Below are 94,426 nucleotides of genomic sequence, written 5' to 3'. Positions count from 1 at the left end.
ACCACCTCTCGGGACATCATCCTTGACGGCGTGAAGCGCTCTCCTGCCGCTTCCAGCCCGAAGCGGCAGGCGTCGATCAAAAGCGTGGTCCTGAGCTCCGGGCTTCGACGCTCAGATCCCGAGACCGCCGGCTACATTCACGGTTTCTCCGTTGATGTAGCCCGCATGCGGTCCGGCCAGGAAGCAGATGGTTTCCGCCACTTCCTCGAGGGTTGCGATGCGGCGGATCGGATGCATGTCGAGGATGGCGTCACGGTTCGGAAGCTCGCCGGCAACGTCCGCGGCCATGTCCGTCGGCATGATTCCCGGCTGAACCACGTTCACGGTGATGTTGCGCCGGCCAAGGTCGCGCGCAATGCCCTTCGCATAGCCGGCGAGCGCCCACTTCGTTCCGGTATAGTCGGCGACGCCGGGGAAGGGGACGTAGGAGCCGAGGAGGGAGCCGACGAAGATGATCCGGCCGCCGTCGGTCAGCTTTTGCGCCGCCGCGCGGGTGTTGGCGATGGTGCCGAGGACGTTGACCTGCCACTGGCGATTGTAGTTGTCCCCGTCGAGTTCCGGATCGTCCACCATCTGACCCTGGATGGCGATGCCGGCATTGTTGACGAGGATGTCGAGCCTGCCGAATTCCGCCATCACGCTGTCGATCAGCGGCTTTGCGGAAGAAAGGTCGGCCTGGTCGCTCTTGACCGCAATCGCGCGAACGCCCTTTGCCCTGAGCTTTTCGACGACGGCTTTCGCCTTGTCGGCCGAGGCGGCGTAGCTGATCGCGACGTCTGCTCCGTGATCGGCGAACGCCTCCGCCGTCGCGGCACCAAGGCCGCGCGAGCCGCCGGTAATGAGGACGACCTTCCCCTTGAATATGTTGGACATGACTATCCTTTCCCTATTCGCCAAGGCACCGCTCGATCCTGTCGGGCGGCGCCTAATTTCATAACGTATGTTACGATAACGATCGGTATGAAATTTGACAGTGCCGGTCAAGGGCTTTAATAACGGTCATTATGAAAAAGGTTGAGCAGAGCTGATGGGACGCCATCGCGAATTTGACGTGGAGAAGGCGCTCGACGCGGCGTTATGCGTGTTCTGGCGCAAGGGCTATGAAGGTGCCTCCTATGCCGACCTGACCGAGGCGGCGGGTGTCGAAAGACCGGCCCTCTATTCCGCGTTCGGCAACAAGGAAGCGCTGTTCCGCAAGGTCCTTGCGCGCTACTACGAGCGCTATGTGGACTACGTTCCCGCGGCACTTCAGCTCCCGACGGCGCGCGAGGTTGCGGCGCACCTTCTCCAGGGTGCAATCGATCTCACCACCCGTTTTCCCGACCATACGGGATGCCTCGGCATCCAGGGTGTCCTGGCGGGATCGGATGAAGCGGAGCCCGTTCGGCAGGCCTTGATAGAGGCGCGCGTCGAAGCCGAGGCGCAGCTTCGCGAACGCTTCGAGCGGGCAAAGGCCGAGGGTGACCTGCCGGAGACGGCCAGGCCCGACACGCTTGCGGCATTCCTGATGGCCGTTCTTCACGGCATGGCGGTGCAGGCCAAGGCCGGCTTCAGCCGCGAGACGCTGGAGGCCGTTGCCGAGCAGGCGCTTGCCACATGGCCCGCGGGCAAGGGGGAGGGGGATTTGCGCGTTAGGCCGCAGCCCTGATCCTTGCCTCTTCCCGGATGCGCTTGACCATCGAACGCAGCCCGTTGGCCCGCTGGGACGACAGGTGTTCGACCAGGCCGATGCGGTCGAAGATTTCGATCGCGTCGGTGGCGGCGATCTGGGAGGCGGTCCTGCCGGAATAGACGGCGAGCACAATGGCGACGAGGCCGCGCACGATATGGGCGTCCGAATCGCCCTCGAAGGTCATCACCGGGTCGGCGCTGCCGTCTCCGAGATGGCTGACCAGCCAGACCTGGCTCGCGCAGCCCTGCACCTTGTTCTCTGCGGTCTTCTTGTCGTCGGAAAGGTCCGGCAGCGCCTTGCCGAGTTCGATCACGTAACGATAGCGGTCTTCCCACTCGTCGAGGTATTCGAAATCTTCGATGATCTTCTCGAGGCTGGCCATAAGCGCTCCGGTTCTTCTATCCGCTCCATATAGGCACTGCATGCCTGGACAAAAAGCAAAAAAACGCCGTGAGGGGTAATCCTCACGGCGTCAGCAAATGCTGAATGACAGGGCAGGCAGATCAGGCACCGGGAACCGTGGCATTGAGAGCCCGGTGCAAGCTTTGAAATTCGAACTCGGATGTGACGTCCGGTATAAGGTCGAGTTGGCGCGCCATCTGGTGCGCGGGATTAGTGGGTCGGCCGTTTCTGCGGGACCGGCACAGTGCCGGTGAAGATCGTATCGGCGCCTGTAGCGGCTGCCGTTTCGGCCTGTCTGGCCGGGAAGGGCGTCGGTTCCGGATCGGCGAACACCGCGGTCTCCTTGCCCTTGTCGCCGAACTGCTTGTCGAGCAGCTCGAAGGCGACCTGGGCGCCCTGCCTGGCCCTGGTGCCGAGCGCCGAGAAGGTCTCGGCACCCTTTTCGCAGACCTCAGGCTTTTCGGTGCAGATGGCGCTTACATATTGATAGGCTTCGGTCGCAGCCGAAAATGCGTTGCTGACCTGCAGGGGCGAAAGCCCGTCGGTCTCGGTTGTCGGCTTGCTGCTGAAGTAGGAAAGCACTACCAGCACCGCCGCGAACCACATACTTCCCTTGATGAGAAACCACATCGTTTATCCACCTGTTTTTCCCGCTCCTGGGTCTTGAGGCGGGCCGCCGGATCTGTGCCGGTCTTGAACATGGTTGTACCGCCGGGAAGCAAATATGGCTTTGACGGGATCGTTCGGTTTTTCGGCAAATTTGCTTAAAATGCGAAATATCCGCATTTGCAGCGTCTTTGTCGCGAACTTGAATCGAATTTTAGCGATCGATGTTAAGCATAATTGCGGCGGTGCGCCTGAAACCCCGGGCTTTGTCAGGCGCCGGTTTGCCACAAAGGTTAACACATCGGGAAAAATCGAAGCAAATCCGCCGCTTACGTCGCGTTAACCACAAGCTCAGAAGGCTTGGCCCTTCTGTCCCAAAGCCGGATTTTGGCCCATTGCGGGACCTCCGGCACCCCCTGCTTTTATCCTTTCCTTAAGCCACGGGGGCATATTGTCGGCTTCGATAAACGAGTCTGTGCAGGGTTTTGCGTGCGCGTATTGAGTAACATTGCCGGAAAGGCGGTCATGCTGGTCGACGAGACCGCAAGCCGCTGGCTGACGCGCCTCGGCGAGGGCGACACCGCACGTCCCGGTGAAATTGCCCAGTTCCGCCGGCTCGCGTTCTGTGGCCTTGCCGCATTCGTCACCGTGCCGCCCGCGCTTGCTCTGCTCCTGCCGCCTGCGCTGGCCCTGCCGGTCGGCGTTGCGCTGGTTCTGTCGCTTTTCCTTCTGGCCGTCGCCGCCTCCTTCGCCTTTCCGCGCCATGCCGTTGCCTCCGTTGCTGCGCCCCCGCCGGAAGACGCTGCCTTCGACGCGATGCCGGGCCTGTCGCTCATTCTCAATCCGCATGGCCTGCTGGTGAAGACCGGCGGCCGCGATCAGCATCTGTTTCCCGCAGGCCTGCGTGAAGCCGCCGGCGAGCCGCTTGCCGAGCGCGTCCACGTGTCCGACCGGATCGGCCTCGTCCAGGCTTTCGACATGCTGCGACAGGGTGCGCCGAGCGCCGTTGCCGATATCCGCATCGAGCGGCCGTTCTCGGCGGCCGGCCGCCAGTTCCTGTCGGTCCGTCTCGACATGACCGCCATCCGCGACGGTGAAGGGGAGCTCCTCTACGTCATGGCGCAGGCGCGCGACATTTCGGAAGAAGAGCAGCTCCGGTTGGAAGCCGCGGCCAATGTCGCCGAGGCGCGCTCCGCCCATGAGGCGAAGTCGAGGTTCCTCGCCGCCGTCAGCCACGAGTTGCGCACGCCGCTCAACGCCATTCTCGGCTTTTCAGATGTTCTCGCCGGCGAATATTTCGGCAGGCTCGAAAACGACCGCCAGCGCGAATATGTTGGGCTGATCCGCCAGTCCGGCGGCCATCTCCTCTCCGTCGTCAACACCATGCTCGACATGTCGAAGATCGAGGCCGGCCGCTACGAGCTGCTCGCCGAACCCTTCGCCATCGCGGAAGCCGTGGAAACCTGCCGTGCCATGCTCGATCTGACCGCCCGCGAAAAGGGCGTGACGCTCACCAGCCGCGCCCCCCGCGGGCTCGGCGAAGTCATCGCTGACCGCCGCGCCGTACAGCAGATCCTCATCAATCTCGCCGGCAATGCGATCAAGTTCACCGGTCCCGGCGGCGTCGTGTCGATCGACGCCGTGCTCGAGGGCGATCACGTCAATATTTCGGTCAGCGATACCGGCATCGGCATCGCGGCGGAAAAGCTGCAATATATCGGCCAGCCGTTCATGCAGGTGGAAAACGCCTATACCCGCACCTACGAAGGTACCGGTCTCGGGCTTTCTCTGGTAAAAGGTCTGGTGGCGCTGCACGGCGGTCGTTTTGCGATCGCCAGCCGTCCGGGCGAGGGGACCGTGGTGACGATCTCCCTGCCGGCAGACGGTTCGGGCGTCGAGGCAAAACGGGATGACTCCCGGGAGGAAAAAGTCGAATTCCCGCCGCGGCTGAGGGCAGCCCGGCATGCGGCCATGATGGACGAACAGGATTTTATCGATGACCGCGCGGAAGCGAAAATCGCCTGACAGGAAAAAACCTGTCAAGCAACCGGGCATTCTGTCGAACCTGCTGCTGGCGGGAGCGCGGGCCGTTGCGCGCCGGCCGAAGACCCTGTTCGGCTGCGCTGCCTTCGGCATCGTCTTCTCCTTCGTCGCGGCCAATGCGCTCTGGTATCAGCCGGGCGGCCATCCATCCCCGTTCCTCGCCACCCGCGATTCCAAGAACCCGAATCAGATCGCCGGTTATCGCCCGGCAAGGCGCACCGCACCCGCCGATGTCACCACGTTTCGGATCGAGCGGGCCGACCCGAGCGTCGTAGCGCCGGCTCCGGCCGCAGCACCCGCGGCCGCGCCCGCACAGACGGCCGTGCCGTCTGCGCCTATGCCGGCCGCCCCTTCCGTCGTCGCCCCGATCCCGCGCCCCCAGCCGCAGCAGGCCGCCGCCCAGCCGGCAACGCCCCATGAGGCGCCCGCGACGCCGAAGCCGGCCGAGACGGCAAGGGCAACACCTGCCGCACCGACAAGGCCGGTTCAATCCGCCGCCCTGCCGCCGAAGCCCGTTTCTCCGGTTCGCTCGACCGAAGGTGTCAATGCGCGTGGCGAAGATCCCGTGGCGGCCGCAATCCGCGCCTCCGAGCGCAAACCGGCCATGACGCCGCCGGCCAATATCCCGAATTCCGGTCGGCCCGCGGCGACGCCCGTCTCCCAGAAGCCGAACGCGACCAGTCAACCGAACGCGCCCGTCCAGTCGAGCGATCTCGTGCTGCAGATCCAGCGCGGCCTGTCGAATATCGCCTATGCGGATGTCGGGGTGGACGGTGTCGCCGGCGCCCAGACCAAGGCGGCCATCCGCCGCTTCCAGCGCCACTACCGCCTGCCCGAGACCGGCGAGCCCGACGAACAGGTACTGAAGAAGCTGAAGTCGATCGGCGCTCTGTAGTCGCCGTCGCTCCCAATCTCCCGAATTTTCGATGTTTCAGCGGTGAGAGCTCGCCGCTCAACGCATCGCAACTGCTTCCAGCACCAGCCGCTTCAGCTCTTCGGCAGGTGGGGCGAGGCGGGTTTCGGCGACGTGCAGCGCAAGCTCGATCGCGCCGAGATCGGGCAGTCCCGCTTCTTTCGCATCAAGCGCGGCAAGCTGTGCCGGTTTGCCCTCGACGATCCGGGGGGTGACGCCGAGCCCTGCGGTGACCGCTGCCCAGAGGCCGGCAAGGCTTGGGCTGGCGAACGCGTGCCGCCAGGCGATGCCGTTGCGGTCGAGCGCGTCGATCGCGGCCTTGCGGAAGGCGCAGGGCGGATCGAAGGCGACGATCGCAAGTGCTTCTCCCGGCATATGCCGGAAGCCATCCGGACCGATCCAGGCGATCTCCCGCCTTGCGACGATTTCAGCCCGCGGGCTGGCGAGCGTGCCCCAGGTCAGCGCCACGTCGAGTTCGCCCTTGTCGATCGCCTGCACCATCGCGACACCCCGGTCGACGCGCGCCTCGACCCGCACCTTCGGATGGATCTTCGAAAAACGGCCGAGCAGGTCCGGCAACCAGGTTTCGGCAAAATCCTGCGGCACGCCGATCTTCACCCAGCCTTCGAGCTTGCCAACGCCGCGCACCGCCGCGCGCGCCTCGTCGTTGAGCTCCAGGATACGCTTGGCATAACCGAGCAGGATTTCGCCTGCTTCGGTCAGGACAAGCCCACGCCCCTGCTTCTGCAGCAGGGTTTCTCCCACCTGTTCCTCGAGCTTCTTCAGTTGCAGGCTGATCGCCGAAGGCGAACGGCCGAGCCGGTCGGCGGCCTTGGCGAAACTGCCGAGCTCCAGGCCAAGCGCAAAACTCCTCAATGTATCGATATCGAGATTGACGGGCAGCATGATCGTTGAGTGTCGCAAAAGTGTGCGTTTGGAACTTCATGATTTTCAAAATGATTGTGCGAGGAGAAGATAACGGCGTCAACAGAAATCCGAAAAGGAGAACATCATGCCCTTCGTTCACGTCATCATCGCCGGCAGAAAGATCGAGCCGGAAGCAAAGCGCCGGCTGCAGCAGGAAACCACGGTGCTGATGAACACGATCATGCGCAAGCGCCGCGAGGTCACGGCGGTCCTGGTGGAGGAGGTCGATCTATCCGGCTGGACCGTCGGCGGCGAGCCGCTGGAAGTGGCCGCGCATGTGGAGGCCAATGTCACGCTCGGCACCAATACGGCCGAGGAGAAGAAGCGTTTCATCGAGGCGATGGATGCGCTTTTGAAGCAGAGCCTCGGCGGGATACCGCCCGCAACCTATGTCATCGTCCGCGAGGTCGAGGCGGACGCCTGGGGTTTCGGCGGGGTGACCCAGGAATACCGGCGTACAAATGCTATGACGGCGTGATCCTCATCCCGCCGGTTGGATCGCGCCCGGCATGGCCGGGCGCATCTCTGCCTCAGAAGACGGCGAGATATTTCAGCAGCGAGATGATGCCGATGATGATGATGATGATCTGCGCGATCTGTTTTGCCCGGCCGTCGATCGGCAGGCGCGCGACGAGATAGAGAACCAGGACGATCACCAGGAAGGTGATCAGAATGCTGATCAATGCGGAAGTAGCCAAGCCCCAAACTCCTTTTCATGACAGTGCCGTGCGGCACCCTATGTGTAAATATAGTGCATTCGGGGAAAGGAAAGGGCGCGGCATCGCGATTTCTCTTTTCTTCTCAGGGACTTCCACCGGATAACCTCATGCCGTTTCGGCGCCGAGTTCGAAAGCCCAATGGATGAGGCGGTCCTTCAGTGTCCGGTCGCGCAGATAGCCGGTCAGTTCTTCGTCGATCTCCTCCAGCCGCTCCAGCACGAAATCCTCCGCACGGTTGGCGTTCCAGGCTGCCTGGAGGTGCTTGTTTCCATGGCTGCCGTGCTGGAGCGTGAACCAGATGCGGTTCTGGATCTTGTCGAGGTCGCCCGCCCGGCCGACCCATGTCTGCCCGGTCGGAGCCAGCCGGATGACATAGATGCCGGCCGGAGCCTTGCGTTCCTTGTAGGCGGAGATCGCCGCTTTCCTGTCGATGGTGTTCATGTCCTTGCCTTCCCTGGTGGAGGTTCGGCTAATATCACCCGGGTAATATTATGGCAATAGTTGTATCCGGGTAAAATTGTAGCGAGGCAAGTTTGCGCTTGGTCCCGAAGCGCCGTAAGAGGGGGCAATGCGCCTGAAATCCGAAATCGTCGTCTCCGCCATGATCCGCCGCGTCTTCGGGCTCGGCGGTTTTGCAGCCGTTGAAAAGAAGGGTGCGGAGGCGGCGGGCGCGATCTTCATCCGCCAGCGCTTCCGCGACGGCCTGGAAACGCTCTATGCGCCGGCACCGCAGAATTTCTTCGGCGACGAGGACGACGGCGGGCGCAAATTCGAGGTGAGGGCGGAACGGTCCGAGCCGGAAGCCATCCGCGAGATGTTGTCGCGCGAAATGCGCTTCGATCCGGATCTCTGGCTGCTGGAACTGGAGATCGACGACGTCGCCGATCTTTTCGAAGTGGTGAAGCCGGGCTAGGCTTTTAGCGCGCCCGGTAGAGGCCGTTGAGCGGCTTGCGGGCGCTGGCGGTAGTGCGGATCACACGCGGTTGGCGGCTGTCCTCCGCGCGGTTGTCGGCAAACATCGGCTGATGCTGCTGTTCCGGGTAGGTGTAGCTGTCGGCGCGGCGCCAGGCTTCGACTCGTTTACCGCATTCGTCCTCGTCGAGCGCGTCCCAGAGCGCGGCGGCGCGTGTCACGCCGTCCTGTTCCGCGCCCAGATGGTCGTAGAGCCGCTGCAGGATGAACAGCGCATCGTCCGTTTCCATGGCCAGGCCCTTCAGCGTCGCCGCGAGCTGCTGGCCGGAAATGTCGAGCATGATCCGCTCCGAAAGCCAGTGGCTGGCGGAAAGCGTGTCGGCAAGCACGGTTGCAAACAGCCCGGTCTCGCGGTTGCGGGCGAAGCGGACGAGCAGCGCCTCCTGGATCGGCGACAGATTGCGCAAGCCCAACCGGTCTGCGGCGGGCCGGTCGACATGGCCGGCAAGCGCCTTGATGCGGTTGCGCAGGAGTTCGTCGCGCGTGTTGCGCTCGGCCTCGTCGATCATTTCCGGCGTCGGCCTGCGCGGCATGAGTGCCTCGAGGTTTTCGGGCGCATCGCTGCGCTTGGTGCGGTCGTGGCGAAGCCCGACCAGCGCGTCGATCACCGTCGGCGACAGCGCCTCGCGGCGCACGATGGCGCGGGCATGCGCTTCCCCTTGGGTGCGGGCGATGGCGATCAGCGCATCGTCGGAAAGGCAGGTCGAGGAGGTCAGGAACGGGGCTGCAACGGCGATCGGCTGGCTGGCGATGAAGAAGGCGACGGCCGGCGGCACGGTCTTGCATTGCGAGAGGGCTGCGACCGCATCGCGGCGGGCCTCCTCGGACGATGCGGAAAACAGGGGGGCGAAGAGCTCGGCGAACTGTCGAAGCTCCGACCGCGAAGGGTACGGAAGACTTTCGAAGCTCGTCACCGTGGCCATCAGCACCACATCCTTCTTACGCATGGCCTGGGGCCTTTCAAGGTCTCGAAACTCATTCGTCACTGGCAAACTCGCAATCAACGCAAAACAAATCCGGAGTGCCGAACGCCGATCAGGTGTGCCGGAAAAGCTCGCCTGGCGCTCTCATCGTACCTTGCCTGGGAAACTCCCGGTGGCGCGCCGCCCGCTCACGCAGCTGTGAGAACATCTGCAGAATGGGGTCGCCTTGGTTTAACCGGATGCTAACTCTTGGAGGGTTAACGGTCTGTGAAAATGGTTCGTTTCGATACGCCGGTCATTTCTTGCAGTGTCGCTGTTTCTGCCAGAATTGCGGGTCTGATCGACGCCTGCGAAGGCTGTGAACCAAACCGGCGCTTCTGCGTTTTGGGGTCGGACAACAGACATGCACCGGTAGCAAGTGCTATATTAGCAGTAAGACATTGTTAACGGTGGTCTGGCTGAATCCAGCGGTAACCGGCGCGTATTTGCCGCGTTCGAATGCCGGATGGCCCCGCGTCCCTGGGACCTTCCCGATAACGGCCGGTTCAGGCGGAACCGGCCGTTAATGTCGAAATGTCGTTGCGCTTTCGAACAAGGCGCACAGGCGAGAAAGGCGCGGATGCCCGGACTTCTGTCTCGGGAAGCGTCAGGCCCTTGGGAGAGGGCAGGGTGAGATCGGTCCGTCTTCATCCGTCTCGAATTCCTTAAACGGAGACGAGCATGGCAGAGATCGTAGTATTGAACAGATGGCGCAGTGACAATCAGCGCCGGCCGCAGATCAAGATCGGCGAAAGCGAGAACGCCGGGCAGCTTCTGCTGTTCACCGGCGTGCGATACGAACGTTTCGAAGACCTGGGCGACTGCAAGGCTGAAAACCACGCGGTGCGTGCCGAATAGTCGGCAAACGAAGATCAGAACCGGCTTCGGGAGCGCCATTCGAAGGGTGCGCAGGTAGCCTGGTTCAGGAATTGCGACACGATACCCGCAAAGCTCGGTTGCGGGACGAGACTTCTCAAGACCACATATCCCTCCTCCGCCCGTGCTTCCACCAGGATCGACTGCGAAACCGCCTGCGGCAGCGCCTTGCGCAATGCCGTCAGCTGCATCGGCGACGCGATCACCACATCCAGCACGCCGCCGGCCGACGTCCGGTCATTGATGCTGAACACCTCGTTGGAGGACTGGTCGTAGACGCCGAGCGACCAGAAGGGCACGCCGCCATTGGCAGCCGTCAGCCTCACCGGCCCCTCCGAGATATCGAAGGCACAGACCGCCGCATCGACGAAAGGATCGTCCTTGGAAAGCCCGGCGCGATCCGGCTTTTCTCTCAAGCGGTAGAAACGATAGATCTCGCCTTCCGCCAGCACTCGCGTATAGGCGTCGCGCTCGCTGAATTCGGGCAGCGCCAGCACGATGATAAGGTGCAGCAGCGCCGCACCGACGAGCCCGGTGATCACCGCCAGCAGAACCTTCAGCGCGAAACCCCGGGATCCGGCCTTCTGGGACGCGAGATCCCCGGATCCCAAGCCTCGCGCGCGCAGGTTTCTGAACCACAGACGTCTAAATCGCGGACTTCCGAACCCAAGGCTTCTAGACATTGCCGCACCCGGCCTTCTTGATGCGCGGCATGGTGAGGTCGATCAGGCCGGAGCTGCCGGCCGTCGGCGTGTCGAACAGCGTCAGCGTCAGCCGGAACACGCCGGGCGTCGAGACCGCCAGCCAGTTGCCGGGCTTGGCGGTTGCGGAAATCGCGATGTCGAAACCGCCGTCGCTGCTGCTGTTGCGCAGCACGATGCGGGAATTGAGCGCGGTCGGCAGGTCCGATTGCGCCGAGGGCGGGGCGGCGCCGGGGGCTGCGGCAAACAGCGTCCAGAAACGCGCCGGCGGCGTGTGGCCGGTGAGGCGATAGGAGCAGTTTCCGGTCAGCCGCTCGCCGGCCTGGTCGACCGAAGCGATGAAGGAGAGGCCTTCGGCGCTCGCGTAGATGAGCTTGCCGGCACTGGCCCGGTGCGACTTCGCGTAAGGGTCCGCCTGCGCGGTCTGCGCGTCAGGAAAGGCTTCCCACGAGCCGAGCTTGATCGCACCGAAACCGATCGTGGCATCCAGTGCCACAAGGGTGGACCATATCCCGCCGCCGAAGGCGATGGTGAGCGCGATCGCGATGAGGAAGGGAACACGGAACACGGGTTTGCTTTGGCCCTCGGACAGCTATCCCAGAGGGTTAGCATTGATTCTAGTGGGAAGGAATGGGTGGGCTGTGTCTTTCCGGCACGCTCGCCTCATGGCTTCCGGCGCCGAGCGAATCGCTCCCCCGCGTATCCTGCGAGAATCGCCGGCCACCCTTCCTCCTATCCCGCTGGATCGACGGCGGGAAGCCCGCTGCCTGTGCCGGGATCGGTCACTCAAGGCCGTTGCGTGCCATTCCCGCACAGCTTTGCTCAAAGGGTTAACCTTTTGATAAGGTTGTTTCGCGCGGTTCCTGTGACTAAAAACGGCCTGTGCCTTGCCCGGTTCATTCCTTGGCTACCGTGTCTGCGACGACCTTCCGGAGCAGAGACGATGAGAACATGGATGATGGCGACCGGGGCATTGATCGCCGTGGCTGCGGGATTTTCGGGTGCCTATTACCACCTGAAGCCGGTGCCGGGGCCTTCGACCCCGAAGGACATTTCCCTCGACTTCATGACGCTGACCGAAAGCCAGCCGACGGAAGCGCGCCGCGCCATCGTCGACGGTATCGAAATCTGCCTTCCCCAGCCGGCGCGGGAGGGCTGGACGAGCCCGCCGGTCAAGACCCTCGCGGTCGACAGCTATATCCGCTTTTTCGACCTGATGGGGCAGGAAGTGGGGCAGGCCGAGCGCAGCGCGGAATTCCGTGCCTGGCTTTCGCACGCAGGCGGCGGCCTGTCGGAGCGGGACCGGATCGCCTTCGGCAAATTGACCGAAGGCGGCCTGCACGAAGGCGTGACCGCGCTCTGCGTTGCCGCGACCGTGCGCGGCAAACTCGGAAGCCAGGGGTTCAGGGCTTTCTGGAACTGACGGCCGTTGCCTCGGCGAGCGATCCCGTCGCGGTCTTGTCGGCGACCTTGGCGGGCGCAGGCCCGAGCCGGCCGGCCTCTTTCAGCTTTCCGGCGATCTGCCGCAGCAGGCGGGTGGATTCGGCCGACAGGGAACGCGGGCGGATGAGCGCCTGCAATCCGGTATCGACGGTGCCATCCTTCTTCTTGGCAACGGCGTTGCCCTTGTGGTCGCCGGTCGGCAGCGGATTGTCGATGCCGGGAATGGCACGCAGTTCGATCCCCTGATGGGCATAGTCCATGACGGTCTTGAAGGTCGCGGCCGGCAGCGAACCGCCGGTCATGTTGTCCATCGAGGTGAAGTCGTCGTTGCCGAACCAGACCGCGGTCGTGTAATTGCCGGTAAATCCGATGAACCAGGCGTCGCGATAGCTCTGCGAGGTGCCGGTCTTGCCGCCCGTGACGATGCCGCCGTCGAGTGCTGCCCGGCGGGCCGTGCCGATCACCGGGATCTGCGTCAGGATGCGGTTCATCGACGACGTCGCCTGCTCGGAGAGCACGCGCGTGGCCGGCCGTTCGTCGCGGTTGAAATCGTAGAGCACGTCGCCGCCGTAGCCGAGAACCTGCTCGATGCCGTGGCGGCGCGATTCCATGCCGCCGGCCGGCATCACGGCGTAGCCGGTCGCCTGGTCGAGCACGGTCATTTCCGACGTGCCGAGCGGGATGGTCTTGTCCTTCCTGAGCGGCGTTTCGACACCGAAGGCCTTGGCGGTCTTCACGATCACGTCGGTGCCGAGATAGTCCTTGGCGAGCCTGACCGGCACGGTGTTGAGCGATTGCGCCATGGCCGACAGCAGCGTCACCTTGCCCTTGTAGGAGCGCGCGTAGTTCTGTGGCGACCAGCCGTTCCAGGTGATCGGCGCGTCTGAAATCGTCGATTCCGGCTTGAAGCCGTTCTCCATCGCCGCCGAATAGGTATAGAGCTTGAAGGACGAACCCGGCTGGCGGAGCGCCTTGGCGGCGCGGTTGAACTGGCTTTCGCCGTAGTCGCGGCCGCCGACCATGGCGCGCACGGCCCCGCCGTTCTCGATCATCACGAGAGCGCCCTGCTTGACCTTGAAGCTGTCGCCATATTCGCGAAGGCTCGATTCCACCGCCGATTCCGAGGCCTGCTGCAGGCCCATGTCGATCGTCGTGCGCACCATGACCGAATGTTCGTGGAACTTGCCGGCCGAGGCCAGCCGCTGCACTTCGTCGAAGGCCCAGTCGAGGAAATAGTCCGGCGCCTTGACGTCGGCGCGGTCAACGACGGTTGCCGGGCTGCGGCGGGCCGCGATGACCTGGCCTTCGGTCATCAGGCCGCTCTGCACGAGGTTGGAAAGCACTTCGTTGGCGCGGGCGCGGGCGGCCGGAAGGTTGACATGCGGCGCATATTTGGCCGGCGCCTTGAACAGGCCGGCGAGCATGGCGGATTCGGCAAGGTTCACTTCGGTGATGTTCTTGCCGAAATAGAACTGCGCCGCAGCCGCTGCCCCGAACGTCCCGCCGCCCATATAGGCGCGGTCGAGATAGAGCGACAGGATCTCCTTCTTGGAGAGGTTGGCTTCCAGCCACAGCGACAGGAAGGCTTCCTTGATCTTGCGTTCGATCGACCGTTCGTTAGTAAGGAACAGGTTCTTGGCAAGCTGCTGGGTGAGCGTCGAGCCCCCCTGCACGACGCCGCCGGCCTTGGCGTTTTCGCTCATGGCGCGGGCAAGGCCGAAGAAGTCGATGCCGAAATGGTCGAAGAAGCGACGGTCCTCGGTCGCCAGAACCGCCTTGATCAGGTGGTCCGGCAATTCGTCGATCGGCACGGAGTCTTCGTGGATGATGCCGCGATGGCCGATGATGTTGCCGTAGCGGTCGAGGAAGGTGACGGCGAAATCGCCGCGATTGCGCCAATCCTCGTGGGTTTCCTCGAACGCCGGCTGGGCGAGCGCCAGGAGCACCACGAAACCCGCGGTGCCCAAGGTCATCGCCTCGCCGGCGAGTTCGAAGCCGAGGCGTTTCCAGCCGCGCACGCGAAAACGACGGAAGAAGATGGTGATCTCCTCCCAGATTTCGCCAAGCCGGAAACCGAGATTCCAGACGGTGGAATCGATCCAGGAATCGATGCGCAGCAGCAGGTGGCGCTTGCCGCGCGGCCGGTCGCCTGATGACTTTGGCTCGTCCTGCACCTTCGGAATTCCCCGCCCTTTCGATGAGTTGTGCTTGACGCGGTCCCTTGGAGGGATCAAGAGCTCTAGCCTCTCACCGTTAATCAGCTTTAGCTGACAAATGGTTGATGCGCGATATCAAAATCGCAACAGATAAAATGCAGATGTCCGGATTTGTTCCGCTCTGCCGCAAATGTGATACCCACGATGACCGACGAACCTTTCTGGAAAACCAAGCGGCTCGACGAGCTGACCCAAAATGAATGGGAAAGCCTGTGCGACGGTTGCGGCCTGTGTTGTCTCAACAAGCTCGAGGACTGGGATTCCGGCGACGTCGTCTTCACCTCGGTCGCCTGCCGGCTGCTCGACGGGGAGACCTGTCGCTGCAAGGATTACCAGCACCGCCAGGGGCAGGTGCCGGACTGTATCCAGCTCACCCCCACCACGGTCAACGAGATCGCCTGGCTGCCGCCGACCTGCGGTTATCGCCTCATCCGCGACGGCGAGGACCTCTACTGGTGGCACCCGCTGGTATCGGGCGATCCGGACACCGTGCACCATGCCGGCATCTCCGCCCGCGGCCGCACGGTCAGCGAAAACGAGGTCGATGTGGAAGATTTCGAGGACTACGTGGTCGACTGGCCGCTGACGGTGGGCGAGGAACGCTGAGAAGGCGACATCACTTCACCGCGATGACGACCTTCCCCTTCGCGCGGCCTGTTTCGACATAGTCCAGTGCCTCGTTGGTCTTGTCGAACGGGAAGACCCGGTCCATCACGGGGCGGATCTGACCTGCCTCGATCAGCGAGGTGATCTGTGCGAGCTGGCTGCCGTTCGCGGTCATGAAGAGGAACGAATAGCCGATCTTCCGGCGTCCCGCTTTTCTCCTGATGCCGAAGCTCAGCAGGCGCGTGACCTGTTGAAGCAGCCAGCCGGAGCCGTTCTGCCGGGCGAAATCCGCATCGGGCGGGCCGGAAATCGAGATCAGCTTGCCGCCCGGCTTCAATACATTCAGGGATTTCTCGAGCGTATCCTTACCCAGGCTGTTCAGCACGACGTCGTAGCCCTGCAGCACCTTCTCGAAGTCGTCTTTCTTGTAATCGACGACGACGTCCGCTCCGAGACTTTTCGCGAGAGCGACATTGGCGGTGCTCGTGGTCGTCGCCACATGGGCCCCGAGATGCTTGGCGAGCTGGATCGCGATGGTGCCAACGCCGCCCGAGCCGGCATGGATCAGGACCTTCTGCCCCTTCTGCAGGTTGGCCCGCTCGACAAGGACCTGCCATGCCGTCAGGGCGACAAGCGGCATGGATGCCGCCTCCACCATGGTGAGATTGCCGGGCTTTCTCGCTACATCGGCCTCGTCCATGGCGATATATTCGGCAAACGTGCCGATGCGATCTTGGGCCGGGCGTGCATAGACCTCGTCTCCAGGCTTGAACTTCCGGACATTCGCCCCGACCCGGACCACGACGCCTGCCACGTCATTGCCCAGCACCAGCGGAAGGCGGTAGGGCAGGACAAGCTTGAACTCTCCGTCCCTGATCTTGTTGTCCAGGGCGTTCACGCCGGCGGCATGAACCTCCACCATGACGTCGTTGTCGCGCAATGCCGGCTCGGGTATTTCGCCGAGCCGCAGGGCGCCGCCTTTGCGATAGCGATCGATCAGGAATGATTTCATCGGACTGACTTCCTTTTCCGTAGTGGCCGTCGGGCCTGCGATGGATGCTCAGGCGGGGAGCCCGTTGAACTTCCGAAGGTTCTTGTCGACGATGGTTTCGGGCAGGAAGCGACGTATGAAGCGGACCTGTCCTGCCATTTTTCCGGCAGTGTAGCGGCGTTTGGGCAATGCCGCATTGGCGGCCTTGAGGACGGCTTCGGCGACCACTTCCGGTGCATTTCCCGTCGCGACGGCTTCGCGCATCAGCCGCTCCGCGTCGCCGCGAACCTTGTCATAGACGGAAAGCGGGCGGTCCGCGCGCGTCAGGTTCTCCTCGAAGGCGGTGCGGGTCAAGCCGGGCTCGACAAGCACGACGCGGATGCCCTGGGTTCGCACTTCATGGTCGAGGGACTCCGAATACCCTTCGACGGCGTGTTTGGTCGCTGCATAAAGAGCGTTGAAAGGCGCCGGGATCAGCCCGAGTATCGAACTCAGGTTGACGATGCGGCCCCGCTGCTGGCCCCTCATTACGGGCAGGACGGCATTTGTCATCCGGATGATGCCGAACACGTTCACGTCGAACAGGGACTTCGCCTGTTCCGCGGTGGATTCCTCCGCGCCGCCAAGCAGCCCGATCCCGGCATTGTTGACCAGAAGATCGATCCGCCCTGCGCGGCGCAGAACCTCGCCAACGGCGTTTTTTACGGATGCATCGTCGGTCACGTCGCAGATCAGCATCGTCACCCCGTCCACCGTGTCCGGCATCGGTCTCCGGCTGGTGCCGAAGACGAGATAGCCATCCCGCCGCAGCGCCTGCGCCGTCACCAGTCCTATTCCTGAGGAGGCGCCCGTAACCAGGGCGACGCCGCGTTTTTTCTTGCTCATCGGTTCCGCTTTCATTTTGTCATGGAATATCGTTGAGCGATCAGTTACTATCAAATCCGTATCAAGTCACTACTAAAAAGATATCGACATGAAAAAACTTTCCGACCAGCCCTGCCTAGTCGCCCGAAGCCTGGCGCTTGTGGGGGACGCGTGGAGCATGCTGATCATGCGCGACGCCCATGCGGGGCTGACCCGCTTCGACGAGTTTCGCAAGAGCCTCGGCATTGCGCCGACCATGCTGACCGGACGGCTTTCAGGCCTGACCGAGGAGGGGCTTCTGGAGAAACGCCGCTATTCCGACCGCCCGCCAAGGGACGAGTATGTGCTGACGGAAGCCGGCCGCGACTTTCTTCCGGTTCTGTTTGCGATCGGCGCGTGGGGCCGCAAGCATCGCGGCGGCGGCAAGGTCATCCGGTTCTTCGACGCAGAGACCGGAACGGAGATCGATCCGGTCACCATCGACCGCACGACCGCCGCGCCGATCGGAACGCGTCCTATCCGGACCGCCCTATCCGAGTGAACCGCAACTCCGGTTGAAAGCCCGGCCCTGCATCCTGTAGCCGGCGACGCGCGATGCCGGATCGCCAGGACTTGAGGCTAAACCGGCGAGCGAGGAACGTGCAGGAAGCCTCTCGAAGCATGGGTTTATTACGTGTCAATGACATAAGTTAATCCGGGGCCCGCAGGTTTTTCAGGTAATTCTACCAGTATGCCCGGGCGTGCAGAAACGCTAAGATTAAGGTGACGATCAAGATTCATTCCGAATTCATTCGATGGCACCTAGATGAATGCAGAAGGCACGCTGGCAGACCGCCTCTATGAGGCAGCTCTGGTTCCTGAGCTTTGGACGGAAACTTGCGAGAGGATAGCAATGGCGGCGGGATCCAGCACCGCCTCGATCTTCACCATCGACGGCAGCGGCAATCATCGTTACGTCACCACTCCCAATATCGCCGACGCCTTTGCCGAGTTCGTCAGGAGCGAGCACAGGTTCAACAATGTACGGCCCGCCCGCGGCATGGAGCGCTTTCCCTTCTCCTTCGCCCGGGAAATCGACATCATGAGCGGCCAGGAATTCGAGGACGACCCGATCCGTCGGGAATTCCTCCTGCCCTACGGGATGGAGTGGGAAGCAGGCTGGGCGTTCCAGGAGCCGACCGGTCATGTCGTCGTCATCAGCATGATGCGGGCCAAGGGCCTGACGCACTTCTCCGACGAGCAGCTGGCGCGACTCAACCTGTTGAAGCCGCATCTCGCCCGTGCGGCCTACATCTCGTCGCGGCTCGCCTTCAACGAGGCGCGCTCGATGACCGAAACGCTGTCCATGCTGGGACTGCCGGCAGCGGTGATCGGCGACGGCGGCCAGACGATCGCCATGAACCCGGAAATGGAGGACTTGAGCCCGCGCATCCGCAGCGGTGCCGGCGACCGGCTGGTGCTTGAGGGGACCGGCGCCAACGCCCTGCTGGAGGATGCGATCGAGCACTACAAGGCGCAGGCTTCGCCGGCCGTGCAGTCTCTGCCGATGGCGGGACGCGACGGGGCGGCGCCGCTGATCCTGCATCTCCTGCCGGTCCGCCGCGCCGCCCGCGACATCTTCTCCCGTTCGATGGCGGTGCTCGCCGTCACCCAGGTGGGGCAGGTCGGCCCGCCGGACATGCGGGTGCTCTGCGGCCTCTTCGATCTCACCCCTGCCGAAGCCCGTGTCGCACGCGGCATCGCCATGGCCCAGACGCCGGATATGATCGCCGCGGCACTCGGCATCTCGCTCGAAACCGTCCGCTCGCACCTGAAGAAGATCATGCTGAAGACCGGCACCGCCCGCCAGGCGGAGCTGGTGCTGCTGCTTTCGGGGCTGCATGCGCCGAGCTTCGGCGGTGGCGCAAGAGAGGATTAGGACCAGTCTTCCGGGATACGCCGCAAGGAAAAGGCAATTCATCCCTTGACCTTCCCATGATGGGAAGCTCCACATAGGGCGGGAAAGCGAGGTCCGTCCATGAACCAGACCGTCAAACCGATCCACAAAGCCGAGCCCTTCACCGTTCCCGTCGAGGGCATGACCTGCGCTTCCTGCGTGCGCCGTGTCGAAAATGCAGCTGCGAAAGTCCCGGGCGTCGAGAAAAGCGCGGTCAATTTCGCAACCAAGAAGCTGACGGTGGAATCGGCCGAGGGCTTTTCGCCGGGAGACCTCGAAAAGGCGATCCGGAAGGTCGGTTACGAGATCCCGCCGGGCGCCATGGACCATGCGATGCGCGAGGCGGGAATGATACCGCCGGCCGCCGAGGCTGCACATGCGGGACACGGGCATCACCACGGCCATTCCGGCCCGCAAAGCCACGAGCCCATGGATCACGCCGCCATGGGGCACGACCAGCCGGGCCATGCCGGCGGGCATGACCATATGCATATGCACCAGGGCGAGGAGGGCGTGCTGAAGCGCGACCTGGTGATCGCCTTCGTGCTGACCTTGCCGCTGTTCGTGCTGGAAATGGCAGGCCACATCTACGATCCGTTCCACCACTGGCTGATGGGCGTGATCGAGACGCAGAACCTTTATTATGTCTATTTCGCATTGGCGACGGTGGTCGTCTTTGGTCCGGGCTTCCGCTTCCCGAAGCTTGGCCTGCCGGCGCTTTTCCGCGGCGCGCCAGAGATGAATTCGCTGGTCGCGGTGGGCGTGCTGGCCGCCTATGGCTATTCGCTGGTGACGACATTTGCCCCGGACCTGCTGCCGGAGAGCGCACGGTTCGTTTATTACGAGGCCGCGACGGTGATCGTCACGCTGATCCTGTTCGGACGGCTGCTCGAAGCGCGCGCCACCGGCCGCACCGGCGAGGCGATCGAGAAGCTCAGCCGGTTGCAGGCAAAGACCGCCCGCGTCGAACGCGACGGCAAGGTGTTGGATATCCCCACCGAACAGGTGGTCGCCGGCGACGTGCTGGTAATCCGGCCGGGCGAGCGCATTCCGGTCGATGGCACCGTGATCGATGGTTCCTCGAATGTCGATGAATCGATGATTTCGGGCGAACCGCTTCCGGTCGCAAAGGCGGCCGGCGCCACGGTCGTCGGCGGCACGATCAACAAGACCGGTGCCTTCCGGTTCCGGGCCGACAAGGTCGGCCGCGACACGATGCTGGCCCAGATCATCCGCATGGTCGAACAGGCTCAGGGGTCGAAACTGCCGATCCAGGGGCTGGTCGATCGGGTGACGGCCTGGTTCGTGCCGGCGGTGATCGTGCTGGCCGTTCTCACCTTCGCCGTCTGGTTATTCGTCGGCCCCGAACCGGCGCTCGCCCATGCGCTGGCCAATGCGGTCGCCGTGCTGATCATTGCCTGCCCCTGCGCCATGGGGCTTGCCGTGCCGACCTCGATCGTCGTCGGCGGCGGCCGCGCGGCCGAGCTCGGCGTGTTGTTCCGCAAGGGCGAGGCGCTGCAGGAACTGCGCAATGTCCAAATGGTCGTGGTCGACAAGACCGGCACCGTCACCAAGGGCCGGCCTGAACTGACCGATCTGGCGACGGCTGAAGGTTTTGCCGCAGACGAGGTGCTGGCGCTGGTCGCAAGCGTCGAGGCGCAGTCGGAACACCCGATCGCCGAAGCGATCGTCAAGGCGGCAGAAGCCAAGGGTCTGACCGTGCCGAAGGCGGAAAAGTTCTCCTCGGTGACCGGCTACGGTATCGAGGCGGAGGTGGGTGGCCGCAAGATTTCGGTCGGCGCCGACCGATTCATGAAAAAGCTGGGGCTGTCGGTTGAGGTGTTTGCGGAAGCAGCCGCAAGACTTGGCGACGAAGGCAAGACGCCGCTTTATGCGGCTGTCGACGGAAAGCTGGCCGCCGTGATCGCGGTTGCCGATCCGCTCAAACCTTCAAGCCGCGACGCGATCAGGGCGCTGCAGGCGATGGGTGTCGAAGTGGCCATGGTGACCGGCGACAACCGCCGCACCGGCGAGGCGATTGCCCGCCAGGTCGGCATCAAGAAGGTCGTGGCCGAGGTCCTGCCGGAAGGCAAGGTGAAGGCGATCCACGAGATGCGTGCCGGCGGGAAAAAGCTCGCATTCGTCGGCGACGGCATCAACGACGCGCCGGCGCTCGCCGAGGCCGATATCGGCATCGCCATCGGCACCGGCACGGACGTGGCGATCGAAAGCGCCGACGTGGTTCTGGTCGGCGGCGAGCTGTCGGGCGCCGTCTCGGCCATCGCCATGAGCCGCGCGACCATGACCAATATCAAGCAGAACCTGTTCTGGGCCTTCGGCTACAACGTGGCGCTCGTGCCGGTCGCGGCCGGCGTGCTCTACCCAGCCTTGGGCTGGCTGCTGTCGCCGATGATCGCCGCCGGCGCCATGGCGCTGTCGAGCGTCTTCGTGCTCGGCAACGCGCTGCGGCTGAAGGCCGTGAAAGTTGGAGAAACAAGATGAATATCGGCGAAGCCTCCAGCGCGTCCGGCGTTTCGGCCAAGATGATCCGTTATTACGAGGAGATCGGCCTGATCCGCCCGATGGGCCGCACCGGCAACAATTACAGGGTCTATGGCCAGGAGGAAGTGCATATCCTGCGCTTCATCAAGCGCGCCCGCAATCTCGGCTTTTCGCTGGAGGAAACCGAGACGCTTCTGAAACTCTGGCAGGACAAGAGCCGCGAAAGCTCGGCCGTCAAGGAGGTGGCGACTACCCACATCGGCGATCTCGAACGACGCATCGCCGAGATGCAGGGCATGGTGAAAACGCTGAAACACCTTGCCAACTGCTGCGGCGGCGACAACCGCCCCAACTGCCCGATCCTTGACGATCTGGCGGGGGATGGGGCGGTGGGGGATGGGGTCGTGGGGAAGAAAATTCGTGCCTGAAAATTTTGCGCTGGAAATGCTCCTCATCCGCCTGACATGCCTGCCACACCCCTTGACCTTCCCTCCGTGGGAAGCTGCACAACAAACCTGTCGAACAAGGAGATTCCGATGACTGCGATTTTTACCGTGCCGGACATGACCTGCGGCCATTGCGAAAAGACCGTCCGCGGCGCGCTGGCGGAAGCCCTGCCGGGTGCGGCGGTGGCGATCGACCTGACGGCCAAGAGGGTGGTGATTGAGGGCGATGCGGCGAAGGCCGAAGAGGCGATCCGGGAGGCGGGGTATTCGCCGGAGCGGGCGGCGGTCTGAGGGGAAGTTGTCTGGCCGATCGCGCCCATCGCGTTGAAAACCTTCGCGCAACCATCGCAGATCAGCTTCGCAAGGACCTCAATTCAACACCTGCAGGAGAAATAATGGTGAGCTAAGGAACATGCCGGCGACAAGGCCGACAAATCCAAGCGCGAGCGCGCCGTCAAGTCCGTGGTTCTGCCAGCCGAAATGGGCCCCAACGGCGGTCGCCATGGACATGATCGAAACAGTCCAGACGATTTCCAACAGCCAGAGCAGCCTTCCGGCAAGTCTTCGTTTTTCCTGCGTCATGGCCAAGATCAACTTTCGCGAGTACCTTCTTTCCCCGATGTAAGATCGGGCTTCTCCTTTCGCCAGGGGTAGTGTCGGGTCCTGACCGCAACTGAGGACAATTGATGTGGCCAGAGCCATTCTATCGCCGCTGATCTTCGTTGCCGTGAGCACGCTTGGCCAGGCTCAGATGCAGGAAAGCCCTAAGCATAGCGACTATCCGTTCCAGTGTGGAGCAATCTTTGTGATCCTGGCCGAGGCATACGGCCAATCGGGCGAAACAGCCCGGGCTGTCGGGTATAAATCGAAATTCGATGATCTGTCGCGACGAGCTGAATCCGAGTTTGAGAAGCTCGGCCGAACGAAGGAGGAGGCCCGTGGCTACATGCAGGAGCATGTCACCAAGCTGTCTCTTCTGGCCAAAAAGGATGCGAGCCTCGTCGCCAATTTCGCTCGGCGCTGCAACGAGCTTTTTCCGAGCTAAGCCTCGCCGGGCAGGCCACGGCCAAACCGTGACCCAACCAACCATTCCACACCGCCCGTCATGAAAAATTCAACATTCTGACGGCCGCGCGTTACACGTCCGCAAAATGCGCGTGCAAAGAAGAGGTAGCCTGCGGGACCGGCCTCCATTCATGAGGCGGGTCTTCGTTTTTCACCCGCCTCGAATTGCCGGACCTCCCCATGCTCAAAGCGCTGTTTTCGACCGTTGCCCTCGCCATCCTCTTCGCACCCGCAGCCCAGGCCGCCGAGCCCGGCGTGACGGTCGCAACGCCTTGCCCATTCGGTGATTGCAAGGCGGCCATCGGCCTGTCCTTCGTGGGCGAATATACCATCCCGACCGGCACGCTGTTTAACGGCGTCGAGTTCGGTGGCCTGTCCGGTCTTGATTACGATCCGGCGACCGGCCGCTACATCGCCATTTCCGACGACCGTTCCGAACGGGCGCCCGCCCGGTTCTACGAGCTTTCGATCGAAGCGAGCGCCGCCGGCATCACCGATGTGAAAGTGGTGAGGACCGTCACCCTGAAGGACAAAAACGGCGAGGCTTTCGCGGCCAAGAGCGTCGATCCGGAATCGATCCGCCTCGGCAAGGACGGCATCTACTGGTCGAGCGAGGGCGACGTGAAGCAACTCCTGCCGCCGTTCGTGCGCGTCGCCGGCCCGGATGGCGCCTTCGTACGCGAGTTCGAGCTTCCCAAGGCTTTTATGCCGACCGCCGACAAGTCCGCCGGCGTCCGCGACAACCTCGCCTTCGAGGGGCTCGCCACGCTGTCCGGCGGAGATTTGATGGTGGAGGTCGAATCGGCGCTCTTCCAGGACGGCCCGATCTCCGGGCTCACCCGCGGAACGCTTGCCCGCATGATCCGCTACGACGCGACGACCGGCAGGCCGAAGGCCGAATATGTCTATCCGATCGCGCCGATTCCCCAGGCGCCGACCGTGGACAAGGGCTATAACGACAACGGCGCCTCGGAAATTGTAAGCCTGGACGACCACCGCCTGCTGGTGGTCGAGCGCGGCTTTGCTCAGGGGTTCGGCAGTTCGATCAAGGTGTTCATGATCGATACCGAGGGCGCAACCGATGTCTCGGCCATCCCTTCGCTCGCCGATACCGCGGCGGCCATCGTGCCGGTGCGCAAGGCCCAGATCCTCGACATGCGGGCGATCGGCCTGCAGCCGGACAATATCGAGGCCGTCACCTTCGCCAGGGGCACCGATGGCAGCGACCTGCTGATCTTCGCCTCCGACAACAACTTTTCAAAGGAACAGAAGACGCAGTTCATTGCCTTCAAGGTGCTGACACGTCCCTGAGGAAGCGGGCCGCGCCTCGAGAGAATGCTCCACCTTGTCGCAAGGTGGAGCATTGAGACGTATCCCGAAGTCGCGGCCTAGAACTTCACGCCGATGCCGACGTTGATCACGTGCTGGCTGAAGTCGAAATCGGCGCCTGCGAGGCTGCCGTTGCCGTAGTCGTTGTAGCGGTATTCGAGGCGGCCGAAGACATTGTCCGTGAAGGCGTAATCGACACCGGCGCCGACCGTCCAGCCGTTGAGCATGTCGTCGTCGTCAAAACCGCCGCCGTCGATATGGGCCGTGGTGGCCGTCCAGCCGGCTGCCGCGAAGATCAGTGCCCGGTCCATGGCATAACCGACACGGCCGCGAACCGAACCGGAGAACCCGGTGTCGATGTCGACGCCGCCGGCATAGCTGTTTTCGTTCCAGTCATAATTGACGTCACCTTCGATACCGGCCACGAAACCACTGGAGAACTGCCAGTTATAGCCGACGAAGCCGCCAAGCCTCCAGCTGTCGAAATCGTCCGAACCGCCCCCGGCGGCATCACCGTCGCCCCAGGCATATCCCGTATGGGCACCGATATAGGGGCCGTTCCAGGTGAACACCGCAGGCATTTCGACGGCTTGCGGCGCTTGCGGGATTTGTTCGACGGCGTCGGCTGCATAAGCAACGGAAGAGGCGGTCATGGCGGCCGACGCTGCAAGAATGAAAAGAGCCTTCATGGATATTTTCCTCCGATTGTTGGTGAAAACGCAAATAGGGCGATTTGCTTTGAAAGCTGTAGCTAAAATACAACATCGGAAAAAATCTGCAATTACGCCTTAAGATATTGAAATCGCATGATTTTAATTTTTGGCTTTTCCCTTGACCTCAATCGTGGTTGAGGTTGTAGCGTGCCTGGGACTGAAAAACCGGATAAGAGGCAGGCGTGTTGCAGGACATTGATGTGGGTTGGTCGAGGCTTCTCAAAGGCCGCGAGGGGGCGATGCTGGCGCTGATCTCTGCCGGGATCGGGCTGCATGCCTTCAACCAGTTCGCCATCGTCGCAGCACTGCCGCCGGCGGCGAAGGAGATCGGCGGCACGGCCTATTTCAGCTGGGCCTATACGCTCTATTTCCTGGGCTCGATCGCCGGCGGCACCGGGGCTGCCGCGATGCGCGACCGGTTCGGCGCGCGCTTCATCCTCGTCCTTTCGGCGCTGGTCTTTGCGGCCGGCGGGCTGCTGGCGCTGTCGGCGCCGGCCTTTTCCTGGATCATGGCAGGGCGCCTGCTGCAGGGCATTGCCGACGGGCTGATCGTGGCGATCTGCTACAGCCTCATCCCCGCCAATTTTCCCTCCGCGCTGATCGCCAAGGTGTTTGCGGTGGAGGCGATCGTCTGGGCGGTGGCGGCGATTGCCGGGCCGCTGGCAGGCGGGCTGCTGACCGAGGCCTATTCCTGGCGGGCGTCGTTCCTGGCCGTCTCGCCCTTCGTGGCGCTGCTGGCCGGTTTTGCGCTGACCGCGAGGATAAGGGTGACCGAGGCGGCGCCGGTACCGCTGTCCGTCGCTACCATTTCGCTCTGCCTTGCGGCCTCCTTCGTCCTGTCGCTGTCGTCGGTGGTGACCGGAGGGGCGATGCAGGCGGTGGCGGTTGTAGCGGGCGCGGGACTGTTCCTGCCGGCGCTGAAGCTAGACGGGCGGATCGGGCCAAAACTGTTTCCCGAAGGCGCCTTCCGGCTGGGTTCGGTTCTCGGCCACGGGTTCTGGGTGCTGTTCCTGATGTCGGCGAGCCACTCGGTCGGCAGTGTTTACCTGGCGCTGATGATCGATGCCGTCTTCGGTTTCCGGCCGTCCGTGGTCGGTTATCTGGTGGTGACCATGGCGCTCTCCTGGAGTGCGGTCGCAGTGGTCGCGAGCAGGATTACTGCGCTTGGGCCGCGGCATCGGTGGATGCGCGCAGGCGCATTGTTTCAACTGGCCGGTTTCCTTGGCCTCGCCGCCGCGTTCGCGAGCGGGTCGCTGGTGCTGCTGCTGGCGGGCCAGGTGGCAATCGGTACGGGTTTCGGCGTCGCCTGGGCAAGCGTCAACCAGGCGGCGATGGAAGCGGCAGCAAGGCAGGAGCGCGATCTCGCAAGTGCCTTGCTGCCGACGATTTCGACCGCCGGTTACGCGATCGGCGCGGGGATCGCCGGGATGATCGCAAGTGCGACCGGCCTGGTTTCGGCGCTGGAGAACGGCGAGGCCAGCGGGCCGGCGCTGTGGCTCTACGGGACTGCGGCGGCGGGAGCCCTGCTGACCTTCCTCCTCGGTTTCGGGGTGCGACTGGCGAAGCCTTGAGCGGCGCAACAAAAGCGCATTTCGCTTGTTCGGCGGGACGGATTTCCCATATTTGAAGAAAAGGTCGCCGCATCCCGGCCGCCAAAGGAGTCCTTCCCGTGTTCCAGTTCGACAATTCCTATGCCCGCCTGCCGGACAGGTTTTTCGCCTCCGTCTATCCCGAGCCGGTGGAGGGGCCGAAGCTCCTGAAATTCAACGGGTCGCTGGCACAGGAACTGGGCGTCGAGGCGGATTTCTCCGATCCCGGCCGGCTGGCGGCGATTCTTGCCGGCAATGTCGTACCGCCCGGCGCCATGCCGATCGCCATGGCCTATGCCGGGCACCAGTTCGGCAATTTCGTGCCGCAGCTCGGTGACGGGCGGGCGATATTGCTGGGCGAAGTCGTCGACCGCAACGGCAAACGCCGGGACATCCAGCTGAAGGGCGCCGGGCCGACGCCCTATTCCCGCAGGGGCGACGGACGCGCGGCTTTGGGACCGGTTTTACGCGAATACATCGTGTCCGAGGCGATGAACGCGCTCGGCGTGCCGGCGACACGGGCGCTTGCGGCTGTCGCGACCGGCGAACAGGTCTATCGCGAAACGGTGGAGCAGGGCGCGGTGTTCGTGCGCGTCGCGGCAAGCCACGTGCGGATCGGCACCTTCCAGTTCCTTGCCGCCCGCGGCGACAATGAGGGGATCAAACTGCTCGCCGACTACGTCATCGAGCGGCACTATCCGGAGCTTAAAATCGCGGAAAACCCCTATCTGGCGCTGCTGCAGGGCGTAGCGGCGCGGCAGGCGGATCTGATCGCCCGCTGGCTGGGCATCGGTTTCATTCACGGGGTGATGAACACCGACAACATGACGATTTCGGGCGAGACGATCGACTTCGGGCCTTGCGCCTTCCTCGACGAATACGACCCGATGAAGGTGTTTTCGTCGATCGACCAGGGCGGCCGTTATGCCTATCGCAACCAGCCGGGCATCGGCCAGTGGAACATCGCGCGGCTGGCGGAATGCCTGCTGCCGCTGCTGGACGCCGACGAGGAGAAGGCCGTGGAAGCGGCAAATGCCGTGCTGAAAGCGTTCGGCGAGCGGTTCCAGAAAGAGTGGATCGGCGTTTTCCGGGCAAAGATCGGCCTTGCGACCGAGGCTGACGGCGATGGAGACCTGATCCAGGCGCTGCTGGCAGCCATGCACGAGGGGCAGGCGGATTTCACGCTGGCTTTCCGGCGGCTTGCCGATGCGGCGGAGGGCGGGCAAGAGGCGTTTCTGGATTGTTTTGCCGATCCCGACAAGGCGCAGGCCTGGCTCGCCGACTGGCGCGAACGGTTGACCACGGAGGCACGGCCGTTCGGCGAACTGGCGGCCGCCCTGCGCGCAGTCAACCCGGCGGTCATTCCCCGCAATCACAAGGTCCAGGAGGCCCTTTCGGCCGCCAACTACGGCGATTTCAGCTTCTTCGAACGGTTGCTGGAGGCGCTGGAAAAACCTTTCGAAGAGCGGCCGGAATTCGTGGGCTACATGCAGCCGCCGAAGCCTGAGGAACGGGTGACGCAGACCTTCTGCGGAACGTGACCCGCCTGTAAATTAATTTTTGCTAATTAGGAAAATAGTCCTTGACGGCGTGACGGTTGTTTGGTACGGTCTAGGCATAGTCGAAGAATTGCGCCGGTGGATAGCCGGTGGCAAGACTTCCAGTCAAATTGGCCCGGTCTCAAAACCGGGCCTTCTTTTTATCTCGACAATCGGCAGCGGGGACGCGCGGCGACCGGAAACGGGGGCGGCGGGATTTTCTGCGCCGAAATTTTGGCCGCAATTGCTGCCCGGGGATATCCCAGATGGATGAATTCGAGACGTTCGATCCGGCGCTTTTCGGGCTCTGGACGGAGGCGCCGGTCTATGGCGACGGGCTTGCGATGGAGGATACGGCGCTTGCGGACACGGTGCGCGGCGTGCTTCTGGAGATCAAGTCGGCCGAGGGCGCCTTCTCGCCCGGCGAGGAACTGCGGCGGCTTTTGAACGAGATGACCGTCGAGATGCGCGACCAGTTCTCGACCTTCCGGCGGATGCGGACCTCGGCGGAGGCGGCGCTTGAGACCGGCGACGACGCCGCCCAGAAGCTGGCCCGCGCCGACGTGAAGGCCGCCACCGACGCCATGTCGCTGATCGTCCGCACACTCGAAAAGGTCGACAGCCTACAGCGCCAGCTCGCCCGCGATCGCGACGAGGCAGCCGAGCGCGATGCGGACGAGGGCGGGTACGAGGAGGCCAAGGCCCGCTTCCTGAAAATGATCGAGGAGCGTGCCAATGAAAACGCCTATCGTCTTTTCGAAGCTTGGAAGCGAGATGGGCCTCCGCCCCCCGTTTTGGAGAAATTTGGACAGGCGGTTCCCGAGCCAGCGGACGTCGCGGCGGGCTCTGGAAAAGACGGCGGACCAATCGGTGTCGGTGACGGTGGGGCTTCGGCGGGGTCTGCGTCAGGTCACGGAACTTCGTGAGGAATCTCACGCGACCATTTTGGAAGGCAAGGCTTTGAGCAGCGCGATCGGACAAGGGATCGCCGGGCGCGGCAAACGCCCTCTGATCTCCCCCCTTGAGGGGGAGATGTCACCGGAGGTGACAGAGGGGGGTAGCGCCGCGAACTCGACTGTCGAAGAGTGCGTCGCAGCACCCCCCTCTGACCTGCCGGGCATCTCCCCCTCAGGGGAGGAGATCGGTATGCCGCACGGGTCTGCTCCCGTAAGCGAGCACCCTCCGGAGCGGAATGATGAGCCCGACACCTCTCTGATCGGCTTCATGCTCGGTCATGAGCGCGACTGGGATATAAAGGGCCGTCGCGACCAAAAGCCGCCCGAAGGCGACTGGCGCACCTGGCTGATCATGGGTGGGCGCGGCTCGGGCAAGACGCGGGCCGGCGCCGAATGGATCCATAGGCTGGCCTCGGCCGACGCACGATCGGGGCTCAGGATCGCGCTGGTGGCGGAAACCCTGGGTGATGCCCGCGAGGTGATGATCGACGGGGTTTCGGGGATCTGCCGGGTTGCGCGGCGCAACCGGCCGGATTTCGAGATTTCGCGCCGAAGGCTGGTCTGGCCGAACGGGGCGGTGGCGCAGATCTTTTCCTCCGAAGACCCGGAGAGCCTGCGCGGCCCGCAGTTTCATTTCGCCTGGTGCGACGAGCTCGCCAAGTGGCGGCATGCGGAGGAAACCTTCGACATGCTGCAGTTCGGGCTGCGGCTCGGGGCCGATCCGCGCCAGCTGGTGACGACGACGCCGCAGCCGGTGCCGATCCTGAAACGGCTGATCGCCGATCCCGGGACCCGGCTGGTCCGGATTTCGACCCAGGCCAATGCCGGCAATCTTTCACCGGGCTTCATTTCGGCGCTGGAGGCGCGCTACGGAGGAACGAGGCTCGGACGGCAGGAACTGGCCGGCGAGCTGATCGAGGACCGCGAGGATGCGCTGTGGAAACGGGCAGACCTCGAAGCCTTCACGATCCGCTTTACCGGCGGGCTCAGGCGCATTGTAGTTGCCGTCGACCCGCCATCGGGTTCGGGCGAACATTCCTGCTGCGGCATCGTCGTCGCCGGATTGGAAGCGAGCGGCCGGGCGGTGGTGCTGGCCGATTGTTCGGTCGAAGGCAAAACCCCGGCGGGCTGGGCGAACGCGGTGGCGCGCGCCTATGCACGCTTTCAGGCGGATCGGGTCGTGGCGGAAGTGAACCAGGGCGGCGAGATGGTGACGGCGATGTTGAAAAGCGTCGACGCAGGCCTGCCGGTGACGATGGTGCGGGCGACGCGCGGAAAATTCTTGCGCGCCGAGCCTGTCGCGGCCCTCTACGAACAGGGGCGGGTGGCGCATGCCGGGAGGTTTGCCGAACTCGAAGACCAGATGTGCGACTTCGGCCCGGACGGCCTGTCTTCAGGCCGTTCGCCCGACCGGCTTGACGCGCTGGTCTGGGCGCTGACGGCGCTGATGCTGGAAGGTCACGGAGAGCCGCGCGTGCGAGGTGTTTGAGCGCGGCTCGCTGCTCAATTGATGACGATCAGCGCGGGGTGGCCGGCTTCGGCTGGGCGCTTTCGCGCATCTGCTTCCACTCGGATTCGATCCGCTCGACGACATGTTGCGGGATCGGCTTGGAAGGGGCGGCCGGTGCGGGCTGCTGCATCATCATGATCTCCTGTTGTTTAGGAAGCGGACATGAACGTCGTGTGTAGCCGTTGGTTCCACATCGTTAGAACAAAGTAAACTACCGCCTAAAGGCTTAAAACGATTTAGTTTTTTCTAAACCGATTGAAACCTTGCATCGCGGTATGGGAGTAAGCTCCAGATGGCTCACAACCGGCATGCTTTCTTTGCCTTGGTACGGACGAAGCTCTTCGGGGGTCGGCTGACCACAGGCCAGGTGGAAGGGCTGACGGTGATTCTCGACGCTTGGCAGGCAAGGGTCGGTCAAGAAGAGGCTCCGTCGCTCGCCTATGTGCTGGCGACCGCCTTTCACGAAACGGCCGCCACGATGCAGCCGGTCCGCGAGACCCTGGCGACCAGCGACAGGTCGGCGATCGCGCGGCTGGACGAGGCTTTTGCGGCGGGCCGGCTCGGGTCGGTGAAGACGCCCTATTGGCGGCCGGACGCGGAAGGAAAAAGCTGGCTCGGCCGTGGACTGGTCCAGCTCACCCACAGGCGGAACTACGAGGCGATGTCCGAAGTGACCGGGATCGACCTGGTGACCGATCCGGGCCGGGCAATGGAGATGCCGGTCTCGGTCGCGATCCTGATCGAAGGCATGCGGCGCGGCAGTTTCACCGGCCGCAAGCTCGGCGACTATTTCGGGCAAGGGCGAGCCGACTGGGTGGGCGCGCGAAAGATCATCAACGGCAACGACCGGGCGGAGCTGGTGGCACGGCATGCGCGGGTGTTTGACCGGGCCCTGGACACCAAGCCGCATTGAAGCCCCCTGCAGGCCATGAGAGCAGGCCTGCGCATTGCTGGAGGTTCCATGATACGCCACATCGTATTTTTCACGGCGCAGGCAGGCGAGATCGACCGGGTACGGGCGGGTCTTTCGCTGCTGACGGACAACCCGCACGCGCGGACCCTGGAGATCGGCACGAATGTGAAGAGCGATCAGCTCGGCAACGAGGTCGACCTGGTCGTCTATGGCGAGTTCGAGGATGCGGCGGCGCTGGCCGCCTACAAGGCGCATCCGGCCTATCAGGCTTCGATCGATATCGTCCGCCCGATCCGTGAAATCCGCATGGCCGCCGATTTCGACAGTGAAAGTGCGGTGAAATCGCCCCTGCCGCTTCCCTGAAGCGGGCCTTGGAGCCCGCGAGCGAAAAGGACAAGTCACGATGAAATCTCCATTCCGGCGCCCGTGGTTTTCCACGGGTGGGCGACAGGCCGTGCCCGAAATCCAGGGAGCCGACACCCGTAGGGCCGAGAGCAAGACGGCCTCCGGCTTTGCGATCGTGTCCGGCGAGGGGGCGGCGCAGTGGTCGGGGCGGTCCTATGCGGCGCTGGCGCGGGCAGGGTTCATGAAGAACCCGGTCGCCTATCGGGCGGTGCGGATGATCGCCGAAGCCGCCGCAGCCGTGCCCTGGCTTGCCTATGACGGGGCAACGGAACTGGCCGACCATCCCGCGCTGGCGCTCTTGGCGCGACCGAACGCCCGACAGGGCGGGCCGGATTTTTTCGAGGCGCTTTATGGGCACCTGGCGCTGTCCGGCAATGCCTATGTCGAGCCGCTGTCGATCGGCGGGGACCTGCGCGAACTGCATCTGCTCCGGCCCGACCGGGTGAGCGTGGTCGAGGGCCGCGACGGCTGGGTGGCGGGCTACGATTATCGCGCCGGCGGCACCACGCGGCGGTTGCCGGCCGAAAGCGACGGCATCGCGCTGCTGCACCTGAAACTGTTTCATCCGCTCGACGACCATTGCGGTTTTCCGCCGCTCGGGGCGGCCGGTGCCGCGCTCGACCTGCACAATGCGGCGGCGAGCTGGAACAAGGCGTTGCTCGACAATTCCGCACGGCCTTCCGGCGCGCTGGTCTATCAGCCGAAGGATGGCGGCAACCTGTCCGCCGACCAGTACGAGCGGCTGAAGGACGAGCTGGAGGCGGGCTATTCCGGTGCCGTCAATGCCGGGTGGCCGCTGCTGCTCGAAGGCGGGCTCGACTGGAAGTCGATGGGCCTGTCGCCGAAGGACATGGATTTCATCGAGGCAAAGAACGGCGCGGCGCGCGACATCGCGCTCGCCTTCGGCGTGCCGCCGATGCTGATCGGCATTCCGGGCGACAATACCTATGCCAATTACCAGGAGGCCAACCGCGCCTTCTATCGCCTCACCGTGCTGCCGCTGATCTCCCGCACCGCCGCGAGCTTTTCCGCCTGGCTGTCGGAAGCCTATGGCGAACGGCTGCGGCTGGAGCCGGACCTCGACCGGATCGCCGGCCTTTCCGCCGAGCGCGAGGCGCTGTGGGCGAGGGTAGGGGCGGCAGGATTCCTGAGCGACGAGGAGAAGCGCGAGGCGGTGGGGTATTGAGTGACTTCAGGCGGTCGAAGCCTTTGGCCGAACCGCGGCGTGACTCAACTTGCGAACTCGCCGACTCAACCTCTCAGCAGAGTGTCGGAAGTGATTCTGACAATTGATGAAAATGTGACCGCCTGACCCAGCGTCAGGCGCGGAACGGCTGGTTGCATGGCAGCAGCGCCGTTCGGTCCGTATGCGTGCATCATAAACAAGAGAGATTAAAAATGGCTGACCTCGGAAACGATCCGGGCGCACTGCCCGGCATGTGGGCGGCGCGGATCGCCGGTGCCACGGCGGGAGCCGGAGTGTCGCTGATCTATCTGCTGCCGAAGAGCCGCCGCGAGGCGGCGAGCCGGTTTCTGACGGGCTTGAGCTGCGGGATGATCTTCGGCGGACCGACCGGGCTTTGGCTGGTCGAGCGGCTGGGGATCGGCGGAGAGCTTTCCGGCCCCGAGGTGATGCTGACGGGATCGGTGGCGGCCAGCCTTTGTGCCTGGTGGGTGCTGGGCGCGCTGGCGAGGATCGCCGTCAGATATGGGGGACGGAACGGCGGGGCTTAACTTCGGTCTTCGCCTAGAGCCCCTTCGCCGGCCAGATCATTTCAATTTCAGGGAGAATACCCATGCACGCTTACCGCGGGCCGCGTCCGACTGCGCGCAAATTCGCCAATCTGGAACTCGCAGGCGTGACCGGCGACGGGTTTTTTTCCGGTTATGCCAGCGTCTTCGGCGAGGTCGATCTCGGCAAGGATACGATCGAGCGCGGCGCCTTTCGCAATTGCCTCGTCGAGCGCGGGGCGATGGGGGTGCGGATGCTCTACCAGCACGATCCTTCAGAACCGATCGGCGCCTGGCGGACGATCCGGGAGGATGCCCGCGGGCTTTATGTCGAGGGCATGCTGTCGCCCGGCGTCGCCCGTTCCCGCGAGGTGCTGGCGCTGATGAAATCGGGCGCGCTCGACGGGTTGTCGATCGGGTTTCGCACGGTCAAGGCCCGCACCGACGCCAAGACGGGCGTGCGCAAAATCCTCGAGGCGGATCTCTGGGAGATCTCGGTGGTGACCTTTCCGATGCTGCCATCGGCGCGGGTCTCCAACGTCAAGCATGCGCGGTTCTTCCGCGACAGGGAAACCGAACTCGTCCGCCAGATGCGGCGGGCGGCGAAGATGATGATGAAATCAACCTTCAAAGGAAAAGCGATATGACGGAGCAGGCGAGAACGATGGCAAGCGTGGCGCCCGAAGTGAAGGCCGTGCCGGAGACGGTGACGGCGGCCTTCGACGAATTCATGGAAGCGTTCGAGGCCTTCAAGGAGGTCAACGACCGGCGCCTCGGCGAGATCGAGCAGAAGCTGACCGCCGATGTCGTGACCCGCGACAAGATGGACCGCATCAACCGCGCCGTCGACGACCAGAAGAAGGTGCTCGACCAGCTGGTGCTGAAGAAGGCAAGGCCGCAACTCGGCCGCGGCGGTTCGGAGCTCTCGGCCGAGGCTGTGGAGCACAAGGCGGCCTTCGACGCCTATGTCCGCCGCGGCGAGGAGAACGGCCTGCGCGAGCTGGAGGCCAAGGCGTTTTCGGGCAGCACCGGTGCCGACGGCGGTTATCTCGTGCCGCCGGAAACCGATACGGAAATCGGCCGGCGGATTTCGGCGGTCTCGCCGATGCGGGCGCTCTCGACCGTACGCACCGTATCGTCCGCCGTGCTGAAGAAGCCGTTTGCGGCGGCCGGCCTTTCGACCGGCTGGGTGGCGGAGACCACGGCGCGGCCGCAGACCAATACGCCGCAGCTCACCGAGCTCTCCTTTCCGACCATGGAGCTCTACGCGATGCCGGCCGCGACGCAGTCGCTGCTGGACGACTCGGCGGTCGATATCGAGGCCTGGATCGCCGGCGAGGTGGACATCGTGTTTGCCGAGCAGGAGGGCGACGCCTTCATCCGCGGCGACGGCATCAACAAGCCGAAGGGATTTCTGTCCTATCCCACGGTGGCGGAAGGCTCCTGGAGCTGGGGCAATATCGGCCACATCGCCACCGGCGTTGCGGGCGGCTGGAAATCGACCGGTCCTTCGGACACGCTGATCGAGGTCATCTATGCGCTGAAGGCCGGCCATCGCCAGAACGGCACGTTCATGATGAACCGCAAGGCGCAGGGCGACATCCGCAAGTTCAAGGACGGCGACGGCAACTATCTCTGGCACCCGCCGGTATCGGCCGGCCAGCCGGCCTCGCTGATGGGCTTCCCGATCGCCGAAGCCGAAGAGATGCCCGACGTGGCGGAGAATTCGCTCTCGATCGCGTTCGGCGATTTCCGCTCCGGTTATCTCGTCGTCGACCGCGCGGGCGTGCGCATCCTGCGCGATCCCTATTCGGCAAAACCCTATGTGCTCTTCTACACCACCAAGCGCGTCGGCGGCGGCGTTCAGAATTTCGAGGCGATCAAGGTGGTGAAGTTCGCGGCGGCCTAGAAGTACGTCTCGTCATCCTTGGGCTCGACCCGAGGATCCAGCCTTTCTGGCGTGGTGCCTCTCCGTATCGATATCCATCGGGCTCGGCCTGGATCCTCGGGTCGAGCCCGAGGATGACGGAGTATGCGGAGAGGCGTCGGCCAAGCTCTCCAAGGATTCCCATGACCTACGCCCAAACCACTTCGCCTTCCGCGGAGCCGCTGACGCTTGCCGAGGTGAAGGCGCATCTGCGCCTCGACGGAAGCGACGAGGATGCGTTGCTGGTATCGCTGATCAGCACCGCCCGCGAACACCTGGAGCGGGAGACGAGGCTTTGCCTGATCTCCCAAGCCTGGCGGTTCTATCTCGACCGCTGGCCGGCGGACGGGGTGATCCGGATATCGAGATCGCCGGTGCAGGCGGTTGAGAACGTTACCGTTTATGACGCTGAAGGAACGGCGCTTGAAGTTCCACTGGAAGATCATCTGCTCGACGGCAAGGGCCGGCCGGCGCGGCTGTGGCTGAGGCACCCACCGGCGCCGGGCCGGTCGGTGAACGGCATCGAGATCGACTTTTCGGCCGGTTTCGGCGAGGCAGGCACCGATGTGCCGGACACGCTGAAGCGGGCGATGTCGATCCATATCGGCCATATGTTCGCCTTCCGCGGCGTCGTTTCGCCGGAGAACCAGCCGGCCGGCATCCCTGACGGCTACGAGCGGCTGATCGCGCCCTTCCGGATGCGGAGGCTCTGATGGTCCTGTTCTTCGATCCCGGGCTGATGACCGCGCGGCTCGACCTCGAGGCGCCCCGGACGGTGCCGGACGGGCAGGGCGGCGCGACGGTGGCCTGGGAGGTGACGCTCTCGCTATGGGCACGGATCGAGCCGCTCTCGTTCGTGGTGGCGGAACAGGCGGCCGCGGAAGCCGGCACCATCAGCCACCGCATCTGGGTACGGTTCCGCGACGGCATTTCAGCCGGCCAGCGGTTTCGCAAGGGCCCGCGGATCTTCGTGGTGAAACTGGTGCACGATCCGGACGAGACGCGGCGTTATCTCGTCTGCCAATGCGAGGAGGAAACCCGATGACGGCGGGAAACGCGCTTCTGCGGGCGATCCATCAGACGCTTGCCAATGATGCGGCGCTGACCGCGATCGTCGGTGCCGACGGCATCCGCGACCGGCTTCTGCCGCGAGCAAAGCTGCCCTGCGTGGTGTTCGGCGAGATGGAGACACGGGATTTTTCGACCGCCAGCGAGGCCGGCGAGGAGCATCTTCTGGTTCTGGAAATCTGGTCGGAAGGCGAGGGACGGCGGCAGGCGCAGGAGATCGCCGGCCTGGTGCACGGCCTGCTCCACGATGCGGCATTGGCTCTCGACGGCGCGATACTGGTGAACCTGCTTCAGGTGGGCACAAGGACGCGGCGGGAGCCGAAGACGAAGTTCTATCTGGCGGAGATGCGGTTTCGGGCGGTGACGGAGTAGGTCATTGAATATTCCGAGGGGAGTGTATATACAACGTATGTGCATTGAGATGGTAGTCATGGCAGCCCTTCGGAAAAGCGAAACGATCAATTTGAGGATTGATGCCGGCACGCGGGACGTGATAGCCCGCGCGGCCGAGATTTCCGGTAAATCGCTGACCGCATTCATGACCGAAGCGGCTTTTGCAACGGCCCAGAAGGAGCTTTTGGACCAGCGCTTCATTGGTGTCGACGCGACTGTCTTCGATGCCGTCGAGGATCTGCTTGGCGAGCCTGCTCAGGTCAATGAGAAACTCTCGGCTTTGCTGAAGTCGAAACGGGAATGGCTCGACTGAGCCCATGTATCGCAAACCGGCCCCGCTGAGTGAACAGCATCATCTTGGAGACTTCGATAGCCGCAAACCGGTTCTCGATGTTTTCCTGAAGGAGATGGCGCTTCACAATCAGGCGCAGGGTTACACCCGGACCTTCGTGATCGCGGACGCCGATTTTCGGGTGGTCGGTTACCACTCGCTTTGCGCCGGCATGATTTCGCGTGAAAAAGCGCCCCGTCAGGTCAAGGGCCATCAGGCGCCGGGCGAAATTCCGGTGGCATTGCTGGCCCGGCTTGCCGTGGATCGGAGGCACCATGGGCAGGGGCTGGGGGGAGAACTGCTGAAGAATGCCCTGTTGGCGGTGGTTGCGACCTCTGAAGTGGTGGCGTTCCGGGCAGTGATGGTTCATGCGCTCGACGATGAGGCAACAAGGTTTTACCTCAGATACGGTTTCCGCCAGGCCAAGGGACTGGACCGGACCTTGCTGTTGCCGGTCAAGGATATCGTCGCGTCAATCAGCAATTAAGCGGCCGTCCGCGCATTCGCCCGCCGCACCAGTACCACCAGCGTGAGCACCAATACCAGCGAGATTGCCGAGAGCACGGCGCCGGTCACAAGCGCCGCCGTGACGCCGGCGCGATCGAGGATGGCGGTGAAGACGACCGGGGCGGCGGCAGTGGCAAGGTTCTGCGGCAGCGACAGGCGGGCCGATTGCAGGCCGAATTCGCCGGGCGAGAAGAGGGACAGTGGCAGGAGCGCACGGGCGACTGCGAGCACGCCGGTGCCGAAGCCATAGAGCAGCATGAAGACCACCAGGACCGGAGCAGAGGACGTGATGGTCGCGGCGAGCAGGAAGCTGAACAGGATCAGGCCGGTGCCGACGAGCGAAGTAAGCAGCGCATTGCCGCGCCTGCCGAGGGCCATGTCGACGAAGCGGGCGGAAACGCCGATCACGCCGCGCGCCGAGCCGAGCTGCAGCGCAAGCGCCGGCGAGGCGCCGGCCTGTTGCAGCAGGGCCAGCAGCGAGGGCGCCAGGCCGAAGCTGATGAACGAGCTGATCGCGGTGGCCGCGGCCACCAGGAAGAAGGCACGACGGCGTTCCGGTGGGGTGAAATCGACCGGGACCGTATCCGTGGCCTGGGTTTGCTCGTTGCGGTCGATCGGTTTGGGAAGACCGAACAGATAGAGCGGCAGGCAGATGAAGAGCTGCAGCATGGCTGAGAATACGAACGTCATCCGCCAGCCGACGAGATCGTTCATCAGCGCCAGGGCCGGCCAGAAAATGGTCGCCGAAAGCCCGGTGAACAGCATCAGGATGGCGATGACGCGCTTGCCGTCCAGGCCCTCGCGCTCGACGACCGCCGTATAGGCCGGCGCCGACAGGCCGAGCGCACCGCCGATGCCGATGACGATCCAGGCAAGACCGTAGACCAGGATTTCGTGGGCGCCCGCGAGCAGCAGCAGGCCGATCGCGAAGATGACGGATGCGCAGGCCATGACTTTTGCGGCGCCATGGCGGTCGAGCAGCCGGCCGGTCGCGGGACCGGCGAGCGCACTGACCAGCATCATGATCGACAGGCCGAAGAACACCACCTCGTTCGGAAGGTCGAGTTCCGGCGCGACGATGCGGCCCATGACCCCGAGCATGTCGGAGGTCGTGCCCCAGGAGATGATCTGGGTGACGGCGAGCACGGCGATCGTCTGTGCCGAGCGCAGGGGGAGGATTTTGGGCATGGCGGCGGGAAGCATTCGCGAAACGGTTGTGTGAGCGCTCGATGCTCTAGCACCGCAATTTACGGTGCGGAAGCGACAAACGAACAACAGCGGAAAGGACTCCACATGGTGGCGCAGAAGGGCAAGGATCTGCTCTTGAAGATCGACAATGACGGCGCGTTCCTGACGGTGGCGGGGTTGCGCTCGAAGCGGCTCGCCTTCAATGCCGAGACCGTCGACATCACCGATGCCGAAAGCGCCGGACGCTGGCGTGAGTTGCTGGGCGGTGCCGGCGTGCAGCGCGCGTCGCTGACCGGCGCCGGCATTTTCAAGGATCAGGAAAGCGATGCGGTGGTGCGCGCGACGTTCTTTGCCGGCGGTATTCTGGCCTGGCAGATCCTGATCCCGGCCTTCGGCATTGTGAGCGGACCGTTCCAGGTGACGGCGCTCGAATATTCCGGCGAGCACAATGGCGAGATCCGTTTTGAACTCGCACTGGAATCGGCCGGCAACCTGACCTTCGGAGTGCTGTGATGTCGGGCGGACATGCAAACCGCAGGCGCGGCGAGGTGGAGGCGGTGATCGACGGCGAGCGCCGCATTCTCTGCCTGACGCTGGGGGCACTGGCGGAGCTTGAGACGGCGTTTGCGGCCGGCGACCTCAACGGGTTGGCGGACCGGTTCTCCTCCGGGCGGCTGAAGGCGGCGGACATGATCCGGCTGATCGGCGCCGGCCTCAGGGGCGGCGGCAATCTGCTCTCCGACGAGGACGTGGCTGCGATGAGTATCGAGGGCGGAATTTTAGGTTACGCGCGGATTGTCGGAGACCTGCTGGCGGCGACGTTTGCGGGGCCGGACGGGGAGGTTGCGGCAAACCCTTGAGTGCCGCAGCGGGATTCGGAACGATCGCGGGAGTTCCCGACACTGCGATTGAAGAGGCGAGGCGACCGTTTCCGTGGGATGCGGTGATGCACGTCGGCCTCTGCCTGCTGCGGCTTCCGCCCAGGGACTTCTGGGCGCTGACGCCGGTCGAGTTTTCTGCCATGGCCGGCGGGTCGAGGCGGCATGGCGCGGGCATGGAGAGGGCGGGGCTGGACGCGCTGATGCGGGCGTTTCCAGATGGGTGAGTTAAGGCCCCGGCGACAAATGGGAGTCCACCATGGAAGACGACAATAGTCTGGCCGTCACCCTGTCCGGCGCGGAGGCACTGACCGGCGTGATGGCGGATCTCGAAGTGCGTTCGCAGCGTTTCGGCGCGGCGCTGACCGGCGCGCTCAGGTCCGCGACGACAGGCGGTCGCGGGCTCGAGGAGGTACTCAAGGGGCTCGGCAACCGGCTTTCGGACATCGCGCTGGCCGCTGGCCGCTCGAAAACATGCTCGGCAACGCGATCGGCGGGCTTGTCGGGTCGGTGACGCCGTTTGCCGACGGCGGTGTGGTGCGTTCCCCGAGCTTCTTCCCGATCGGCGGCGATATGGGCCTGATGGGCGAGGCGGGGGCGGAAGCGATCCTGCCGCTCAGGCGCGGGCCGGACGGCGCGCTCGGCGTTGCTGCGGCCGGCGGGGCCACGCCGCAGATCGTCTTCAACGTGACGGCAAGTGACGCAGCGAGTTTTCGGAAAAGCGAAGGGCAGATTTCCGCCATGCTGGCGCGCAGTGTTTCTCGCGGACGGCGCGGCCTGTGACGATGATGTTGCGAGGATGAGAGATGAGCGGTTTTCACGAAGTTCGCTTCCCGTTGCGCCTGGCGCTCGGGGCGACTGGCGGGCCGGTGCGGCGCACCGATATCGTCAACCTTTCCAACGGGCGCGAGCAGCGCAACCAGCGCTGGCGGGATTCAAGGCGCAGCTATGATGCGGGATCGGGCGTGAAATCGCTCGTCGATCTCTATGCGGTGCTGGAGTTCTTCGAGGCGCGGGGCGGGCAGCTTTACGGCTTTCGGTTCCGCGATCCGGTCGACTGGAAATCCTGCGCACCGGGCGAGGCGATATCGGCGACCGATCAGGCGATCGGCACGGGCGACGGGGAGACCGCGACCTTCCAGCTCGTCAAGACCTATGCGGACGCCGGCGGCAGCTGGACGAGGCGGATCGCCAAGCCGGCCACGGGCTCGGTTGTGGTGTCGGTGGACGGCGGTTCGCAACCGGCCGAGGCCTGGTCCGTCGACGCGACGACGGGGATCGTCACCTTTGCCCCCGCGCATGTTCCGCCGGTCGGGGCGGTGGTGCGGGCGGGTTACGAATTCGACGTGCCGGTGCGTTCGACACCGACCGGATCGACGTCAACCTCGCGCATTTCGATGCCGGGCGCATCCCGACCATTCCGCTGACGGAGGTTTTGGCATGAGAACTATAGCGGCCGATCTGGCCGAGCATCTGGCGCAGGAGGCAACGACCACCTGCCATGCGTGGCGGGTGACCCGGCGCGACGGGGCGGTGCTGGGTTTTACCGAACACGACCATGACCTGACATTCGACGGGACGACCTTCCTGGCGGCAAGCGGGTTTTCGGCCAGCGAGGCAGAAGCGGCAACGGGGCTTTCGGCGGGTGCCGACGAGGTCGCCGGCGGGTTTTCCAATGCGGCGATCCGCGAGCAGGATCTGGCGACCGGCAGGTATGACGGTGCGCGGGTGGAGCTGTTTCTCGTCAACTGGGCGAAGTCGGATCAGCATGTTCTCTTGAGCGTGCGGGAGATCGGCGAGGTTTCCCGCGCCGGCGGGCAGTTTCGCGCAGAGCTGCGCAGCTTGGCACATCGGCTGAGCCAGCCGCAGGGACGCGTCTACAACCGGCGTTGCGACGCGAGCCTCGGGGATGCGCGCTGCGGCGTAGACCTGGCCCTGTGGCGCGGCGAGGGAGCGGTGATCGCGGTGAAGGATGCGAGCCGGATCGTCGTCTCGGGGCTAGGTGGTTTCCCGAGCGATTTCTTTCGGCAGGGCGTGCTGACGTTTGCGGGTGGCGTGGCGGTCGATGTCGACTCGCACGAAAAGAGCGCGGACGGTTCGGTGGAACTGACTTTCTGGTTGCCGCTGGAGGAGCCGATTGCGGCGGGCCACACGTTCACGGTAACCGCGGGTTGCGACAAGTCCTTTGCGACCTGCAAGAGGCGCTTTGCGAACCATCTGAATTTCCGTGGCTTTCCGCATGTGCCCGGTGCCGATTTTGCCTATTCCTATGCCGACGGGGAGCGGGTCCATGACGGCGGCCCGATCTTCCAATGAGCGGGCAAAGCGAGCGGGTCGTGGCGCTCGCCGAGGGATGGATGGGCACGCCCTACCGGCATCAGGGGGCAACGAGGGGCGTCGGCTGCGATTGCATCGGGCTTATCCGCGGGATCTGGCGCGAGCTTTATGGCGAGGAGCCGGAGACGATGCCGGCCTATGCGCCCGACTGGGCGGAGCGAAGCGGCGAAGACAGGCTCGCGGCCGCGGCCGCGCGGCTCTTCGGGCCGGCCGTGCCGTTTGCCGAGGCGGAGCAGGGAGACGTCCTCTTGTTCCGCTGGCGGCCGGACTGTCCGGCGAAACACGCCGGGGTGCTGGTCGGCCCGCGGCATTTCATCCACGCCTATGAGCAATCGGCGGTGACGCGTTCGGCTCTGGTACCATCGTGGCGGCGGCGGGTTGCGGGCGTGTACCGGTTTCCAACCCGCTGATCATTCACAACCCTCTACTCCCCCTTGTAGAAAAATCAACCAAAAGATGCGTTCGCGCGTGGTCGGTTGCATTTTTGACGGCATGGTCTATATTGGTGGAGTGATGAGCGAGGCGGTAACCTCGCCCATCGTTTTACTATCTAGCGAATATGACCCGGACGGCTATAGACCAGCCCGTCCGGGTTTTCTTCACCATCAGCGTGACGCTAAAAGGCCGTGGCCTCATAACATCCCCTCCGTGATTGAGAACTAAGGCATCTGCCCACGTCGGCGGAGCCCATCTTCGCCGACACGCCTGCTGGTGCGGCGTATTCTGCTTTTAATCCTCAACCGACTTTAATCTAACATGCAATCATGGAGAGCGAAAAGTAGCTGTTTCGCGTGGTTGCAGTGTGTGAGGTTGTACTATGGCCACTATCCTTTTCCAGGCGGCGGGTGCGGCGCTCGGCAGTGTGTTCGGTCCGGTCGGCGCCATCATCGGGCGGGCGGCGGGGGCACTGGCCGGCAGCATGGTCGATCGGGCGCTGATCGGCGGCAGCGGCGCGACCATCTCCGGGCCTCGGCTGGCGACTGCACGCATTCCGGGTGCTGACGAGGGTACGGCGATCAACCGAATCTACGGTACGGCGCGGATCGGCGGCACGCTGATCTGGGCGACGCGTTTCGAGGAAGAGGTGACGCGAGAGCGCTCCGGCGGCAAGGCGACGAGCGGGCCGCGGGTGGAGACGTTCCGCTATTTCGCAAACCTGGCGGTCGGGCTCTGCGAGGGGCCGATCGCGGGCGTGCGGCGGGTCTGGGCCGATGGACGTGCGCTCGATCTGACGGCGATCGAGATGCGGGTCCATCGTGGCGACGGGGAGCAATTGCCCGATCCGCTGATCGAGGCAAAGCAGGGCGAGGGCAATGCGCCGGCCTATCGCGGGCTGGCCTATGTCGTGTTCGAACGACTGCCGCTCGACAGTTTCGGCAATCGCATCCCGCTCCTGCAGTTCGAGGTGCTGCGGCCGGTGGGCAGGCTCGAACGTCAGATACGCGCCGTAACGCTCATACCGGGCGCGACCGAGCATGGTTATGCGACCCGGCCGGTGACGGAGAAGACCGGCGAGGGCAGCGCACGCATTCTCAACCGCCACACGCTCGCGTCCGGAACCGACTGGCACGCGTCGCTCGACGAGCTGCAGGCGCTCTGCCCAAACCTCGAACGGGTGGCGCTGGTGGTCTCCTGGTTCGGAACGGACCTCAGGGCTGGGCATTGCCGGATCGTGCCCGGCGTCGAAGTGCCCGAGCGGTGGGAGGAGAGCGCGGAATGGTCCGTGGCAGGGATATCGCGCGGCGGTGCGCATCTGGTGAGCCAGCTCAGCGGCCCGGCTTTCGGCGGCACGCCGAGTGACGCGAGCGTCGCGCAGGCGATTTCCGATCTCAAGGCGCGTGGACTGAAGGTCTATCTCTATCCGTTCGTGATGATGGATATTCCGCCCGGCAATGGCCGGCCTGACCCCTATGGCGGCGCGGAGCAGGCGGCCTTTCCCTGGCGCGGGCGGATCACCTGTTTCCCGCTGTCGGCGGATAAGACTGCGGATGCGCGGGCGCAGGTGCAGGCTTTCAGCGCCGGTTCCGAAGGGTACCGGCGCATGGTGCTGCATTATGCCGGCCTGGCGGCGGCCACGGGCGGTGTCGATGGCTTCATTCTCGGCTCGGAGCTGCGCGGGCTGACGCAATTGCGCGACGAGACGGGGACCTTTCCTTTCGTGCAGGAACTGGTTCGGCTTGCGGCGAATGTGCGGGCGATCGTCGGGCCGGGGACGAAGCTCACCTATGGCGCCGACTGGAGCGAATATTTCGGCTATCACCCGCAGGACGGTTCGGGCGAGGTGCATTTCCATCTCGATCCGCTCTGGGCTTCGGCGGATATCGATGCGGTCGGCATCGACAACTACATGCCGCTCGCCGATTGGCGCGACGAGGATCTTGCCGCGGACAATCCGGATGGTTTTCGTCTTGCGGATGACGGCCAAGCGATGGCGGCGCAGATCGCCGCCGGGGAGGGTTTCGACTGGTATTATGCGAGCGATGCGGACCGGCGAAACCGGCTGCGATCGCCAATTTCGGACGGGCTGGCGGGCAAGCCGTGGGTATTTCGTTACAAGGATCTCCCGGGATGGTGGTCGAATGACCATCATGACCGTGTGGGCGGGGCCGAGAATACAATGCCCACGGACTGGGTGCCCGGCATGAAGCCGATCTGGTTTACCGAACTCGGTTGCCCGGCGGTCGACAAGGGCGCCAATCAGCCGAACGTCTTTACCGACCCGAAATCGGCCGAAAGCGCTCTGCCGTATTTTTCGAGCGGCGGGCGGTCGGACAGCATGCAGCGGCGCTTCCTGGAAGCGCATCATGGCTGGTGGCAGGGCGACGCGCCGCCCGCCGGCATGGTCGATCGGGATCACGTCTTCGTCTGGACCTGGGATGCCCGGCCTGTTCCGGCCTTTCCCGGCGATCTTTCGGCCTGGAGCGATGGCGGCAACTGGCGCACGGGCCATTGGCTCAATGGCCGGCTGGGCGGAACTACGCTTGCCGATGCCATCGCCGCGATCCTGACCGAGCATGGTTTTGAGGATTTCGACGTTTCGGACGTGAGCGGCGACCTGACTGGCTACGTGCAGGGCGAGGTGACCTCCGCGAGGGCGCTTCTGGAGCCGTTGCTCGAGGTCTTTCAGGTGGATGTTGCCGAAGACGGCGGCAGGCTGCGCTTCCGGTCGCGGTTGACGGCGAGCCTGGCGGCGAAGGAGATCGCCGTCATTGCCGATATAGAGGATCAGCCGCTCTGGTCGGAAAACCGGGGGCATGACAGCGATTTTGCGGCTGAGGCGGTGCTGACCTCCTACAATCCGAGCCTGGACTACGAACAGGCGGGTGTGCGATCGCGGCGGGCGCGGGCGGAAAGCCAGCGCATCCTGAGCTACGACCTGCCGGCCGTGCTGCCGGAGGAGACGTCGCTCGGTGCGGTCGAGACGCTGCTGCGTACGCACAGGGTCGCGAGGCGGTCGTTGAGCTTTGCGCTTTCGCCCGCCGATATTGCAGTCGAGCCCGGCGATGCGGTGCGGCTGGCTCTGCCGGATGGCGCCGGGCCGGAGGGGACGTTCATCGTCGAACGGGTCGAAGAGGGCCCGGCGCGGCGGATCGAGGCGCGGCACCACGCGCCGCTGGCGCCGTTGAATTATGCTGTCGGGGAGGGACACAGAAATGGCGGTAGCGCCGTCTCCGACGGATTTGCGCCTGTACTGCACTTTCTTGATCTGCCGCGATTTACGCCGGGTGAGCCAGCGAGCTTCGCCCGCGTTGCAGGCTTCTGCCGGCCGTGGCGGCGGATGGCGCTGTCCTCTTCCGTGGCGACCGAAGGGTATCGCACGCGCTCAGCGCTCGACCGGCCGGCAAGGGTCGGCGTTCTGGCGACGCCGCTTTCGGGCGGCGTGATCGGGCGTTTCGATCGAGGTGTGGTTATGGAGATCGAACTGTTTTTCGGCGGCCTGTCGTCGGCGGACGAGCAGGCGGTGCTGAATGGCGAAAACCGTATTGCGGTGAAGGCCCAGAACGGCGCCTGGGAAGTGCTCGGCTTTGCTGCAGCCGAAGAGATCAGCCCGAATCGCTGGGCGCTGTCGAACCTGTTGCGCGGGCTGGCGGGCACCGGGGATGCCATGTTGGCGGGCGCCGCGGCGGGTGCAGCCATCGTCTTGCTCGACGAAGCCGTTGTGCCGCTGGGACTGTCGGCGGAGGAGCGTGGCCGGGCCATGAACTGGCTGGCGGAAAGCCTGGGGCAGGCGGGCGGACGTTCCGGCCCGCATGGATTTACGGGGGGCATGCGCGCCGAGACGCCGCTTTCGCCGGTCCATATCCGCGGTGAGCGGCCGGTTGGCGGCAATGCCAGGCTGACCTGGGTCAGGCGTGGCAGGGTCGAGGCGGACAATTGGGACGGGATCGAAATTCCTCTGGACGAGCCGGAGGAGCGCTACCGGCTCGAGATGCTGGACGGCGCCACCGTCAGGCGCATGGTCGAGGTGACGGAACCCGCCTTCACCTATCCGGCGGCCGACGAGATTGCCGATTTCGGCGGTATCCAATCGAGCCTTTCGTTGCGGGTCCGGCAGATGGGCCGGGCGGTCCCGCTCGGCGTCCCGGCCGAGGCGACTGTAGTTTTCTAGATCGAAACAAGGAGATGAAGCATGGATGGCATGAAGGCTTGGTATCAGTCAAAAACGGTCTGGGGCGGGTTGATTGCGGTCGCCGCCTCGCTTCTGCAAGTCACGGGAATTCAGCTCGGAGCAGATGTTCAGGCAGAGCTCGCAGAGCTTGCGGTGACGCTGGCAGGGGCTGCCGGCGGGTTTTTCGCGATCTACGGTCGTATCGCGGCCCAGACCGGAATCAGGGGAAAATAGCCGCATGAAGGAAAGCATTACGGACCATTCATTTGCCATTCAGCCGCCTTTGGCTACATAATCCATCACATGCTTTGGACATGAATCCTGTTTGTCTTGTGAGTGGAAATTGTAACCATGGCGCGACTGCCAATCATCGCGATACTGACCGCCGGCCTTGCCGGTTTCGCCGGCTTTTTGCCGGAAAAGGTCGCTGCGCGTGATTATCTCGTCCTCGTCGCAGGCGATTGCGGCTCGGCGGCGTCTCGCGTGGTACGGGAAACCGGCGGCCAGCTTCTTTCCGCTCAGCCCTCCTCCGATGGCCAGACCTGTGTCGTGACGGTGCTCGTCCAAGGCGATGGCAATCAAAGACCGCGCAAGGTGACCGTCAGGGTTCCTATGTAAAGCGGGTCCGGCGGTGATCGCCGCCGGCATAATATTCGAGGGGCGGTGCATGCGCATTCTGGTGGTCGAAGACGATGTCAATCTCAACCGGCAGCTTTCCGACGCCCTGAAGGAGTCGGGTTATGTGGTCGACCAGGCCTTCGATGGCGAGGAAGGCCATTATCTGGGCGAAACCGAGCCTTATGACGCGGTTATCCTCGATATCGGCCTGCCGGTCATGGATGGCATCACCGTCGTCGAGAAATGGCGTTCCGCGGGCAAGGGCATGCCGGTTCTGATGCTGACCGCCCGCGACCGCTGGAGCGACAAGGTGGCGGGCATCGATGCCGGTGCCGACGATTATGTCGCAAAACCCTTCCATGTGGAGGAAGTGCTGGCCCGCGTGCGGGCTCTGATCCGCCGGGCGGCGGGGCATTCATCCTCCGAAATCGTCTGCGGGCCCGTGCGGCTCGATACCAAGGCTTCCAAGGCGAGCGTCGAAGGCGTCGCCCTGAAGCTCACCTCGCACGAATTCAGGCTGCTGTCCTACCTGATGCATCACATGGGGCAGGTCGTTTCCCGCACCGAGCTTGTGGAGCACATGTATGATCAGGATTTCGACCGCGATTCCAATACGATCGAAGTTTTCGTGGGCCGGCTTCGCAAGAAGCTCGGTGTCGACCTCATCGAGACGGTCCGCGGACTCGGTTACAGGATGCAAGCGCCAAACGATGCGCCCTAAATTCCGGATGATCGGACCAAGATCGCTGACTGCCCGCGTGCTGCTTCTGGCCACGTTGTGGTCGGCGCTGGCTCTGGTCGTCATTTCGATCGTCATCTCGCAGCTCTACCGGCAATCGGCCGAACGCGCCTTCACCGACCTCCTGCGCGCCCAGCTTTATAATGTCATCAACTCGATCACGATCGGTGACGACAACAAGCTCGCCGGCAGCCCTCAGCTCGGCGACCTGCGCTTCTCGCAGCCCGAGACCGGCTGGTACTGGATCATCGAGCCGCTCGGCACCTTTGCAGCGACGCCGCTGTCATCCTCGTCGCTCGGCACCTCGAACATCAGCGTGCCGTCGATCCTGGCGGTGCCCTTCAACAATCGCTACGAGCGCTTCTACCCGGCCGTCGACGCCTACAAGAACCATGTTCTGGTCGCTGAAACCGAAGTCGTACTCGACGGCGAAGGTCGCGCCGCGCGCTTCCGCGTCTCCGGCAATCTCGCGGTTGTCGAGGAGGATATCCAGGCCTTTACCCGCAGTCTCTATATTGCCCTTGCCGTCTTCGGTTTCGGCAGCCTGGTCGTCAATGGTCTGGCGATCCTTTACGGGCTGCTGCCACTCGACGGTGCACGGCGCTCGCTCGAAAAGGTGCGTCGCGGCGAAGCGGAGCGGCTGGAAGGCGAGTTTCCACGCGAAATCATGCCACTTGCGAGCGATATCAACGCGCTGATCGAAAGCAACCGTCGCATCGTCGAGCGGGCCCGCATGCAGGTCGGCAATCTCGCCCATTCGCTGAAGACACCGATCGCGGTTCTGCTCAACGAATCGCGTGCCGTCGAAAAGGTGCAGTCGGACATGGTGCGGTCGCAGGCAGAGGGAATGCAGGCGCAGGTGCAATCCTACCTGAACCGCGCGCGCATCGCCGCCCAGCGCGAATCGCTGCTTGCCCGGACCGAACTCGAGCCGGTGCTGGAACGCCTGGTCAGGGTGATGCGGCGCCTCAATCCGGAAAAGGAATTCCACCTGTCGGTCTTTCCGCCGGGCGTGGCGCTTGCCATGGAACAGCAGGACGTCGAGGAGACGGTCGGCAACCTGCTCGAAAATGCCGCTCGCTTCTGTGAGACGGGCGTATGGATCACCGCGACGCCGACCTCCGGCCCGCAATCCGGCGAAGGCGAACCGGCACGGCGCCATTGGGTCGAGATCGCCGTCGAGGATGACGGCCCGGGGCTGGAGCCGGATCAGATCCGCGAAGCGATGAAACGCGGCAGGCGCCTCGACGAGAGCAAGCCGGGCGCCGGGCTCGGACTGTCGATCGTGCGCGAAATCACCGGGGAATATCAGGGTTCGGTCGAGCTGACGCGCGGCGCGCGGGGCGGCCTGAGAGCACAGCTTCTGCTTCCGAGCGTCGCCAAGGAAGCCCAGTGATCGTCCGATGTTCACAACACGGCCCAGCATGACTGTGGCGCAAGGGCAACATCGGCCTATTCCCTGCCGTTGCTTATGGACGGATGGATCGCCTGCTATATCTTGTCGGAAGAGACATTTCTATATGTCTACTAATATGCGGGGAGACTGAAAGATCGTCGGATTTGTGTGTTTTCCCAATGACGCCATAATGATGCCATGTCGAGACCGGACCAGTCTCGGCAAGATTTCCGAAGAAAACGAGCCGCGACCGGTTTCCGACACGATGCGATTATTGAGCCTTCGAAATACCGTTTCCTCGCTTGTGGTTGCCGGCCTGCTGGCCGGCTGTGGCACGTCTTCGGGAGCCGGGACCGGCGGCACGCGCGGCCTGCTGACGCCGCGGCCCTCACCGTCCGCATCCTATATTTCCGCACTGCAGGGCGGCATCGTCGGCCGCAGCGGCGCGGCGCTGTCGTCAAGCGACCGTTCCCGCGCCCTCGAGGCGGAATATCGCGCGCTGGAAGGGGCGGCCGGGGGCGAGGCAATCACCTGGAAGGGTGACGACGCCAATGGCCAGGTGATCGCCAACGCTCCCTATCAGGTGGGCACCCAGAACTGCCGTCAGTATCGCCATACGGTAACCATGAATGGCCGCGACATGACGGCGCGGGGCGCTGCCTGCCGCAATTCGAACGGCACCTGGACGCCGCTCACCTGATTTCCTCTGCGGCTGTTTGACATGGGTCATGGCCGCCGCATCGGATTGGCCTCATATGCAGGTTTGAGCGTGCGGCCAAAGGCCTCAAATTCGCGTCAACGCCGGCTGCGCTGTTGGAAAGCGCAGGCCGTTGCAGTATTGGGCCACTATGGTTTTATGGATCATCCTCGCAGCTCTGACGGCGGCCGTTGCGGCAATCCTCATCCTGCCTTTCGCCCGAGCCGCCAAGACAGCGTCCGCCGACCGTGCCGGAGAGGTCGCCGTCTATCGCGACCAGCTGGCCGAACTGGACCGGGACCGGGCCCAGGGCCTGATCGAGCCGCAAGAGGCCGAATACGCCCGTGCGGAGATCGGCCGCCGGCTGTTGGCTGCGGCCGCTGCCGGCGAGGGCAAGGCGTACGTCGCTCCGAAGGCGCGAAAATATGCGCTCGCAACCACCGTGGTCACGCTGGTTCCGCCCCTCGTCGGGCTCTGTCTTTACCTGGCGCTCGGGAATCCCGGGCTGCCGGACCAGCCGCTCGAAGCGCGGCTTGCCAATCCCGGCAACAATGTCGCGCTGCTGGTCGCCAAGGCGGAGCGGCATCTGGCCGAAAATCCCAATGACGGCGCCGGCTGGGATCTGCTTGCGCCGATCTATTTCCGCTCCATGCGGCTTGGCGATGCCGAGATGGCCTATCGAAATGCGATCCGCATTCTTGGGCCAAGTCCCGTCCGGCTGGCCGGGCTCGGCGAAACGCTGGTCGCATCGAATGACGGGATCGTCACCGAGGACGCGCGTTCCGCCTTCGAGCAGGCGGTGAAGCTCGATCCGGACAATCCGCGTTCACGTTTCTATGTCGGCCTCGGCTTCGAACAGGCCGGCAGGGCGGCGGAGGCGAGGGCGCAGTTCGAAACGATCGCCAAGGGTTCGCCGGCCGATGCGCCGTGGATGCAGCTCATCAACCAGCATATCGTCAAGAACGGCGGCACCATCGCGACGGGACAGGACACGGCGCGGGCGCCCGGCAATCCGTCCCCGGCGGATGTGGCGGCGGCCGCAAACATGTCGCAGGGCGACCGGCAGGCGATGATCCGCGGCATGGTCGACAGCCTTGCGGAACGGCTGAAACAGGACCCCAACAATCTTGAAGGCTGGGTGAGGCTGGTGCGCTCCTATTCCGTGCTCGGCGACAAATCCAGCGCCGAGGACGCCTTGAAGAGCGGCCTCAAACAGTTCCCGTCATCAGGCGAGCTGGTGGCGCTCGCCAACGAGATGGGAATCACCGTCGAAGGAGTGGCGCAATGACGCGCAAACAGAAACGGCTGGCGGTGATCGCGGGCGGCATGAGCTTCATCCTGGTCGCGGTGCTGCTCGTCATGTTCGCCTTCAGCCAGTCGGTCGCTTACTTCTTCATGCCGGCCGATCTCGCTAAGTCCGATGTCAAGCCCGGCACCCGCATCCGGCTCGGCGGACTGGTCGCCGAAGGATCGGTGAAGCGCGGTCAGGGCTCGACCGTGAGTTTTACCGTGACGGACGGAACCGGCAGCGTGCCGGTAACCTACACCGGCATCCTGCCGGACCTGTTTCGCGAAGGCCAGGGCGTCGTGACAGAGGGCGCGTTCGATGCGGCATCGCACGGTTTCGTGGCCGACAGCGTGCTCGCCAAGCATGACGAAAACTACATGCCCAAGGAAGTCGCCGACCGGCTGAAGGCGCAGGGCGTCTGGAACGAGGGTCAAGGCAACCAGGGCCAGGGAAGCCAGGGCCAGCCCGATGGCGCCAAGGGGACGGCAACGAGATGATCATCGAGATCGGCCATTATGCACTTGTTCTGGCGCTCGCAACCGCGCTGATCGTCTCGGTGCTGCCGGTAATCGGTGCCCGGCGCGGCGATGTCGCGATGATGGCGCTGGCCCCGACCGGCTCGCTGGTGCTGTTCGTGCTCGTGGCCTTTTCCTTCGGCGTGCTGACCTGGGCCTATGTGGTCTCGGATTTCTCGGTTGCGAACGTCTGGGAGAATTCCCACTCGCTGATGCCGCTGATCTACAAATTCTCGGGCGTCTGGGGCAATCACGAAGGGTCGATGCTACTGTGGCTGCTGATCCTGGTATTCTTCAGCGCGCTCGTCGCTGTCTTCGGCCGCAATCTGCCGGATACGCTGAGGGCCAATGTTCTGGCCGTTCAGGCCTGGATCTCGATCGCCTTCCTGTTCTTCATCCTTTTGACTTCCAATCCGTTCCTGCGCCTTGATCCGGCGCCGGCCGAGGGACAGGATCTCAATCCGGTGCTACAGGATCTCGGCCTGGCGATTCATCCGCCGCTTCTCTACCTCGGCTATGTCGGTTTTTCGGTCTGCTTCTCGTTCGCCGTCGCGGCGCTGATGGAAGGCCGCATCGATGCCGCCTGGGCCCGCTGGGTGCGGCCGTGGACGCTGGCCGTCTGGACCTTCCTGACCGCCGGCATCGCCATGGGTTCCTACTGGGCCTATTACGAGCTCGGCTGGGGCGGCTGGTGGTTTTGGGATCCGGTCGAGAACGCCTCCTTCATGCCCTGGCTCGCGGGCACGGCGCTCCTCCATTCGGCGCTGGTCATGGAAAAGCGGGAGGCGCTGAAGATCTGGACCGTGCTCCTGGCGATCATGACCTTTTCGCTGTCGCTGCTCGGAACCTTCCTGGTGCGCTCCGGCGTGCTGACCTCGGTGCATTCGTTTGCGACCGATCCGACCCGCGGCATCTTCATCCTCTGCATTCTCGGTATCTTCATCGGCGGCGCCTTCGCGCTGTTTGCCTGGCGGGCGCCGATGCTGAAGGCGGGCGGCATTTTCGCGCCGATCTCGCGCGAGGGCGCGCTGGTGCTCAACAACCTGATCCTGACGGTGGCCACCGCGACCGTGCTGACCGGCACGCTCTATCCGCTCGTCCTCGAAACGCTGACGGGCGAAAAGATCTCGGTCGGCGCGCCGTTCTTCAACATGACTTTCGGCCTGCTGATGCTGCCGCTCCTGGTCGCCGTGCCGTTCGGGCCGGTGCTTGCCTGGAAGCGCGGCGATCTCCTGGGCGCCCTGCAGCGGCTCTATGTCTTCGCCGGCCTGGCGCTGGTTGCGGGCCTTGCCTTCTTCTACATCCAGAACGGTGGGCCGGTTCTGGCGATCTTCGGCCTGGTGCTCGGCTTCTGGGGCATGATCGGCGCGTTTGCCGACCTCTGGTATCGCGCCAATTTTGCCAAGGTAGGGCTCTCGGTCGGCCTCAAGCGGCTGGCCGGCCTGCCGCGTTCGGTGTTCGGCACGGCGATCGCCCATTTCGGCCTCGGCGTCACGGTGCTTGGCATTTTCGCGGCGACAACCTTCGGCACCGAGACGGTGGTCGAGATGAAGCAGGGCGCTTCCGTCGACGCCGGCGGTTATTCGCTGACCTATGACGGGCTGCGCGATGCCGTCGGGCCGAACTATACCGAACAGCGCGGGCATTTTACCGTCAGCCGTGGCGGGGTCCAGGTGGCGGATGTCTGGTCGTCGAAGCGGCTCTATACGGCGCGGCGCATGCCGACGACGGAGGCCGGCATCCTCACCTTCGGGCTCAGCCAGCTCTATGTCTCGCTCGGCGACGCGATGGAAAGCGGCGGCATGGTCGTGCGCATCTGGTGGAAGCCGTTCATCCTGTGCATCTGGGGCGGCGCTCTGGTGATGATGGTCGGCGGGTTTGTGTCGCTCTCGGATCGGAGACTGCGCGTAGGCGCGCCAAGCCGGAAGGCCAAGCCGGTCAAGGCGACGCTGGAGGCTGCGGAGTGATGGCGACCTCTGTCGACAAAGACCCCTCCGGAACCCCTCCCAAAAAGGGGGAGGGGCTTCAGCACTTCATCGCACCGTTGAGATGGATGCGAGTGCGTGCCACGGGTTTTCTCCCCCCTTGTGAGGGAGATGGCCGGCAGGTCAGAAGGGGATTTTTCTCATCCTTTCTGCTTCTCTTGGTTCTCCTCGCACCCCTCCCGGCCTTCGCCGTCAATCCCGATGAAGTCCTCTCCAACCCCGCCCTCGAGCAGCGCGCCAGAAATCTGTCCGCGCAGTTGCGCTGCATGGTGTGCCAGAACCAGTCGATCGACGACTCCAATGCGGAGCTCGCCCGCGACCTGCGGGTGCTGGTGCGCGAGCGGCTGACGAACGGCGATACGGACGATCAGGTGATTGACTACGTCGTGTCCCGCTACGGCGAATTCGTGCTCTTGAAACCACGGTTCAGCGCCAGGACGGTGATCCTCTGGGCGACGCCGGTCCTGCTACTGTTGGTCGGTGCAATCGCCATCCTGGTCTTCGTCCGCACACGGCCGAGCCAACGCGCGGTTGCGGCGCTGACGGCCGAGGAACAGGCGCGCATCGAAGAGCTTTTGAAAAAATAGGCGCCCGAAACAAACCGCCCCGAACATTACCAATATTTCATTCGTCCGCCACGTGCAGTTAACCTGCGAGCGCCTATATCTCTCCTCATCCACCGCTTGGCTGACCTCCAGCCCAAATGACTGAAGAGAAGAAGGTAGCTTAAAACATGCGCAATATCGGACGTCCCTCTCTGAAGACCGTCTTGAAGACCACCACGGTTGCTGGTCTTGCCGCGGTCATGCTCTCGAGCGGCATCCCGGCTCAGGTCACGCAGTCCCTTGCTGCTCCGGTCAGCGTCACCGCACCGCAGGCCCCAAGCTTTGCCGATGTCGTTTCGGCCGTTTCCCCTGCCGTCGTTTCCGTCCGTGTCCAGTCCGACGCCCAGCCCGTTTCCGATGACACCAGTTCGTTCAGCTTCGGCGGCCGCGGCTTCGACCAGCTTCCCGATGACCATCCGCTGAAGCGGTTCTTCCGCGAATTCGGCGGCCAGATGCCGGGCGCTCCGGGCGACCGCAACAACCGCAACCAGGATCGTGCCGAACGCAACGGCCCGCGGGGCCAAGACGGCAACCGTCCTCACCGTCTGCGCCCGGCGGCACAGGGCTCCGGGTTCTTCATCTCGGAAGACGGCTATGTCGTCACCAACAACCACGTCGTATCGGATGGTTCCGCCTACACGGTCGTCCTGAACGACGGCACGGAACTCGAAGCCAAGCTGGTCGGCAAGGACAGCCGCACCGATCTCGCCGTGCTCAAGGTCGACGCCACCAGCCGCAAGTTCACCTATGTCAATTTCGCGGACGATTCGAAGGTCCGCGTCGGCGACTGGGTGGTTGCCGTCGGCAACCCGTTCGGCCTTGGCGGTACGGTGACCGCAGGCATCGTCTCGGCCCGCGGCCGCGATATCGGCTCCGGTCCCTATGACGATTACATCCAGGTGGATGCGGCGGTGAACCGCGGCAATTCCGGCGGCCCGACCTTCAACCTCTCCGGCGAAGTGGTCGGCATCAACACCGCGATCTTCTCGCCGTCGGGCGGCAATGTCGGCATTGCGTTTGCGATCCCGTCTTCCACCGCCAAGGACGTCGTTGCCGACCTGATGAAGGACGGCAAGGTCGACCGCGGCTGGCTCGGTGTGCAGATCCAGCCGGTCACCCAGGATATCGCCGATTCGCTCGGCCTCAAGGAAGCGACCGGCGCCCTCGTTGTCGCTCCGCAGGAAGGTTCTCCGGGTCAGAAGGCCGGCATCAAGGAAGGTGACGTGATCACCGCCGTCAACGGCCAGCCGATCAAGGATGCCCGTGACCTCGCCAAGCGCGTCGCCGCCTTCGGCCCGAACACCAAGGTCGAGGTCGACCTGTGGCGCGACGGCAAGGCGCAGAAGATCCCGGTCACGCTCGGTAATCTCCAGAGCGACGAAGCCGCTGCCGCCACGCCGAAGCAGCCCGACGCCCCGGCGCCATCCAGCGACAAGGCGCTCGCCAGCCTCGGCATCACCGTCGCTCCGGCCGAGGACGGTTCCGGTCTCTCGGTCACCGATGTCGATCCGGATAGTGAAGCCGCTGCCCGCGGCCTGAAGACCGGCGAAAAGATCGTCTCGGTCAACAACCGCAAGGTCACCAGCGCCGCCGATGTCGGCAAGGTTCTCGAGCAGGCCCGCAAGGATGGCCGCACCCGCGCGCTGTTCCAGGTGGCTGGTGAAAACAATACCAGCCGCTTCGTCGCCCTGCCGATCAACGAAGGCTGATTTCACAAACAGGTCGCAAGATCAGGGGCGCCGCCGGCAACGGTCGGCGCCCCTCTTCTTTCCATGGAGCGAGTGATGGAGACGGATACCCGATATTCTGCCGGCACCGCAGATTCCCGTAGTGCAAAGACCGGCGCGGACGCTATTGTCCCGCACATGAAGATTCTGGTGATAGAAGACGACTTGGAGGCGGCAGCCTACATGACCAAGGCCTTTCGCGAGGCCGGGATCGTGGTCGACCATGCAAGCGACGGCGAAAGCGGTCTGTTCATGGGGACCGAGAATTCCTACGACGTGATGGTCATTGACCGCATGCTGCCGCGCCGCGACGGGCTGTCCGTCATCAGCGAATTGAGAAAGCGCGGCATCAACGCTCCGGTGCTGATCCTTTCGGCGCTCGGCCAGGTGGACGACCGCGTGACCGGCCTGCGCGCCGGCGGCGACGATTATCTGCCGAAGCCCTACGCCTTCTCCGAGCTTCTCGCCCGCGTCGAGGTGCTCGGTCGCCGCAAGGGGACGCCGGAACAGGACATGGTCTACCGGGTCGGTGACCTGGAGCTCGACCGGCTGTCCCACGAGGTGAAGCGCGCCGGCAAGGAAGTGCTGCTGCAGCCCCGCGAGTTTCGCCTGCTCGAATATCTGATGAAGAATGCCGGCCAGGTGGTGACCCGCACCATGCTGCTCGAAAACGTCTGGGACTACCATTTCGATCCCCAGACCAATGTCATCGACGTGCATGTCTCGCGGCTGAGATCGAAGATCGAGAAGGATTTCGAAAAGCCGCTTCTGAAGACGATCCGCGGCGCCGGTTACATGATCAAGGACGAGGGGTAAGCCGAGTTGCTGGCACGTGCCCGCCTTATGTTCCGCTCGACGGCCGTGCGGCTTTCGGCGCTTTATATCCTGCTCTTCGCCTTGTGTGCGGCCTTTCTGGTCATCTACGTCACGGCGATGTCCGAAAGGCTGCTGGCGCAGCAGACGCGCCAGTCGCTGCAGGAGGAAGTGCAGGAGATACAGCGCGCCTATGAGCGCGGCGGCGTCAGCCTTCTCCTGCGGATGATGGAGCGGCGAGCCCGTCAGCCGGGCGCCAATCTCTATGTCATCGCCGGTCCCAACGGCGAGATGCTCGCCGGCAACGTTGCCGCGGTACAGCCCGGCGTGCTCGACGAGCAGGGCTGGACGGACATTCCCTTCACCTATGAACCCTATACGGAAGTGGACCGTCGCGGCCGACATCTGGCGACCGCCAACGTCATCCGCCTCGACAACGGTCTGCGGATGCTGGTCGGTCGCGATCTCGGCGACCCGAGCCGGTTCCGCGGCATCGTGCGCCGGGCGCTGATGGTGGCATTGGCTATCATGGGTGTCGGCGCGTTGGTGATCTGGTTCGGCATTGGCCGCAATGCGCTCAAACGCATCGACCGCATGTCGGCGGCCAGCCAGAAGATCATGGCCGGCGACCTTTCGCAGCGCCTGCCGGTCGGCAAGTCCGGCGACGAATTCGACCGGCTGTCGGATTCGCTGAACGCCATGCTCGGACGCATCGAGAAGCTGAACGAGGGTTTGCGCCAGGTTTCCGACAACATCGCCCACGACCTGAAGACGCCGCTGACGAGATTGCGCAACAAGGCAGCCGATGCGCTGGGCGAGGATCGTGCGGATGTGCGCCGCGCAGCCCTCGAAGGCATCATCGCCGAATCCGACCAGCTTATCCGTACCTTCAACGCGCTGCTGATGATCTCCCGCGTCGAGGCGGGTTCGATCGCCGCGGAAATGTCCGATGTCGACCTGTCAGCGATCTCCGCCGACAGTGCAGAACTTTATGAGCCGGCGGCGGAGGAGGCTGGTCTGTCGCTCACCACCGAGCTCGAACCGGGTCTGGTCGTCAACGGCAACCGGGAGCTCATCGGCCAGGCGATCTTCAATCTCCTCGACAATGCGATCAAATATGCTTCCGAGGGAAGCCGGACGCCGAAGATCGGCGTGAAGCTCTCCAGGAGCGACGGCACGTTCAGGCTCTCCGTCTGCGACAACGGCCCCGGCATTCCGGCCAACAAGCGGGGCGAGGTGACCAAGCGGTTCTTTCGCCTGGACGAAAGCCGCTCCAAGCCTGGCACCGGCCTCGGCCTTTCGCTGGTCGAAGCGGTGATGGAACTGCATGGCGGCTCGCTGGAACTTTCCGCCACCGACGAGGCGAATACCGCTGCGCCCGGCCTGACGGTCACCATGGTCTTTCCCGTGCCGAAGCCCTAAGTTTCGCCAGGGACGAATCACGGGAGGTGCCAGTGTCGGAGACCGGAAATCGGCTCGATACGGTGAGGGCGGAGGTGATCCGCCCGCTGAACCAGACGGAAACCAAGGCGGCGATGGCAGCCTTGAAGGATATCGGCAAGTCCGAGCCTTCGGTCGCGGAACTGATCGGCACGGATAGCGCGCTCAAGGATTTCATCGTCGCCGCCTTCACCCTCTCGCCTTATCTGCGCGACACGGCTGTCATCTCGCCAAAACTTCTGTCGACTGCGATCACCGAACCGTTGGAGCCGACGCTCAACCGCCTGGTCGATACGGCGCGGCGGGCATGGCAGATGCAGGACGGCAAGGCGCCATCCGAAAACGAGGTGATGACCGCGCTGCGTGCCGGCAAGCGTGCCCTGAGCTTCCTCGTCGCGCTTGCCGATCTCGCTCGTATCTTTTCCGCCAGGGACACGACGCACTGGCTGAGCCTGTTTGCCGAAGCGTCCGTCGCGGCGGCGATCGATCACCTCCTGATCGCCGGTCACGAGAGCGGTAAACTGAAGCTCGCCGACCTCGAAGACCCGAGCAAGGGCGCAGGCCTCATCGTGCTCGGAATGGGCAAGCTCGGCGGCCGCGAGCTCAACTATTCCTCCGACATCGATATCGTCGTCTTCTTCGACCCTGAAGCGGGCATCCTTGCCGATCCTCTCGATGGGTCGGAAGTCTACGGCCGGATGATGCGACGGCTGATCCGCATCCTGCAGGAACGCACGGCGGACGGCTATGTGTTCCGCACCGACCTGCGCCTGCGCCCGGATCCCGGCTCCACGCCGCTCGCCGTGTCGCTCGATGCCGCGCTGATCTACTACGAGGGCAGGGGGCAAAACTGGGAGCGGGCGGCCTTCATCAAGGCGCGGCCGATCGCGGGTGATATTGCCGCGGGCGAAAATTTCATGCGGCTGCTGACCCCCTTCGTGTTTCGCAAATATCTCGACTATGCGGCGATCGCCGACATCCACTCGATCAAGCGACAGATCCATGTCCACAAGGGTCACGGCGCGATTGCCGTGAAGGGTCATGACGTCAAGCTCGGCCGCGGGGGTATCCGGGAGATCGAGTTCTTCGCCCAGACCCAGCAGCTGATCGCCGGCGGCCGCATGTCGCCCTTGCGGGCTCGCGAAACGGAGGTGGCGCTCAAAGCGCTTGCCGAGGCGCGGTGGATCACGCCTGACATCGCCGCCGAATTGACTGATGCCTACTGGTTCCTGCGCGATGTCGAACACCGCATCCAGATGGTTCACGACGAACAGACCCACAACCTGCCGGAAACCGAGCCCGAACTGAAGCGTATCGCCTTCATGCTCGGTTTTACGGATACCGCCAGCTTTTCCGCAAGGCTGGAATCTGTGCTGAAGATTGTCGAAAAACGTTATGCCCGGCTGTTTGAACAGGAGGCGAAGCTGTCCGGCGGCGACGGCAATCTTGTCTTCACCGGCCAGCAGGACGATCCGGGCACGCTGAAGACGCTCGCCTCGCTCGGCTTCGAGCGGCCGGCCGACATTTCCCGCGTTATCCGGACCTGGCATTACGGCCGCTATCGCGCCACGCAGTCGGCCGAGGCACGCGAGCGGCTGACCGAGCTGATGCCGGCGCTGCTGATGGCGTTCGGCGAGAGCAAGCGTGCCGACGAGGCGTTGCTGCGGTTCGACAGTTTCCTGAAGGGCCTGCCGGCCGGCATCCAGCTCTTCTCGCTGATCGGCAACAATCCGCCGCTTCTGGCGCTGATCGTCACGATCATGTCCTCGGCGCCGCGGCTTGCCGATATCATCGCCTCCAAGCCGCATGTCTTCGACGGCATGCTGGATCCCGGCCTGATGGCCGAACTGCCGACCCGAGCTTATCTCTCCTATCGCCTGGCGGCATTCTTGACCGCCGGCCGGCACTACGAGGAAAAGCTCGACAGGCTGCGCATCTTTGCCGCCGAACAGCGGTTCCTGATCGGCATCCGGCTGCTGACGGGGGCGATCTCGGGTGCTCAGGCGGCACGTGCCTTCACCCATCTCGCCGACCTCCTGATCGACGCGGCCCTGAAGGCGGTGACGGCGGAGATCCGCAGCGCCCATGGCCTTTATCCGGGGGGGCGCGTCGCCGTCATGGGCATGGGCAAGCTCGGCAGTTTCGAGCTGACCGCCGGGTCCGACGTCGATCTCATCCTTCTCTACGATTACGATGGCGCGGCGATGGAAAGCGATGGCGACAAGCCGCTCGATTCCAGCCGTTATTTCACCCGTCTGACGCAGCGACTGGTCGCAGCACTTTCGGCGCCGATGGCCGAGGGGGTGATCTTCGAGGTCGATCTGCGCTTGAGGCCGTCGGGCAACAAGGGCCCGGTCGCCACCCGCATCAACGCATTCGGCAAATACCAGCGCCAGGAGGCCTGGACCTGGGAACACATGGCGCTCACCCGCGCCCGGCTGATCTGCGGCGAGGAAAGCCTTGTCGACGAGGCGAAAGGCCTGATCCGCGAAGTGCTGTCGACCAAGCCCGATATCGCGAAGGTCGCCAAGGATGTTGCCGAGATGCGCGAACTGATCGAGAAGGAAAAGCCGCCGCGCGATATCTGGGATTTCAAGCTGGTCTCCGGCGGCTTGATCGATATCGAGTTCATCGCCCAGTATCTGCGGCTGATAGCGCCGGCCAGGGGCGTGACGCTCGATACCTATGGTTTCAGCACGGCGGAAGCCCTGAAGGCGCTCGGCGAAAAGCTGATGAAGCCCGCCGACCTCGATATATGCCTGGAGGCGCTACGGCTTTTCACCGAGCTTTCGCAGATCGTCCGGCTCTGCGTAGACGGACCGTTCGATCCGGGCGATGCGCCCGCAGGGCTCGTCGAGCGTGTCTGCAGGGCAGGAGACTGCCCGGATATCCGCACGCTGGAGGGCGAGGTGAAGCGGCTCTCGAAGGCGGTGCGGGCGGTGTTCGCAGCGGTCGTTAGGAAGTGATGGGCGTTTCCGCCCCTTATCCGGTTTCGCGGTCGACCTCAGGCCACCCGCTTGCGACCGGCCAGCATCGGCTGGTCAGGGATAAGCAGCGAGACGACCGTGCCTTCGCCGACCCGTGAACGGATCCGCATCTTGCCGCCGTGCAGGCCGATCAGCGAGCGGGAAATGGCAAGTCCCAATCCCGAGCCGCCCTTGCTCTTGGCATATTGGCTCTGCACCTGCTCGAACGGCTGGCCGATCTTGTTGAGCGCTTCCATCGGAATGCCGATGCCGGTATCGGCGATCGTCAGCAGCACCCCTTTGTCCATCTTGCGGGCCCGCAGTTCGATCCTGCCGCCGTGGTTGGTGAACTTGACCGCGTTGGAAAGGATGTTGAGCATCACCTGCTTCAATGCGCGGCGATCGGCCACCATGTGGAGGCTGTCGCACAGGCGCTGATGGATGGCGATCTGCTTGTCCTGGGCAGAGATCGAGGTGAGGCGCAGGCTTTCTTCGATCAGCGGCTTCAGGTCGACCGCCTCGCATTGGATGCGCATGTGGCCGGCCTCGATCTTCGACATGTCGAGGATGTCGTTGATGACGTTGAGGAGATGTTTGCCGCTGTCGTGGATGTCCTTGGAATATTCCGAATATTTCGGCGAGCCGAGCGGTCCGAACATGCCGTTCGTCAGGATTTCCGAGAAGCCGAGGATCGCGTTGAGCGGGGTCCTGAGTTCATGCGACATGTTGGCGAGGAATTCCGACTTGGCCTTGTTGGCGGCCTCCGCGCGGTCCTTTTCCGCCTGATAATTGGCGTTGGCGATCGAAAGTTCGGATTTCTGGCGCTCCAGCTTCTTCTGCGAGGAAGAAAGGTCGCCGATCGTCGCCATCAGGCGGCGCTCGCTGTCGCGCAGCCGTTCCTGGTGGCGCTTCAGCAGCGTGATGTCGGTGCCGACCGAGACGAGACCGCCGTCGCGGGTGCGGCGCTCGTTGATCTGCAGCCAACGCTCATCGGCGAGCTGCACTTCCGTCGTGCGCGAAAGGCCGCTGCCGTCCGGATCGGCGACGCGGCGCTCGATGACCGGCCGCGCGGCGGCGGCGTTGACGGCGTGACGCTCGGTGCCGGGCACCAGCACGCTGTCGGGCAGGCCGTAAGCCTGCTGGAAGTGGGTGTTGCACATCACCAGGCGGTCGTTCTTGTCCCAGAGCACGAAGGCTTCCGACGTGCATTCGATCGCGTCCGCGAGACGCTGGTCGGCCTCGGCGTAACGCTGGGCAAGGCGGTGCTGCTCCGTGACGTCCATGGCGATGCCGATGACATGGGTGCGACCCTGGCTGGTCTTTACCAGCTGGGCGCGGGCGCGCATCCAGACGTAGTGGCCGGCCGCATGGCGCATCCGAAAAACCTGGTCGACCTGCTTGGCATTGCCGCGGCTGATGGCGCGGGCGAGTGCGTAGATATTGCCGTCGGTCGGATGCATCATCCGCGCCGCGTCGGTAAACGAAATGACGTTGCCGGCAGGCGGAAGGCCGAGCATTTCGTACATCGAACCCGACCAGAACAGGCGCCGGTTGCTGACGTCAAAATCCCAAAGCCCGCAACGGCCGCGCGACAGTGCCGTCTCGATGCGCAGATTGGATTCGACGAAGGTTTCATCGGCCTCGCGGGCGCGTTTCACCTGCATGTAATAGGCGTAGAGGATGACCAGCAGGATTGCCGAAATGCCGGTGAAGAGCGTGACATTGAGGGACACGTCGTGACGCCACGCGAGATTGATGCTCTCCAGCGAATAGGCCGCCACGATCAGCACGCCTTCGCTGCCGACCATCTCGATGGCTGCGTAATGCGGAACTTCGCCGAAATAGGTCTCGATCACGCCGCTCTCGTCGCCGAACCGCCGCAGCGCCGCGGTTTCCGGCAGGACGGAGGTCAGACGCCTGCCGATATAGCTGGCGGCCTGTTTGGTCCCCCCGAAGATCCGGCCGGTTTCGTCGACGAAGAGGAAGAAGGCCTCGGCCTCCAGGCGCTCCTGGGGCAGAAAGGTTCCAAGGCGTTTTTCCGCGGCGGCGCGGTCCCCACCGATAAGTGCGGTTGCGTCGCCCGAGAAGGCGGCACTCGCGGTGGCCGCCATAAGTGCGGTCGCCTGCCGTGCGGCATCTTCCATCCGTGTGTATTCGGAGACGATGCCGAGGATGCGCGACGCGGCAACGACGGTGAGGAATGCGATGATAAGAAGGGGGATCGAACGCTTGAGAACGAGTTCCACCCGCGGCATCTGCCGCGCGATGGGCTTGACGGAGAGTCGGGCCTCATCCGGGATGGCGCGCCGCAAACTTCCAAGGCTTGGAAATTTAAGACGCAGCCGCCCCTCGGCCGCGGTTGCCCGCTGCACGTCCGACATGGTTTTCATGGTGTCCCTCATGGTGATTCGGCGCGCCGCTCGCCCGAATCTGCCTTAATGAATCATTAGTGATTCTTCGTGTCCAGAGGCTTGCTAAGATTTTTTTAACGATTTGATTCAATTGCGAATCGGAAGAGTCCCGCGAGGGCGGCAAACTGGCCGTCTCAGGATACGGCCGGGCCTTCAGAGAGGTTGTCGCGTGGGATCGCGATGGAAATCACCGCCAGCGTGATGATTGCACCGCCATGGACATACGCAGCCTCGGAGGCCGAGCGCCGGGGCCGACTATTGCCGCTCGCTGGTTTCCGCTTCCGGCAAAAATGCGTTGGCGCTCCGGAGGCTCAGCCCTTCAGCATCCGCTCGACGATATCGCGCACGTCGGTCGAAAGCGTTGCAGCCTGTTCGATCGTGGTCAACGCCGCGCGGGCATGGCCGGCGCGCTGCGGTTCCAGCGATCGCCAGGAACGCATCGAGGTCAGGATCCGGGCCGCGAGCTGAGGATTGCGCGGATCGATCGCCAGGATCTGCTCGGCCAGGAACCGGTAACCTTCGCCATCGGTGCGGTTGAAGCCGGTCGGATTGCCGAAGGCGAAGGTGCCGATCAGCGAGCGCACCCGGTTCGGATTGGTGGCGATGAAGCGCGGGTTTTCCATCAGCGCCTTGACGCGGGCAAGCGCGCCCGCGCCGGGAATGGCCGCCTGGGTCGAGAACCACTTGTCCACGACCAGAGCATTACCGTCGAAGCGCGCGACGAACGTGGAGAGCGCGTCTGTCGTTTCCGGCGCGTCCGGGAAACGATGGGCGAGTACCGCCAGCGCCTGGGCGAGATCGGTCATGTTGTCGGCCGAAGCGAAGGCTGCGGCGGCGCGAGCCGGCGTTCCTTCCGCATAGGTGAGGTAGGACAGCGCGGTGTTGCGCAGAGACCGTTTGCCGGCGCCTGCAGCATCCGGCGTGAAGGCGCCTTCGACCTTCATCTCGTCGAACAGGCGTTGGAAGGTCTTGGTTCCGGCCTTGGCGATCTCCGAAAGAATGGCGTTGCGGCCCGCATGGATCGCATCGGGGTCGTTGTTGCCGCCGAGTTCGCGGGCAATGTCGGCCTCGCTCGGCAGCGCCAGCGCCTGGGCGCGGAAGGCGGGTTCGAGGGTCTCGTCGCCGGCAGCTTCCAGAAGGGCCGCGACGAAAGACGGGTCGCAGGTGATGTCCTTGCCGTCACGCGCGTCGCGCGCCGCCTGCATCAGGTTCGGCAGCGCAAGGTCGGTCAGCGCCTGCCAGCGGGAGAAGAGGTCGGTGTCGTGGCGGGCGATATGGGCGAGATCGGCCGGCGTCTGGTCGAGATGCAGGTTGATCGGCGCCGAGAACGACCGGTTGAGCGACAGGACCGGACGGGAGGAAATGCCCGAGAAGGTAAAGGTCTGCCGGCGTTCGGTCAGGTGCAGCACGTCGCCGGTCACCTCGCCGCCCGCGACCTTGGTCGGCACCGCTGCCGAACCGTTGTCGAGGATGAGCGCGAAGGAAAGCGGGATGTACATCGGCTCCTTGGCCGTCTGGCCGGGGGTCGCCGGGATCATCTGCTCGAGCGACAGCGTGAACGTGCCGCTTGCCTGGTCGTAGTCGCTCGACACGGTGACCAAAGGCGTGCCGGCCTGGTGGTACCAGAGCGAGAACTGCGTGAGATCGCGGCCGCTCGCGTCCTCGAACGACTTGACGAAATCCTCGACCGTCGCGGCCTGTCCGTCATGGCGCTCGAAATAGATATCCATGCCCGCCTTGAAGTCGTCACGGCCGAGAAGCGTGGCGATCATGCGGGTGACTTCCGAGCCCTTTTCGTAGACGGTCGTCGTGTAGAAATTGTTGATCTCGCGGTATTTGGTCGGGCGGACCGGATGCGCGAGCGGGCCGGCATCCTCCGGGAACTGTTCCGATTTCAAATGCCGCACTTCCGCGATGCGCTTCACCGCGCGCGAGCGCTGGTCGGCGGAGAACTCGTGGTCGCGATAGACCGTCAGGCCTTCCTTGAGGCAGAGCTGGAACCAGTCGCGGCAGGTGATGCGGTTGCCGGTCCAGTTGTGGAAATACTCGTGGGCGATGATCGCCTCGATATTGGCATAGTCCTGGTCGGTCGCGGTTTCCGGGTCGGCGAGCACGTATTTGTCGTTGAAGACGTTGAGGCCCTTGTTCTCCATGGCCCCCATGTTGAAGTCGGACACCGCGACGATCATGAAGATGTCGAGGTCGTATTCGCGGCCGAACCGCTCCTCGTCCCACTTCATCGAGCGCTTCAGCGCGTCCATGGCATAGGCCGCGCGCGCTTCCTTACCGTGCTCCACATAGATCTTCAGCGTGACTTCACGCTCGGACATGGTGATGAACGTGTCCTCGACCACGCCGAGATCGCCGGCGACGAGTGCGAACAGATAGCTCGGCTTCGGATGCGGGTCGAACCAGGCGGCGAACGCGCGGCCCTCGTCGTAACCGGCGCCGCCGAGGAAATTGCCGTTCGACAGCATGACCGGGTTGGCGGCCTTGTCGCCGATGATGGTGATCGTATAGGGCGCCAGCACGTCCGGCCGGTCCGGGAAATAGCTGATGCGGCGGAAGCCTTCGGCCTCGCACTGGGTGCAGTAGACGCCGTTGGTGCGGTAGAGGCCCATCAGCTGGGTATTGGCTTCCGGGTTGATGTAGGTGGTGACCGTGATTTCGAACGGAGATTCAGCCGGCAGGTCGCGGATCGTCAGGCTTTCCGGCGTCGCATCGTACTGCGCCGCGGGCACTTCGTTCTGGTCGAGCAGCAGCCCGGACAGCGTCAGTTCGTCGCCATCCAGCACCAGCGGTGCAGACGGATCGACACCTTCGCGCCGGTGGAAGATCAGTCGCGCATCAACCTTGGTGTTGGTCGGGTCGAGCTCGAAGGTCAGATCGACGCGTTCCAGGACGAAGTCGGTGGGGCGGTAATCTGCCAGATGAACGATCTGGCCCGTATCTGTTCGCATGTTGCTTCCTGAACCGGCTCTTCAAATTGGTGTCGGGAGCTTAGCAGGCTCCCGTCGAACTGGCACACACACCCGTCGCCGCGCGGATAATTGCACGCAATGCTAAACGATTGTTGAAACTTCGGCCAAAATAAAGCGTCATTTCGATCCAGTATATTTCGCGCAATCTTTCACAAGGTCACGGATATTGATCGACCTATCATCAGTTTTGATCCCCTTCACGGCACTTTTCCGTTACTTTGTCGTCAAACTGAATCCTCCCGGATTGTCTCTCCAACACGCCCTGTCCGCGCGGACTGGATTTCCGCCTAAATCCCCATGAGTTGTTGATGGCCGCCGATGCCCTGAATCCCCTGCGCGGGATCATGTTCAAAGTCACCTCCGTGGTGGTCTTCGTGATGATGCAGACCTGTATCAAGTCCGCAGGTCCCGATATCCCGGCAGGGCAGATCACATTCTACCGTTCCGCCTTCGCGCTCGTGCCGATCATGGTCTATCTCGCCTTCCAGAGCGAGTTGCACGGCGCCTTTCACACGAACAGCCTGACCGGCCATGTAAAACGCGGTTTTCTCGGCATCCTGTCGATGGTTTTCGGCTTTTACGGCCTGGTGCATCTGCCGATGCCGGATGCGATCGCGATCGGTTATTCCTCGCCGCTCCTGGCTGTCGTCTTCGCCGCGATCTTTCTGAAGGAGACGGTGCGCATCTACCGCTGGAGCGCGGTCATGGTCGGCATGGTCGGTGTGGTGATCATCTCCTGGCCGAAGCTCACCATGTTCGAACAGGGCGGAATGGGCTCGGAGCAGGCGATGGGCGCCGCTTCCGTCATCCTCTCGGCGGTGCTGGCGGGCTTTGCGATGATCCAGACGCGCCAGCTCGTGCGCACCGAGAAGACGGCGACGATCGTGCTCTATTTCTCGCTTTCCGGCGCGCTGTTTTCACTGCTCAGCCTGCCCTTCGGCTGGACGGCGCTGACGATGCCTGAGAAGCTTTTCCTGATCGGCTCCGGATTTTGCGGCGGCATCGGACAGATTTTGCTGACCGAAAGCTACCGCAATGCGGATGTATCGACGGTCGCGCCGTTCGAATACACCTCGATCCTTCTCGGGATCTGCATCGCCTATGTTCTGTTCGGGGATGTGCCGACGGCCGCCATGCTGGTCGGGACGGCGATCACGGTATCGGCTGGGATTTTCATCATTTACCGCGAGCATCAATTGGGGCTCGAGCGGAAGGCGGCGCGCAAGGCTTCGCCGCCCGGGGCTTGACCCCGGGACTTGAGAACCGGATGCTTAAAGGGGGATGGCCGCGGAGACCGGGTTGGCCGCTTCGCTAGACGCACGGACAGCACCGGCGCGGCTGAATTCGCGCGAGGCGTTCACGGCAGCGCCGATGTGGGAAAAGTTCTCGCGCAGGGTGCGGATCGGGTGGAAAATGGCCGTCATGGCTGATGCTTCCTTGGTTGCGCGATCAACGTTCGCGGAAATCGGCGAACACCGAAGCAGGACGAGTGACGCCGACCGGACGCGCCATGGCGCAGGAGGTAAGCTGCTCGTTCGTCGCGGAGCCGAAATGGTGATAGCCCTTCGTCGAGCGCGGCGACAGGCCGGCGATGCGAAGAGTTTCGAAACCCGAATGGATCGGGCGGAAGCGGGTCGTCATTGGCCTTGGTTCCTTAAACCTAGAATTCCTCCCAAGACACAGGCCTAATATTGCAATGCAACATCGATTCTGCAATGCAGCAAAACGCTGCACTGCCATGCGCCGGTTGCATGGCATTCTTCATATTTCCGTAACCTTAAGCTAAATGCGGTCAAATATGCCTGAAATCCGGGCAATTAGTGCCCGGAAAAGCGCATTTTGAACATCATCAGATCCTGCCATGCCAGCGCCTTGTTGGCAGGTGCCGCCAGCAGTTCTTGCGGATGCAGCGTGGCGATCGCCGACACGGTCAGGCCGCCGAAGGAGAGATCGCGCCACTCGCCGCGCATCGAATGGATCGTACCGTTGCCGCCGAAGAAGAAGCGCGCCGGAAAGTTGCCGAGCAGCAGCAGCAATTTCGGTTCGGCGAGCGCCACCTGGCGCTCCAGGAACGGCCGGCAGATATCCATTTCCGCCTGCGACGGCATGCGGTTGCCCGGTGGCCGCCACGGGATGACATTGGTGAGCAGGACGCCGTCTCGGGCAAGGCCGATCGCGCCGAGCATGCGGTCGAGCAACTGCCCCTGCCGGCCGGCGAAGGGGACGCCGTCACGGTCGTCGTCGGCATTCGGCATCGGGCCGATCACCATGATGCCGGACGCGGGGTTGCCGCTCGCAAACACGGTGTTGCGCGCGCCGTTCTTCAGGTTGCAGCCGTTGAAGGCTTCGAGCGCTGTCTTCAGCTCGTCGAGCGAGCGGGCGCTTTCCGCCGCAAACCGCGCCGAGGCGACCGCCTGCTCGTCGGGCACCGATACGGGCGCGGAAGCAGGCGGCGGTGCGGCGGCGCGCGCCGTTGGCGCGGTGCGTTTCGGCGCTGATGTCGCGGTTCGGGACGCGGGGGCCGGCTCATTCTGGGCCGGTTGCTGCTGCCGGGCAGATGCCGGTGCTCTCGCCTCGGCCTGAGCCGCCTTCTGGGCCGCAAACTGGGCGAACCGGTCGACCGGCTCGTCCTCGACAAGCCACTCCACACCCGCATCCGCATAGAAATGCAGGAGGGCGGCGAGCTCGGGGGCGTCCATGTCTTTGGCGAGGTTCATCGGACTTACACTACAGCATGTGGCGCGGGAGAGGGAACCGGTTTCGGGCCGGAACGAGCGATGACATGTGGAAGGAGGCGGTGCGGCAGTTTCCCTATAATCTCCCCCCTCCTTGCGGGGGAGATGTCACCAGAGGTGACAGAGGGGGGTGGCGCCGCGAATTCAACTGTCGAAGAGTGTTCTGCGAGACCCCCCTCTGCCCTGCCGGGCATCTCCCCCACAAGGGGGGAGATCGGCTGGGCGCGCCCTCAAGCCGCCCATTGCGCGATGTTGTCGCTTTCGCCGATCAGCGCCAGACCGTGCGCGATCGACAGGAGTTCGCCGCCGGTCTCGATCTTGGACGCATCGAATCGCCGCGTGAAGATGCTCCGCACGGCCGGAACGAAGGATGTGCCGCCGGTCAGGAACACCTTGTCGATCTCGGCAGGCGCGGTACCGGTTTTTTCCAGCACCTCGTCGAGCGCGCCCTCGATGCGGCCGAGGTCTTCGGCGATCCAGGTTTCGAAATCGGAGCGCCTCACCATCTTGCGGCCGGCACGTCCAAGCGGCGCGAAATTGAACTCCGCTTCCTCGGCATGCGACAGCGCCATCTTGGTCGCCGAGATCGCCTGGTAGAGCGGGTACCCTTCGTCATGATCGACGAGATCGACGAACAGTTCGAGCTTTTCCGGCTCCAGTGCCGAGCGCACCAGCGATTTCAGGTCGGTGAATTCGCGCGTGGTCTTAAAGATCGACAGCTGGTTCCAGCGGCCGAAATTGACATAATAGCCGGCCGGCACATCAAGTACCTTGTCGAAACTCTTGAACTTGCTGCCCTTGCCGATTTCCGGCGACACCAGGTTGTCGATCATCCGGTAGTCGAAATGGTCGCCCGCAACGCCGACGCCCGAGTGGCCGATCGGGGTGGCGGTCAGCTTGCCGGCCTTGGTCTCGAAGCGGATCAGCGAATAGTCGGTCGTGCCGCCGCCGAAGTCGGCGACGAGAACGGTGGCATCGCTCTTCAGCGTCTGGGCGAAGTAATAGGCGGCCGCGACCGGTTCGTAGACATAGTGCATTTCCGGAAAGCCGAGCCGGGTTAGCGCCTCGTTGTAGCGTTCGGTCGCAAGCTTCGGATCCGGATTGGCGCCGGCGAAATGCACCGGCCGTCCGGCTATCACCCGCGACACGTCGGTCGGCCAGTTGTCCTCCGCGTAGATCTTCAGGCGCTTCAGGAAGATTTCCATCAGATCCTCGAAGACGTGCCGGCGGGCAAACACCAGCGTGCCCTGGAAGAGCGCGCTCGCCGCAAAGGTCTTGATCGACTGCAGGAAACGACAGTCGCCGGGATTGTCGATGAACTGACGGATCGCCGCCTGTCCCGCCTCGACCTTCAGCGCCTGCGCCCCCATCACCGGATCCTTCATGAAGGAGAGCGCCGTGCGCATCGAATCGCTCTCGCCGGCGCTGCTGGAAAAACGCATCGAATGCGTGGCGCTGCCACCATCCGCCAGTGCCAGAACCGTATTGGTCGTGCCGAAATCAAGCCCGAGCGCCCGTGCCATCGCCGTGCTCCTTTTATCCGTCGAAAATCATTGAACCGAAGCCGCGACCATGGGCTGGCGGGCTCCGAATGCGAAAAGGGCGCTGCTGGCGCCCCGGAATTTTTGAGAGGGCGCGTGATGGCACAAGGGCGCCGGGATGGCAAGGGGAGGAATGAGCGATGACCAAAACAGCAGACCCTAGATCAATATGCCGCTAGGAAATTTGTTAGTTGGGCAGCGCTTTGCGCGGTATGGTCGCTCTTTGGGGATTTGGAGTGTTACGTGGGCTACCGCGATGATGAACGCGAAAGGGCACTGCAGGACGTGCCACTTTATATACCCGACGCCGCAAACTGGCCTGAAGGCGTGCGTGTGGTCGGCTTAGAAGAACTTAACAACCTTGGTATCGATCGAGAGGGCGTCCTTCACTGGAATGGTCGCGTCATTACGATCGAAAAGCGATTTACGTTTTCGTTCTGGCAAAAGGTATCCGCTGCCGTAGTTACAGTGACTGCGGGACTGGTTTCCCTGAGCACAATTATTCAGGGCCTAGCGAGCTACAGCAGTTGGGCATGTACTGTAGGGTGGCCTGCGATTTGCCCTTAACTATCAGTTCAACTGCCTGCGCGTCTCCGAGGCCTGCTGCGCAAGCCAGTTGCGAAACATTTCCATGGCCTGTGTCCCGCTGCGGGACTTGAGCCGCGTCAGCCAGTAACTTCCCTTGGAAATATAGATTGGAAACGGCTGTTCGATCAAACCGGCGGCAAGCTGGCGGGAGAACATCAGGGGAGGGGCGAGCGCGACGCCGGCCCCCTGGATCGCCGCTTCGACCATCAGCACGGATGAATCGAAGACCAGGCCGCGGATCTGCGGCGGGGTGACTTGCGCCGCCTCGAACCAGCTCGGCCATTCGTCGGCGCGGTAGGAACGCAACAGCACCTGATGTGCGACGTCCTCCGGGGTCTTGATCTGCGTTGCGATCGCCGGAATGCAGAGGACGGACAGCGGCGCTTCGAACAGCGGCTCCGCCTCGATATCGTGCCAGGCGCCGTTGCCGAACTTGATCGTGTAGTCGAGCCCTTCGGCGGCGATGTCGACGCGGTTGTTGTTGGTGGAAAGCCTCAAGTCGATGAACGGGTATTTCTCGCGGAAGTCGGAAAGCCGCGGCAACAGCCATCCGACCGCAAGCGTCCCGACCGCACCGAGCTTCAGCACCTCGCGCACATGCCCGTCTTCGAAGCGCTCCAGCATGGCGGCCATCCGGTCGAAACTGTCCTGCAGCGCCGGCAGCAGCGCCAGGCCTTCCTCGGTGATCATCAGCCCGCGCGGCAGGCGGCGGAACAGGGTCACGCCGAGCCGCTGTTCGAGCAGCTTCACCTGATGGCTGACGGCGGCCTGGGTGACGCAGAGCTCGATCGACGCGCGGGTAAAGGAGAGATGCCGCGCGGCCGCCTCGAAGGCCCGCAGGGCGTTCAGCGGCAAATATGGTCGAACCATGGCCATGCCCTAATTTGATTCATGTCTGACCGCAGATATCATCGTTTGATTGGGGCTCACAAGCCGACCTAGAAAAGCCGCGTCACCCTATTTGGAGAACCACGATGGCTTTCAGAAATTCTTTTCTTCTGGCATTTTCTCTCGGAATTACCGCGACTTTTCTCGATTGCACCGCCGCCGGTGCTGCCGATCCGATCCGCTGCACCGTCATCATCGACGAGGAGAGCGGCGAAGCGCTCTACCGCCAGGGCACCTGTGATCAGGGCTTTTATCCCCAGTCGACCTTCAAACTGCCTTTGGCCATGATGGGCTACGATGCCGGCATTCTGACGGACGCCCAGAACCCGCGCTGGAAATACCAGGCGAAGTTCAAGGGCCCCGAGCGGGTGAAGAAGGATGTCGATCCGCTGATCTGGGAAAAGGAGTCGATCGTCTGGTATTCGCAGGAAATCACCCGCAAGCTCGGCAGCAAAGCCTTTGCGGACTACATCCAGCGCTTCGGTTACGGCAACCGCGATGTCTCCGGCGGCCCGGGCAATACCGACGGCCTGACCGAATCCTGGCTGATGTCGTCGCTGAAGATCTCCGCCGACGAGCAGGTGCGGTTCCTGCGCAGGTTCCTGAACGGCGGCCTGCCGATCTCCGAACACGCGGTCGACATGACGCTGGCGATCGTGCCGCATTTCGAGGCTGGCGACGGCTGGGACATCCAGGGCAAGACCGGATCCGGCTGGCTGCGCGACAAGGCCGGCAAGGCGGATCACGACCGCCCGCTCGGCTGGTTCGTCGGCTGGGCCATGAAGGACGAACGGCGCGTCATCTTCGCAAGGCTGCTGGTCGACACCAAGCGCTATCCGAACGACCCGATCAGCTTCGTGGTGCGGGATTCGTTGATCCGCGATTTCCCGAAACTGGCCGAACGCTTCTGATTCTTCGGCGCGTGGCCTGAAACTGAGAGCGGCCGGGCGACCCCCAAGCCCGACCGCCACAGCGCGTACGCAGTACTACGCTGCGCCACCTATAAGAAGCTTTAGTGCTGTCTAATGCAAACGGAGATCGGTATTCAGGTTATCGGTTAAGGTTACCCGCGGGAGTCCGGCATTATTGGCGACCAGCCTGCTGCAATGCCCGCTTGGTCTGTTTGTAGATAATGTAAAGCATGCCCCATGCCGCGACGATCATTCCGACAAAGGCAAAGGGTGCCAGAACAAAAAATTCCTTGCTCGGTGGCTCGTATTGAAGGTGGAAGGCATCGACATAGACGAAAATCGGCGCGAGGAGCACGAATAACAGGCTCGCCTTGTCCGATTTCGACGATGATCGCCACATGGCGCGAATAACCGTCTTGCGCGAAACTTGCTCCGATTTCTCCATCACCCCAACACATAACGTTTGTTTCAGAACGTTGGTTATCATGGGGAGGCTAATGTTCCATCTATTCGACCATTAGATTTTGCCCTGCCGTCACATGTTGGCGGCGGGCAGAGGCATCACTCCGCCGCAATTGCCGTCGGCACGTCGTCGTTGGCCTCATGCGGGTCCTCGGCTTTCCGGCGGCCCAGCCTTCCGAGGAAGCGGCCGAACCGGTCCATTTCCACGAAGATGACGGGTGTGATGAACAGCGTCAGCGCCTGGGAAACGATCAGCCCGCCGACGACAGCGATGCCGAGCGGCTGGCGAAGCTCGGAGGAGGCGCCTGTGCCGAGGGCGATCGGCAGCGCTCCGAGCAGGGCGCAGAAGGTCGTCATCATGATCGGCCGGAAGCGCCGCACGCAGGCCTCATGGATCGCGACGGCCGCCGTCTCTCCTTTCGAGCGCATCGTCTCCACCGCCACGTCGATCATCATGATCGCGTTCTTCTTGACGATGCCGATCAGCATCAGAAGCCCGATCAGCGCGATGATCGACAGGTCGAAGCCGAACAGTTTCAGCGCCAGCAACGCTCCGAAGGCCGCCGCCGGCAGGCCCGACAGGATGGTCAGCGGGTGGATGAAGCTCTCGTAGAGCACCCCGAGCACCACATAGATGGTCAGCACCGCGGCCAGAATCAGCAACGGCGTATTGCCCTGGCTCTGCCGAAAGATCTGCGCCGTGCCGCCATAGGAGGTGAACACGTCGTTCGGCATCTGCAGGTTCGCCTTGATCTGATCGATCGCAGCCGTCGCATCGGAGAGCGAGACGCCGGCCGGCAGGTTGAACGACACCGTCGTCGAGACCAGTTGGCCGGTCTGGTTGATGGTGACGGGCGCCGTCTGCCGCACGATCGTCGCGAAGTTCGAGAGCGGCACCAACGAGCCGTTCGAGGACATGACCCTGACACCCTGCAGCATCTGGTCGTTCCACTGCTGCGTATTGTCGAACTCGGTGATCACGTCGTAGCTGTCGCCGGTCGACTGGATTTCGGCCGCCGTATAGCCGCCGAATGCCATCTGCAGCGTCTTGCGCAGCTCGTCGTCGGTAATCCCGAACGAGGCGGCCTTTTCGGGATCGACCTTGATGTTGGCTTCGATCGCATCGTTCTGGGCGTCCGACGTGACGTCGGTGAAATGCGCCCGGTCGGCCCGCATCGCGGTCTGGATCTTGTCCGACCATTCGCCGGTCTGCGAGGCGTTCAGCGCCTGCACCACCAGCTGGTACTGGCTCGCCGTCGCGCGGCCGCCGAAGCGAAGGCTCTGCTGCGGGGTGATGAAGGTCTTCATGCCGGCAAACCTGGATGTCGCCTGTCTGAGCTCCCGCAGGGTCTGGTCGAGCGGCGGACGCTGGCCGCGGTCCTTCAATTCCACCCAGATCGTGCCGTTGTTGAGCGAGCTGCGGCCGTTGCTGCCGACGATCGAGGTGACGTGATTGACCGCCGGGTTCTGCTGCACGGCGGCCGCCACCTGCGCCTGCAGGTCGCGCATCGCCGGATAGGAAATGTCTTCCCGGGCGCGGGTGGAGATCGTCAGGCGGCCGATATCCTCCTGCGGGAAGAAGCTCGTCGGCAAGGTCTTGAACAGGTAGACCGAACCGCCGACCGAGGCGAGGAAGACGAGCAGGATGATGCCGCGGTTGCGGAGGCACCATCCGACCGAGCGGTCATATGCCTTCAGCGTGCGGGAGAAGCCGGCGTCGAAGATGCGCACGATCAGGCTGGGGCGGTGGTGCGCATCGGAAAGTTTCGACCCCAGCATCGGCGTCACCGTCAGCGAAACGACCGCCGAGGCGACGATGGCGAGCGCCACCACCATGCCGAACTCGTTGAATAGCCGCCCGACCACCCCGCCCATCAAGAGGATGGGAATGAACACGGCGATCAGCGACACCGACATGGAAATGATCGTGGAGCTGACTTCCGAAGCGCCGGTAAGCGCCGCCTGCATCACCGGCATGCCATCCTCGACATGCCGCATGATGTTTTCCAGCATGACGATTGCATCGTCCACCACCAGTCCGACCGAGAGCGTCAGCCCGAGCAGCGAGATGTTGTCGATGCTGTAGCCGAGAACATACATGGCGCCGAACGTGGTGATCAGCGACAGCGGTACGGCAAGCCCCGGCACGAGGGTAGCTGTGATCCGGCCGAGGAAGAGATAGATGACCAGCACGACAAGGCCGATCGTCAGCATCAGCGTGAACTGAACGTCCGATATCGAGGCGCGGATCGCGGTGGAAGAATCGTTCATGACGTTGATCGACACCGAGGCCGGCAGTTCGGCGGACAATCCCGGCAGTTTTGCGCGCACCGAATCGACGACATCGACCGTATTGGCATCCGGCTGGCGCTGGATCGCGAGGATGATCGATTGGTTGCCGTCGTACCAGCTTCCCGCGTCGAGGTTCTCGACGCTGTCCTGAACGTTGGCGACATCGCCGAGATGGACGGGCGCCCCGTTCGGGCTGGCGATCACCAGCGAGCGGAACTGGTCGGCATTGGTACGCTGGGTATCGGCATTGATGGTCAGCCGCTGGCTGTTGTTTTCGAGCGAACCGACCGGTGCCTGGCTGTTGGCGCTGGCGATCGCATTGGTGACGTTGTCGACGCCGAGGTTGCGGGCCTGCAGCTTGTTGGGATCGACCTCGACACGCACCGCATAGGTCTGGGCGCCGAAGATCGAGACTTCCGCAACGCCCGGAAGCGTCGAGAGAGAAGGGGAGAGCACATCCTCGGCGATCTCGTCGATATTGCTGCGCGGCATCGTGTCGCTGCGGATCGACAGGAGCAGGACCGGGGCGTCGGCCGGGTTGGTCTTGCGGTAGCTCGGCGGCGTCGTCATGTTGTCCGGCAGTTGCCGGGTCGCATGCGAGATCGCCGCCTGCACGTCGGCCGCCGCCGCATCGATATTGCGGTTGAGGTCGAACTGCAGCACGATCGAGGTATTGCCGAGCGAGTTCGTGGCGCTGATCTCGCTGATGCCGGGGATGGTCTCGAACTGCTTGACAAGAGGCGTCGAGACAGCCGTCGCCATGGTCTGCGGCGAGGCTCCGGTCAGTTGGGCCGAGACGTTGATGGTCGGAAAATCGACCTGCGGCAGGGCGGCGACGGGCAGGAGCTGGTAGCCGGCAAGGCCGGCGAGTACGGCGCCGATGGCAAGCAGCGTGGTGGCGACCGGGCGGCGGATGCAGAATTCGGGGATCATTGCGCTGCCCCCACTTCGATCGGCTGGTCATTGCGCTTGGCACCGGCCGTCTTCTGGCCATTGCCGAACTGCTCGACGACGGTCGCGCCATCGACGAGCTGCACCTGGCCCTCGACCACCACATGCGCCCCTTCGGTGAGCCCGCTGGCAATCGCCGTGTCCGGGCCGTTGGAACGTGCCAGCGTGACCGGCGTCACATGCACTCGTCTGTCGTCGCCGACCGCATAGACGAACGGGCTGTCGACGCCCGGGTTGACCGCCACTGTCGGCACCACGATGTCCTTGTCGTCGCTCCGGAAATGCACGGTGACGTTCAGCGATTGCCCCGGCCAGAGCGCTCCCGATGGATTGTCGAACCTGGCCTTGGCGAGGATCGTGCCCGAAGCAGGATCGACCGTGTTGTCGAAGAAGCTCAAGGTTCCCTTGGCCGCCGTGCCGCCGCCCTGCGGCACGGCATCGACCGTTACCGCATTCGCTGATGAAGCCTGCTTGAGCTGGCCGAGATAGGCCTCGGGAAGATGGAATTTCACATAGATCGGATCGTATTTGGCGATCGTCACCACCGCCGAGCCGGCGCTGAGATAGGCGCCGGTGCTGATGCCGATGTCGCCGAGCCTTCCGTCAAAGGGTGCGCGGATATCCGTATGGTCGATCTCGATCTGATCGGCCGCAATCGCCGCATTGTCGCTCTGCACCGTGGCGGCCGCGGTATCCTGCGCCGCCTTCGCCTGATCGACGGTCTGCTGGGTGCCGGCATTTCCGTGCAGCAGGTCGTTGGCGCGGGCAAGCGCGGTCTGTGCCTGGGTGAGTGTTGCCTGGTCGCGAACGAGAAGCGCCTTGTCCTTGTCGAGTGCGGCCTTGGCCGTGCGGTCGTCGAGCTTGGCGATCAGGTCGCCCGTCTTCACGTAAGCGCCGTCGGTTGCGGCGATGCTGACCACGATGCCGGGCTGCTGGGCGGCGATCGTCGTGTTCTCGTCCGCATCGGCAGCACCGGAGGCGGTGACGTCCATCGGCAGGGCGGTACGGATGGCGGCGACCGTCTTTACCGCCGGTGGCGGACCGCCTGTGCCGCGCCGGCGCTGCGCGCCCTGTTGCGCGCCTTGGGACTGGCTGTCGCCGGCATCGGCGGATGCCTGCTGGATGAAGGATGAAAGAAAGGGAAGCCGATCGCGGAACTCCCAGCCCGCAATGCCGGCAGCGACAAGAACGCCAGCAAAAATCCAGATCTTCTTCATGAGGTAACCGCTCGCCTATGGTTGCGCCAATGGTATCGCTCCATCGAACCGCCCCTATTGCGGCGCAAAAAAGACAGGTTTTACCCCACCGGCTCACGAACCGGTGAAACCGGATTAAAGGTTTGTAATGAAGGGCTTAGATGAACTTGAGTTAATCTTCTTCGCCTTTTGGCTGCGCAATGTGCGCGCGCCCACCGGAGCTAGCGGAGAAATCGCCGGGCGGCCCAGATGACGGAAAGGCCGACGATCGCGACGCCGGCGCCCCTCATGATCCAGGGCGTCTGGTTGATCATGAAACTGCTGGCGGGATAGGGGAAGGCGCCGGTCCCCTGGCCGACCCAGATGAGGCCGGTCGCGACCATCAGGATGCCGATCACCGTGAGTGCAAGTCGAAGGAATGTCATGGAAGAACTCCGAGGTAGGGACGGAGATCATAGGCTCGAGGCGAGCCTGTCGCGAGACGCATTTGCGTGATGTCGGATCGGCCCGAAGGGTTTCCGGTCAGACGTCTTCGTAATAGGTGGCGATGAGAGACCTGGGCGCCGGTTCCTCACCATCGGCCAGGAAGAAGCTGCCGGCGATGCGGCTTGCGGGCGACAGGCTGTCGAGGAGGTTGCGGACAACCACGTCATCCACGGCCTCCAGGCTTCGCGCATGCATGATCCCCGGCCGGCTGGAGATCGCCGAGGTTTCGGCAGCGTGGCGAGTTGCCGCTTCCCAGCTGCCGGCAAAGGTGCCCACCACATGTCCGGCCGCAAGCGTCGCCGAGATCGAGGCGGCAGCGGAGACCGGCGCATGAGGCGCGGAGGAGGGCGTACTGGGCGCGGGAGCCTCGGTCGCCCCCGAAACACTTTCGATCATGCCGGCGATCCTTTAATTTTGGGGGGCCGGCTTGCCTCTTACGACAGGCGAATTGAGATACCGCCAACAGCGGCATCCCAATTCGATTCAATGTTTAACGACCTGAGTTTGACGGACTTTCGCAAACCTCAGATCGAGCGCGACGCGCCGCCGTCGACCCGCAGCATCGTGCCGGTGACGTAGCTTGCCGGAACCGAGCAGAGGAAGGCGCCGGCGGCTGCGAATTCCTCGACCTTGCCGAGCCGACCGGCGGGAATGGTCTTCAGCGAGGCGGAGCGGATTTCCTCCACCGACTTGCCGGTGCGCTTGGCATTGGCGCCGTCAAGCTCGTCGATACGGTCGGTATGGATGCGGCCGGGAAGCAGCATGTTGCAGGTAATGCCGAAACCCGCCACTTCGGTGGCGATCGTCTTGTTCCAGCCGACCAGCGCCGAGCGCAGGGTGTTGGAAAGCGCCAGATTGGCGATCGGCTCGAAGACGCCGGAGGAGGCGACGGTCAGGATGCGGCCGAAACCCTGTTCCTTCATCTGCGGCAGCAGGGCGTTGGTGAGCGTGATGACGCGCAGCACCATGGACTGGAAGAAGATGTCGAGCTTGTCGGCGCTCATGTCTTCTGCCGTGCCCGGCGTCGGGCCGCCGGTATTGTTGACCAGGATGTCGATGCCGCCGAGCTTTTCCTTGACGGCGGTCTTCATCGCCTCGACGAAATTCTCCTCGGCAAGGTCGCCCCAGACCCAGTCGGCCTTTCCCTTGCCTTCGGCATTGATCGCCTTGCAATTGTCCGCCAGCCGCTCGCCGGAGCGGCCGACGAGGAGAACGTGGGCTCCCTCGCTCGCAAGCGCCTTGGCGATGCCGAGGCCAAGCCCGCGCGACGAGGCGAGCACGAGAGCGCGTTTGCCGTTGAGACCGAGATCCATGATGCTGTTCCTTCCCCAATTCCTGTGATCGGTTGTCGGGCCTTTATAGCAGCGACAGAGGGGCGCGAAAGGTCGATCTTGCTTTCTCCGGTTCGGTGCTTATAACTGACGTGCACGTAAACGTAATATGATAAAACCGAAACGCCATTTGCGCGAATGACAAGGCGGAGGACGTTTTCCCGCCTCGACAAGCCGGGGCGGTTTTGTCAAACAGGTTGCCTGAATAAAGCCGGAAGGGGCCGGCGAGCGGAGTTGGATATGAGCGAGCAAGAACTTCCTGCCCACGAATTGCCAGAGCGCGAGAGCATGGAATTCGACGTGGTGATCGTCGGCGCGGGTCCTGCGGGGCTTTCAGCCGCGATCCGCCTGAAACAGGTCAATCCGGACCTGACCGTTGTGGTGCTCGAAAAGGGTTCGGAAGTCGGGGCCCATATCCTCTCCGGAGCGGTTGTTGATCCCTCGGGCATCGATGCGCTACTGCCCGGCTGGCGCGAGGAGGCGGACCATCCGTTCAAGACCCCGGTCACCGCCGATCATTTCCTGTTCCTGGGGCCTGCCGGCTCGATCCGGCTTCCGAACTTCATGATGCCGCCGCTGATGAACAATCACGGCAACTATATCGTATCGCTCGGCAACGTCTGTCGCTGGCTGGCCGAAAAGGCCGAAGGGCTGGGTGTCGAGATCTATCCGGGCTTTGCCGCCACCGAAGTGCTCTACGACGAGAACGGCGCAGTCAAGGGCGTGGCGACCGGCGACATGGGCGTCGAGCGCAATGGCGAGCCCGGCCCGGCCTTTACGCGCGGCATGGAACTGCATGGCAAATACGTGCTGATCGGCGAGGGCGTGCGCGGTTCGCTCGCCAAGCAGCTGATTGCGAAATTCGATCTCTCGAGCGATCGCGAGCCCCAGAAATATGGCATCGGCCTGAAGGAGCTCTGGCAGGTCAAGCCGGAACATCACCGTCCTGGCCTGGTGCAGCACTCGTTCGGTTGGCCGCTCGGCATGTCCACCGGCGGCGGCTCGTTCCTCTATCACCTGGAGGACAATCTCGTCGCAGTCGGCTTCGTGGTGCATCTGAACTACAAGAACCCGTATCTCTATCCTTTCGAAGAATTCCAGCGCTTCAAGACCCACCCGGCGATCCGCAGCACTTTCGAGGGCGCCAAGCGCCTTTCCTACGGCGCCCGCGCCATCACCGAGGGCGGATACCAGTCGGTGCCGAAACTGACCTTCCCGGGCGGCGCGCTGATCGGTTGTTCCGCCGGCCTGGTCAACGTGCCGCGCGTCAAGGGCAGCCACAACGCCGTCCTGTCCGGCATTCTCGCCGCCGACAACATTGCGAGAGCGATCGAGGTCGGTCGTGCCAATGACGAGGTGATAGAGATCGAGAACCAGTGGCGGGCGACCCCGATCGGCACCGACCTCAAACGGGTGCGCAACGTCAAGCCGCTCTGGTCGAAGCTTGGTACGGGTTTGGGCATCGCGCTCGGCGGCCTCGACATGTGGACCAACCAGCTCCTCGGCTTCTCCTTCTTCGGCACGCTGAAACACGGCAAGACGGATGCAGCCTCGCTGGAGCCGGCCGCGCAGCATAAAAAGATCGACTATCCGAAGCCGGACGGCGTCTTGACCTTCGACCGCCTGTCCTCGGTCTTCCTGTCCAATACCAATCACGAGGAAGACCAGCCGGTCCATCTGCAGGTGAAGGACATGGACCTGCAGAAGCGCTCCGAGCTGGAAGTCTATGGCGGCCCCTCGACCCGCTACTGTCCGGCCGGCGTCTACGAATGGGTCGAGAAGAATGGCGAAGAGGTCTACGTGATCAACGCCCAGAACTGCGTCCACTGCAAGACCTGTGACATCAAGGACCCCAACCAGAACATCAACTGGGTCCCCCCACAGGGCGGCGAGGGGCCGGTCTATCCGAATATGTGAGGTTTGTGTTTATCGCGGGTGTTCGATCGAAAGCGAGGCCTCCACCATATCACTCCGGATTACCCTCCCAAGTGCCATCCGGGTTCCAGCGTCGGCGTGGCGGATCCTCCAGATTCGGCGCGCTGCCTCCAAGCATGATCAACTTCTGCGCTGCCTCGTGCTGGACGAGAAGCGTGAGGGCTTTTGATCACGTCGGAGGTATTTTTATCCCGCTGAATTCCTTGGCGTCTGCAAGTAATTTTTCGTCGACGGTTTATGGCCGTGCGCATATCCCAGCCTCCCGGTCGTCGGATGATGCATTTCCCATTGCGCACATGGCATGTCGCATCTCTACATGAGCACCCTTCTGACGCGTTTGTGATGACTGCAACAATCGCCCGTTTAGCACTTCATTAACCATAATATTCTTAAATTCAGCGTCATCTTCTCGACGCATCAAGGACACATTCATGTCGATTTCCCGTCGCGGCTTTCTTGCGGGCCTGCCGCTTCTGCTTGCCGGTTGCGCTTCCACCATCAACGATCAGACGAATTACGCAGCACTGCCGAACGAACAATTCCCGCTGAAGACGGTACCGGTCGAGAACATAAAGCCGGAATTGCGCCGCACGGAAGTCGCCTATGTCACCCCGTATGCAGCCGGCACCGTGGTCGTCGATACGCCGGCCCGCCGCGCCTATTACATCCTCGGCAATGGCCGCGCGATCCGGTACGGCGTCGGCGTCGGCCGCGCGGGCCTGGCGCTTGCCGGCAATGCCTATGTCGGCCGCAAGGCCGAATGGCCGACCTGGACCCCGACCGCAAACATGCAGCGCCGCGAGGAGCGATACCGGAAACTCGCAGGCGGCATGCCCGGCGGTCCGAACAATCCGCTCGGCGCCCGCGCCATGTATCTCTATCGCGGCGGCAACGACACGCATTTCCGCATCCACGGCACCAACCAGCCGGAATCGATCGGGCTTGCCATGTCGAGCGGCTGCATCCGCATGATGAACCACGACGTCGTGGATCTCTACAGCCGCGTCAATGTCGGCGCCAAGGTCGTCGTTATCCAGGCCTGATCCACCGCCAGGCCGTGAAGAAAGCCCGCCGTTTCAGCCACGGCGGGCTTTTTTTATTTTAGCTCATAGCGGCGCGCTCAGAAGCCCGACAGCACGAGCTTACCCTTGGTGCGGTTGCTCTCGATCATCGCATGCGCCGTCTTCAGGTTGGCGGCATTGATCGGCCCCAGCGTTTCGGCAAGCGTTGTGCGGATCTTGCCCGCATCGACCAGTTCGGCGACGTGGTTCAACAGCTTGTGCTGCTCGATCATGTCGGCGGTCTGGAAGACGGCGCGGGCGAACATCATTTCCCAATGCACCGACAGCGCCTTGCTCTTGAAGGCGCGCAGATCCATCGGCTCCTTCGGGTCGTCGATCAGCGCCAGGCGGCCCTGCGGCGCGATCAGCTCCAGGATGTCCTTGAGATGGGTCTCCGTGTGGGTGGTCGAGAAGACGAAGGCGGGCGCGCCGATCGCCATCTGCGCGAGCTGCGGCGCCATGGGCTTGGAATGGTCGAGCACATGGTGGGCGCCGAGCTCCTTGATCCATGCTTGCGTTTCCGGCCGCGAGCCGGTGCCGATGACCGTCACGTCGGAGAGTTCGCGCAGGAGCTGGATGGCGATCGAACCGACCCCGCCGGCGCCGCCGATGACCAGGACCGCGTTCCAGGCACCCGCCACCTTGTCCTGCACCTTCATGCGGTGGAACAGCGCCTCATAGGCCGTGATCGCCGTCAGGGGCAGGGCGGCGGCTTCCTCGAAGCTCAGTGTCTTCGGCTTGAAGCCGACGATGCGCTCGTCGACCAGATGGAATTCCGCATTGGTGCCCGGCCGGTTGATCACGCCGGCGTAATAGACCTCGTCGCCGGGCTTGAAGAGTTTGACGCCCGGGCCGACCGCCTTGACCACGCCCGCCGCATCATAACCGAGGATCCGGTGCTGGCCGGGTTCGACCGCGGCCGAGCGGCGCACTTTGGTATCGACCGGATTGACCGAGACCGCCCTGATCTCCACGAGCAGGTCGCGGCCCGCCGCCTCCGGCATGGGCAGATCGATGTCGATCAACGAGGTTTCGGCGGTAATGGGCTGGGGCATGTTGAAGCCGACGGCGCGCATGGAACGTCTCCTTGGTTGTGTCCTGTTGTCGAGAGACTAGATGGCGCCTATGTTCAAAGAGCGCAAGAATGCACATTTTTGGTCTATAGTACCGAAAAGTATACCGTGAAAGGACGCAGCAGATGTCGAAACCCCGTGCCAAGCTGACCGATAATTTCCCAGGCTGCCCGGTGGAATCGACCCTGAGTTTCCTCGACGGAAAATGGAAGGGCGTGATCCTCTATCACCTGCTGGAAGACGGCACGCTGCGCTTTAACGAACTGCGCCGCCGGATTCCGGCGGTCACCCAGCGCATGCTGACCAAGCAGCTCAGGGAGCTGGAGGAGGCGGGGCTTCTGACCCGCACGGTGTTTCCGGTCGTGCCGCCGCGCGTGGATTATGCGCTGACGCCGATCGGCCTGAGCCTGGAACCGGTCATCGCCGCGCTCCGCCAATGGGGCAAGGAGCACATCATCTGCGAGGATGGCAGAAAATACATGGTGATGCCGGAGGCGCAAAAGCCCTCCAGGGCGGCCTGATCAGGCGGCCACTGCCTTCTTATCAAGCGCCGCCGAGACCGCGAACACGCCGAAGCCGAGCAGCGACAGCACCGCTCCCACATAACCGGTCGCCGCAAAGCCCCAACCCCAGGCGATGACGAGGCCGCCCAGCCAGGCGCCGAGCGCATTGGCGATGTTGAAAGCCGAATGGTTGGAGGCGGCGGCCAGCGTCTGTGCGTCGGCGGCCACATCCATCAGCCGGGTCTGCAGCGCGGGACCGGCGGCGAACCCGCAGCCGATCAGGAAGACGCAGAGGCAGAGCACGACCGGATACTGCGCCCACAGCCCGAAAGCGCCCATGACGATGACGTTGAACACCATGACGCCGCCGATCGTGCCCTTGAGCGACACGTCGGCCAGCCGCGAGCCGACAATATTGCCGACATTCATGCCGATGCCGAACAGTGTGAGCACGATCGCCACCATGCTGACCGACATCCCGGCCGTCACCGTCGTGGTCGAGGCGATATAGCTGAACACCGAGAACATGCCGCCGAAACCGACCGCGGCGATGCCGAGCGTCAGCCACACCTGGGTCCGGCCGAAGGCGCTGAGCTCGCGCCAGATGCTCGCACCTTCATGCACCGTGTCGCGCGGCTGGAAGTACCAGAGCAATGCCACCGTGACGACACCGATGCCGCCGACCAGGAAGAAGGCGGCGCGCCAGCTGAGCATTTGTCCCATGAAGGTGGCGATCGGCGTACCGACGAGCGTCGCGACAGTGAGGCCGAGCATCACCCGGCCGACGGCGCGGGCGCGTTTGTTGGGCGGCACCATCGAGGCGGCCACGAGAGCCGCGACGCCGAAATAGGCGCCATGCGGCAGGCCGGTGACGAATCGCAGCGCAGTAAAGCTCCAGAAGTCCGGTGCCATGGCGCTCGAAATATTGCCGAGCGCGAACACAGTCATCAGGATCAAGAGCAGCGCGCGCCGCGTCATCCGTGCGGCGGCGACCGCGATGATCGGTGCACCGATGACGACGCCGAGCGCATAGGCGCTGATCACGTACCCGGCCATCGGAATGCTGACCTGGTAGGTGGAGGCGACATCCGGGAGCAGACCCATGATGGCGAATTCACCGGTGCCGATGCCGAAACCGCCGACCGCCAATGCGATCTCGATCAGGATGACGGCAAGCCGCGAAAGCCCCGGGGTCTCGTCAGGCGCGCTGTCAAAGACTTCAGGCTCCGAACGGTCGCGAGCGGAATCGAAACGGGCGGCACTATCGGTCATAATATTGATTCTGCTGGAAAAAGACGCGGGTAGGATGTGGGAGACATCCACCCGCTCTGGAGGTGAGCGGGTCATCGAAATGACCGAACTCCAGGCTAACACAGCATTGTGCATTGCGGTAGTATCCGCCATTTATTCAGGTGTGCCCTCACGGGATTGTGAGTTTTTTCCTGAAGTGGCGGCGGGCTTGTTGATAAAGCTCCAGGTCGCAACCATTTCTCTGATGGGCCGTTGTCCCGCGCCAAATCCGCTCCTCTGCAAGCGAGATCAAATGAACCTCTTTGCCGTCTTCAACCGCGATGGCGGTACCTTCCGAACCACCGATATGGACGCCTATTGCGCTCGAGCAGCCGAGACCTTCAAGGCGGCCGGTCACGAGATCGAATGCCATGTGGTGTCCGGCAAGGACGTCGTCTCGACCATGGAAATGGCGGCCTCGACCAAAGGCGTCGAAGGGCTGATCGCCGGCGGCGGCGACGGCACCATCTCGGCGGCCGCCGGCATCGCGTGGAAGAGCGGCATCGCCCTCGGTGTCGTGCCGGCCGGAACCATGAACCTGTTTGCCCGCTCGCTGAAACTGCCGCTCGACATCTGGCAGGTGCTGGATGCGCTGGCAGACGCGACGCCTGAAAACATCGATATCGCCAGTGCCAACGGCAAGAGCTTCGTGCATCAGTTCTCCGCCGGATTGCATGCGCGCATGGTGCGCTACCGCAATTCGATGACCTTCGCCTCGCGGCTCGGCAAGATACGAGCCAGCACGCGGGCGGCGATCGGCGTCATGTTCAATCCGCCGGAATTCGAGGTGGAATACAATGCGGAGGGCAAGACCGGGCATCGCAAGGTCTCTGCGATTTCCGTCTCCAACAACGAATTCGGCCGCGATCCGCTGATGTTCGCCGACAGCCTGACCGGCGGCCATCTCGGCTTCTATGTCGCCGATCCGCTGACGCCGGCAGGCGTGGCGAGACTGACCTTCGACATCATGCGCGGCCGGCTGAAGGAAAGCGCTGCGGTCACCGCGATGACGGTGACCGAACTGGAACTGCATTTTCCGCGCGAACGCCACGACATCCGCTGCGTCATCGACGGCGAACTGCTGCCGATGGACCGCGACGTGCTCCTGAAAATCCACGCAGGCGAACTGACCGTGCTGGTCAACCAGCCGCAGGAGCGCGAAACGCGGGAGCGGGACGGCAGCGGCATCTGAGCGAGTTCGCGGCGGAAGCCGACCGCGCTGCCGACGCTTCAGATGGATGAAACGACCCGATTTCGCCCGAGCGATTTTGCCTCGTATAGATTTACATCGGCGGCTCTGAGGCATTCATGAGGATCGAAGCCCGAAGCACAGTGGATAACTCCTATGCTGGCCGACACCGGAACGCTCGATCGTGAGGCGGAGCGTACCTCCATGCCTTCGATGAGTTCTCGGATATCCTCGCACCCCCTCAACATCTCATCGACAGTCAGGCCACCTTGAAAGAGCGCGAATTCTTCGCCTCCGAGGCGACCCGCGATATGGAATTGCCCTTGATAGGTAGCCAGTATCTGCCCGGTGCGGCGAAGGACCTCGTCACCGATTGCATGACCGTGGCGATCGTTGATCGATTTGAAATGGTCGAGATCCAGGAAAATAAGGGCCCCGGTTACGCCCTCCCGGCTGAAGGTCTGCAGTTCCTCCATGAAGGCGCTGCGGTTCAACAGCCCGGTCAATCCGTCGTGGCGGGACTGCCTGTGAAGTTCCTCGTAGGCGGTGGCCAGTTTTGCGAGTGCTTCGGAGGCCGCGGCCTCCGCCCGTCGAACTCGCTCCGACTGGCTGAAAAGCACGGCCGAGGCGGGAATGGAGATGGCAAGCGGACAAACGATGGTCATCACCAGGCCGGCTCCGGCCACTTCCCCTCCCAGCATCGGAACGAAGGCAAACGACAGGGCCAGAGATGCGAGTAGGGACAAAAGTCCGGTAAGCAGTGACTTGGCGATAACAATACGCATCGGATGTGCCGCAAGACTTCAAATATCCGGCTTCCTTAGGCTCCATGAATTTAAGATAGGCTGAAACTTTCGCTTAAACATCGATGGTGTGCGGCCGATGCGCTGGTCAACCGACCGGGGGAACGGGGCGGCGGCGGGATTTGAGCGAGTTCTAAGCCTGCAATGCAACCTCTTGCATCCGCGCGTTCATATCTCGTTAAATGGAGAGTATTAGATTTTCAACCATTGATAGAATCATTGGTTAGTCTGGCCATGAAGCGCCCGACAAATCGCGGCAATGCCCATCAAGGGAGGTGCGTCGCGGACGAGGGCCGGCATGACTTCCATCTCCGCCGTTCAACCTGGGGCTCTGCTGATTCTTCAGCAGGCGAACGCCCAGCCTGTCGAAAATGAGGAAGACAAGACCGAGGAAAAGAAGGCCGATCTCGTCCTCATGGCGAACGGCATTACCGGCGAACCCGCCAAGGAGACACTGAAGGCCGCCTTCGCGGTGAGCGCCGCCTTCATGGAACTGGACGCCAAGGGCGAGCTGGCCGTCGAGGCGATGGAGTTCATCGACTCGGATCAGTTCAAGGTCACCGACCTGAGCGTCAAGCAGACGCTGAAGCAGCTGATCTCCGAAAACGGGTGGCAATTCATGCAGCTGGTGAAGCAGCAGCAGGAGGCCTACGACGGCGCCATCTCACGCGAAAATTTGTTCGCCATCGTGCTTCCCCAGATGATCGTCAAGAACCGCGAGCGTTTCACCGAGGACGAGATCGAGCTTTCGGTAAGGTTCGAGGACAAGAGCGGCATCATCGTCTTCATTCCCGACAGCGAGGGCAACAGCACCTATAGCGACCTGATGGAAGCTTTGGAGCAGGAGGAGATCAACGCCGCCAAGACCGGGGAGGGGACGGCCCTAGGTGAGCTCAACGCGGAACTCGGTTCCTATACTGCGGCCTGGAGTCAGGCATTCGGCTTCAAACCGGGCGACGTCTACATGTTTATTGATGTCAAAGACATTCTCTACGCCCCATGGATGAAAAAGGCATAGGCCTAAATCCTAGATCCGCGGCAGATAGGTCTGGTAGTCGAAATCCGAGACCGTGCGCAGGTAGGTGATCGCCTCCTTGCGCTTCGTATCGCCATAGAGCTTCTGGTAGCGTGCCCCAAAAACGTCGGCGATGAAGGGCGAGGCGGAAAACTCCTCGACCGCCGTCAGGAAATCGTGCGTCAGCTTTTTCGTGCCGGCCGGCGGCTCCTTGCCCGGTTCGGTCGCAGGACCCGGGTCTAATGTTTCGTCCAATCCTAAAAGCACGCCGCCGAGAATGGCGGTCAGCAGCAGGTATGGATTGACGTCGGCACCGGCGACGCGGTGTTCGATGCGGGCGGCGGGCCCATGGGCGTCCGGAATGCGCACCGCAGTCCCCCTATGACCGTAGCCCCAGTCGATATCGACCGGCGCGAAGGATCCCGGCTGGAATCGGCGGTAGGAATTGGCAAACGGAGCGAAGATCAGTTGCGCGTCGCGCATCGTCTTCAACATTGCGGCGCAGACGGATTTCAGCCGCACCGGATCGCCACCCCTGGCATCCAGCACATTGTTGCCGTCTCGGTCGATGATGCTCGCATGCACATGCAGGCCAGAACCCGCATGCTCCGCATAGGGTTTTGCCATGCAGGTGGATTTCAGCCCATGTTTCTTCGCCGCCTGTTCGGCGATGCGCTTGAGATAGATGCAGTCGTCTGCCGCCGCCAGTGCATCGGCGCGGTGGAGAAGATTGATCTCGAACTGGCCGGGGCCGAATTCCGCGGTCGTCGCATCCGCCGGCAGCCCTTGAGCCTTGGCCCAGGCCCGCACAGTCTGCAGATAGTCGTCGAGCGCATCGACCGCCCTCATGTCGTAGAGCTGGAAACCGTTCGGCTCGCCGCGATACATGAGGCTGGCCGGCGGGCGCGGCCTTCCGGTCTCGCGCCAGTCGTCCTCGATCACGTAGAATTCGAGCTCGGTCGCCACGACCGGCGTGAGACCACGTTCGTCGAAGCGCTTGAGAAGGGCTGCGAGGATGGCGCGGGGATCCATGAAGGAAGGCGTGCCATCGAATTCGTGCATGGTCGAGAGAACCTGCTTCGACCCTTCCGGCGCCCATGGCATCGGTGCAAGGCTACGCTTATCGGGAATGCACAGGCCGTCGGGATCGCCGACCGATAGCGACAGGCCGGTAATGTCGTCATTGTCGTCGCCCCAGATATCCAGCGATTGGGTGGAGGAGGGCAGGCGCACCGTGCCGTCCCAGACCTTCTTTTCGGCCTCGATCGGGATCTGTTTGCCGCGCAGGTCGCCGTTCATGCCGACGAGCAGGATTTCGATGCGGGGCGGTGCGGTCTCTAGGGCCATGAGGAATGTCTTTTGACGGGTGTTGCGGAACTCTGTTCGTAACCGATAAGAATTGACGGCACAATCTGAGGCAGAGAGACAGTCATGACCGATATGCCGCCACTTTCCAATCTCGCCGCCATCGACGCCGCCCATCACCTGCATCCGTTCTCGGACATGAAGCAGCTGAACGCCAAGGGCGCGCGGGTCATCCAGCGCGCCGAGGGCGTCCATATCTACGATTCGGCGGGCAGGAAATATCTCGATGCCTTTGCCGGCCTCTGGTGCGTCAATGTCGGTTACGGCCGCAAGTCGATCGCCGATGCCGCCTATAGGCAGATGCAGGAACTGCCCTATTACAACACCTTCTTCGGCACCACGACCGAGCCGGCGGCGCTGCTCGCCCAGAAGATCGCCTCCCATGCCGGCGAAAACCTGAAGCGCGTCTTCTTCACCAATTCCGGCTCGGAGGCGACCGACACGTGGTTCCGCATGGCGCGGGTCTACTGGAAGGCTTTGGGCAAGCCGGAAAAGACCTTGGTCATCGCCCGCAGGAACGCCTATCACGGCTCGACCGTCGCCGGCGCCTCGCTCGGCGGCATGAAGCTGATGCACGAACAGGGCAATCTGCCGATCGAAGGCATCCACCACATCAACCAGCCCTATTGGTATGCGGAGGGCGGCGATCTTTCGCCAGCCGAATTCGGCCTGAAGGTCGCCCGCGAGCTGGAGGCGAAGATCGACGAACTCGGAGAAGACCGCGTCGCCGCCTTCGTCGCCGAGCCGATCCAGGGGGCAGGGGGCGTTATCATTCCTCCGGAAACCTATTGGCCGGAAATCGCCCGCATCTGCAAGGCGCGTAACGTCCTGTTGGTTTCCGACGAGGTGATCTGCGGCTTCGGCCGGCTTGGGCACTGGTTCGGCCACCAGCATTTCGGCTTCGAGCCGGATCTGGCCCCGATCGCCAAGGGCCTGTCCTCCGGTTACCTGCCGATCGGCGGCGTGCTGGTCAGCGACCGCGTCGCCAACGTGATGGTCGAGGAGCTGGGCGATTTCTACCACGGCTTCACCTATTCCGGTCACCCGGTTGCGGCTGCCGCGGCCCTGGAAAACATCCGAATCATCGAGGAGGAGGGGCTCGTCGAGCGCGTCCGCGACGATATCGGCCCCTATTTCGCCGCGGCCTGGAAGAGCCTCGAGGACCATGCGGTCGTCGGCCAGGCCGAAAGCGTCGGCCTGATCGGTGGCCTGCAACTAGCCGCCGACAAATCCACCCGCCGCCGTTATGCCAAGCCAGACGATATCGGCTCGCTGGTGCGCAATCACTGCGTCGAAAACGGCCTCATCCTGCGCGCCACCGGCGACCGCATGCTGGCTTCGCCGGCGCTGACGATCAGCCGTTCGGAAGTGGATGAGGTGATCGAAAAGCTACGCGCCGCGTTGGACCATCTGCGGGACACAGTAAGGGACTGAGCCGCCACCGCGAGTCAATCTCCCCCGCAAGGGGGGAGAGGGAGCCTGCCGCCGATCTCTATCTGCCTGGCTCCACCCACGCATACCCGAACGCGACGCTGTCCCGCCCGCCGGAGAAGAGATAGGGCACGGTCTTGGTCGCCGGCGCCAAACCTTCCGCTGCAACGCCGTTCGCCTGCAGATATGGCTTGAGAGCATCGAGCGTTTCACCACCGCCCTGCCAGATGATCAGCCCCGGCTGGCGTCTCTCCGCCTCGCCGAGCGGCGGCGTCTGCCCGAAACTCTGCAGCAGCACGCGAGCCTGCGGCAGTTCCAGCCGGGCGCTGGCGGCAAGATAGGGATCGTCGGTCATCACGTAGGCCGGCTTGGTATCGGCATGCTCCGCCACCACCTGTCTGATGAACGGCCCGGACGGCAGGTTTTCCTTGGTATAATCGCGGAATATCGGGCCGATGACATTGCCGAGCGCGACATAGACGACGAAGCCGAGCGCCAGCACAGCCACTGGAAACAGCAGCCGCGGGATGCTGCGGCTCGTATCCGCATTGGCCGCCTCAAGCTTCAGGCACAGATAGAGCGGCAGCAGAACCAGGAAGGGCGACAGCCATTTTTCGCTGATGCTGGTGGCGCCGAAACCGAGCCCGATCAGCCCGACGGCAATCAGGCAGATGACGAGCGTCCGGCCGATCACCCGCGTCCATTGGTTCGTCGCCCGCCATGCATCGACCAGCGTCCGCCGGAAGGCGATCAGGAAAAAGGCGAGCACCGGCAGTCCGCCGGTCAATATAGCAAGGAAAAGCGTGCCGATGCCGGAAAGCCGGTCGAGGATGGGGTTGCCCGAAGCATCCTCCCGCATCGCCTTGATCGTCCCGGCCGTGGCTTCACCCAGGTTTCCGAGCACCCAAAGCCCATGCGGCAGGCAGATCATCGCTGTGACGGCAAGCGCCGGGATAAGCCGCCAGTCGAGAATGCGCCTGCGCAAATCCGGCTCCGGCAGGATGGCCAGGATCGCCGCGACGGGCACGATGACGAAATTATACTTGGCGATCAGCCCGAACCCGACCGCGATGCCGGTGAGCAGGTAGGTCCAAAGGGTTGGCCGCGTCAGCGTCCTGAGGAAACCGTAGAAGAACAGCGCGACGGCAAACAGCGTAGCGATGGCATGCGTCAGGTCCCGTTGCGCCATGACGCTGACCGCCGGCATGGCGATCACGCCGATCATGGCGACGGCGACGAGGCGTCGGTCCTTGAGCAGGATCCGCGCCGCGAGCCCGTAGACCGCGCAGGTGAGGAAAAGCAGCAGGTTCTTGACGAGCGAGATCGCAAAAACCGACGGGCCGATCAGGTGCACGACGCCGTATTGCAGCCAGTTGTAGAACGGCGGCTGACGGCCGTAGCCCATCAACAGGAACTGCGACTGGTAGAGCTGTTCTGCCTCGTCGCTTTCGAGCGCCTCCGATCGCAGCACCCGAAGGATGACCGCGAGCACATAATATGCGGCGATCAGCCAGAGGATGAGGTCGGGACGGCGTGCAAGCGCGTCAGTGATGCGCCGCATCGCCCTCATAGACTTCCCTGACGATGTAGCTGAGGGCGGTATCTTCCCGGTAATAGGTGCGGGCGATCATTTCGGCGAGAATGCCGGTGGTGATCATCTGCACCGCTGACAGGAACAGCATGACGCCGATGAGGAACAGCGGCCGGGTGCCGATGTCGTTGCCCATGACGAACTTGTCGATGAACAGGTAAAACAGGATGATCGCCGACAGCGCCCCGAGCCCGAGGCCGAGCGAGCCGAAGAAATGCCCCGGCCGCGCCTTGAAGCGCATGAAGAACATCACCGACAGCAGATCGAGAATCACCCGGAAGGTGCGGGAAATCCCGTATTTGGAAACGCCGTGCTGGCGCGCATGGTGGGTCACCGGCATTTCGCCGATCCGCGAACTCGGCACCACGCCGGCCACCCAGGCCGGAATGAAGCGGTGCATCTCGCCCATCAGCTTGACCTGCCTGATGACCGAACCGCGATAAATCTTCAGCGAGCAGCCATAGTCGTGCAGCCGCACGCCGGTAATCCGGCCGATCAGCCGATTGGCGATGAAGGACGGCACCTTGCGCATCAACAGGCCGTCCTGTCGGTTCTTGCGCCAGCCGACGAGCAGATCCAGCTCGCGCCGCTCCAGCTCGGCCACCATGCCGGGAATGTCCTTCGGGTCGTTCTGCAGGTCGCCGTCGAGCGTGGCGATCAGCCGGCCTTCCGCCTGGTTGATGCCGGCCTGCATGGCGGCCGTCTGGCCGAAATTGCGCTGCAGCGCGACGATTTTGAGGTCGAGGCCCGGCCGATTGAGCGCTTCGCGGGCATTGGCGATCGTCGCATCCGTGCTGCCGTCGTCGACGAGAATGAGTTCCCAG

The 94,426-nt window shown here is 63.5% G+C and carries 92 protein-coding genes and 2 pseudogenes (1 of these 94 only partly in view); 59 read left to right on the top strand and 35 right to left on the bottom strand.

The genetic code is table 11. The features are described 5' to 3' along the window. Positions 1–111 precede the first annotated feature (111 nt). Complete coding sequence (locus tag GQ59_RS11230) at positions 112–873, bottom strand: SDR family NAD(P)-dependent oxidoreductase (RefSeq protein ID WP_037081086.1); 762 nt, start codon at positions 871–873, stop codon at positions 112–114. A gap of 154 nt (positions 874–1,027) precedes the next feature. On the opposite strand from GQ59_RS11230, the gene GQ59_RS11225 reads away from it, so the two are divergent. Beyond that, positions 1,028–1,648 carry a TetR/AcrR family transcriptional regulator gene (locus GQ59_RS11225; RefSeq protein WP_051903905.1) on the top strand — a complete coding sequence of 207 codons (621 nt, stop codon included), beginning with the start codon at positions 1,028–1,030 and terminating at the stop codon, positions 1,646–1,648. On the opposite strand, the gene GQ59_RS11220 is transcribed toward GQ59_RS11225, so the two are convergent. Then, positions 1,632–2,054: a SufE family protein gene (locus GQ59_RS11220; RefSeq protein WP_037081084.1), complete on the bottom strand. Its 423-nt coding sequence runs from the start codon at positions 2,052–2,054 to the stop codon at positions 1,632–1,634. The genes GQ59_RS11225 and GQ59_RS11220 overlap by 17 nt on opposite strands. 230 nt (positions 2,055–2,284) lie before the next feature. Continuing rightward, positions 2,285–2,704: a DUF5330 domain-containing protein gene (locus GQ59_RS11215; protein WP_037081080.1), complete on the bottom strand. Its 420-nt coding sequence runs from the start codon at positions 2,702–2,704 to the stop codon at positions 2,285–2,287. Positions 2,705–3,169: 465 nt separating this feature from the next. On the opposite strand from GQ59_RS11215, the gene GQ59_RS11210 reads away from it, so the two are divergent. Together GQ59_RS11210 and GQ59_RS11205 are read left to right on the top strand one after the other, a co-directional pair. Further along, positions 3,170–4,705, top strand: a complete 1,536-nt coding sequence (locus GQ59_RS11210; RefSeq protein ID WP_432762575.1) for a sensor histidine kinase — start codon at positions 3,170–3,172, stop codon at positions 4,703–4,705. Next, positions 4,677–5,618, top strand: coding sequence for a peptidoglycan-binding domain-containing protein (locus GQ59_RS11205; protein ID WP_037081076.1), 942 nt, complete (start codon positions 4,677–4,679; stop codon positions 5,616–5,618). Before GQ59_RS11210 ends, GQ59_RS11205 begins: the two co-directional genes overlap by 29 nt. A 57-nt stretch (positions 5,619–5,675) precedes the next feature. Here GQ59_RS11205 and GQ59_RS11200 read toward each other — a convergent pair whose 3' ends face one another. Next, complete coding sequence (locus GQ59_RS11200; protein ID WP_037081072.1) at positions 5,676–6,542, bottom strand: LysR substrate-binding domain-containing protein; 867 nt, start codon at positions 6,540–6,542, stop codon at positions 5,676–5,678. A gap of 106 nt (positions 6,543–6,648) precedes the next feature. Between GQ59_RS11200 and GQ59_RS11195 the strand changes: the two genes are divergently transcribed. Continuing rightward, complete coding sequence (locus GQ59_RS11195) at positions 6,649–7,041, top strand: tautomerase family protein (RefSeq protein WP_037081070.1); 393 nt, start codon at positions 6,649–6,651, stop codon at positions 7,039–7,041. 52 nt (positions 7,042–7,093) lie between these two features. Here the strand turns inward: GQ59_RS11195 and GQ59_RS32685 are convergent, their stop codons facing one another. Then, positions 7,094–7,261, bottom strand: a complete 168-nt coding sequence (locus GQ59_RS32685) for a Thivi_2564 family membrane protein (protein WP_007772654.1) — start codon at positions 7,259–7,261, stop codon at positions 7,094–7,096. Between the two features lie 126 nt (positions 7,262–7,387). Beyond that, on the bottom strand, positions 7,388–7,723 hold the full coding sequence (locus GQ59_RS11190; protein ID WP_037081069.1) for a GIY-YIG nuclease family protein: 336 nt from the start codon (positions 7,721–7,723) through the stop codon (positions 7,388–7,390). Positions 7,724–7,850: 127 nt separating this feature from the next. Here GQ59_RS11190 and GQ59_RS11185 point away from each other — a divergent pair, with 127 nt between their 5' ends. Beyond that, positions 7,851–8,195, top strand: coding sequence for a DUF1491 family protein (locus tag GQ59_RS11185; protein ID WP_037081067.1), 345 nt, complete (start codon positions 7,851–7,853; stop codon positions 8,193–8,195). A 4-nt stretch (positions 8,196–8,199) separates the two neighbouring features. On the opposite strand, the gene GQ59_RS11180 is transcribed toward GQ59_RS11185, so the two are convergent. Continuing rightward, entirely contained in the window at positions 8,200–9,240 is a 1,041-nt protein-coding gene (locus tag GQ59_RS11180; RefSeq protein WP_084683122.1) for a DUF2336 domain-containing protein, read from the bottom strand. Between the two features lie 657 nt (positions 9,241–9,897). Between GQ59_RS11180 and GQ59_RS32340 the strand changes: the two genes are divergently transcribed. Then, positions 9,898–10,074: a hypothetical protein gene (locus GQ59_RS32340; protein WP_156376350.1), complete on the top strand. Its 177-nt coding sequence runs from the start codon at positions 9,898–9,900 to the stop codon at positions 10,072–10,074. 14 nt (positions 10,075–10,088) lie between these two features. Here GQ59_RS32340 and GQ59_RS11175 read toward each other — a convergent pair whose 3' ends face one another. Then, positions 10,089–10,703, bottom strand: coding sequence for a DUF1254 domain-containing protein (locus GQ59_RS11175; protein ID WP_244447950.1), 615 nt, complete (start codon positions 10,701–10,703; stop codon positions 10,089–10,091). Positions 10,704–10,767: 64 nt separating this feature from the next. Then, positions 10,768–11,361 (bottom strand): DUF1214 domain-containing protein, encoded by a 594-nt coding sequence (locus GQ59_RS11170; protein WP_037081065.1) that lies wholly within the window; start codon positions 11,359–11,361, stop codon positions 10,768–10,770. Between the two features lie 375 nt (positions 11,362–11,736). Between GQ59_RS11170 and GQ59_RS11165 the strand changes: the two genes are divergently transcribed. After that, a complete protein-coding gene (locus GQ59_RS11165; RefSeq protein WP_152564299.1) occupies positions 11,737–12,216 on the top strand; it encodes a hypothetical protein in 480 nt (159 codons plus the stop codon). Here the strand turns inward: GQ59_RS11165 and GQ59_RS11160 are convergent. Continuing rightward, on the bottom strand, positions 12,197–14,410 hold the full coding sequence (locus GQ59_RS11160) for a transglycosylase domain-containing protein (protein WP_037081062.1): 2,214 nt from the start codon (positions 14,408–14,410) through the stop codon (positions 12,197–12,199). The two genes, GQ59_RS11165 and GQ59_RS11160, sit on opposite strands and share 20 nt — an antisense overlap. A 186-nt stretch (positions 14,411–14,596) precedes the next feature. On the opposite strand from GQ59_RS11160, the gene GQ59_RS11155 reads away from it, so the two are divergent. Beyond that, positions 14,597–15,058 carry a YcgN family cysteine cluster protein gene (locus GQ59_RS11155; protein WP_037081059.1) on the top strand — a complete coding sequence of 154 codons (462 nt, stop codon included), beginning with the start codon at positions 14,597–14,599 and terminating at the stop codon, positions 15,056–15,058. 10 nt (positions 15,059–15,068) lie between these two features. Here the strand turns inward: GQ59_RS11155 and GQ59_RS11150 are convergent, their stop codons facing one another. Continuing rightward, a complete protein-coding gene (locus GQ59_RS11150; RefSeq protein WP_037081057.1) occupies positions 15,069–16,070 on the bottom strand; it encodes an NADP-dependent oxidoreductase in 1,002 nt (333 codons plus the stop codon). 48 nt (positions 16,071–16,118) lie between these two features. Next, positions 16,119–16,934, bottom strand: coding sequence for an oxidoreductase (locus GQ59_RS11145; protein ID WP_037081190.1), 816 nt, complete (start codon positions 16,932–16,934; stop codon positions 16,119–16,121). 88 nt (positions 16,935–17,022) lie between these two features. On the opposite strand from GQ59_RS11145, the gene GQ59_RS11140 reads away from it, so the two are divergent. The 5 genes from GQ59_RS11140 to GQ59_RS11120 all read left to right on the top strand — a co-directional run bounded on the left by GQ59_RS11140 (position 17,023) and on the right by GQ59_RS11120 (position 22,088). Further along, positions 17,023–17,454 carry a winged helix-turn-helix transcriptional regulator gene (locus tag GQ59_RS11140; protein WP_037081055.1) on the top strand — a complete coding sequence of 144 codons (432 nt, stop codon included), beginning with the start codon at positions 17,023–17,025 and terminating at the stop codon, positions 17,452–17,454. A gap of 351 nt (positions 17,455–17,805) precedes the next feature. After that, positions 17,806–18,831: a helix-turn-helix transcriptional regulator gene (locus GQ59_RS11135; RefSeq protein ID WP_037081054.1), complete on the top strand. Its 1,026-nt coding sequence runs from the start codon at positions 17,806–17,808 to the stop codon at positions 18,829–18,831. Between the two features lie 99 nt (positions 18,832–18,930). Further along, the gene (locus GQ59_RS11130; RefSeq protein WP_037081052.1) at positions 18,931–21,351 is read left to right on the top strand and encodes a heavy metal translocating P-type ATPase; all 2,421 of its coding nucleotides are present in this window, start codon (positions 18,931–18,933) and stop codon (positions 21,349–21,351) included. Beyond that, a complete protein-coding gene (gene cueR, locus GQ59_RS11125) occupies positions 21,348–21,779 on the top strand; it encodes a Cu(I)-responsive transcriptional regulator (protein ID WP_037081050.1) in 432 nt (143 codons plus the stop codon). Before GQ59_RS11130 ends, cueR begins: the two co-directional genes overlap by 4 nt. A gap of 108 nt (positions 21,780–21,887) precedes the next feature. Next, a complete protein-coding gene (locus tag GQ59_RS11120; protein WP_037081048.1) occupies positions 21,888–22,088 on the top strand; it encodes a heavy-metal-associated domain-containing protein in 201 nt (66 codons plus the stop codon). 78 nt (positions 22,089–22,166) lie between these two features. Here GQ59_RS11120 and GQ59_RS11115 read toward each other — a convergent pair whose 3' ends face one another. Then, positions 22,167–22,379, bottom strand: a complete 213-nt coding sequence (locus GQ59_RS11115) for a hypothetical protein (RefSeq protein WP_084683124.1) — start codon at positions 22,377–22,379, stop codon at positions 22,167–22,169. 106 nt (positions 22,380–22,485) lie between these two features. Between GQ59_RS11115 and GQ59_RS11110 the strand changes: the two genes are divergently transcribed. Further along, positions 22,486–22,842: a hypothetical protein gene (locus tag GQ59_RS11110; RefSeq protein WP_037081047.1), complete on the top strand. Its 357-nt coding sequence runs from the start codon at positions 22,486–22,488 to the stop codon at positions 22,840–22,842. A 200-nt stretch (positions 22,843–23,042) separates the two neighbouring features. Continuing rightward, positions 23,043–24,173, top strand: a complete 1,131-nt coding sequence (locus tag GQ59_RS11105; RefSeq protein WP_037081045.1) for an esterase-like activity of phytase family protein — start codon at positions 23,043–23,045, stop codon at positions 24,171–24,173. Between the two features lie 77 nt (positions 24,174–24,250). On the opposite strand, the gene GQ59_RS11100 is transcribed toward GQ59_RS11105, so the two are convergent. After that, complete coding sequence (locus GQ59_RS11100; RefSeq protein ID WP_037081043.1) at positions 24,251–24,880, bottom strand: outer membrane protein; 630 nt, start codon at positions 24,878–24,880, stop codon at positions 24,251–24,253. Positions 24,881–25,086: 206 nt separating this feature from the next. On the opposite strand from GQ59_RS11100, the gene GQ59_RS11095 reads away from it, so the two are divergent. The 4 genes from GQ59_RS11095 to GQ59_RS11080 all read left to right on the top strand — a co-directional run bounded on the left by GQ59_RS11095 (position 25,087) and on the right by GQ59_RS11080 (position 30,476). Further along, on the top strand, positions 25,087–26,475 hold the full coding sequence (locus GQ59_RS11095) for an MFS transporter (RefSeq protein WP_152564297.1): 1,389 nt from the start codon (positions 25,087–25,089) through the stop codon (positions 26,473–26,475). Between the two features lie 98 nt (positions 26,476–26,573). Continuing rightward, on the top strand, positions 26,574–28,034 hold the full coding sequence (locus tag GQ59_RS11090) for a protein adenylyltransferase SelO (protein ID WP_341872381.1): 1,461 nt from the start codon (positions 26,574–26,576) through the stop codon (positions 28,032–28,034). Positions 28,035–28,297: 263 nt separating this feature from the next. Then, on the top strand, positions 28,298–28,957 hold the full coding sequence (locus GQ59_RS11085; protein ID WP_244447949.1) for a hypothetical protein: 660 nt from the start codon (positions 28,298–28,300) through the stop codon (positions 28,955–28,957). Positions 28,958–29,255: 298 nt separating this feature from the next. Further along, entirely contained in the window at positions 29,256–30,476 is a 1,221-nt protein-coding gene (locus GQ59_RS11080; RefSeq protein ID WP_051903909.1) for a DNA-packaging protein, read from the top strand. A 28-nt stretch (positions 30,477–30,504) separates the two neighbouring features. Here GQ59_RS11080 and GQ59_RS33315 read toward each other — a convergent pair whose 3' ends face one another. Beyond that, entirely contained in the window at positions 30,505–30,630 is a 126-nt protein-coding gene (locus GQ59_RS33315) for a hypothetical protein (protein WP_267967571.1), read from the bottom strand. A gap of 159 nt (positions 30,631–30,789) precedes the next feature. On the opposite strand from GQ59_RS33315, the gene GQ59_RS11075 reads away from it, so the two are divergent. The 11 genes from GQ59_RS11075 (at position 30,790) to GQ59_RS11025 (ending at position 37,752) form a co-directional block, all read left to right on the top strand. Further along, positions 30,790–31,410 (top strand): chitinase, encoded by a 621-nt coding sequence (locus GQ59_RS11075; protein WP_037081037.1) that lies wholly within the window; start codon positions 30,790–30,792, stop codon positions 31,408–31,410. 48 nt (positions 31,411–31,458) lie between these two features. Continuing rightward, positions 31,459–31,773 (top strand): Dabb family protein, encoded by a 315-nt coding sequence (locus tag GQ59_RS11070; protein WP_037081035.1) that lies wholly within the window; start codon positions 31,459–31,461, stop codon positions 31,771–31,773. A 40-nt stretch (positions 31,774–31,813) separates the two neighbouring features. Next, positions 31,814–33,001: a phage portal protein gene (locus GQ59_RS11065; protein ID WP_037081034.1), complete on the top strand. Its 1,188-nt coding sequence runs from the start codon at positions 31,814–31,816 to the stop codon at positions 32,999–33,001. 212 nt (positions 33,002–33,213) lie between these two features. Next, positions 33,214–33,549 (top strand): DUF6107 family protein, encoded by a 336-nt coding sequence (locus GQ59_RS11060; protein WP_037081032.1) that lies wholly within the window; start codon positions 33,214–33,216, stop codon positions 33,547–33,549. A gap of 62 nt (positions 33,550–33,611) precedes the next feature. Then, positions 33,612–34,193, top strand: a complete 582-nt coding sequence (locus GQ59_RS11055) for an HK97 family phage prohead protease (RefSeq protein WP_037081030.1) — start codon at positions 33,612–33,614, stop codon at positions 34,191–34,193. Beyond that, on the top strand, positions 34,190–35,455 hold the full coding sequence (locus GQ59_RS11050) for a phage major capsid protein (RefSeq protein WP_037081028.1): 1,266 nt from the start codon (positions 34,190–34,192) through the stop codon (positions 35,453–35,455). The genes GQ59_RS11055 and GQ59_RS11050 overlap by 4 nt, the downstream gene beginning before the upstream one ends. Positions 35,456–35,616: 161 nt before the next feature. Beyond that, positions 35,617–36,186, top strand: coding sequence for a head-tail connector protein (locus GQ59_RS11045; RefSeq protein ID WP_037081026.1), 570 nt, complete (start codon positions 35,617–35,619; stop codon positions 36,184–36,186). Continuing rightward, positions 36,186–36,518: a phage head closure protein gene (locus tag GQ59_RS11040; RefSeq protein WP_432762574.1), complete on the top strand. Its 333-nt coding sequence runs from the start codon at positions 36,186–36,188 to the stop codon at positions 36,516–36,518. Before GQ59_RS11045 ends, GQ59_RS11040 begins: the two co-directional genes overlap by 1 nt. Continuing rightward, positions 36,515–36,913: a DUF3168 domain-containing protein gene (locus GQ59_RS11035; protein ID WP_037081021.1), complete on the top strand. Its 399-nt coding sequence runs from the start codon at positions 36,515–36,517 to the stop codon at positions 36,911–36,913. Before GQ59_RS11040 ends, GQ59_RS11035 begins: the two co-directional genes overlap by 4 nt. A gap of 4 nt (positions 36,914–36,917) precedes the next feature. Beyond that, on the top strand, positions 36,918–37,247 hold the full coding sequence (locus tag GQ59_RS11030) for a type II toxin-antitoxin system TacA family antitoxin (RefSeq protein ID WP_152564296.1): 330 nt from the start codon (positions 36,918–36,920) through the stop codon (positions 37,245–37,247). Between the two features lie 4 nt (positions 37,248–37,251). Continuing rightward, positions 37,252–37,752, top strand: coding sequence for a GNAT family N-acetyltransferase (locus GQ59_RS11025; protein WP_037081018.1), 501 nt, complete (start codon positions 37,252–37,254; stop codon positions 37,750–37,752). On the opposite strand, the gene GQ59_RS11020 is transcribed toward GQ59_RS11025, so the two are convergent. Continuing rightward, positions 37,749–38,960: an MFS transporter gene (locus GQ59_RS11020; protein WP_037081183.1), complete on the bottom strand. Its 1,212-nt coding sequence runs from the start codon at positions 38,958–38,960 to the stop codon at positions 37,749–37,751. The two genes, GQ59_RS11025 and GQ59_RS11020, sit on opposite strands and share 4 nt — an antisense overlap. A gap of 105 nt (positions 38,961–39,065) precedes the next feature. Here GQ59_RS11020 and GQ59_RS11015 point away from each other — a divergent pair, with 105 nt between their 5' ends. The 21 genes and pseudogenes from GQ59_RS11015 (at position 39,066) to GQ59_RS10915 (ending at position 61,573) form a co-directional block, all read left to right on the top strand. Further along, positions 39,066–39,473, top strand: a complete 408-nt coding sequence (locus tag GQ59_RS11015; protein ID WP_037081016.1) for a phage major tail protein, TP901-1 family — start codon at positions 39,066–39,068, stop codon at positions 39,471–39,473. Then, positions 39,473–39,820 carry a gene transfer agent family protein gene (locus tag GQ59_RS11010; RefSeq protein ID WP_037081014.1) on the top strand — a complete coding sequence of 116 codons (348 nt, stop codon included), beginning with the start codon at positions 39,473–39,475 and terminating at the stop codon, positions 39,818–39,820. Before GQ59_RS11015 ends, GQ59_RS11010 begins: the two co-directional genes overlap by 1 nt. A gap of 23 nt (positions 39,821–39,843) precedes the next feature. Further along, positions 39,844–40,065: a rcc01693 family protein gene (locus GQ59_RS31045; protein ID WP_341872384.1), complete on the top strand. Its 222-nt coding sequence runs from the start codon at positions 39,844–39,846 to the stop codon at positions 40,063–40,065. 32 nt (positions 40,066–40,097) lie between these two features. Then, a pseudogene (locus tag GQ59_RS11000) lies at positions 40,098–40,621 on the top strand (phage tail tape measure protein). Positions 40,622–40,644: 23 nt separating this feature from the next. Further along, a pseudogene (locus tag GQ59_RS10995) lies at positions 40,645–41,282 on the top strand (phage distal tail protein, Rcc01695 family). Next, positions 41,279–42,154: a DUF2163 domain-containing protein gene (locus GQ59_RS10990; RefSeq protein ID WP_037081013.1), complete on the top strand. Its 876-nt coding sequence runs from the start codon at positions 41,279–41,281 to the stop codon at positions 42,152–42,154. Before GQ59_RS10995 ends, GQ59_RS10990 begins: the two are co-directional and overlap by 4 nt. After that, positions 42,151–42,585 carry an NlpC/P60 family protein gene (locus GQ59_RS10985; protein ID WP_037081011.1) on the top strand — a complete coding sequence of 145 codons (435 nt, stop codon included), beginning with the start codon at positions 42,151–42,153 and terminating at the stop codon, positions 42,583–42,585. Before GQ59_RS10990 ends, GQ59_RS10985 begins: the two co-directional genes overlap by 4 nt. Before the next feature lie 407 nt (positions 42,586–42,992). Beyond that, positions 42,993–46,784, top strand: coding sequence for a baseplate multidomain protein megatron (locus tag GQ59_RS10980; RefSeq protein ID WP_037081008.1), 3,792 nt, complete (start codon positions 42,993–42,995; stop codon positions 46,782–46,784). Between the two features lie 21 nt (positions 46,785–46,805). Then, the gene (locus GQ59_RS10975; protein WP_037081006.1) at positions 46,806–47,018 is read left to right on the top strand and encodes a hypothetical protein; all 213 of its coding nucleotides are present in this window, start codon (positions 46,806–46,808) and stop codon (positions 47,016–47,018) included. 117 nt (positions 47,019–47,135) lie between these two features. Then, on the top strand, positions 47,136–47,402 hold the full coding sequence (locus tag GQ59_RS10970; RefSeq protein ID WP_037081003.1) for a hypothetical protein: 267 nt from the start codon (positions 47,136–47,138) through the stop codon (positions 47,400–47,402). Between the two features lie 49 nt (positions 47,403–47,451). After that, the gene (locus GQ59_RS10965) at positions 47,452–48,123 is read left to right on the top strand and encodes a response regulator transcription factor (protein WP_037081001.1); all 672 of its coding nucleotides are present in this window, start codon (positions 47,452–47,454) and stop codon (positions 48,121–48,123) included. 7 nt (positions 48,124–48,130) lie between these two features. Further along, complete coding sequence (locus tag GQ59_RS10960; RefSeq protein ID WP_037080999.1) at positions 48,131–49,537, top strand: ATP-binding protein; 1,407 nt, start codon at positions 48,131–48,133, stop codon at positions 49,535–49,537. A gap of 265 nt (positions 49,538–49,802) precedes the next feature. Next, positions 49,803–50,237 (top strand): RT0821/Lpp0805 family surface protein, encoded by a 435-nt coding sequence (locus GQ59_RS10955; protein ID WP_037081179.1) that lies wholly within the window; start codon positions 49,803–49,805, stop codon positions 50,235–50,237. Positions 50,238–50,385: 148 nt separating this feature from the next. Next, complete coding sequence (gene ccmI / locus GQ59_RS10950; protein ID WP_037080998.1) at positions 50,386–51,522, top strand: c-type cytochrome biogenesis protein CcmI; 1,137 nt, start codon at positions 50,386–50,388, stop codon at positions 51,520–51,522. After that, positions 51,519–52,019: a cytochrome c maturation protein CcmE gene (gene ccmE, locus GQ59_RS10945; protein WP_037080996.1), complete on the top strand. Its 501-nt coding sequence runs from the start codon at positions 51,519–51,521 to the stop codon at positions 52,017–52,019. Before ccmI ends, ccmE begins: the two co-directional genes overlap by 4 nt. Continuing rightward, positions 52,016–54,004, top strand: coding sequence for a heme lyase CcmF/NrfE family subunit (locus GQ59_RS10940; protein WP_037080995.1), 1,989 nt, complete (start codon positions 52,016–52,018; stop codon positions 54,002–54,004). Before ccmE ends, GQ59_RS10940 begins: the two co-directional genes overlap by 4 nt. A gap of 86 nt (positions 54,005–54,090) precedes the next feature. After that, complete coding sequence (locus GQ59_RS10935; RefSeq protein ID WP_432762578.1) at positions 54,091–54,609, top strand: cytochrome c-type biogenesis protein; 519 nt, start codon at positions 54,091–54,093, stop codon at positions 54,607–54,609. Between the two features lie 146 nt (positions 54,610–54,755). Continuing rightward, a complete protein-coding gene (locus GQ59_RS10930) occupies positions 54,756–56,336 on the top strand; it encodes a Do family serine endopeptidase (RefSeq protein WP_037080994.1) in 1,581 nt (526 codons plus the stop codon). A gap of 75 nt (positions 56,337–56,411) precedes the next feature. Continuing rightward, the gene (locus tag GQ59_RS10925) at positions 56,412–57,170 is read left to right on the top strand and encodes a response regulator transcription factor (protein WP_280114037.1); all 759 of its coding nucleotides are present in this window, start codon (positions 56,412–56,414) and stop codon (positions 57,168–57,170) included. 27 nt (positions 57,171–57,197) lie between these two features. Further along, positions 57,198–58,589 (top strand): sensor histidine kinase, encoded by a 1,392-nt coding sequence (locus tag GQ59_RS10920; protein WP_037080992.1) that lies wholly within the window; start codon positions 57,198–57,200, stop codon positions 58,587–58,589. A gap of 32 nt (positions 58,590–58,621) precedes the next feature. Further along, complete coding sequence (locus GQ59_RS10915) at positions 58,622–61,573, top strand: bifunctional [glutamine synthetase] adenylyltransferase/[glutamine synthetase]-adenylyl-L-tyrosine phosphorylase (protein ID WP_152564295.1); 2,952 nt, start codon at positions 58,622–58,624, stop codon at positions 61,571–61,573. 38 nt (positions 61,574–61,611) lie between these two features. Here GQ59_RS10915 and GQ59_RS10910 read toward each other — a convergent pair whose 3' ends face one another. Both GQ59_RS10910 and pepN read right to left on the bottom strand, forming a co-directional pair. Continuing rightward, a complete protein-coding gene (locus tag GQ59_RS10910) occupies positions 61,612–63,954 on the bottom strand; it encodes a PAS domain-containing sensor histidine kinase (protein WP_051903908.1) in 2,343 nt (780 codons plus the stop codon). A 341-nt stretch (positions 63,955–64,295) separates the two neighbouring features. Beyond that, a complete protein-coding gene (pepN, locus tag GQ59_RS10905; RefSeq protein ID WP_037080989.1) occupies positions 64,296–66,944 on the bottom strand; it encodes an aminopeptidase N in 2,649 nt (882 codons plus the stop codon). A 329-nt stretch (positions 66,945–67,273) separates the two neighbouring features. Between pepN and GQ59_RS10900 the strand changes: the two genes are divergently transcribed. Continuing rightward, positions 67,274–68,212 (top strand): DMT family transporter, encoded by a 939-nt coding sequence (locus tag GQ59_RS10900; RefSeq protein WP_037080988.1) that lies wholly within the window; start codon positions 67,274–67,276, stop codon positions 68,210–68,212. Between the two features lie 24 nt (positions 68,213–68,236). Here GQ59_RS10900 and GQ59_RS32335 read toward each other — a convergent pair whose 3' ends face one another. From GQ59_RS32335 to GQ59_RS10880, 5 genes are all read right to left on the bottom strand, one after another. Continuing rightward, entirely contained in the window at positions 68,237–68,389 is a 153-nt protein-coding gene (locus tag GQ59_RS32335; RefSeq protein ID WP_156376349.1) for a hypothetical protein, read from the bottom strand. A gap of 25 nt (positions 68,390–68,414) precedes the next feature. Next, positions 68,415–68,606, bottom strand: coding sequence for a hypothetical protein (locus GQ59_RS10895; RefSeq protein ID WP_037080985.1), 192 nt, complete (start codon positions 68,604–68,606; stop codon positions 68,415–68,417). Between the two features lie 176 nt (positions 68,607–68,782). Further along, positions 68,783–69,682, bottom strand: coding sequence for a uracil-DNA glycosylase (locus GQ59_RS10890; protein ID WP_037080982.1), 900 nt, complete (start codon positions 69,680–69,682; stop codon positions 68,783–68,785). Positions 69,683–69,930: 248 nt separating this feature from the next. Beyond that, on the bottom strand, positions 69,931–71,223 hold the full coding sequence (locus GQ59_RS10885; protein ID WP_037080980.1) for an Hsp70 family protein: 1,293 nt from the start codon (positions 71,221–71,223) through the stop codon (positions 69,931–69,933). Positions 71,224–71,811: 588 nt separating this feature from the next. Continuing rightward, on the bottom strand, positions 71,812–72,699 hold the full coding sequence (locus tag GQ59_RS10880; RefSeq protein ID WP_037081171.1) for a LysR family transcriptional regulator: 888 nt from the start codon (positions 72,697–72,699) through the stop codon (positions 71,812–71,814). Positions 72,700–72,803: 104 nt separating this feature from the next. Between GQ59_RS10880 and blaOXA the strand changes: the two genes are divergently transcribed. Further along, on the top strand, positions 72,804–73,628 hold the full coding sequence (gene blaOXA / locus GQ59_RS10875; protein WP_037080978.1) for a class D beta-lactamase: 825 nt from the start codon (positions 72,804–72,806) through the stop codon (positions 73,626–73,628). A 172-nt stretch (positions 73,629–73,800) separates the two neighbouring features. Here the strand turns inward: blaOXA and GQ59_RS10870 are convergent, their stop codons facing one another. The 6 genes from GQ59_RS10870 to GQ59_RS10845 all read right to left on the bottom strand — a co-directional run bounded on the left by GQ59_RS10870 (position 73,801) and on the right by GQ59_RS10845 (position 80,328). Next, positions 73,801–74,115, bottom strand: coding sequence for a hypothetical protein (locus GQ59_RS10870; protein ID WP_152564294.1), 315 nt, complete (start codon positions 74,113–74,115; stop codon positions 73,801–73,803). 74 nt (positions 74,116–74,189) lie between these two features. Then, positions 74,190–77,315, bottom strand: a complete 3,126-nt coding sequence (locus GQ59_RS10865) for an efflux RND transporter permease subunit (RefSeq protein ID WP_037080976.1) — start codon at positions 77,313–77,315, stop codon at positions 74,190–74,192. After that, positions 77,312–78,550, bottom strand: coding sequence for an efflux RND transporter periplasmic adaptor subunit (locus GQ59_RS10860; protein ID WP_051903901.1), 1,239 nt, complete (start codon positions 78,548–78,550; stop codon positions 77,312–77,314). The genes GQ59_RS10865 and GQ59_RS10860 overlap by 4 nt, the downstream gene beginning before the upstream one ends. Before the next feature lie 200 nt (positions 78,551–78,750). Continuing rightward, positions 78,751–78,954 (bottom strand): hypothetical protein, encoded by a 204-nt coding sequence (locus GQ59_RS10855; protein WP_037080974.1) that lies wholly within the window; start codon positions 78,952–78,954, stop codon positions 78,751–78,753. Positions 78,955–79,051: 97 nt separating this feature from the next. Further along, complete coding sequence (locus GQ59_RS10850) at positions 79,052–79,411, bottom strand: hypothetical protein (RefSeq protein ID WP_037080972.1); 360 nt, start codon at positions 79,409–79,411, stop codon at positions 79,052–79,054. A 128-nt stretch (positions 79,412–79,539) separates the two neighbouring features. Further along, positions 79,540–80,328: an SDR family oxidoreductase gene (locus tag GQ59_RS10845; protein WP_037080970.1), complete on the bottom strand. Its 789-nt coding sequence runs from the start codon at positions 80,326–80,328 to the stop codon at positions 79,540–79,542. Positions 80,329–80,586: 258 nt separating this feature from the next. Between GQ59_RS10845 and GQ59_RS10840 the strand changes: the two genes are divergently transcribed. After that, the gene (locus tag GQ59_RS10840) at positions 80,587–82,263 is read left to right on the top strand and encodes an electron transfer flavoprotein-ubiquinone oxidoreductase (protein WP_037080969.1); all 1,677 of its coding nucleotides are present in this window, start codon (positions 80,587–80,589) and stop codon (positions 82,261–82,263) included. A gap of 449 nt (positions 82,264–82,712) precedes the next feature. Next, positions 82,713–83,324, top strand: a complete 612-nt coding sequence (locus tag GQ59_RS10835) for a L,D-transpeptidase (RefSeq protein WP_037080967.1) — start codon at positions 82,713–82,715, stop codon at positions 83,322–83,324. Positions 83,325–83,401: 77 nt separating this feature from the next. On the opposite strand, the gene GQ59_RS10830 is transcribed toward GQ59_RS10835, so the two are convergent. Next, positions 83,402–84,418, bottom strand: coding sequence for a zinc-binding alcohol dehydrogenase family protein (locus tag GQ59_RS10830; protein WP_037080965.1), 1,017 nt, complete (start codon positions 84,416–84,418; stop codon positions 83,402–83,404). Positions 84,419–84,540: 122 nt separating this feature from the next. Here GQ59_RS10830 and GQ59_RS10825 point away from each other — a divergent pair, with 122 nt between their 5' ends. After that, a complete protein-coding gene (locus GQ59_RS10825; RefSeq protein WP_037080963.1) occupies positions 84,541–84,936 on the top strand; it encodes a winged helix-turn-helix transcriptional regulator in 396 nt (131 codons plus the stop codon). Here the strand turns inward: GQ59_RS10825 and GQ59_RS10820 are convergent, their stop codons facing one another. Further along, on the bottom strand, positions 84,937–86,190 hold the full coding sequence (locus GQ59_RS10820; protein WP_037080962.1) for an MFS transporter: 1,254 nt from the start codon (positions 86,188–86,190) through the stop codon (positions 84,937–84,939). 271 nt (positions 86,191–86,461) lie between these two features. Here GQ59_RS10820 and GQ59_RS10815 point away from each other — a divergent pair, with 271 nt between their 5' ends. Then, positions 86,462–87,400, top strand: a complete 939-nt coding sequence (locus GQ59_RS10815; RefSeq protein ID WP_051903900.1) for a diacylglycerol/lipid kinase family protein — start codon at positions 86,462–86,464, stop codon at positions 87,398–87,400. 38 nt (positions 87,401–87,438) lie between these two features. Here GQ59_RS10815 and GQ59_RS10810 read toward each other — a convergent pair whose 3' ends face one another. Then, positions 87,439–88,182, bottom strand: coding sequence for a GGDEF domain-containing protein (locus GQ59_RS10810; RefSeq protein ID WP_037080960.1), 744 nt, complete (start codon positions 88,180–88,182; stop codon positions 87,439–87,441). Positions 88,183–88,498: 316 nt separating this feature from the next. Between GQ59_RS10810 and GQ59_RS10805 the strand changes: the two genes are divergently transcribed. Further along, complete coding sequence (locus tag GQ59_RS10805) at positions 88,499–89,218, top strand: hypothetical protein (protein ID WP_037080959.1); 720 nt, start codon at positions 88,499–88,501, stop codon at positions 89,216–89,218. Between the two features lie 9 nt (positions 89,219–89,227). Here GQ59_RS10805 and GQ59_RS10800 read toward each other — a convergent pair whose 3' ends face one another. Continuing rightward, positions 89,228–90,562, bottom strand: a complete 1,335-nt coding sequence (locus GQ59_RS10800) for a glutamine synthetase family protein (RefSeq protein ID WP_037080957.1) — start codon at positions 90,560–90,562, stop codon at positions 89,228–89,230. 84 nt (positions 90,563–90,646) lie between these two features. On the opposite strand from GQ59_RS10800, the gene GQ59_RS10795 reads away from it, so the two are divergent. Next, complete coding sequence (locus GQ59_RS10795) at positions 90,647–92,014, top strand: aspartate aminotransferase family protein (RefSeq protein WP_037080954.1); 1,368 nt, start codon at positions 90,647–90,649, stop codon at positions 92,012–92,014. Between the two features lie 58 nt (positions 92,015–92,072). On the opposite strand, the gene GQ59_RS10790 is transcribed toward GQ59_RS10795, so the two are convergent. Beyond that, complete coding sequence (locus GQ59_RS10790) at positions 92,073–93,572, bottom strand: ArnT family glycosyltransferase (protein WP_051903899.1); 1,500 nt, start codon at positions 93,570–93,572, stop codon at positions 92,073–92,075. Further along, positions 93,556–94,426, bottom strand: the 3' portion of a protein-coding gene (locus GQ59_RS10785) for a glycosyltransferase family 2 protein (RefSeq protein ID WP_037080953.1). It continues 149 nt past the right edge of the window; only the last 871 of its 1,020 coding nucleotides appear in the window; the start codon falls outside the window, past its right edge; its stop codon occupies positions 93,556–93,558. The genes GQ59_RS10790 and GQ59_RS10785 overlap by 17 nt, the downstream gene beginning before the upstream one ends.

Origin of the sequence: Neorhizobium vignae (assembly GCF_000732195.1) — a bacterium.
Lineage (GTDB): Bacteria > Pseudomonadota > Alphaproteobacteria > Rhizobiales > Rhizobiaceae > Neorhizobium > Neorhizobium vignae.
This window is presented reverse-complemented; position numbering and strand designations above follow the sequence as displayed.

What these genes read in the sequence shown, in the direction of transcription:
- GQ59_RS11230 (WP_037081086.1), bottom strand. Translation starts at nt 873, where the DNA reads ATGTCCAACATATTCAAGGGGAAGGTCGTCCTCATTACCGGCGGCTCG.
- GQ59_RS11225 (WP_051903905.1), top strand. Translation starts at nt 1,028, where the DNA reads ATGGGACGCCATCGCGAATTTGACGTGGAGAAGGCGCTCGACGCGGCG.
- GQ59_RS11220 (WP_037081084.1), bottom strand. Translation starts at nt 2,054, where the DNA reads ATGGCCAGCCTCGAGAAGATCATCGAAGATTTCGAATACCTCGACGAG.
- GQ59_RS11215 (WP_037081080.1), bottom strand. Translation starts at nt 2,704, where the DNA reads ATGTGGTTTCTCATCAAGGGAAGTATGTGGTTCGCGGCGGTGCTGGTA.
- GQ59_RS11205 (WP_037081076.1), top strand. Translation starts at nt 4,677, where the DNA reads ATGACCGCGCGGAAGCGAAAATCGCCTGACAGGAAAAAACCTGTCAAG.
- GQ59_RS11200 (WP_037081072.1), bottom strand. Translation starts at nt 6,542, where the DNA reads ATGCTGCCCGTCAATCTCGATATCGATACATTGAGGAGTTTTGCGCTT.
- GQ59_RS11195 (WP_037081070.1), top strand. Translation starts at nt 6,649, where the DNA reads ATGCCCTTCGTTCACGTCATCATCGCCGGCAGAAAGATCGAGCCGGAA.
- GQ59_RS11190 (WP_037081069.1), bottom strand. Translation starts at nt 7,723, where the DNA reads ATGAACACCATCGACAGGAAAGCGGCGATCTCCGCCTACAAGGAACGC.
- GQ59_RS11185 (WP_037081067.1), top strand. Translation starts at nt 7,851, where the DNA reads ATGCGCCTGAAATCCGAAATCGTCGTCTCCGCCATGATCCGCCGCGTC.
- GQ59_RS32340 (WP_156376350.1), top strand. Translation starts at nt 9,898, where the DNA reads ATGGCAGAGATCGTAGTATTGAACAGATGGCGCAGTGACAATCAGCGC.
- GQ59_RS11165 (WP_152564299.1), top strand. Translation starts at nt 11,737, where the DNA reads ATGAGAACATGGATGATGGCGACCGGGGCATTGATCGCCGTGGCTGCG.
- GQ59_RS11155 (WP_037081059.1), top strand. Translation starts at nt 14,597, where the DNA reads ATGACCGACGAACCTTTCTGGAAAACCAAGCGGCTCGACGAGCTGACC.
- GQ59_RS11150 (WP_037081057.1), bottom strand. Translation starts at nt 16,070, where the DNA reads ATGAAATCATTCCTGATCGATCGCTATCGCAAAGGCGGCGCCCTGCGG.
- GQ59_RS11145 (WP_037081190.1), bottom strand. Translation starts at nt 16,934, where the DNA reads ATGAGCAAGAAAAAACGCGGCGTCGCCCTGGTTACGGGCGCCTCCTCA.
- GQ59_RS11140 (WP_037081055.1), top strand. Translation starts at nt 17,023, where the DNA reads ATGAAAAAACTTTCCGACCAGCCCTGCCTAGTCGCCCGAAGCCTGGCG.
- GQ59_RS11135 (WP_037081054.1), top strand. Translation starts at nt 17,806, where the DNA reads ATGGCGGCGGGATCCAGCACCGCCTCGATCTTCACCATCGACGGCAGC.
- GQ59_RS11130 (WP_037081052.1), top strand. Translation starts at nt 18,931, where the DNA reads ATGAACCAGACCGTCAAACCGATCCACAAAGCCGAGCCCTTCACCGTT.
- cueR (WP_037081050.1), top strand. Translation starts at nt 21,348, where the DNA reads ATGAATATCGGCGAAGCCTCCAGCGCGTCCGGCGTTTCGGCCAAGATG.
- GQ59_RS11120 (WP_037081048.1), top strand. Translation starts at nt 21,888, where the DNA reads ATGACTGCGATTTTTACCGTGCCGGACATGACCTGCGGCCATTGCGAA.
- GQ59_RS11115 (WP_084683124.1), bottom strand. Translation starts at nt 22,379, where the DNA reads ATGACGCAGGAAAAACGAAGACTTGCCGGAAGGCTGCTCTGGCTGTTG.
- GQ59_RS11105 (WP_037081045.1), top strand. Translation starts at nt 23,043, where the DNA reads ATGCTCAAAGCGCTGTTTTCGACCGTTGCCCTCGCCATCCTCTTCGCA.
- GQ59_RS11100 (WP_037081043.1), bottom strand. Translation starts at nt 24,880, where the DNA reads ATGAAGGCTCTTTTCATTCTTGCAGCGTCGGCCGCCATGACCGCCTCT.
- GQ59_RS11085 (WP_244447949.1), top strand. Translation starts at nt 28,298, where the DNA reads ATGGATGAATTCGAGACGTTCGATCCGGCGCTTTTCGGGCTCTGGACG.
- GQ59_RS11080 (WP_051903909.1), top strand. Translation starts at nt 29,256, where the DNA reads ATGCTCGGTCATGAGCGCGACTGGGATATAAAGGGCCGTCGCGACCAA.
- GQ59_RS33315 (WP_267967571.1), bottom strand. Translation starts at nt 30,630, where the DNA reads ATGATGCAGCAGCCCGCACCGGCCGCCCCTTCCAAGCCGATCCCGCAA.
- GQ59_RS11075 (WP_037081037.1), top strand. Translation starts at nt 30,790, where the DNA reads ATGGCTCACAACCGGCATGCTTTCTTTGCCTTGGTACGGACGAAGCTC.
- GQ59_RS11070 (WP_037081035.1), top strand. Translation starts at nt 31,459, where the DNA reads ATGATACGCCACATCGTATTTTTCACGGCGCAGGCAGGCGAGATCGAC.
- GQ59_RS11065 (WP_037081034.1), top strand. Translation starts at nt 31,814, where the DNA reads ATGAAATCTCCATTCCGGCGCCCGTGGTTTTCCACGGGTGGGCGACAG.
- GQ59_RS11060 (WP_037081032.1), top strand. Translation starts at nt 33,214, where the DNA reads ATGGCTGACCTCGGAAACGATCCGGGCGCACTGCCCGGCATGTGGGCG.
- GQ59_RS11055 (WP_037081030.1), top strand. Translation starts at nt 33,612, where the DNA reads ATGCACGCTTACCGCGGGCCGCGTCCGACTGCGCGCAAATTCGCCAAT.
- GQ59_RS11050 (WP_037081028.1), top strand. Translation starts at nt 34,190, where the DNA reads ATGACGGAGCAGGCGAGAACGATGGCAAGCGTGGCGCCCGAAGTGAAG.
- GQ59_RS11045 (WP_037081026.1), top strand. Translation starts at nt 35,617, where the DNA reads ATGACCTACGCCCAAACCACTTCGCCTTCCGCGGAGCCGCTGACGCTT.
- GQ59_RS11040 (WP_432762574.1), top strand. Translation starts at nt 36,186, where the DNA reads ATGGTCCTGTTCTTCGATCCCGGGCTGATGACCGCGCGGCTCGACCTC.
- GQ59_RS11035 (WP_037081021.1), top strand. Translation starts at nt 36,515, where the DNA reads ATGACGGCGGGAAACGCGCTTCTGCGGGCGATCCATCAGACGCTTGCC.
- GQ59_RS11025 (WP_037081018.1), top strand. Translation starts at nt 37,252, where the DNA reads ATGTATCGCAAACCGGCCCCGCTGAGTGAACAGCATCATCTTGGAGAC.
- GQ59_RS11020 (WP_037081183.1), bottom strand. Translation starts at nt 38,960, where the DNA reads ATGCCCAAAATCCTCCCCCTGCGCTCGGCACAGACGATCGCCGTGCTC.
- GQ59_RS11015 (WP_037081016.1), top strand. Translation starts at nt 39,066, where the DNA reads ATGGTGGCGCAGAAGGGCAAGGATCTGCTCTTGAAGATCGACAATGAC.
- GQ59_RS11010 (WP_037081014.1), top strand. Translation starts at nt 39,473, where the DNA reads ATGTCGGGCGGACATGCAAACCGCAGGCGCGGCGAGGTGGAGGCGGTG.
- GQ59_RS10990 (WP_037081013.1), top strand. Translation starts at nt 41,279, where the DNA reads ATGAGAACTATAGCGGCCGATCTGGCCGAGCATCTGGCGCAGGAGGCA.
- GQ59_RS10985 (WP_037081011.1), top strand. Translation starts at nt 42,151, where the DNA reads ATGAGCGGGCAAAGCGAGCGGGTCGTGGCGCTCGCCGAGGGATGGATG.
- GQ59_RS10980 (WP_037081008.1), top strand. Translation starts at nt 42,993, where the DNA reads ATGGCCACTATCCTTTTCCAGGCGGCGGGTGCGGCGCTCGGCAGTGTG.
- GQ59_RS10975 (WP_037081006.1), top strand. Translation starts at nt 46,806, where the DNA reads ATGGATGGCATGAAGGCTTGGTATCAGTCAAAAACGGTCTGGGGCGGG.
- GQ59_RS10970 (WP_037081003.1), top strand. Translation starts at nt 47,136, where the DNA reads ATGGCGCGACTGCCAATCATCGCGATACTGACCGCCGGCCTTGCCGGT.
- GQ59_RS10965 (WP_037081001.1), top strand. Translation starts at nt 47,452, where the DNA reads ATGCGCATTCTGGTGGTCGAAGACGATGTCAATCTCAACCGGCAGCTT.
- GQ59_RS10960 (WP_037080999.1), top strand. Translation starts at nt 48,131, where the DNA reads ATGATCGGACCAAGATCGCTGACTGCCCGCGTGCTGCTTCTGGCCACG.
- GQ59_RS10955 (WP_037081179.1), top strand. Translation starts at nt 49,803, where the DNA reads ATGCGATTATTGAGCCTTCGAAATACCGTTTCCTCGCTTGTGGTTGCC.
- ccmI (WP_037080998.1), top strand. Translation starts at nt 50,386, where the DNA reads ATGGTTTTATGGATCATCCTCGCAGCTCTGACGGCGGCCGTTGCGGCA.
- ccmE (WP_037080996.1), top strand. Translation starts at nt 51,519, where the DNA reads ATGACGCGCAAACAGAAACGGCTGGCGGTGATCGCGGGCGGCATGAGC.
- GQ59_RS10940 (WP_037080995.1), top strand. Translation starts at nt 52,016, where the DNA reads ATGATCATCGAGATCGGCCATTATGCACTTGTTCTGGCGCTCGCAACC.
- GQ59_RS10935 (WP_432762578.1), top strand. Translation starts at nt 54,091, where the DNA reads ATGCGAGTGCGTGCCACGGGTTTTCTCCCCCCTTGTGAGGGAGATGGC.
- GQ59_RS10930 (WP_037080994.1), top strand. Translation starts at nt 54,756, where the DNA reads ATGCGCAATATCGGACGTCCCTCTCTGAAGACCGTCTTGAAGACCACC.
- GQ59_RS10925 (WP_280114037.1), top strand. Translation starts at nt 56,412, where the DNA reads ATGGAGACGGATACCCGATATTCTGCCGGCACCGCAGATTCCCGTAGT.
- GQ59_RS10920 (WP_037080992.1), top strand. Translation starts at nt 57,198, where the DNA reads ATGTTCCGCTCGACGGCCGTGCGGCTTTCGGCGCTTTATATCCTGCTC.
- GQ59_RS10910 (WP_051903908.1), bottom strand. Translation starts at nt 63,954, where the DNA reads ATGTCGGACGTGCAGCGGGCAACCGCGGCCGAGGGGCGGCTGCGTCTT.
- pepN (WP_037080989.1), bottom strand. Translation starts at nt 66,944, where the DNA reads ATGCGAACAGATACGGGCCAGATCGTTCATCTGGCAGATTACCGCCCC.
- GQ59_RS10900 (WP_037080988.1), top strand. Translation starts at nt 67,274, where the DNA reads ATGGCCGCCGATGCCCTGAATCCCCTGCGCGGGATCATGTTCAAAGTC.
- GQ59_RS32335 (WP_156376349.1), bottom strand. Translation starts at nt 68,389, where the DNA reads ATGACGGCCATTTTCCACCCGATCCGCACCCTGCGCGAGAACTTTTCC.
- GQ59_RS10895 (WP_037080985.1), bottom strand. Translation starts at nt 68,606, where the DNA reads ATGACGACCCGCTTCCGCCCGATCCATTCGGGTTTCGAAACTCTTCGC.
- GQ59_RS10890 (WP_037080982.1), bottom strand. Translation starts at nt 69,682, where the DNA reads ATGAACCTCGCCAAAGACATGGACGCCCCCGAGCTCGCCGCCCTCCTG.
- GQ59_RS10885 (WP_037080980.1), bottom strand. Translation starts at nt 71,223, where the DNA reads ATGGCACGGGCGCTCGGGCTTGATTTCGGCACGACCAATACGGTTCTG.
- GQ59_RS10880 (WP_037081171.1), bottom strand. Translation starts at nt 72,699, where the DNA reads ATGGTTCGACCATATTTGCCGCTGAACGCCCTGCGGGCCTTCGAGGCG.
- blaOXA (WP_037080978.1), top strand. Translation starts at nt 72,804, where the DNA reads ATGGCTTTCAGAAATTCTTTTCTTCTGGCATTTTCTCTCGGAATTACC.
- GQ59_RS10870 (WP_152564294.1), bottom strand. Translation starts at nt 74,115, where the DNA reads ATGATAACCAACGTTCTGAAACAAACGTTATGTGTTGGGGTGATGGAG.
- GQ59_RS10865 (WP_037080976.1), bottom strand. Translation starts at nt 77,315, where the DNA reads ATGATCCCCGAATTCTGCATCCGCCGCCCGGTCGCCACCACGCTGCTT.
- GQ59_RS10860 (WP_051903901.1), bottom strand. Translation starts at nt 78,550, where the DNA reads ATGAAGAAGATCTGGATTTTTGCTGGCGTTCTTGTCGCTGCCGGCATT.
- GQ59_RS10855 (WP_037080974.1), bottom strand. Translation starts at nt 78,954, where the DNA reads ATGACATTCCTTCGACTTGCACTCACGGTGATCGGCATCCTGATGGTC.
- GQ59_RS10850 (WP_037080972.1), bottom strand. Translation starts at nt 79,411, where the DNA reads ATGATCGAAAGTGTTTCGGGGGCGACCGAGGCTCCCGCGCCCAGTACG.
- GQ59_RS10845 (WP_037080970.1), bottom strand. Translation starts at nt 80,328, where the DNA reads ATGGATCTCGGTCTCAACGGCAAACGCGCTCTCGTGCTCGCCTCGTCG.
- GQ59_RS10840 (WP_037080969.1), top strand. Translation starts at nt 80,587, where the DNA reads ATGAGCGAGCAAGAACTTCCTGCCCACGAATTGCCAGAGCGCGAGAGC.
- GQ59_RS10835 (WP_037080967.1), top strand. Translation starts at nt 82,713, where the DNA reads ATGTCGATTTCCCGTCGCGGCTTTCTTGCGGGCCTGCCGCTTCTGCTT.
- GQ59_RS10830 (WP_037080965.1), bottom strand. Translation starts at nt 84,418, where the DNA reads ATGCGCGCCGTCGGCTTCAACATGCCCCAGCCCATTACCGCCGAAACC.
- GQ59_RS10825 (WP_037080963.1), top strand. Translation starts at nt 84,541, where the DNA reads ATGTCGAAACCCCGTGCCAAGCTGACCGATAATTTCCCAGGCTGCCCG.
- GQ59_RS10820 (WP_037080962.1), bottom strand. Translation starts at nt 86,190, where the DNA reads ATGACCGATAGTGCCGCCCGTTTCGATTCCGCTCGCGACCGTTCGGAG.
- GQ59_RS10815 (WP_051903900.1), top strand. Translation starts at nt 86,462, where the DNA reads ATGAACCTCTTTGCCGTCTTCAACCGCGATGGCGGTACCTTCCGAACC.
- GQ59_RS10810 (WP_037080960.1), bottom strand. Translation starts at nt 88,182, where the DNA reads ATGCGTATTGTTATCGCCAAGTCACTGCTTACCGGACTTTTGTCCCTA.
- GQ59_RS10805 (WP_037080959.1), top strand. Translation starts at nt 88,499, where the DNA reads ATGACTTCCATCTCCGCCGTTCAACCTGGGGCTCTGCTGATTCTTCAG.
- GQ59_RS10800 (WP_037080957.1), bottom strand. Translation starts at nt 90,562, where the DNA reads ATGGCCCTAGAGACCGCACCGCCCCGCATCGAAATCCTGCTCGTCGGC.
- GQ59_RS10795 (WP_037080954.1), top strand. Translation starts at nt 90,647, where the DNA reads ATGACCGATATGCCGCCACTTTCCAATCTCGCCGCCATCGACGCCGCC.
- GQ59_RS10790 (WP_051903899.1), bottom strand. Translation starts at nt 93,572, where the DNA reads ATGCGGCGCATCACTGACGCGCTTGCACGCCGTCCCGACCTCATCCTC.